102 protein-coding genes and 15 pseudogenes (1 of these 117 running past the window's edge) are annotated in these 111104 nt (G+C 72.5%); 50 read left to right on the top strand and 67 right to left on the bottom strand.

Features of this window, described 5'->3' with window-relative positions; all coding sequences use genetic code 11:
• Nucleotides 1-673 carry the 3' portion of a Gfo/Idh/MocA family oxidoreductase gene (locus ABZV31_RS08200; protein WP_355889769.1) on the top strand. The gene continues 353 nt to the left of window position 1, outside the view, so 673 of the gene's 1026 nt are visible here — the last part of the coding sequence; its start codon lies beyond the left edge, outside the window; its stop codon occupies nucleotides 671-673.
• A 103-nt stretch (nucleotides 674-776) separates the two neighbouring features.
• Here ABZV31_RS08200 and ABZV31_RS08195 read toward each other — a convergent pair whose 3' ends face one another.
• Nucleotides 777-1190 carry an SsgA family sporulation/cell division regulator gene (locus tag ABZV31_RS08195; RefSeq protein ID WP_355889766.1) on the bottom strand — a complete coding sequence of 138 codons (414 nt, stop codon included), beginning with the start codon at nucleotides 1188-1190 and terminating at the stop codon, nucleotides 777-779.
• A 414-nt stretch (nucleotides 1191-1604) separates the two neighbouring features.
• Between ABZV31_RS08195 and ABZV31_RS08190 the strand changes: the two genes are divergently transcribed.
• Nucleotides 1605-3038, top strand: a complete 1434-nt coding sequence (locus ABZV31_RS08190; protein WP_355889763.1) for a SpoIIE family protein phosphatase — start codon at nucleotides 1605-1607, stop codon at nucleotides 3036-3038.
• A gap of 63 nt (nucleotides 3039-3101) precedes the next feature.
• Here ABZV31_RS08190 and ABZV31_RS08185 read toward each other — a convergent pair whose 3' ends face one another.
• On the bottom strand, nucleotides 3102-4595 hold the full coding sequence (locus ABZV31_RS08185; RefSeq protein WP_355889761.1) for a hypothetical protein: 1494 nt from the start codon (nucleotides 4593-4595) through the stop codon (nucleotides 3102-3104).
• Between the two features lie 234 nt (nucleotides 4596-4829).
• Between ABZV31_RS08185 and ABZV31_RS08180 the strand changes: the two genes are divergently transcribed.
• Nucleotides 4830-5969, top strand: coding sequence for an aminoglycoside phosphotransferase family protein (locus tag ABZV31_RS08180; protein ID WP_355889759.1), 1140 nt, complete (start codon nucleotides 4830-4832; stop codon nucleotides 5967-5969).
• 278 nt (nucleotides 5970-6247) lie between these two features.
• Nucleotides 6248-8227: an N-acetylmuramoyl-L-alanine amidase gene (locus tag ABZV31_RS08175; RefSeq protein ID WP_355889756.1), complete on the top strand. Its 1980-nt coding sequence runs from the start codon at nucleotides 6248-6250 to the stop codon at nucleotides 8225-8227.
• Nucleotides 8228-8285: 58 nt separating this feature from the next.
• Here ABZV31_RS08175 and ABZV31_RS08170 read toward each other — a convergent pair whose 3' ends face one another.
• The 3 genes from ABZV31_RS08170 to ABZV31_RS08160 all read right to left on the bottom strand — a co-directional run bounded on the left by ABZV31_RS08170 (nucleotide 8286) and on the right by ABZV31_RS08160 (nucleotide 10984).
• On the bottom strand, nucleotides 8286-8783 hold the full coding sequence (locus ABZV31_RS08170; protein WP_355889753.1) for a hypothetical protein: 498 nt from the start codon (nucleotides 8781-8783) through the stop codon (nucleotides 8286-8288).
• Between the two features lie 144 nt (nucleotides 8784-8927).
• Nucleotides 8928-10304 (bottom strand): ATP-binding protein, encoded by a 1377-nt coding sequence (locus ABZV31_RS08165; RefSeq protein ID WP_355889750.1) that lies wholly within the window; start codon nucleotides 10302-10304, stop codon nucleotides 8928-8930.
• A gap of 2 nt (nucleotides 10305-10306) precedes the next feature.
• Nucleotides 10307-10984, bottom strand: a complete 678-nt coding sequence (locus ABZV31_RS08160; RefSeq protein WP_355889747.1) for a response regulator transcription factor — start codon at nucleotides 10982-10984, stop codon at nucleotides 10307-10309.
• Nucleotides 10985-11137: 153 nt separating this feature from the next.
• Between ABZV31_RS08160 and ABZV31_RS08155 the strand changes: the two genes are divergently transcribed.
• Entirely contained in the window at nucleotides 11138-11479 is a 342-nt protein-coding gene (locus tag ABZV31_RS08155) for a hypothetical protein (RefSeq protein WP_355889744.1), read from the top strand.
• 115 nt (nucleotides 11480-11594) lie between these two features.
• Here the strand turns inward: ABZV31_RS08155 and ABZV31_RS08150 are convergent, their stop codons facing one another.
• The 6 genes and pseudogenes from ABZV31_RS08150 to ABZV31_RS08125 form a co-directional block, all read right to left on the bottom strand.
• Complete coding sequence (locus ABZV31_RS08150; RefSeq protein ID WP_355889741.1) at nucleotides 11595-12194, bottom strand: CGNR zinc finger domain-containing protein; 600 nt, start codon at nucleotides 12192-12194, stop codon at nucleotides 11595-11597.
• Between the two features lie 56 nt (nucleotides 12195-12250).
• Nucleotides 12251-13201 (bottom strand): universal stress protein, encoded by a 951-nt coding sequence (locus ABZV31_RS08145; protein ID WP_355889738.1) that lies wholly within the window; start codon nucleotides 13199-13201, stop codon nucleotides 12251-12253.
• 171 nt (nucleotides 13202-13372) lie between these two features.
• Nucleotides 13373-13615 (bottom strand): DUF397 domain-containing protein, encoded by a 243-nt coding sequence (locus tag ABZV31_RS08140; protein WP_355889735.1) that lies wholly within the window; start codon nucleotides 13613-13615, stop codon nucleotides 13373-13375.
• A gap of 84 nt (nucleotides 13616-13699) precedes the next feature.
• On the bottom strand, nucleotides 13700-14866 hold the full coding sequence (locus tag ABZV31_RS08135) for a thiolase domain-containing protein (protein WP_355890093.1): 1167 nt from the start codon (nucleotides 14864-14866) through the stop codon (nucleotides 13700-13702).
• A pseudogene (locus tag ABZV31_RS08130) lies at nucleotides 14863-14973 on the bottom strand (lipid-transfer protein); the annotation flags it as partial. The gene ABZV31_RS08135 and the pseudogene ABZV31_RS08130, both read right to left, overlap by 4 nt.
• A gap of 1 nt (nucleotide 14974) precedes the next feature.
• Nucleotides 14975-15532, bottom strand: a pseudogene (locus ABZV31_RS08125) (enoyl-CoA hydratase-related protein); the annotation flags it as partial.
• 195 nt (nucleotides 15533-15727) lie between these two features.
• On the opposite strand from ABZV31_RS08125, the pseudogene ABZV31_RS08120 reads away from it, so the two are divergent.
• Nucleotides 15728-17196, top strand: a pseudogene (locus ABZV31_RS08120) (AMP-binding protein).
• On the opposite strand, the pseudogene ABZV31_RS08115 reads toward ABZV31_RS08120, so the two are convergent.
• The 3 genes and pseudogenes from ABZV31_RS08115 to ABZV31_RS08105 all read right to left on the bottom strand — a co-directional run.
• A pseudogene (locus ABZV31_RS08115) lies at nucleotides 17154-17934 on the bottom strand (alpha/beta hydrolase). The pseudogenes ABZV31_RS08120 and ABZV31_RS08115 sit on opposite strands and share 43 nt — an antisense overlap.
• Nucleotides 17935-17972: 38 nt before the next feature.
• The gene (locus ABZV31_RS08110; protein ID WP_355890091.1) at nucleotides 17973-18392 is read right to left on the bottom strand and encodes an alpha/beta hydrolase; all 420 of its coding nucleotides are present in this window, start codon (nucleotides 18390-18392) and stop codon (nucleotides 17973-17975) included.
• 130 nt (nucleotides 18393-18522) lie between these two features.
• Nucleotides 18523-18738: pseudogene (locus ABZV31_RS08105) on the bottom strand (alpha/beta fold hydrolase); the annotation flags it as partial.
• A gap of 336 nt (nucleotides 18739-19074) precedes the next feature.
• On the opposite strand from ABZV31_RS08105, the gene paaK reads away from it, so the two are divergent.
• Nucleotides 19075-20367 carry a phenylacetate--CoA ligase PaaK gene (gene paaK / locus ABZV31_RS08100; protein ID WP_355889733.1) on the top strand — a complete coding sequence of 431 codons (1293 nt, stop codon included), beginning with the start codon at nucleotides 19075-19077 and terminating at the stop codon, nucleotides 20365-20367.
• Nucleotides 20368-20415: 48 nt separating this feature from the next.
• Here the strand turns inward: paaK and ABZV31_RS08095 are convergent, their stop codons facing one another.
• The gene (locus ABZV31_RS08095) at nucleotides 20416-20982 is read right to left on the bottom strand and encodes a GNAT family N-acetyltransferase (RefSeq protein WP_355889730.1); all 567 of its coding nucleotides are present in this window, start codon (nucleotides 20980-20982) and stop codon (nucleotides 20416-20418) included.
• A 744-nt stretch (nucleotides 20983-21726) separates the two neighbouring features.
• On the bottom strand, nucleotides 21727-23226 hold the full coding sequence (locus ABZV31_RS08090; protein ID WP_355889727.1) for an acyl-CoA synthetase: 1500 nt from the start codon (nucleotides 23224-23226) through the stop codon (nucleotides 21727-21729).
• 48 nt (nucleotides 23227-23274) lie between these two features.
• Between ABZV31_RS08090 and ABZV31_RS08085 the strand changes: the two genes are divergently transcribed.
• Together ABZV31_RS08085 and ABZV31_RS08080 are read left to right on the top strand one after the other, a co-directional pair.
• A complete protein-coding gene (locus ABZV31_RS08085) occupies nucleotides 23275-23601 on the top strand; it encodes a hypothetical protein (RefSeq protein ID WP_355889724.1) in 327 nt (108 codons plus the stop codon).
• Between the two features lie 110 nt (nucleotides 23602-23711).
• Nucleotides 23712-26108: a penicillin acylase family protein gene (locus ABZV31_RS08080; protein ID WP_355889722.1), complete on the top strand. Its 2397-nt coding sequence runs from the start codon at nucleotides 23712-23714 to the stop codon at nucleotides 26106-26108.
• A gap of 52 nt (nucleotides 26109-26160) precedes the next feature.
• Here the strand turns inward: ABZV31_RS08080 and ABZV31_RS08075 are convergent, their stop codons facing one another.
• Entirely contained in the window at nucleotides 26161-27576 is a 1416-nt protein-coding gene (locus tag ABZV31_RS08075; protein ID WP_355890088.1) for an AMP-binding protein, read from the bottom strand.
• Between the two features lie 166 nt (nucleotides 27577-27742).
• On the opposite strand from ABZV31_RS08075, the gene ABZV31_RS08070 reads away from it, so the two are divergent.
• Entirely contained in the window at nucleotides 27743-29530 is a 1788-nt protein-coding gene (locus tag ABZV31_RS08070; RefSeq protein WP_355889719.1) for a serine hydrolase, read from the top strand.
• A gap of 67 nt (nucleotides 29531-29597) precedes the next feature.
• Here ABZV31_RS08070 and ABZV31_RS08065 read toward each other — a convergent pair whose 3' ends face one another.
• The 6 genes and pseudogenes from ABZV31_RS08065 to ABZV31_RS08040 form a co-directional block, all read right to left on the bottom strand.
• Nucleotides 29598-29789 carry a DUF2795 domain-containing protein gene (locus ABZV31_RS08065; protein ID WP_355889716.1) on the bottom strand — a complete coding sequence of 64 codons (192 nt, stop codon included), beginning with the start codon at nucleotides 29787-29789 and terminating at the stop codon, nucleotides 29598-29600.
• A gap of 102 nt (nucleotides 29790-29891) precedes the next feature.
• The gene (locus tag ABZV31_RS08060) at nucleotides 29892-31460 is read right to left on the bottom strand and encodes an NAD(P)/FAD-dependent oxidoreductase (RefSeq protein WP_355889713.1); all 1569 of its coding nucleotides are present in this window, start codon (nucleotides 31458-31460) and stop codon (nucleotides 29892-29894) included.
• Nucleotides 31461-31517: 57 nt separating this feature from the next.
• Complete coding sequence (locus ABZV31_RS08055; protein WP_355889711.1) at nucleotides 31518-33755, bottom strand: serine/threonine-protein kinase; 2238 nt, start codon at nucleotides 33753-33755, stop codon at nucleotides 31518-31520.
• Nucleotides 33756-33817: 62 nt separating this feature from the next.
• The gene (locus ABZV31_RS08050; RefSeq protein WP_355890085.1) at nucleotides 33818-34615 is read right to left on the bottom strand and encodes an oxygenase MpaB family protein; all 798 of its coding nucleotides are present in this window, start codon (nucleotides 34613-34615) and stop codon (nucleotides 33818-33820) included.
• 69 nt (nucleotides 34616-34684) lie between these two features.
• Nucleotides 34685-35861 (bottom strand): annotated as a pseudogene (locus ABZV31_RS08045) (acyl-CoA dehydrogenase family protein).
• Nucleotides 35862-35963: 102 nt separating this feature from the next.
• Nucleotides 35964-36347 carry a ferredoxin gene (locus ABZV31_RS08040; protein ID WP_355889708.1) on the bottom strand — a complete coding sequence of 128 codons (384 nt, stop codon included), beginning with the start codon at nucleotides 36345-36347 and terminating at the stop codon, nucleotides 35964-35966.
• Between the two features lie 123 nt (nucleotides 36348-36470).
• Between ABZV31_RS08040 and ABZV31_RS08035 the strand changes: the two genes are divergently transcribed.
• The 9 genes and pseudogenes from ABZV31_RS08035 (at nucleotide 36471) to ABZV31_RS07995 (ending at nucleotide 42291) form a co-directional block, all read left to right on the top strand.
• Nucleotides 36471-36875 carry a ChaB family protein gene (locus tag ABZV31_RS08035; RefSeq protein WP_355889705.1) on the top strand — a complete coding sequence of 135 codons (405 nt, stop codon included), beginning with the start codon at nucleotides 36471-36473 and terminating at the stop codon, nucleotides 36873-36875.
• 37 nt (nucleotides 36876-36912) lie between these two features.
• Nucleotides 36913-37283, top strand: a pseudogene (locus ABZV31_RS08030) (DUF6479 family protein).
• A gap of 38 nt (nucleotides 37284-37321) precedes the next feature.
• Nucleotides 37322-37675: a hypothetical protein gene (locus tag ABZV31_RS08025; RefSeq protein WP_355889702.1), complete on the top strand. Its 354-nt coding sequence runs from the start codon at nucleotides 37322-37324 to the stop codon at nucleotides 37673-37675.
• Nucleotides 37676-38189: 514 nt separating this feature from the next.
• Nucleotides 38190-38915 (top strand): ribonuclease BN, encoded by a 726-nt coding sequence (locus tag ABZV31_RS08020; RefSeq protein ID WP_355890082.1) that lies wholly within the window; start codon nucleotides 38190-38192, stop codon nucleotides 38913-38915.
• A gap of 97 nt (nucleotides 38916-39012) precedes the next feature.
• Nucleotides 39013-39510 carry a DUF1360 domain-containing protein gene (locus ABZV31_RS08015; RefSeq protein WP_355889699.1) on the top strand — a complete coding sequence of 166 codons (498 nt, stop codon included), beginning with the start codon at nucleotides 39013-39015 and terminating at the stop codon, nucleotides 39508-39510.
• Nucleotides 39507-39965: an ATP-binding protein gene (locus ABZV31_RS08010; RefSeq protein WP_355889696.1), complete on the top strand. Its 459-nt coding sequence runs from the start codon at nucleotides 39507-39509 to the stop codon at nucleotides 39963-39965. Before ABZV31_RS08015 ends, ABZV31_RS08010 begins: the two co-directional genes overlap by 4 nt.
• 252 nt (nucleotides 39966-40217) lie before the next feature.
• Complete coding sequence (gene dhaK, locus ABZV31_RS08005) at nucleotides 40218-41210, top strand: dihydroxyacetone kinase subunit DhaK (RefSeq protein ID WP_355889693.1); 993 nt, start codon at nucleotides 40218-40220, stop codon at nucleotides 41208-41210.
• Between the two features lie 69 nt (nucleotides 41211-41279).
• Nucleotides 41280-41879 (top strand): dihydroxyacetone kinase subunit DhaL, encoded by a 600-nt coding sequence (dhaL, locus tag ABZV31_RS08000; protein ID WP_355889691.1) that lies wholly within the window; start codon nucleotides 41280-41282, stop codon nucleotides 41877-41879.
• A gap of 1 nt (nucleotide 41880) precedes the next feature.
• A complete protein-coding gene (locus ABZV31_RS07995; RefSeq protein WP_355889688.1) occupies nucleotides 41881-42291 on the top strand; it encodes a PTS fructose transporter subunit IIA in 411 nt (136 codons plus the stop codon).
• A gap of 354 nt (nucleotides 42292-42645) precedes the next feature.
• On the opposite strand, the gene ABZV31_RS07990 is transcribed toward ABZV31_RS07995, so the two are convergent.
• Nucleotides 42646-43422: a glycoside hydrolase family 75 protein gene (locus ABZV31_RS07990; protein ID WP_355889685.1), complete on the bottom strand. Its 777-nt coding sequence runs from the start codon at nucleotides 43420-43422 to the stop codon at nucleotides 42646-42648.
• 440 nt (nucleotides 43423-43862) lie between these two features.
• Between ABZV31_RS07990 and ABZV31_RS07985 the strand changes: the two genes are divergently transcribed.
• From ABZV31_RS07985 to ABZV31_RS07975, 3 genes are all read left to right on the top strand, one after another.
• Nucleotides 43863-44828: a fibronectin type III domain-containing protein gene (locus ABZV31_RS07985; protein WP_355889682.1), complete on the top strand. Its 966-nt coding sequence runs from the start codon at nucleotides 43863-43865 to the stop codon at nucleotides 44826-44828.
• 20 nt (nucleotides 44829-44848) lie between these two features.
• The gene (locus ABZV31_RS07980; RefSeq protein WP_355889680.1) at nucleotides 44849-45790 is read left to right on the top strand and encodes a LysR family transcriptional regulator; all 942 of its coding nucleotides are present in this window, start codon (nucleotides 44849-44851) and stop codon (nucleotides 45788-45790) included.
• Nucleotides 45791-45992: 202 nt separating this feature from the next.
• Nucleotides 45993-46526 (top strand): hypothetical protein, encoded by a 534-nt coding sequence (locus ABZV31_RS07975; protein WP_355889677.1) that lies wholly within the window; start codon nucleotides 45993-45995, stop codon nucleotides 46524-46526.
• Nucleotides 46527-46583: 57 nt separating this feature from the next.
• Here ABZV31_RS07975 and ABZV31_RS07970 read toward each other — a convergent pair whose 3' ends face one another.
• Nucleotides 46584-47135 (bottom strand): PadR family transcriptional regulator, encoded by a 552-nt coding sequence (locus ABZV31_RS07970; RefSeq protein WP_355889674.1) that lies wholly within the window; start codon nucleotides 47133-47135, stop codon nucleotides 46584-46586.
• 40 nt (nucleotides 47136-47175) lie between these two features.
• Nucleotides 47176-49191 carry an NADPH-dependent 2,4-dienoyl-CoA reductase gene (locus tag ABZV31_RS07965; protein ID WP_355889672.1) on the bottom strand — a complete coding sequence of 672 codons (2016 nt, stop codon included), beginning with the start codon at nucleotides 49189-49191 and terminating at the stop codon, nucleotides 47176-47178.
• A gap of 147 nt (nucleotides 49192-49338) precedes the next feature.
• Here ABZV31_RS07965 and ABZV31_RS07960 point away from each other — a divergent pair, with 147 nt between their 5' ends.
• Nucleotides 49339-50640 (top strand): M20/M25/M40 family metallo-hydrolase, encoded by a 1302-nt coding sequence (locus ABZV31_RS07960; protein WP_355889669.1) that lies wholly within the window; start codon nucleotides 49339-49341, stop codon nucleotides 50638-50640.
• On the opposite strand, the gene ABZV31_RS07955 is transcribed toward ABZV31_RS07960, so the two are convergent.
• Nucleotides 50523-50894: a hypothetical protein gene (locus ABZV31_RS07955; protein WP_355889666.1), complete on the bottom strand. Its 372-nt coding sequence runs from the start codon at nucleotides 50892-50894 to the stop codon at nucleotides 50523-50525. The two genes, ABZV31_RS07960 and ABZV31_RS07955, sit on opposite strands and share 118 nt — an antisense overlap.
• Nucleotides 50895-51260: 366 nt before the next feature.
• Between ABZV31_RS07955 and ABZV31_RS07950 the strand changes: the two genes are divergently transcribed.
• Complete coding sequence (locus ABZV31_RS07950; RefSeq protein ID WP_355889663.1) at nucleotides 51261-53339, top strand: SpoIIE family protein phosphatase; 2079 nt, start codon at nucleotides 51261-51263, stop codon at nucleotides 53337-53339.
• 177 nt (nucleotides 53340-53516) lie between these two features.
• Here ABZV31_RS07950 and ABZV31_RS07945 read toward each other — a convergent pair whose 3' ends face one another.
• On the bottom strand, nucleotides 53517-54395 hold the full coding sequence (locus tag ABZV31_RS07945) for a putative protein N(5)-glutamine methyltransferase (protein WP_355889660.1): 879 nt from the start codon (nucleotides 54393-54395) through the stop codon (nucleotides 53517-53519).
• A 340-nt stretch (nucleotides 54396-54735) separates the two neighbouring features.
• A pseudogene (locus ABZV31_RS07940) lies at nucleotides 54736-54948 on the bottom strand (hypothetical protein); the annotation flags it as partial.
• Nucleotides 54949-55025: 77 nt separating this feature from the next.
• On the opposite strand from ABZV31_RS07940, the gene ABZV31_RS07935 reads away from it, so the two are divergent.
• Nucleotides 55026-55514 carry a MarR family winged helix-turn-helix transcriptional regulator gene (locus ABZV31_RS07935; RefSeq protein WP_355889657.1) on the top strand — a complete coding sequence of 163 codons (489 nt, stop codon included), beginning with the start codon at nucleotides 55026-55028 and terminating at the stop codon, nucleotides 55512-55514.
• Between the two features lie 21 nt (nucleotides 55515-55535).
• Here ABZV31_RS07935 and ABZV31_RS07930 read toward each other — a convergent pair whose 3' ends face one another.
• A complete protein-coding gene (locus ABZV31_RS07930) occupies nucleotides 55536-56270 on the bottom strand; it encodes a GNAT family N-acetyltransferase (RefSeq protein ID WP_355889654.1) in 735 nt (244 codons plus the stop codon).
• Nucleotides 56271-56427: 157 nt separating this feature from the next.
• On the bottom strand, nucleotides 56428-57354 hold the full coding sequence (locus ABZV31_RS07925) for an NADP-dependent oxidoreductase (RefSeq protein WP_355889652.1): 927 nt from the start codon (nucleotides 57352-57354) through the stop codon (nucleotides 56428-56430).
• A gap of 280 nt (nucleotides 57355-57634) precedes the next feature.
• On the opposite strand from ABZV31_RS07925, the gene ABZV31_RS07920 reads away from it, so the two are divergent.
• The 7 genes from ABZV31_RS07920 (at nucleotide 57635) to ABZV31_RS07890 (ending at nucleotide 63937) form a co-directional block, all read left to right on the top strand.
• Nucleotides 57635-58240, top strand: a complete 606-nt coding sequence (locus tag ABZV31_RS07920; RefSeq protein ID WP_355889650.1) for a sulfite oxidase-like oxidoreductase — start codon at nucleotides 57635-57637, stop codon at nucleotides 58238-58240.
• Nucleotides 58233-58988, top strand: coding sequence for a ferredoxin reductase (locus ABZV31_RS07915; RefSeq protein ID WP_355889648.1), 756 nt, complete (start codon nucleotides 58233-58235; stop codon nucleotides 58986-58988). Before ABZV31_RS07920 ends, ABZV31_RS07915 begins: the two co-directional genes overlap by 8 nt.
• Nucleotides 58989-59568: 580 nt before the next feature.
• The gene (locus ABZV31_RS07910) at nucleotides 59569-60153 is read left to right on the top strand and encodes a hypothetical protein (protein ID WP_355889645.1); all 585 of its coding nucleotides are present in this window, start codon (nucleotides 59569-59571) and stop codon (nucleotides 60151-60153) included.
• Nucleotides 60154-60398: 245 nt separating this feature from the next.
• Entirely contained in the window at nucleotides 60399-61367 is a 969-nt protein-coding gene (locus ABZV31_RS07905; RefSeq protein WP_355889642.1) for an acetylxylan esterase, read from the top strand.
• Between the two features lie 10 nt (nucleotides 61368-61377).
• Nucleotides 61378-61782, top strand: coding sequence for a nuclear transport factor 2 family protein (locus ABZV31_RS07900; protein ID WP_355889639.1), 405 nt, complete (start codon nucleotides 61378-61380; stop codon nucleotides 61780-61782).
• Between the two features lie 104 nt (nucleotides 61783-61886).
• Nucleotides 61887-63053 carry a serine hydrolase domain-containing protein gene (locus ABZV31_RS07895; protein ID WP_355889636.1) on the top strand — a complete coding sequence of 389 codons (1167 nt, stop codon included), beginning with the start codon at nucleotides 61887-61889 and terminating at the stop codon, nucleotides 63051-63053.
• Nucleotides 63054-63181: 128 nt separating this feature from the next.
• Nucleotides 63182-63937: a GntR family transcriptional regulator gene (locus ABZV31_RS07890; protein ID WP_355889633.1), complete on the top strand. Its 756-nt coding sequence runs from the start codon at nucleotides 63182-63184 to the stop codon at nucleotides 63935-63937.
• 21 nt (nucleotides 63938-63958) lie between these two features.
• On the opposite strand, the gene ABZV31_RS07885 is transcribed toward ABZV31_RS07890, so the two are convergent.
• Complete coding sequence (locus tag ABZV31_RS07885) at nucleotides 63959-64069, bottom strand: AraC family transcriptional regulator (protein WP_355889630.1); 111 nt, start codon at nucleotides 64067-64069, stop codon at nucleotides 63959-63961.
• Nucleotides 64070-64206: 137 nt separating this feature from the next.
• Nucleotides 64207-64653: a hypothetical protein gene (locus tag ABZV31_RS07880; protein ID WP_355889629.1), complete on the bottom strand. Its 447-nt coding sequence runs from the start codon at nucleotides 64651-64653 to the stop codon at nucleotides 64207-64209.
• A gap of 254 nt (nucleotides 64654-64907) precedes the next feature.
• On the opposite strand from ABZV31_RS07880, the gene ABZV31_RS07875 reads away from it, so the two are divergent.
• Nucleotides 64908-65372 (top strand): hypothetical protein, encoded by a 465-nt coding sequence (locus ABZV31_RS07875; RefSeq protein ID WP_355889626.1) that lies wholly within the window; start codon nucleotides 64908-64910, stop codon nucleotides 65370-65372.
• Nucleotides 65333-65929, top strand: a complete 597-nt coding sequence (locus tag ABZV31_RS07870; RefSeq protein ID WP_355889623.1) for a hypothetical protein — start codon at nucleotides 65333-65335, stop codon at nucleotides 65927-65929. Before ABZV31_RS07875 ends, ABZV31_RS07870 begins: the two co-directional genes overlap by 40 nt.
• A 293-nt stretch (nucleotides 65930-66222) precedes the next feature.
• On the opposite strand, the gene ABZV31_RS07865 is transcribed toward ABZV31_RS07870, so the two are convergent.
• A complete protein-coding gene (locus ABZV31_RS07865) occupies nucleotides 66223-66489 on the bottom strand; it encodes a hypothetical protein (protein WP_355889620.1) in 267 nt (88 codons plus the stop codon).
• A complete protein-coding gene (locus ABZV31_RS07860; protein ID WP_355890123.1) occupies nucleotides 66489-66728 on the bottom strand; it encodes a hypothetical protein in 240 nt (79 codons plus the stop codon). Before ABZV31_RS07860 ends, ABZV31_RS07865 begins: the two co-directional genes overlap by 1 nt.
• On the opposite strand from ABZV31_RS07860, the gene ABZV31_RS07855 reads away from it, so the two are divergent.
• Together ABZV31_RS07855 and ABZV31_RS07850 are read left to right on the top strand one after the other, a co-directional pair.
• Nucleotides 66616-67197 carry a helix-turn-helix transcriptional regulator gene (locus ABZV31_RS07855; RefSeq protein ID WP_355889617.1) on the top strand — a complete coding sequence of 194 codons (582 nt, stop codon included), beginning with the start codon at nucleotides 66616-66618 and terminating at the stop codon, nucleotides 67195-67197. The two genes, ABZV31_RS07860 and ABZV31_RS07855, sit on opposite strands and share 113 nt — an antisense overlap.
• Nucleotides 67085-67516: a DUF2690 domain-containing protein gene (locus ABZV31_RS07850; RefSeq protein ID WP_355889615.1), complete on the top strand. Its 432-nt coding sequence runs from the start codon at nucleotides 67085-67087 to the stop codon at nucleotides 67514-67516. The genes ABZV31_RS07855 and ABZV31_RS07850 overlap by 113 nt, the downstream gene beginning before the upstream one ends.
• Before the next feature lie 3 nt (nucleotides 67517-67519).
• On the opposite strand, the gene ABZV31_RS07845 is transcribed toward ABZV31_RS07850, so the two are convergent.
• From ABZV31_RS07845 to ABZV31_RS07815, 7 genes and pseudogenes are all read right to left on the bottom strand, one after another.
• On the bottom strand, nucleotides 67520-67906 hold the full coding sequence (locus ABZV31_RS07845) for a hypothetical protein (protein ID WP_355889613.1): 387 nt from the start codon (nucleotides 67904-67906) through the stop codon (nucleotides 67520-67522).
• Between the two features lie 132 nt (nucleotides 67907-68038).
• Nucleotides 68039-68386, bottom strand: coding sequence for a hypothetical protein (locus ABZV31_RS07840; RefSeq protein WP_355889610.1), 348 nt, complete (start codon nucleotides 68384-68386; stop codon nucleotides 68039-68041).
• A gap of 391 nt (nucleotides 68387-68777) precedes the next feature.
• Nucleotides 68778-70045 (bottom strand): annotated as a pseudogene (locus ABZV31_RS07835) (IS701 family transposase).
• A 158-nt stretch (nucleotides 70046-70203) separates the two neighbouring features.
• Complete coding sequence (locus ABZV31_RS07830; RefSeq protein WP_355889607.1) at nucleotides 70204-70953, bottom strand: class I SAM-dependent methyltransferase; 750 nt, start codon at nucleotides 70951-70953, stop codon at nucleotides 70204-70206.
• Nucleotides 70954-71044: 91 nt separating this feature from the next.
• Nucleotides 71045-71176, bottom strand: coding sequence for a hypothetical protein (locus ABZV31_RS07825; RefSeq protein WP_355889606.1), 132 nt, complete (start codon nucleotides 71174-71176; stop codon nucleotides 71045-71047).
• A gap of 115 nt (nucleotides 71177-71291) precedes the next feature.
• On the bottom strand, nucleotides 71292-72536 hold the full coding sequence (locus tag ABZV31_RS07820) for a cytochrome P450 (protein ID WP_355889604.1): 1245 nt from the start codon (nucleotides 72534-72536) through the stop codon (nucleotides 71292-71294).
• 250 nt (nucleotides 72537-72786) lie between these two features.
• Nucleotides 72787-73296, bottom strand: a complete 510-nt coding sequence (locus ABZV31_RS07815; RefSeq protein WP_355889601.1) for a zinc-binding dehydrogenase — start codon at nucleotides 73294-73296, stop codon at nucleotides 72787-72789.
• 401 nt (nucleotides 73297-73697) lie between these two features.
• On the opposite strand from ABZV31_RS07815, the gene ABZV31_RS07810 reads away from it, so the two are divergent.
• The 3 genes and pseudogenes from ABZV31_RS07810 to ABZV31_RS07800 all read left to right on the top strand — a co-directional run.
• Nucleotides 73698-74525: a methyltransferase gene (locus ABZV31_RS07810; RefSeq protein WP_355890079.1), complete on the top strand. Its 828-nt coding sequence runs from the start codon at nucleotides 73698-73700 to the stop codon at nucleotides 74523-74525.
• 299 nt (nucleotides 74526-74824) lie between these two features.
• The gene (rho, locus tag ABZV31_RS07805) at nucleotides 74825-75970 is read left to right on the top strand and encodes a transcription termination factor Rho (RefSeq protein WP_355889599.1); all 1146 of its coding nucleotides are present in this window, start codon (nucleotides 74825-74827) and stop codon (nucleotides 75968-75970) included.
• A gap of 30 nt (nucleotides 75971-76000) precedes the next feature.
• A pseudogene (locus tag ABZV31_RS07800) lies at nucleotides 76001-77044 on the top strand (serine hydrolase); the annotation flags it as partial.
• Nucleotides 77045-77103: 59 nt separating this feature from the next.
• On the opposite strand, the gene ABZV31_RS07795 reads toward ABZV31_RS07800, so the two are convergent.
• From ABZV31_RS07795 to ABZV31_RS07740, 12 genes and pseudogenes are all read right to left on the bottom strand, one after another.
• On the bottom strand, nucleotides 77104-78483 hold the full coding sequence (locus ABZV31_RS07795; protein WP_355889597.1) for a glycosyltransferase 87 family protein: 1380 nt from the start codon (nucleotides 78481-78483) through the stop codon (nucleotides 77104-77106).
• Complete coding sequence (gene mptB / locus ABZV31_RS07790; RefSeq protein ID WP_355889594.1) at nucleotides 78480-79874, bottom strand: polyprenol phosphomannose-dependent alpha 1,6 mannosyltransferase MptB; 1395 nt, start codon at nucleotides 79872-79874, stop codon at nucleotides 78480-78482. The genes ABZV31_RS07795 and mptB overlap by 4 nt, the downstream gene beginning before the upstream one ends.
• Before the next feature lie 116 nt (nucleotides 79875-79990).
• Nucleotides 79991-80923, bottom strand: coding sequence for a glutaminase (locus ABZV31_RS07785; protein ID WP_355889591.1), 933 nt, complete (start codon nucleotides 80921-80923; stop codon nucleotides 79991-79993).
• Between the two features lie 36 nt (nucleotides 80924-80959).
• A complete protein-coding gene (gene aspA, locus ABZV31_RS07780) occupies nucleotides 80960-82372 on the bottom strand; it encodes an aspartate ammonia-lyase (RefSeq protein ID WP_355889588.1) in 1413 nt (470 codons plus the stop codon).
• Nucleotides 82373-82467: 95 nt separating this feature from the next.
• Nucleotides 82468-83484: an asparaginase gene (locus ABZV31_RS07775; protein ID WP_355890077.1), complete on the bottom strand. Its 1017-nt coding sequence runs from the start codon at nucleotides 83482-83484 to the stop codon at nucleotides 82468-82470.
• Between the two features lie 44 nt (nucleotides 83485-83528).
• Entirely contained in the window at nucleotides 83529-84968 is a 1440-nt protein-coding gene (locus ABZV31_RS07770) for an amino acid permease (RefSeq protein WP_355889585.1), read from the bottom strand.
• Nucleotides 84965-85636: a FadR/GntR family transcriptional regulator gene (locus tag ABZV31_RS07765; RefSeq protein ID WP_355890074.1), complete on the bottom strand. Its 672-nt coding sequence runs from the start codon at nucleotides 85634-85636 to the stop codon at nucleotides 84965-84967. The genes ABZV31_RS07770 and ABZV31_RS07765 overlap by 4 nt, the downstream gene beginning before the upstream one ends.
• A gap of 170 nt (nucleotides 85637-85806) precedes the next feature.
• The gene (locus ABZV31_RS07760; RefSeq protein ID WP_355889582.1) at nucleotides 85807-86643 is read right to left on the bottom strand and encodes an undecaprenyl-diphosphate phosphatase; all 837 of its coding nucleotides are present in this window, start codon (nucleotides 86641-86643) and stop codon (nucleotides 85807-85809) included.
• 73 nt (nucleotides 86644-86716) lie between these two features.
• Complete coding sequence (gene crcB / locus ABZV31_RS07755) at nucleotides 86717-87091, bottom strand: fluoride efflux transporter CrcB (RefSeq protein ID WP_355889579.1); 375 nt, start codon at nucleotides 87089-87091, stop codon at nucleotides 86717-86719.
• Between the two features lie 16 nt (nucleotides 87092-87107).
• Nucleotides 87108-87468 (bottom strand): annotated as a pseudogene (locus tag ABZV31_RS07750) (DUF190 domain-containing protein).
• Nucleotides 87465-87926 carry a fluoride efflux transporter CrcB gene (gene crcB / locus ABZV31_RS07745; RefSeq protein ID WP_355889576.1) on the bottom strand — a complete coding sequence of 154 codons (462 nt, stop codon included), beginning with the start codon at nucleotides 87924-87926 and terminating at the stop codon, nucleotides 87465-87467. The pseudogene ABZV31_RS07750 and the gene crcB (ABZV31_RS07745) overlap by 4 nt, the downstream one beginning before the upstream one ends.
• A gap of 166 nt (nucleotides 87927-88092) precedes the next feature.
• Nucleotides 88093-89058, bottom strand: a pseudogene (locus ABZV31_RS07740) (SMP-30/gluconolactonase/LRE family protein).
• Between the two features lie 183 nt (nucleotides 89059-89241).
• Between ABZV31_RS07740 and ABZV31_RS07735 the strand changes: the two are divergent.
• A pseudogene (locus tag ABZV31_RS07735) lies at nucleotides 89242-90164 on the top strand (aminoglycoside phosphotransferase family protein).
• Between the two features lie 77 nt (nucleotides 90165-90241).
• On the opposite strand, the gene ABZV31_RS07730 reads toward ABZV31_RS07735, so the two are convergent.
• Nucleotides 90242-90529, bottom strand: a complete 288-nt coding sequence (locus ABZV31_RS07730; protein WP_355889573.1) for a helix-turn-helix domain-containing protein — start codon at nucleotides 90527-90529, stop codon at nucleotides 90242-90244.
• Nucleotides 90530-90982: 453 nt separating this feature from the next.
• Between ABZV31_RS07730 and ABZV31_RS07725 the strand changes: the two genes are divergently transcribed.
• Together ABZV31_RS07725 and ABZV31_RS07720 are read left to right on the top strand one after the other, a co-directional pair.
• On the top strand, nucleotides 90983-91378 hold the full coding sequence (locus ABZV31_RS07725; RefSeq protein WP_355889570.1) for a VOC family protein: 396 nt from the start codon (nucleotides 90983-90985) through the stop codon (nucleotides 91376-91378).
• Nucleotides 91379-91460: 82 nt separating this feature from the next.
• Complete coding sequence (locus tag ABZV31_RS07720; protein WP_355889567.1) at nucleotides 91461-91850, top strand: MarR family transcriptional regulator; 390 nt, start codon at nucleotides 91461-91463, stop codon at nucleotides 91848-91850.
• A 70-nt stretch (nucleotides 91851-91920) separates the two neighbouring features.
• Here the strand turns inward: ABZV31_RS07720 and ABZV31_RS07715 are convergent, their stop codons facing one another.
• Both ABZV31_RS07715 and ABZV31_RS07710 read right to left on the bottom strand, forming a co-directional pair.
• On the bottom strand, nucleotides 91921-92760 hold the full coding sequence (locus ABZV31_RS07715) for an MBL fold metallo-hydrolase (RefSeq protein ID WP_355889565.1): 840 nt from the start codon (nucleotides 92758-92760) through the stop codon (nucleotides 91921-91923).
• A 355-nt stretch (nucleotides 92761-93115) separates the two neighbouring features.
• Complete coding sequence (locus tag ABZV31_RS07710; RefSeq protein ID WP_355889562.1) at nucleotides 93116-93514, bottom strand: SseB family protein; 399 nt, start codon at nucleotides 93512-93514, stop codon at nucleotides 93116-93118.
• Here ABZV31_RS07710 and ABZV31_RS07705 point away from each other — a divergent pair.
• The gene (locus ABZV31_RS07705; protein ID WP_355889559.1) at nucleotides 93513-93743 is read left to right on the top strand and encodes a hypothetical protein; all 231 of its coding nucleotides are present in this window, start codon (nucleotides 93513-93515) and stop codon (nucleotides 93741-93743) included. The two genes, ABZV31_RS07710 and ABZV31_RS07705, sit on opposite strands and share 2 nt — an antisense overlap.
• Before the next feature lie 109 nt (nucleotides 93744-93852).
• On the top strand, nucleotides 93853-94035 hold the full coding sequence (locus tag ABZV31_RS07700; protein WP_355889557.1) for a hypothetical protein: 183 nt from the start codon (nucleotides 93853-93855) through the stop codon (nucleotides 94033-94035).
• On the opposite strand, the gene ABZV31_RS07695 is transcribed toward ABZV31_RS07700, so the two are convergent.
• Nucleotides 94011-94835, bottom strand: coding sequence for a PfkB family carbohydrate kinase (locus ABZV31_RS07695; protein ID WP_355889554.1), 825 nt, complete (start codon nucleotides 94833-94835; stop codon nucleotides 94011-94013). The genes ABZV31_RS07700 and ABZV31_RS07695 overlap by 25 nt on opposite strands.
• An 89-nt stretch (nucleotides 94836-94924) precedes the next feature.
• On the opposite strand from ABZV31_RS07695, the gene ABZV31_RS07690 reads away from it, so the two are divergent.
• Together ABZV31_RS07690 and ABZV31_RS07685 are read left to right on the top strand one after the other, a co-directional pair.
• Nucleotides 94925-95248 (top strand): helix-turn-helix domain-containing protein, encoded by a 324-nt coding sequence (locus tag ABZV31_RS07690; RefSeq protein WP_355889551.1) that lies wholly within the window; start codon nucleotides 94925-94927, stop codon nucleotides 95246-95248.
• 124 nt (nucleotides 95249-95372) lie between these two features.
• Nucleotides 95373-95540 carry a hypothetical protein gene (locus tag ABZV31_RS07685; RefSeq protein WP_355889549.1) on the top strand — a complete coding sequence of 56 codons (168 nt, stop codon included), beginning with the start codon at nucleotides 95373-95375 and terminating at the stop codon, nucleotides 95538-95540.
• Between the two features lie 49 nt (nucleotides 95541-95589).
• On the opposite strand, the gene glpK is transcribed toward ABZV31_RS07685, so the two are convergent.
• Entirely contained in the window at nucleotides 95590-97089 is a 1500-nt protein-coding gene (glpK, locus tag ABZV31_RS07680; protein WP_355889546.1) for a glycerol kinase GlpK, read from the bottom strand.
• A gap of 59 nt (nucleotides 97090-97148) precedes the next feature.
• Nucleotides 97149-97916: an IclR family transcriptional regulator gene (locus tag ABZV31_RS07675; RefSeq protein ID WP_355889544.1), complete on the bottom strand. Its 768-nt coding sequence runs from the start codon at nucleotides 97914-97916 to the stop codon at nucleotides 97149-97151.
• Between the two features lie 171 nt (nucleotides 97917-98087).
• On the opposite strand from ABZV31_RS07675, the gene ABZV31_RS07670 reads away from it, so the two are divergent.
• Complete coding sequence (locus ABZV31_RS07670) at nucleotides 98088-98516, top strand: ATP-binding protein (RefSeq protein ID WP_355889542.1); 429 nt, start codon at nucleotides 98088-98090, stop codon at nucleotides 98514-98516.
• A 159-nt stretch (nucleotides 98517-98675) separates the two neighbouring features.
• Nucleotides 98676-100127 carry a cytosine permease gene (locus tag ABZV31_RS07665; RefSeq protein ID WP_355889540.1) on the top strand — a complete coding sequence of 484 codons (1452 nt, stop codon included), beginning with the start codon at nucleotides 98676-98678 and terminating at the stop codon, nucleotides 100125-100127.
• A 49-nt stretch (nucleotides 100128-100176) separates the two neighbouring features.
• Here ABZV31_RS07665 and ABZV31_RS07660 read toward each other — a convergent pair whose 3' ends face one another.
• Nucleotides 100177-101184 carry a LacI family DNA-binding transcriptional regulator gene (locus ABZV31_RS07660; RefSeq protein WP_355889537.1) on the bottom strand — a complete coding sequence of 336 codons (1008 nt, stop codon included), beginning with the start codon at nucleotides 101182-101184 and terminating at the stop codon, nucleotides 100177-100179.
• A 111-nt stretch (nucleotides 101185-101295) separates the two neighbouring features.
• Between ABZV31_RS07660 and ABZV31_RS07655 the strand changes: the two genes are divergently transcribed.
• Entirely contained in the window at nucleotides 101296-102450 is a 1155-nt protein-coding gene (locus ABZV31_RS07655; RefSeq protein ID WP_355889535.1) for a Gfo/Idh/MocA family oxidoreductase, read from the top strand.
• A 135-nt stretch (nucleotides 102451-102585) separates the two neighbouring features.
• Here the strand turns inward: ABZV31_RS07655 and ABZV31_RS07650 are convergent.
• From ABZV31_RS07650 to ABZV31_RS07625, 6 genes and pseudogenes are all read right to left on the bottom strand, one after another.
• A pseudogene (locus ABZV31_RS07650) lies at nucleotides 102586-103767 on the bottom strand (lipase).
• 96 nt (nucleotides 103768-103863) lie between these two features.
• Entirely contained in the window at nucleotides 103864-104433 is a 570-nt protein-coding gene (locus tag ABZV31_RS07645; RefSeq protein ID WP_355889532.1) for a TetR/AcrR family transcriptional regulator, read from the bottom strand.
• A 393-nt stretch (nucleotides 104434-104826) separates the two neighbouring features.
• On the bottom strand, nucleotides 104827-105606 hold the full coding sequence (locus ABZV31_RS07640; protein WP_355889530.1) for an alpha/beta fold hydrolase: 780 nt from the start codon (nucleotides 105604-105606) through the stop codon (nucleotides 104827-104829).
• Nucleotides 105607-105669: 63 nt separating this feature from the next.
• Nucleotides 105670-106809 (bottom strand): alpha/beta fold hydrolase, encoded by a 1140-nt coding sequence (locus tag ABZV31_RS07635; RefSeq protein WP_355889527.1) that lies wholly within the window; start codon nucleotides 106807-106809, stop codon nucleotides 105670-105672.
• Nucleotides 106806-109163: a thioester reductase domain-containing protein gene (locus ABZV31_RS07630; RefSeq protein ID WP_355889524.1), complete on the bottom strand. Its 2358-nt coding sequence runs from the start codon at nucleotides 109161-109163 to the stop codon at nucleotides 106806-106808. The genes ABZV31_RS07635 and ABZV31_RS07630 overlap by 4 nt, the downstream gene beginning before the upstream one ends.
• A gap of 153 nt (nucleotides 109164-109316) precedes the next feature.
• The gene (locus ABZV31_RS07625; protein ID WP_355889521.1) at nucleotides 109317-110780 is read right to left on the bottom strand and encodes an HAD-IIIC family phosphatase; all 1464 of its coding nucleotides are present in this window, start codon (nucleotides 110778-110780) and stop codon (nucleotides 109317-109319) included.
• 3 nt (nucleotides 110781-110783) lie between these two features.
• Between ABZV31_RS07625 and ABZV31_RS07620 the strand changes: the two are divergent.
• Nucleotides 110784-111104 (top strand): annotated as a pseudogene (locus ABZV31_RS07620) (hypothetical protein); the annotation flags it as partial.

Raw genomic sequence — 111104 nt, 5'->3', positions numbered from 1 at the left:
GCGGCGGCTGGCGCAGACCGGGTTCATGCGGCGCTACGACGCCGAGTACCGGCGTCTGAAGTCCCTGCTGGAGAGCGGGCGGCTGGGGCGGCCGCTGATGCTGCACTGCACCCACCGCAACGTCTCCTCCCCGCCCCACTTCACCAGCGCCATGCTGATCAACAGCTCCGTCTCGCACGAGATCGACGCGGCCCGCTGGCTGCTCGGGCAGGAGCTCACCGCCGTGACCGTGCTGCGTCCCACGTCGTCGCAGGCCGCCCCCGACGGCCTGCTGGACCCGCAGTTCGTGGTCTTCGAGACCGAACACGGCGCCCTGGTCGACGTGGAGGTCTTCGTCAACTGCGGCTTCGGCTACCAGGTGCGCTGCGAGGCCGTCTGCGAGGCCGGCAGCGCCCGGATCGGCGACGACCACACCATGGTCGTCACCGCACGGGGCAGCGCCCAGCAGGACGTTCCACAGGACTACCTCGTGCGATTCGCCGACGCCTACGACCGCGAGGTGCGGGCCTGGGTCGACGCCACCCGGAAGGGCCGGGTCACCGGGCCCAGCGTGTGGGACGGCTACGCCGCCGCCGTCGTCGCCGAGGCCGGGGTCCGGGCGCTGGAGAGCGGTCGCCGGGTCGCCGTCGACCTCGCCCCGCGCCCGCACCTGTACGCCGAGGTCGGCCGCTGACAGTCGCCGGACGCCGCTGCGGTCCGAGACGGTGCACACCTGTGCGGGTGAGGCAGCGGTGAACGCGAGTCGACGCGGCCTGGGTTCGCCTGCCGTGCTGTGCTCAGACAGTGCCGAACAGCGCGCTCAGACCGCGGTCGACCGCCGCGCCGACGTCTTCCTGACCGGCCGCCACCACGGCGTAGCTGCGCAGCAGGAAGCGGCGCAGCGCCGGTGTGTCGAACTGCAGCAGGGCCAGGCCGAGCGTCGAGTGGAGCTCCAGCACCGTACGGGCCCGGCCGCACGGCCAGATCTGCACGTCCCCGCCCCCGGCCGGCTGCCGCAGCCCTTCCTCCAGCAGGACGCGGGAGAAGGTCCACGAGACCGCGTCCCCGTCGAGGGAGACCCCGGGCGGGAAGTCCAGGTGCACGGCCAGCGGGTCCGCGGAGGCGTAGCGCAGCGTGACGGGCACGGGGAGCGCCTGGTCGTCCGCGGTGATCAGGCGGGCGCGGGCGGGCTGCTCGAGCGTGATGTCCATGGTCGGTCTCCCCTGCGGGTCGGAGGGCGGCCGGTTGTGCCGTGTTGTTACGAGCCCGCGGATGCCGTTTGCATTACGCCGGAGCAGGAATCAATTGACGTGATCTGCGTCACTTGCATGCCGCCGAGGACTCACTCCCGGGCAGAGGGGAACAAAGAACCGTCGAACACCCGCCTGAATGACGACTCGACACCCCGGACTCTCCGTCAAGTCCCGTAGAGGGCGTACGACTTGACCCACCGGCCGCGTACGCCGAACGTGCTGCACAGTCGGTCCGCGAAGACTGTGGCATATGCCAAAAGCACCACCGTATCGTGTGTTGCCAAATCCCTTACAGGGCGTCGCGGGCTGTGCAACAGTCGTAACGGTCCCTCCGTCCGCCTTGGTCGTACCGTCCCCGCATCGGAGTGCGTCATGCCGTCCCACCTCTCCGCGGACCACCCACCCGCCCAGCCACCCGGGCGCGGCCCGGTCGACGCGCTGATCTCACAGGCGCGCCGGCTCAAGGGCGAGGTGGACGCCGTGCGACGGGACACGCAGGGCGACGGTGCGGACCCGCGGGGCCGGTGGGAGCGAGCACTGTACGACCTCGCCCTGCACCAACTCAACGACCTGGACGGGCACTTGGCGCAGCTGCGGGACGGCCCGCCGCCGGTGCCCGCGGCTCCCGAGGCGGTGCCCGCCGCCCCCGCCGAACCGGCCGGCCCCCCGCACGGCTCGCTGCTCAGCCGGGTCGGCAGCGCGGAGTGGAACCTGCTGACGGACGAGGCCAGTTGGTCCGGCGAGCTCTACCGGATCGTCGGCCGCGCCCCCGCCGCCCCACCGCTCACCCTCGACGAACTGCCCTCCCTGGTGCTCGACGAGGACCGGCCGAAGCTGACCGCGATGGTCACGGACTGCCTGGTCGACGCCAAGCCCATCGACGGGGAGTTCCGCATCGTGCGGCCCGACGGCGCGGTCCGCATGGTGCACATGATGGGCGAGCCCGTGCTCGACGCCGACGGCAGTACCGCCTCGATGTGGGCCGTGCTGCGGGACGTCAGCGAACTGCGCCGCAGCCAGCTGGCGGTGCGCGAGACCCGTGACTCGCTGCAGCACCACCGGCACCTCGCGCAGACCGAGCGCCGGCTCGCGGTCGAGTTGCAGGAAGCCGTGCTGCCGCCGTGGCGCGGCTCCCTGCGGCTCCCGCACCGGGGACGCCCGACGACCCTCGACCTGGCCGCCCGCTATCTGCCCTCCTCGACCAGCGCGCTGATCGGAGGCGACTGGTACGACGCCCTGGAGCTGTCCGACGGGGACACCCTGCTCAGCGTGGGCGACCTCACCGGGCACGGCCCGAGCGTGACCTCGGGCATGGCCATGCTGCTGGGCGCCCTGCGCGGCATGGCGATGGGGGGCACCGGGCCCGGACAGCTCATGGCGTGGCTCAACCAGCTGCTGGACGCCACCGTCCAGCCGGCCCTGGGTAGCGCCGTGTGCTGCCGCTACCGGCCCGCCGACCGCACCCTGCTCTGGGCGCAGGCAGGACACCCCGCCCCGCTGCTGTTCCGCGACGGGACGGGGCGCATGCTGGACGCACCGGACGGCGTCCTGCTCGGCGCCACCTCGGGTGCCGCCTACGGGCAGGCCGAGGAGACCCTCGAGGTGGGCGACCTTCTCCTGCTGCACACCGACGGGCTGGTGCCGCGGCACAGCGGAGCGGCTGCCGTGAACCGCCTGCTCGACCTGGCCCCGCGGTTCGGTGAGGCCCGCACGGCGCAGGACTGTGTACGGGCTGTCGTGGAGGAGTTCGGCGGGAGCGAGCGCGAGGACGACGCCTGCGTGCTCATCGCCAGGGTGACGTCGTAGGAACGGGCGGCAGTCAGGAGGAACGAGAAGGAGTCAGCGGCACAGACCCCCTATGTCTGTGCGCTACACCTGTGCGCCGGCGCCGCCCTTGCTCTTCGCCTTGGGCAGCGCCAGTCGGATCTCCTCCCGCAGTTCGTGGATCTTCGGGTAGGTGGCGTACTGGGCGGTGAGCCGGTACATCTGGCGCAGTCGGTCCCAGGTGCGGTGGGAGGAGTTGGAACCCATCGACACGAGGGCCAGTCGTGCGTACCGGTCCGCCTGTTCGGGGTCGTCCGCGATGAAGCAGGCGGAGGCCATCGACAGGAAGTCGAAGATCTTCGACCGCTGCCGGCCGTCGACCCGCAGGGCCAGGGCCTTCTCCGCGTAGTGCTGGGCGTGCACGGCCGCGCCGGGCTCGAACTCCGCCAGCGTGCGGTAGGCCAGGGCCTGCATGCCGTACAGGTCCTCCTCCTTGAACGTCTGCATCCAGTCCGGTGGTTCCACGTCGCCCTTGTCGGAGACGAAGAGGTCCTCCGCCTGTCCGAGGGTGCGGCGCATGGCCTGGCCCTTGCCCATCGACGCCTCGGCCCAGGCCTCGATGGTGTAGAGCATCGCCTTGGTGCGCGGCAGCACCTGCTCACCCGAACCGGACTGGGCGAGCTTCATCAGGTCCAGCGCGTCGTCGGGCCGCTCCAGGTGCACCATCTGGCGCGCCGCGCGGGAAAGCGCCTCGCCCGCGCGGGGCCGGTCACCGCCCTCCCGCGCGGCGTGGGCGGCGATGAGGAAGTACTTCTGGGCCGTGGGTTCCAGGCCGACGTCGTGCGACATCCAGCCCGCGAGGACGGCGAGGTTGGCGGCGACGCCCCACAGGCGCCGCTGCAGGTGGGGTGGGTGACGGTAGGCGAGCATGCCGCCCACTTCGTTGAGCTGGCCCACCACCGCCTTGCGCTGCAGCCCGCCACCGCGGGCCGCGTCCCAGGCTCGGAACACCTCGACCGAGCGCTCCAGTTCCTCGATCTCCTGCGACCCGATGGGGGCGGCCTCGTAGCGGTCGAACCCAGCGGGGTCGGCGTGCAGGGGGTTGTCGAGGTCGGGAGCGTCGGCCTTCAGTGTCGGATCGGTGTGCAGCCAGTCGTACATGGCGCTGCTGAGTGCGGATCCCGCGGCGAGCGCGGCGCCCGCGCCCACCAAGCCGCGTCGGTTGAGCATGAGGTCCATTCCCGTGAATTCGGTGAGGACCGCGGCGGTCCGCTCGGGCGCCCACGGCACTCCGTCGGGATGTTCCGCACTCCCGCCGCCCTGCCGTTTCCCCGTACGCCCGTGCCGCACCAGACCGAGGTCCTCGATGGTCACGACACGGCCGAGACGCTCGGTGAACAGGGCCGCCAGCACCCGCGGCACGGGATCGCGCGGGATCTCTCCCGTGTCGATCCAACGCCGCACCCGGGAGGTGTCGGTCGCCAGCTGGGGGTGGCCCATGGCCGCCGCCTGCCGGTTGACCAGCCTCGCGAGTTCTCCCTTGGACCAGCCGGCCAGGCCGAACAGGTCCGCAAGACGGGTGTTGGTTTGTCCTGTCACGTCAAGCCCCCAGGTACTCGGCTGAGTTGACAGTAGCCCCGGGGTGAGTTGCCGGGCGACTATTCGCCAGGGTTCGCCAGGGTGCGCCAGATGGTCTGCCACTGGGCATCGGGTGTCAGGTAGGAACGCGCCACCCCGACCCGGTCGCCGAGGGACATTCCCCAGGGTGCACCCGGGCGGCCGGGCCGGGCAGCGCACTGACGTCGCAGGCACACGAAGGGATCTGTCTCGCCCATGTACGCAGCATCGTCCTCCGTGTCCGCCCCGCCCCGGTCGCTGCGTCCCCACCCGGGCGCCGGCGGCCCCTACCTCGACCCCGCGCGTCCGGCGGCCCCCGTGGTCGGTGCAGGCCGGACGCGGCGCGCCGCGGGGCTCGGCACGCAACCGCTCAGCGGGAGACTCGACTTGTCCGGCCCTCAGGGCGCCCAGCTGCGCACGGCGCTCGCCTCGGTGCACCGGATCTGTCCGGAGTTCGCTCCGGTGCAGGTGCTGCGTCGCAGCGGGCGGTCCGTGCTCCTGGTCGGTACGATCGGACGCAGCACGGCCGTCGCCAAGTGTTTACTGGGCCACTCCCCCGCGTGGGCCGAGCGGTACCGGCACGAGATAGCGGCATACCGCTCGTTCGTCCGGCACCGGCCGCCGGTCCGGGTGCCCCGGCTGATCGCGGCGGACCCGGACAACTGCACACTGGTGATCGAGCGCATGCCGGGCCGGGTGGCGGCGCTCCAGCGGCACCCGGCGGAGGTCCCGCCGCGGGCGGACATCAAGGCGGCCCTCGGCGCGATCTGCCGGCTGAACGCCTGGCGCCCCCCGGCGGGTACGTTCGACGCGCCGTTGGACTACGCCGCCCGTATCTCGCGGTACCACGAGCTGGGCCTGCTCACCGACCGGGACATGGGCGACCTGCAGAAGCTGCTGCACGGCATCGCGCACGCGGCGGGCCGGCAGGGCATGGGCCAGTTCTGCCACGGCGACGCACTGCTCGCGAACGTCCTGCTCTCACCGGCCGGTCCAGTGCTGGTGGACTGGGAGCACGCGGGCTGGTACCTGCCAGGCTACGACCTGGCCACCCTGTGGGCGGTCCTCGGGGACGTGCCGGTGGCACGACGGCAGATCAGCCAGCTCGCCCAGTCGGCGGGGCCGGCGGCGCGCGACGCGTTCCTGGTGAACCTGATGCTCGTGCTGACCCGGGAGATCCGCACGTACGAGACGGCCGTGCAGCGCTCCATGCACGACGCGGCCCCGGCGGCACCGGGCACGGCCCATCCGGGTGCTGCGCCGTCCGGCGAGGAACAGCGGCTGCTGCTGCGGCGGCTGCACGACGACTGCCAACTGGCCCGGCGGGCCGTGCGCGCGGCGGTCGGCACTCGCTGACGGGGACAACGGTCCGCGGCGCGTCCGCCGAGAGCGGCGCACCGCGGACCGTTGTCGTGTCCCTCTTCCGAAAGGACCCGTTGTAGGGGCCATTGGTGTACGCCACTGACGCCCCGCAGGCCCGGGGGGGCGCCGCCACGAAACTCGCCGGGACGCCGCTTGACATGGGAAATCTCCTATCTGTGGGCATGATTGACGGATCGTCGGCAAGCCGGTACCACTGATCCACGCCGACCCCGCACGCCCCGTCACGCCCGAGTGCCCCCCAGGAGGCTGCATTGCGAGGATCCGCCACCGACCCCAGACCCGTGCCGGGCCGCAGACGTGCGCGCAGAACGGCGGGCGCCCTCGCCTCCGCGGCCCTGCTGCTGCCGCTGCTGGGCGCCGCCCCGTCCGGCAGCGCCGCCGGGTCCGACGCCGGCCGGCTGCAGCGGGCGTTCACCGCGGCGGCCGCCGAGTACCACGTGCCGCTCGGCGTCCTGATGGGCGTCTCCTACCTCCAGTCCCGCTGGGACGGGCACGGCGGCGCGCCGAGCGTGACCGGCGGCTACGGCCCGATGCACCTCACGGACGCGCACACGGCGCTCAGCCGGGCACCGCACCACAGCGAGGGCAGCGAGGACGCGCGCGGCGACGGCGCCCGCGCCGCCCTGCACCCCGACCCGAAGGTGCCGGACGACTCCGCGCTCCCGGCCCGGCTGAAGACGCTGACGAAGGCGGCGGCGCTCACCGGCATCCCGGCCGAGCGGCTGCGCGCGGACGAGGCCGCGAACGTGGCGGGCGGTGCGGCGCTGCTGGCCGCCGCACAGAAGGAGCTGGGCGAGCCGCTGAGCGACGATCCGGCGGACTGGTTCGCGGCGGTGGCCGAGTTCTCCGGCGCGGACGACACGGCGTCGGCGGCGTCGTACGCGAACGACGTGTACGACGTGATCCGCTCCGGTGAGCAGCGCACCACGGACACCGGACAGCGGATGGTCCTGGCCGCCCGGCCCCACCTCACCCCCGACACCGCCCAGCTGAGGCGGGCGGGGCTGCGCACCGTCTCCGCGGCCGGCACGGAGTGCCCCGCCTCGGTGTCGTGCGAATGGATTCCCGCCCCGTACGAGGAGTTCGGCGACAACGACTACGGCAACCACGACCTGGGGGACCGGCCGGCGTCGCAGAGCATCCGGTACATCGTCATCCACGACACGGAAGGACGCTGGGACGGCGTCCTGAATCTGGTCCAGGACCCGACCTACGTGTCGTGGAACTACACGCTGCGCTCCACGGACGGGCACATCGCCCAGCACGTGAAGGCGAAGGACGTGGCGTGGCACGCGGGCAACTGGTACGTCAACGCCAAGTCGATCGGCCTGGAGCACGAGGGCTTCCTCGCCTCGCCGGACGCCTGGTTCACGGAGGCGATGTACCGCGCGTCGGCGCGGCTGGTGAAGTACCTCGCCGGGAAGTACGGCATTCCGCTGGACCGGCAGCACATCATCGGCCACGACAACGTTCCGGGCCCGACCGCCTCGACCATTCCCGGCATGCACACCGACCCGGGCCCCTACTGGGACTGGCGGCACTACTTCGAGTTGCTGGGCCGCCCCTTCGAGCCCACCGCCGGCAAGAACGGCGGGCTGGTGACGATCCGCCCGGACTACGCGTCCAACCGGCCGGAGTACACGGGCTGCTCCACCGGCGGCGAGCCGTGCGCGGCGCACGGCTCCAGCGAGGTGCGGCTGTACTCGCAGCCCGACACGTCCTCGCCACTGATCAAGGACATCGGCCTCAGGCCGGGCGGCAACGACTCGACGATCGACGTGAATGACGTGGGCTCACGGGCCGCCACCGGGCAGCAGTACGCGGTCGCCGGCCGTCAGGGCGACTGGACGGCGATCTGGTACCTGGGCCAGAAGGCCTGGTTCCAGAACCCGGCCAAGCATCCGACGGCGGTGGACGCGGCGGGCCTCGTGGTGACGCCCAAGGCGGGCGTGGACAGCGTGCCGGTGTACGGCCGCGCGTACCCGGAGAAGGAGGCCTATCCGGCGGACGTGCCCGCCCAGTCGGTGACGCCACTGCCGTACAAGCTGCTCGCGGGCCAGAAATACGTGGTCGGCGACAAGGTGCCGGGCGAGTACTTCTACGCGGTCACCTTCACCACGGACTCGCACCGGGTCGTGGTCGGCAAGGACCTCTACTACGAGATCCAGTTCGGCCACCGGGTGGAGTTCGTGCGGGCCGCGGACGTGCGGGTGGTGCCGTCGGCCGCGTAGCGGTCGGACGGCCGATGGGCTGGCCCCGGCGGGGGCCGGCCCTTCGGATGCCGGTCGGTCAGCCCTGCTGGAAGAGCTCGGCGGGCAGCGGCTTGAGCAGGGCGTACAGGTCGTCGGTGATCGGACGGTCCCAGGCGGCGATGGTGACCAGGACGCCGTCGCTGCGGTCGAACTGCACGCAGGAGATCCGGCTCTCGGAGAGCTTCAGGCGGCGCACGATCAGGAGGTTGTCGCCCTGCAGCACCGGCATGTCCTCGACGCCGACGACGGTGACCTCCTCGTCGTTCTCCAGGGCCAGCAGCAGCTGGGCCACCTCGAAGGGGACCTCCCCCTCGGCGACGTCACGGGCCGGGGAGCCCTCCGGCAGATTGCCGATGATCATCGCAGTACCGCGGCCGCCGAACAGGTCGTAGCGCAGGAACACGCCCTGGCAGGTGCCGTCGGGCGCGGGCAGCAGCCCGGCTCCGAGATTGCCGGGCCAGTCGCCCGGGTCCATGGCCAGTACGTCGAAGTCGGGCCCGGCGGGCGTGGCACTGCGGCGACGGAGGAACGACATGCGGCCATGGTACGTGCCCGTGCCTGCCGTGTGACGTGCGGGCACCGACCAATCGGGCGCGGTCCCGAACGGTGTTCGGTGACGGCAGACGGCAGACCGTCCCCGGAGCCGGCCCTCCGCGCTTGCGGCCGCGGCTCGCCCGGGTCATGGCTCGGTCGCCGGGAGGCGGACGACCACGCGTGCGCCCGGGGCGTTGTCCTCGATGCGGGTGCTGCCGTGGTGGGCCGTGACGATGTCGCGGACGATGGCGAGGCCGAGTCCGCTGCCCCCGGTGTCCCGGGCTCGGGCGTCGTCCAGGCGGGTGAAGCGGTCGAAGACACGCTCCCGGTCGGCCGCGGGGATGCCGGGGCCGTCGTCGGCGACGACCAACTCCGCGGTGCCGTCCAGGACGCCGAGGCGTACGTCGATCCGGCCGGCCGCGTACCGGGTCGCGTTGTCCAGCAGATTGCGCACGACGCGGGCGAGGATCTCGGCGTCGCCGTGCACGCGTGCCGCGCCGACGCCGTGCTGGTCGATGACGAGGGGCGCGTGCCGGCGGGCGCGGCGGACCTCGCCGAAGACGATCTCGTCCAGGTCGACGAGGCGTTTGCGCAGCCGGGGCCGTGCGTCGAGGCGCGCCAGTCGGACGAGGTCGTCGACGAGCCGGGAGAGCCGTTCGCTCTCCTCGAGCAGGGCGGGCGCGCGGGTGGCCCAGTCGGCGGAGCCGGGATGCCGGACAGCGACCTCCAGTTGGGCGTGCAGACCGCTGAGCGGACTGCGCAGTTCGTGGGCGGCGTCCGCGACGAACCGGCGCTGGCGCCCGGTTGCGGTCTCCAGCCGGGCGAGCAGGTCGTTGAGGGTCCTCGCGAGCCGCCCCAGGGCGTCGTCCGCGGGTGACACGTCGAGCCGGCGGCCCAGGTCGGAGGCGCTGATCTCGGCGGTCTGCGCGCGCATGGCCTCCACGGGGCGCAGTGCGCGTCCGGTCAGCAGCCAGACGACGCCGGTGGTTGCGGCGACGGCCGCCGGGACGACGATGGTCAGGCCCAGGACGAGCTGGCCCAGGCTGTGGTCCACGTCCGAGGTGGGCACGGCGACGTAGACGGTCACCGGGTCGCCGCGGGTCCCCGCGGTGATGCCCACGGCGCGCCAGGTCCCGTCCTCGCCCAAGGGCAGATTGTGGACCGTGCGCGCCCGGGGCGTGTCGGAGGACGTGCCGGGGAAGGTGAACAGCGCGGGCTCGCCGTCGACGTTCGTGGAGCTCGACCGCACGCTGCCCTTCGCGTCGATGATCTGCACGGCCGTTTCGCCGCTGGCGGAGGCCGGCAGTGTGGCGGTGAGCCGTCCGCCGTCGACGCCCGCGGCGATGACCTGGGCGCGTTGCACGGCCGTCTGGTCGAGTCCGTCGATGAGGCTGGAGTGCAGCCAGGCGACCAACAGCACGGCGGCACCGGCCAGTGCCGCCGCGGTCATCACCACCGCCGCGGCGGTCAGCCTGAGACGCAGCGAGCGGTGGGCCCACCACGCCAGGACACGGACGCGCATGGTCAGCCCCCGTGGTCGTTCAGCCGGTAGCCGGCTCCGCGGACGGTCTCGATGGTCCGACGGCCGTACGGAGCGTCGATCTTGCGCCGCAGGTAGCCGATGTACACCTCGACGATGTTGGTGTCGCCGTCGAAGTTCTCGTCCCAGACGTGGGTGAGGATGTCCGTCTTGCCGACCACTTCGTCGGGGTGCCGGAGCAGGTATTCCAGGAGGGTGAACTCCCGTGCTGTCAGGGCTATTTCGTCGTCGGCGCGGCGGCAACGGCGGCGTGCGGGGTCCAGGGTGAGGTCGCCGACCGCGAGGACCGCGGGTCGGGTCGGCGCCCCGCGGCGCAGCAGGGCGCGCAGGTGGGCGACGAGCACCACGTAGGAGAACGGTTTGGTGAGGTAGTCGTCGCCGCCGAGATCGAGGGCGTCCGCCTCGTCGTACTCGCCGTCCTTCGCGGTGAGCATGAGCACCGGGGTCCACACCTCGGCCGCGCGCAGCCGCTTGAGCACCTCGTACCCGGACAGGCCCGGCAACATGATGTCCAGCACGATCACGTCGTGCGCCTCGTTGACGGCCCGCCACAGCCCGTCCACGCCGTCGTGTGCGGCGTCGGCGACGAAGCCCTCCTCGGCGAGCCCTTCCACGATCGCCTTGGCGAGTCCGCGTTCGTCCTCGATCACCAGCACCCGCATGGCCACCTCTCTCCCACCGTACGACGGACGGTAGGGGCCGCGTGCTGAGAGGAGGCTGAGAGCGGTGGCGGCTCTCAGCCTCCTCTCAGCGGGCGCGTCGCAGTCTGGGGTCGTCCGCAAGACAACCGGAACACCGGACGAAGGAGAGACACCATGACGAGCGTCCGACGCAGGATCGCGCTGATCGCAGGCGCGGCGCTGCTCGCGGGCGGGGCGAGCGCCGGCATCGCGGCGGCGAGCCCCCACTCGGCTGCGCCGGCCGGCGCGCCCGCGGCCTCGACCCCGGCCGCCGCGCCCTCCGGCCAGCAGGGAGACGGCGGCGGCACCGACCACGACAACGTCCAGCAGGGCGACCAGAACGCTCCGGACGACAACAAGAACGGCGCAGAGCACGAGATGTCCGGGGAGGCGCCGGAGACCGGCGCCCAGGACGGCCCCGGCGGCCACGCCGACTCCTCCAACAGCGTCGACCACCAGTTCACCGGGAAGGAGTGACGCCTCGGCCCGCCGGCGGCCCGGGACAGACGTCCCGGACCGGCGGCGGGCCGCTGCCGGCCTCGGCGCCTCGGTTGCGACGGCCGCCGCACCGGCCGGTCCAAGGGAGCAGACGCTAGGCGGTCCTCCGGTGCCGCTCGTGGTGGCGGGCCACCCGCGCCCGGTTGCCGCAGGACGGTCTGCACCACTCCTGGCGCGGGTGCTCCTTGAGGAAGTAGCGCACGCAGCGCGGTGCGTGGCAGGCGCGCAGCCGTTGCCGGTCGGGGCTTGCGAGGAAGGCGATGGCGGCCTGGGCGAGCGCCGCGGTGAGCTCCCCGGCGCCGTGGACGGCCTGCCGGTGGACGACGGGCTCGGCGTCCTCGGCCCAGCGCAGGACGGGCACGGTGGGCGTGCCGGCGGCCGCCGTGTTGAGCCGCTCGACGGCCTCGGGCACGGGCAGCAGCCGGGCGGCGTCGGCGGGGCTCGGCTCCCCGGGGCGCACGGCGTGGGCGAACAGGGCGCGGACGGCGGCGCGCAGGTCACGGACGGCGGCGAGGGCGGCGGCGTCGGCGGTGTAGCGGTCGGCGTCCGGTACGGCGTCGGGATGAGCGCGGACCCAGGCGGTGAGCCCGGCGGGGTCGGCCAGGTCGTCGGCGACGCCGCCGGTGCCGTCGTGGCGGATGGTCAGGGCGAGGTCGAGGGCGATGCGGGCGTCCCTGCTGAGCGAGTCCTGCATGCCGTTAATGGTAGGCGCGCCGACATCCGTTAGCTCCGCCGGTTGGCGTGCGGCTGTCACTCCTCCGGTGGGGACGGCGGCACCACCGCGACCGGGCTCGCCGCGTGCAGCAGGACGGCCTGGGTGACGGAGCCCATCATGCGGGCCGGTGCCAGCAGGCGCCGACGGTGGCGGCCCACCACGATCAGTTCGGCGTCCTTCGAGGCGGCGACCAGGTGGCCGGCCGCGTCCCCGGGTGCCACGTACGGGTCGGCGTACGGGTCGGCGTACGGGTCGGCGTACGGGTCGGCGTACGGGTCGGCGCGGACCTCGGGGTGCCGTGTGCGGTGCGGGGCGAGGAAGCCCTCGGCCAGGGCCCGGGTCTCGCTCTCGACGGCGGCCTGGTCGATCGCCGGCGGGTCGAGTTCGCCGGGCGCCATCCAGGTCCGGGCGGGCCACGGGTAGGCGGCGACCACCTGGAGCCGGGCGTCGCGCAGGGCGGCCTCGGGGAAGGCGAAGGCGAGCGTCGCCTCGTCGGGGCTGTCGACGTGCAGGCCGACGACCACCCGGGGCCCCGGTTCGGCCGGCGCCTCGCCGTGGACCTCGCGGCCGGGCCGGGGCACCACCACGACCGGGCACTCGGCGTCGCGGGCGGCGGCCAGGCCGTTGGAGCCGAGCAGCAGACTCGCGAAGCCGCCGCGGCCCCGGGAGCCGAGCACCAACAGCTCGGCGGTGGAGCCGAGTTCGGGCAGCACAGCACCCGGCACACCGTCCAGGCCCACGTACTCCACCGCCGTCCCGGCGGTGCGTCCTTCCAGGTGGATGCGCACCTGGTCGAGCACCGGGTCGTCGTCCCCGTCCGGCGGCCCGGCCACCAGGATGTCGGGCTGGGCCCAGGCGGCGTACTGCCGTACATGGACCACCCGCAGCGGAGCCCGGCGCCGTCGGGCGGCGTCGAGGGCCCATTCCAGGGCGCGCAGGCTGTCGTCGGAACCGTCGACCGCGGCGACGACCGGTGGGATGTTCATGGGTTCCTCACCTCCGGATGGCGACCATCCCCCGTCCGCGCCTTACTCAGGCTTCGGCCCCGGCAGGGCCTTGAAGGTCGCGTGTCCGGAAATGCGGGCGGAACACACCCGGATCGGTCTGCCGGTTCAGCTCCGGCGGGCCGGCTCACGCGGGACCGGGCCCGCGTGCCGTCACGTGAGGTCGAACTCTCCCTCCCGCGCCCCCGACACGAACGCGCCCCACTCCGCGGGGGTGAAGATCAGGGAGGGACTTTCGGGGCGGCCGCTGTTGCGCATCGCGATGAATCCCTCGACAAAGGCGATCTGGACATCCCCCAGGCCACGGCTGCTGGACTGCCACTGGGCGTTGCTGAGGTCCAGCTCCGGCTTGTCCCAGCCCGCGAGCGGCTGCTGCTGGATGGTGCTCTCGGCCACGTCCGTGCTCCTCCCGATTGCGTCGTCCGCGGGTCAGCCTAGCGATGGCATCCGACCGCCGACAGGGCACGCAGGGGGGACCTTTCACTCGTCGGGGCGATCGGCCCCCACGAGCCACATGGAGAAGAACTGGGACCCGCCGCCGTAGGCGTGCCCGAGGACCCTCCTGGCCCCCTCCACCTGGTGTTCTCCGGCCTGTCCGCGCACCTGGAGGGCCGCATCCGCGAAGCGGATCATGCCGGAGGCGCCGATCGGATTGGCCGACAGGACCCCGCCCGACATGTTGACGGGCAGGTCGCCGTCCAGCTCGGTCACCCCCGACTCGGTGAGCTTCCAGCCCGCGCCCGCCTCGGCGAAGCCGAGGTTCTCCAGCCACATGGGCTCGTACCAGGAGAACGGCACGTACATCTCGACCGCGTCGATGTCCCGGCGCGGGTCGGCGATCCGGGCCTGCCGGTAGACGTCGGCGGCGCAGTCCTTGCCGGCCTGCGGCGAGACGAAGTCCTTGCCGGCGAAGAGCGTGGGCTCACTGCGCATGGCGCCGCCGTGCATCCAGGCGGGCGGCCGGGGCGCGCGGGCCGCCCCGGCGCGGTCGGTGAGGACCATGGCGCAGGCGCCGTCGGAGGACGGGCAGGTCTCCGAGTAGCGGATCGGGTCCCACAGCATCGGCGAGGCCTGGACCTTCTCCAGGGTGATGTCGTGTTCGTGGAGATGGGCGTAAGGATTCTTCAGAGCGTTGCGCCGGTCCTTGTAGGCGACCAGGGAGCCGACCGTGTCGGGTGCTCCGCTGCGCCGCATGTACGCGCGCACGTGCGGGGCGAAGAAGCCGCCCGCACCCGCGAGCAGGGGCTGCTGGAAGGGGATCGGCAGGGACAGGCCCCACATGGCGTTCGACTCGGACTGCTTCTCGAAGGCCAGGGTCAGCACCGTGCCGTGGACACGGGCGGCGACGAGGTTGGCGGCGACGAGCGCCGTGGATCCGCCGACCGAGCCGGCCGTGTGCACCCGGAGCATCGGCTTGCCGACCGCGCCGAGGGCGTCGGCCAGGTACAGCTCCGGCATCATCACGCCCTCGAAGAAGTCGGGCGCCTTGCCGATGACGACGGCCTCGATGTCGGCCCACGTCAGCTCGGCGTCGTCGAGAGCGCGGTGGGCTGCTTCCCGGACGAGGCCCGCGATCGACACGTCCCGGCGCGCCGCCACGTGCTTGGTCTGGCCGATGCCTACGACGGCCACGGGCTCCTTGCTCATCGGGGATCCCCTTCGAGTACGGCGACCAGGTTCTGTTGCAGACAGGGGCCGGACGTGGCGTGGGCGAGCGCGCGGTCGGAGGCGCCCCGGTGGATGCGGGCGGCGGCGGCCGATCAGGCCGATGTCCGCGGCCTCGCGGGCGCTGTACGGGCGGCCCGTGAGCAGCATCTCCAGGGCGTGCGTGCACGGAACCTGGCGTTGCAGCCGGACGGTGGATCCGCCGATCGGGAACAGGCCGCGCCTGACCTCGAACAGGCCGAAGGTCGCGGACTCGCCCGCGATCCGGATGTCGGTGCCCTGGAGGATCTCGGTGCCACCCGCGACGCAGTGGCCCTCGACGGCGGCGATCACCAGCTTGCGACAGCGGTGGTGGCGCAGCATCGCCTTCCAGTGCAGGTTCCCATCGGCCTTGAGCCGGTCGCGGTACTGCTGTCCCTCCATGCCCTTCCCGGCCAGGGCCTTCAGGTCCATTCCCGCGCAGAACGCGCCGCCGGCGCCGGTGAGCACGATCGAGCGGATCGCGTCGTCCTCGTCGGCCTCCACCCAGCCGTCGTACAGGCCGACGAGCATCGCGAGCGAGAGTGCGTTCTTGGCCTCGGGCCTGTTGAGCGTGAGCACCAGTGTGGCGCCTTCGCGCTGCACGGTGAAGTGTTCCGTCCCACCCATTGCGGTCTCCCGTCTGCAGGAACGAGAACAGGTTGCAGGAGCCGGGGAGGCACTTCAAGAGTTTTCTGACAGACAGTCAGATTTCTGCTGCGCGGCCCCTTTACAGGTGCGCCACCCTTTCACAGGTGCGGCACCCTTTGCTCTGATGACCGGCGAACCGACGGATGCCAGGTACGCCCGGGGTCAGGAGGAGCGGTGGAGTACAACCTTGCCGACCTGTTCGAATCGGTCGTCGACGTCGTCCCGGACCGCGAGGCGCTCGTGTACATCGACCACCCCGGCACGGGCGCGGAGCGCCGACTGACGTACGCCGAACTGGACGCGGCCGCGAACCGCGTCGCCCACCACCTGATCGACAGCGGCATACGCCCCGGCGAGCACCTCGGGCTGCACCTCTACAACGGCGTCGAGTACCTGCAGACGGTGCTGGGCTGCCTGAAGGCGCGGATCGTTCCGGTCAACGTGTCAACTACCGTTACATGGAAGGGGAGTTGGCGTACCTCTACCGGGACGCCGACCTGGTGGCGCTGGTCTTCGACGCCGAGTTCACGGACCGGGTGGCGGCGGCCCTGCCCCGGGCGGAGAAGCTGCGGCACCTGGTGCGGGCCGGCATCCCGGCACCGGAGGCGCCGCACGTGCCCGCCGTCGCCTTCACGGACGCCGAGGCCGCGGGCTCACCCGGGCGGGGGTTCCCGCCGAGCGCGTCGCGGCGGGCGGCGCCGGAATCACCTTCTTCCCCACTCCCCCTGATGCACGGCACCTCCACCCTCACGGCGTTCATCGGCTTCAACTTCGGGCAGCGGGTCGTGCTGCACCGCAAGTTCGTGCCCGCGGAGGTGCTGCGGACCGTCGAGCAGGAGAGGGTCACCAGCGTGTCGCTGGTGGGCGACGCGATGCTGCGGCCGCTGATCGACGCCCTGAACGGCCCGCTGAAGGACACGGACTGCTCGTCGCTGTTCAGCGTGTCGTCGTCCGGCGCGATCATGTCGGAGACGGTGCGGCAGCAGTTCGGGGCGCTCGTCCCGAACGCGATGCTGCTCAACAACTTCGGCTCCTCGGAATCCGGCTTCAACGGCACGGCGACGGAGGACTCGGGCCCCGAGCGCGGCTTCCGGATCCGCGTCAACTCCCGTACGCAGGTGGTCGATCCTGCCACCCACGAGCCGGTTGCGCCCGGCGAGGCGGGCCGGATCGCGCAGTGCGGCCATGTGCCGCTCGGCTACTACAACGACCCCGGGCAAGACCGCCGAGACGTTCTTCGAGAAGGACGGCGAACGCTGGGTGCTGCTCGGCGACATGGCGACCGTCGACGAGGAGGGCGTGGTCACCGTCCTGGGCCGGGGCTCGCAGTGCATCAACACCGGCGGCGAGAAGGTGTGCCCGGAGGAGGTCGAGCAGGCGCTCAAGTCCCATCCGGACGTGTACGACGCGCTGGTGGCGGGGTGCCGGACGCGACGTGGGGCAACCACGTGGCGGCCGTGGTGCAGCTGCGCAAGGGCGCCGCACGCCCGTCCCTGGAGGACATCCAGATGCACTGCCGCACCCACCTGGCCGGCTACAAGATCCCGCGCCAACTGGTGATCACCGAGTGCATCCGGCGCTCGCCGAGCGGCAAGGCGGACTACCGGTGGGCGCGGGAGGTGGCGGTGGCCGCGGACCGCTGAGGCGCCGCTCGGCCCGCCAGGAAGGGCTCCACCACCGCCAGGAACTCCTCCGGCCGCGTCTCGTGCACCAGGTGCCCCGCGTCGACGGTCACCAGGCGGGCGTCGGGGATCAGGTCGGCGAGCGCGGAGATCTGGTCCTGTGGGATCGGGCTGCTCGGGCCGCCCCCGACGAGCAGCGTGGGCATGGTGATCCGGCCCATGCGGTCCCACCACGCCGGGTCGGGTCGGAAGCGTTCCTGCTCGTCGGTGGCCCGCACCATGGCCCAGTCGAACGGCAGCTCCTGCGCGGGCCGTTCGGCAGGCGGCCGGGGCGGATCCAGCGGGACCGGCGCGGGGACGTTTTCCAGGACGAGCCGTCGTACGACGCCGGGCGCCTGCTGCGCGATGCAGGTAGGCGACCGCGCCGCCCAGCGAGTGCCCCACGACGTCGGCGCGGTCGATGCCGAGCGCGGTCAGGAAGGCGCGGATGTCGTCGCGCATCGCCTCATACGCGTACACCTCCGGGCCCGCCCCGGGCGCGGTGCCGGGCCAGTCGCTGCGTCCGTGCCTCCGCAGGTCCGGGGCGAGGACCCGGCGCGGGCGCGGACCGGCGGCCAGCCGTTCGGCGATCGGGGTCCAGTCCGCGCCGTCGGCGCCCCGGCAGTGCAGCAGGAGGACGGGCGGCGCGTCCTCGGGGCCCCAGGTGCGGTAGGCGAGGGTGATGCCGCCCGCCTCGACGGTCCGCGGTTCGGTGTCCATGCCGGGCACCGTGGCCGCAGGGCCACCGGGTCACGCCGCTATTCTGCCGACGGCAGAGAGACCTCGTCGGGGTCGAGGAACGCGAGAACACGGCGTACGAACCACTCCGGATCGTCCAGCCACGGGTAGTGCCCGGCGCCGGGCTGGACGGCGCACTCGGCGTTCGGGAACACCTCGGCGGCGCGGCGCGCGAGCTCGGGGCGCGGGCCCCCGTCGACCTCACCGGCCAGCACGAGCACCGGGGCGGGGAACCGGGACAGCGGGTCGCGGGCGGGTCGTAGGCGCCCTCCAAGCCGTAGACGTCGGCGGCCTCGTCGTTGAACTGGTGGTCCGCACCCGCGTCGTGCTCCTCGGCCGCCGCGTCCCAGCGCCCGTAGAAGAAGGGGGCGAGCCCCGGATCGAAGTCTCCGGTGCCCGAAAGCCAGGCCTCGAACGCGGGGAACGCCCCCTCGAACCACGGCTCGTCCTTGCGCAGCCGCGCCGCAGCCAGCCGGTCCTCGGCCGATGCCGGCATGCCCAGGGCCCACGGGGTGGGGTGATCAGCGCCAGCCGTGCCACCCGGTCCGGGTACCGGGCCGCGTACAGCATCGCCAGGCTCCCACCCGCCGAGTGCGCGAGCACGTCGATCCGCTTCAGCCCCAGGTGGACGCGCAGCGCCTCCACGTCGTCCACCAGCCGGTCGCAGCGGTCCGTCGCGGGGTCCGCCGGCACGGCCGAGTCGCCGGTGCCGCGCAGGTCGAGCAGGAACATCCGGCGGTGGGCGCTCAGACCCCCCAGGTCACCGAGGTAGGCGCAGGCCCGCATCGGCCCTCCGGGCAGGACGACGAGCGGCTCCCCCTCGCCACGGACGTGGTAGGCGAGAGCGGTCCCGTCGGGGGCGGTGAAGGTCGGCACGACGTCGATCCTGTCGGCCGACGGCGACGGCTGCCAAGGGGTTTCTTCCTCGAAGGGTGATGGCAGAGGTCCACGGCAGCCCATGGTGCGCGGCGCCGCTGCGACAAAGCGGTCGCCCAAGTCACCGAGAAAAGTGGTCGCCGGAGTCTTGCCTGCGGCCGGATGGCCTGGATTACTGATCCCCAGCACCTCGACCGAATGATCGGTCGTCCGGATTGACATGGTTTTTGGTGAGGGAGAGTCCCGATGGCGGATGTGACGGAGCTGCTGGACTCGGGAGAACGGCTCGACGCGGAGGGGCTGCGGGCGCTGCAGCTGGAGCGGCTGCGGGCCTCGCTGCGGCACGCCTACGAGAACGTGCCCTTCTACCGGAAGTCCTTCGACAAGGCCGGGGTGCGTCCGGAGGACTGTCGTTCGCTCGCCGATCTGGCCCTCTTCCCCTTCACCACCAAGGCAGACCTGCGCGAGAACTATCCGTACGGGATGTTCGCCGTGCCCCGGGACCGCATCCGCCGCATCCACGCCTCCAGCGGCACCACCGGGCGCCCCACGGTCGTCGGCTACACGGACGGGGACCTGTCCACGTGGGCGGACATGGTGGCCCGTTCCCTCCGCGCGGCGGGCGGGCGGCCCGGTGACACGGTGCACGTGGCGTACGGATACGGGCTGTTCACCGGCGGCCTGGGCGCCCACTACGGCGCCGAACGGCTGGGCTGTACGGTCGTCCCCGCCTCCGGCGGCATGACGGCCCGCCAGGTGCAGCTGATCCAGGATTTGGGACCACAGATCATCATGGTGACGCCGTCGTACATGCTCACCCTCCTCGACGAGTTCGAACGGCAGGGCGTCGACCCGCGCGGCACCTCTCTGCGCGTCGGCGTCTTCGGGGCGGAGCCGTGGACGCAGGAGATGCGGCGCGAGATCGAGGAGCGGTTCGCGATCGACGCCGTCGACATCTACGGGCTGTCGGAGGTGATGGGGCCGGGCGTCGCGCAGGAGTGCGTGGAGACCAAGGACGGCCTGCACATCTGGGAGGACCACTTCTTCCCGGAGGTCGTCGATCCGATCACCGGCCAGGTGCTGCCGGAGGGCGAGGAGGGAGAGCTGGTGTTCACCTCACTCACCAAGGAGGCCATGCCGGTGATCCGCTACCGGACACGGGACCTGACGCGGCTGCTGCCGGGCACGGCGCGCGTCTTCCGGCGGATGGAGAAGATCACCGGCCGCAGCGACGACATGGTGATCCTGCGCGGGGTGAACCTCTTCCCCACGCAGATCGAGGAGATCGTCCTGCGCACGCCGGGCGTCGCACCCCACTTCCAGCTGCGCCTGACCCGCGAGGGCCGCCTCGACGCCCTCACCGTGCGGGCCGAGGCCCGCCCCGACGCCGGCCCCGAGGTGCGGGAGGCCGCGGCACAGACGATCGCGGCGGCGGTGAAGGACGGCATCGGGGTGTCGGTCGCGGTGGAGATCGTCGAGCCGGAGTCGCTGGAGCGGTCGGTGGGCAAGATCCGGCGGATCGTGGACCTGCGGTCCTGACCCGAAGCCGGCGCAACCGGCCCCCGCACCGGCCGGCCACCGGCTGGATCAGGGGCTGTGTTCCCGGTGCAGGTGGCCGTCCAGGGGGTATGCCGGTGGTGCCGCGGGGAGGAGCCTGATCGGTTCGTACCGGCACTTCTGCGCGACGCGGCACGACGCCGTGTTGTCCACTTGGTGCAGGAGCTCGAGGCGCCTCAGGCCTTCTCCGGCGAAGGTGGTGAAGGCCCAGTCGGTCAACGCCTGAAGCGCTCGGGGCGCCACCGCCCGGCCGCGCGCCTGCGCCGCGGTCCAGTAGCCGACCTCGGCGGACGGGGCGCCGGGCGTGACGTTCTTGAGGACCGCGTGACCCACCAACGACCCCTCACTCCCCGGAGCCTGCGTTTCCACGACGGCAAATCCGAAGCGATCCCCGGCCTCCCATCCGCGTCGCTGATCCCGAATCCACCGTGCCGCGCTCGCCTCGTCGTCCACGGCCGAACTCGTCCATCGGCGCAGGGCGGGGTCCCGGTACAGCTCGGCCAGGTCGACGGCGTCCGCGGGGCTCCACGGACGCAGGAGGAGGGAAGGGGCTGGCGGCGTGGCGTCCCGGACCGCGCCGCCCGGGTGCACAGCCATGACGGACCGCGCCGCCCGGGTGCACAGCCATGACGGACCGCGCCGCCCGGGTGCGCACAGCCATGACGGACCGCGCCGCCCGGGTGCGCACAGCCGTGACGCAGCAGTCGATCACCGGTGCCGGGGGCTCCGGGGCCGGCCGGCCGTCGATCAGCGGGAGGAGGTGGACGCAGCGGTCCCTGCGCGGGTCGCTCGCGGCCTGCAGAGGGTGCAGCAACCACCCGTGCGGCGCGGCGTCGTCGGGGCGGCCGTGGCCGTGCGCACACCGTGCGGTGAGCGTCGCGACGACGGGCTCGGCCTGCGGCGATCCGGGGCTGATGCCGGAGGTCACGGCCGCCTGCACGACTTCGCGGGCGAGCGCGACGACATCCGGGCGTGGCGGCACACAGGCGCCGTCGGGCAGGCCGGCCACGTGGTCGTCGGCCAGGCCGCGCCCACTGGCACGGAAGTCCGGGTCCGGGGACGGTCCGGCCGGCTCGACCCATGCTGCGACCTGTTCCTCCGTGGGGCTGCCGGGCGGCTCGGGGGTCATGGAGCGCCGGACCGCGGCACGGCCGGGGCCGCCGTGGGGACCGTCGGAGACGGCGCCGAGGACGTCGTCGATCAGGCGTCGCCGCTCGGCTTCGGACCGTGTGGCCGGCTGGTGCATGCGCATCTCCTCGATGGTGGGCTCGCTCGCGCCTTGCCGCGGCCGTCAGCACCGCCCGTGGAGACGTCCGGCCGGGGTGGCCGGCACGTGCGGCGCTATTTTCCGCCGAATCGGTCCCTCAGCTCCCGCTTGAGGATCTTGCCGCTGGCGTTGCGCGGGAGTTGGTCCACGAACACCACCCGCTTGGGCGCCTTGTAGTGGGCGAGCTTCTCGCGGGCGTGGGCGACCAGGTCGGCCTCGGTGACCTCGCCGCGCGGGACGACGAACGCCGTGACGGCCTCGATCCACCGGTCGTCGGGGAGGCCGACGACCGCCACCTCGGCGACTTGGGGATGCGTGTACAGCGCGTCCTCGACCTGGCGCGAAGCGACCAGTACACCACCGGAGTTGATGACGTCCTTCACCCGGTCGACGACGGTGAAGTAGCCGTGCGCGTCGCGCACCGCGAGGTCGCCGGAGTGGAACCAGCCGTCGCGGAAGGCCTCGTCCGTCTCCTCGGGCTTGTCCCAGTAGCCCTCGCACAACTGCGGGGAACGGTAGACGATTTCGCCGGGCGTGCCGTCGGGCACGTCCTTGCCGTCCTCGTCGACCACCCGGGCGTCCACGAACAGCACCGGCCGGCCGCAGGAGTCCAGCCGGCCCTTGTGCTCGTCGGGCCCGAGGACCATGGCCAGCGGGCCGATCTCGCTCTGTCCGAAGCAGTTGTAGAAAGCCAGCTGCGGCAGGCGGGCGCGCAGGCGTTCCAGGACGGGCACCGGCATGATCGACGCCCCGTAGTACGCCTTGCGCAGCCCGTCGAGGTCGCGGGTGGCGAAGTCGGGGCGGTTGGCCAGGCCGATCCACACCGTGGGCGGCGCGAACAGGCTGTCCGCGCGCCCCGCCTCGATCAGGTCGAACAGCCGGTCGCCGTCGGGCGCGTCGAGGATGACGTTCGTCGCGCCGACGGCGAGGTACGGCAGCAGGAAGACGTGCATCTGCGCCGAGTGGTAGAGCGGCAGCGAGTGGACGGGCCGGTCGCCCGCGCTCAGGTCGAGGGCGGCGATCGCGCTCAGGTACTCGTGGATCAGGGCCCGGTGGGTCATCATCGCGCCCTTGGGCAGTGCGGTCGTGCCCGAGGTGTAGAGCAGCTGCACCAGGTCCTCGCCGCGCGGCTCGGGACCGTCGTACGGCGGTGCGGCCGCGAGCCGGGACAGCAGCGAGTCGCCGGAGCCGCGCAGCGGCAACGTCCGTACGCCGTCGGGCAGGTGACCGGCGAGGTCCGGGTCGGCGAGCACGAGCGCGCTGCCGGACTGGCCGACGAGGTAGGCGAGGTCGTCGCCGGTGAGGTTCTGGTTGACCGGCACGTGCACGAGGCCCGCGCGGGCACAGGCAAGGAAACCGATGAGGTAGGCGTCCGAGTTGTGGCCGAAGGCGCCGACCCGGTCGCCGGGAGCGAGGCCCTGGTCCAGCAGAACGCTCGCCGCGCGGGAGACGGCGTCGTCGAGTTCCTCGTACGTCCACGAGCGCTCGCCGTACTCGACGGCGACCCGCGCCGGGGTCCGCCGGGCGCTGCGCCGCAGCACCCCGTCAACCGTGCTGCCGTGTCCGGGCGTCATGACACACGATCCTCGGTTCGCCGTGGGGGGGAGGTCAAGTCGTGTGCGGTGCGCGGGCAGGCCGCGGGCCGGAACACATGGCCCCGGCCCGCACGCCGGCCTCACGCCACCGCGCCGGCCTCACGCCACCGCGCCGGCCACTCCGCTGCGGCCGTCCGGGACGTCGGCGATCGTGACGACGGTCTGCTCGCGGACACCCTCGCCGAGTACATCATCGCCATCGCACCCGACCACGAACCGGCGATCACGGCCTGGCTCGCCCCGGGCGCCGCCGACTGGCGCACGGCGCCGGCTCCTCTGACGCCGGACCAGCAGCGGATGTTCGTCGACACACTGCTCGCCTACGCGGCCGCGGTCGGCGAGGAGCGGGACTGAGTCCGGCGCGCCGCCGTCTCTGCCGCACAAGGTCAACTCCCTGCCCCGACGGGCCACATACCGGCTGGTACGCTCAACCGCTCCTTCCCCCAATGCCGTTGGGAGGCACGATGCGTACCCGCTTCAGACGGCTCGTCGTCGCGGCCGTGGCCCTGGTCACGGGCGCGACCGCCCTGCCGGCAGCCGCCGCACAGCAGCAGGACCGTCAGGAACACCCGTCCCACGGCGGTCTGAGCGCCGTGATCCGCTACACCGAGTACGGCATTCCGCACATCGTCGCTAAGGACTACGCGGACCTCGGTTTCGGCACCGGCTGGGCGCAGGCCGCCGACCAGGTGTGCACGCTCGCCGACGGCTTCGCGACCGTGCGCGGTGAACGCTCGCGCTTCTTCGGAGCAGGCGCGGCGCCCGACTTCTCGCTCTCCTCCGCCACCACGAACCTCTCCAGCGACCTGTACTTCCGCGGGGTGCGGGAGGCCGGCACCGTGGAGAAGCTGCTCGCCGAGTCGGCGCCGCTCGGCCCGAGCCGCGAGGTCAAGGACCTCCTGCGGGGCTTCGCGTCCGGTTACAACGCCTGGCTGCGACAGCACCGGATCACCGACCCGGCGTGCCGGGACGCCGCCTGGGTGCGTCCGGTCACCGCCGTGGACGTGGCCGCCCGGGCCTATGCGCTCGCCGCGCTCGGCGGCCAGGGCCGGGCCGTGGACGGCATCACGGCCGCGCAGCCGCCGACGGTCACCTCGTCGACGGCCGCACCCGACGCTTCGCGGACCGCCCGGGCCGCCCGCGCGCTGTTCGCCGCCGACACCGCCGACATGGGCTCCAACGCGGTCGCCTTCAGCGGCGCCACGACGGCCAACGGCCGCGGTCTGCTGCTCGGCAACCCGCACTACCCCTGGCAGGGCGGCCGCCGCTTCTGGCAGTTGCAGCAGACCATCCCGGGCAGGCTCGACGTGGCGGGTGCATCACTGCTCGGCTCGGCGACGGTGTCCATAGGCCACAACGCCTACGTGGCGTGGAGCCACACCGTCGCGACGGGCGTGCCCATGAACCTCCACCAGTTGACGCTGGATCCGGCCGATCCGACGGTGTACCTGGTCGACGGCACACCGGAGCGGATGACGCGGCGGACCGTCACCGTCGCGGCGCAGGACGGGACGTCGGTGACCCGCACGCAGTGGTGGACCCGGTACGGCCCGGTGGTCACCTCGCTCGGCGCCTCGCTGCCGCTGCCCTGGACGACCACCACGGCGTACGCGCTGAACGACCCCAACGCCGCCAACCTGCGTGCCTCCGACACGGCTCTCGGCTTCAGCAGGGCCCGCGGCACGGGCGACGTGCTCGCCTCGCTGCGGCGCACCCAGGGGCTGCCGTGGGTGAACACCATCGCCGCCGACGCGGCCGGGCATTCGCTGTTCACCCAGTCGCAGGTACTCCCCCGCATCACCGGCGAGCTGGCGCAGCGCTGCTCCACGGCACTCGGCAGGGCCACATATCCGGCGTCCGGCCTGGCGATCCTCGACGGCTCGCGCGGCGACTGCGCGCTCGGCAGCGATCCCGACGCCGTGCAGCCGGGGATCTTCGGGCCGGCGAAGATGCCGGTCCTGAAGGACGCGCCGTACGCCGAGAACTCCAACGACAGCGCCTGGCTGGCCAACGCGGACCGGCCGCTGACGGGATACGAGCGGATCTTCGGCACGATCGGCACCCAGCGCACCCTGCGGACGCGGGGCGCGCTCGAGGACGTGGCCGCCCTGGCGCGGCGGGGCGGGCTGACCGTGCGGGACCTGCAGCGGCAGCAGTTCGCCAACCGGGTGCCCGCGGGCGACCTGGCCGCGGGCGACGCGGCGAAGGCGTGCGGCGCACTGCCGGGCGGCACGGCAACCGGGAGCGACGGCACGGCCGTTGACGTGAGCGAGGCCTGCCGGGTGCTCGCGCGGTGGGACCGCTCGGTGCACACCGACAGCCGGGGCGCGCTGCTCTTCGACCGGCTGTGGCGCAGGCTTCCCGCGTCCCAGCTGTGGAAGGTGCCCTTCTCGGCCACGGACCCCGTCCGCACCCCGAACACGCTCGACACGGACGTGCCCGGCTTCGCCACGGCCCTCGCGGACACGGTCGCCGAGCTGCGCGCCGCGAGCATCCCGCTGGACTCCCGGCTCGGGGAGCACCAGTTCGTCGCCCGGAACGGGCAGCGCATCCCCGTTCCGGGCGGCACCGAGTCCCTGGGCGTGTGGAACAAGGTCGAGCCGGTCTGGGACCCGGCGCGCGCCGGGTACACGGAGGTGACGACGGGCTCCAGCTACATCCAGGCGGTCGGCTGGGACGGCAGCCGCTGCCCGGCCGCCCGGACGCTGCTGACGTACTCCCAGTCCTCGAACCCGGCCTCGCCCCACTACAGCGACCAGACCCGCCTGTTCTCGAAGGAGCGGTGGGTGACGTTCCGCTTCTGCGAGAAGGACATCCTGTCCTCGCCCGCGCTGAGGGTGGTGCGGGTCTCCGAGCGCTGAGTGCGTGTGGTCCCGCCCTCCGGCGGGCGGGACCACACCCTTCGTGTCAGGGTCACACCGGACGTGCGCGGCCTGCCCAGTACGGGTCCCGCAGCCGTCGCTTGTACAGCTTGCCGTTGGGGTCGCGGGGCATCTCGGCGACGAAGTCGACGCTCCTGGGCCGCTTGTAGCCGGCGAGTCGGCCGGCGCAGTGGCCGAGGAGCGCGGCGGCGAGGGCCGGGCCCGCCTCGTGGCCGGGGGCCGGTTCGACGACGGCCTTGACCTCCTCGCCCCAGTCGTCGTGCGGGACGCCGAAGACCGCGGCGTCGGCGACGGCGGGGTGGGCGAGCAGGACGGACTCGATCTCGGCGGGGTAGATGTTGACCCCACCCGAGATGATCATGTCGATCTTGCGGTCGCGCAGGAAGAGGTAGCCGTCCTCGTCGAGGTGGCCGAGGTCGCCGACGGTGAAGAAGTCACCGATGCGGTTCTTCCTCGTCTTCGCCTCGTCCTTGTGGTAGGAGAAGCCGCCGGTGCTCATCTTCATGTAGACGGTGCCGAGTTCGCCGGGTGGCAGCCGGTTGCCGTCGTCGTCGAAGATCGCCAGTTCGCTGATAGGCCAGGCCTTGCCGACCGTTCCGGGTTTCTTCAGCCAGTCCTCGGCGGTGGCGAAGGCTCCGCCGCCCTCGCTGGCGGCGTAGTACTCCTCCACGCAGTCGCCCCACCAGTCGATCATGGCCCGTTTCACGTGGTCGGGGCAGGGGGCGGCGCCGTGGAGGGCGTGCCGCATGGAGGAGACGTCGTGGCGCGCCTTCACTTCGTCGAGGAAAGCGAGGAGGCGGTGGAACTGGGTCGGGACCATGTGGGTGTGGGTGCACCTGTGGGCGTCGATGAGGCGGAGCATCTCCTGCGGGTCGATGCCCGCGTCCTTGTGTTTGCGGGCGTGCCGGGCGCTGCCCGCCAGCGCGGCGACCCGCAGGCCCCGGTCATGGGCGCGCGCCACGACGTCGGCGGGCGGGGAGCCGAGGGCGTTGGCGAGCAGTTTGATCGGGTAGTCGAAGGCGACGTCGAGCTGGGTGCGGGCGACCTGCTCCATCCAGCCGGTGATGCGCCAGCCGGACGCCTCTCCCTCAGGGAGTTGGGGCACGCCGTACTTGGCGAGGGTGTCCTGGACGAACTGCCGGTGCCCCTCGGGGATCATCGCCTCGACGTCCGCCTCGGTCAGTGTCTGATTTTCCGGGGCCTCGACCTTCTTCGCGGGCATGACGACGTCCAGGCCGTACGGCCGGCCGTCGGCGTGCGCCTCGATCCAGTCCAGGTCGCGCCTGAGGTCGTCGGGAGCGGTGTAGCGGACCGCGCCGAGCACCCCGAAGCCGCCGGCCCGGCTGAGGGCCGCGGCGACGGCGGGGAACGGCGTGAAGCCGAAGACGGCGAGCTCGACTCCCAGTTTCTTGCTCAGCTCCGTCTGCTTGGGCGCAGGATGCCGCAGTCCTCCGGACGACGGAAAACCATTTCTGATCCATTTCTGATACTCCGTCAGATTTCCTTTAATGCGCACACCCCGTTGACACGCCCCCACGTCTGACACGAAAGTTTCACCCCGCACGGCAAGCCACGAAAGATACTTTCAGGCGGTGTGACGGGAGGCCTCACGCATGACGGACGACGCAGCGAGCAGAGGAGCGGACGGACTGACTCGCCGTCAACTGGGCAGGGCCTCTTTGGCTTTGGCGGGAGCACTCGCCCTCGCCGACCTCCCTGCCGGTCCGGCCGCCGCGACCACGGCATCGGCCCGTCCCACCACCCTGCGGCACGGCCCTGCCGAGCGCGCCGGTCTGCTCCCCGCCCACCTGCGCCAACTCGTCACCGACGCCGAGGCGTTCCTCGGCCCCTCCCCCAAACACCCCTGGTACGCGGGCGCCGTGCTGCTCGCCGGTCGCGGCGGCACCGTGGCGCTGCACGAGCCGATCGGCATGGCGGTGCGCTACTCCGCGTACGACGAGAAGACCGACACCGGCATCGAGTTCCCGCCCGACCGGCAGATCCCGATGGCCCAGGACACCGTCTTCGACCTGGCCTCCGTCTCCAAGCTGTTCACCTCGATCCTGGCCGTGCAGCAGATGGAGCGGGGCGCGCTGGAGCTGGAGGGGACGGTCGCGTCGTACCTCCCGGACTTCGGGCGTGCGGGCAAACAGGACATCACGATCCGTCAGCTGCTCACGCACACCTCGGGCTTCCGCGCCTGGATCCCGCTGTACAACGCACCGACCCACGAGGAGAAACTGCAGCTCATCTGGAACGAGGCGCCGCTGAACCCGCCCGGCACCGCGTATCTCTACTCGGACCTGAACCTGATCTCCCTGCAGCTCGTGCTCGAGAAGATCACGGGCCGGACGCTGGACACACTGCTGAGCGAGGAGATCACCGGCCCGCTCGGCCTCGGCCGCACCCGCTACAACCCGCCCGCCTCCTGGAAGCCGAAGATCGCGGCCACCGAGGACGCCCGCAAACCCTGGTCCGGGCTGGACCGGGGGCTCGTGTGGGGCGAGGTGCACGACGAGAACGCCTTCAGCCTCGGCGGCGTCGCGGGCCACGCGGGGGTGTTCTCCTGCGCGTGGGACCTCGCCGTGCTGGGCCGCACGCTGCTCAACGGCGGCGCCTACGGGCGGGCGCGCATCCTGGAGCCGGAGTCGGTGGAGCTGATGTTCACCGACTTCAACACCGCCTTCCCCGGCGACGAGCACGGCCTCGGCTTCGAGCTCTACCAGCACTGGTACATGGGCGCGATGGCCACCCCGCGCACGGCCGGGCACACCGGCTTCACGGGCACCTCGCTGGTCCTCGATCCGACGACCGACTCCTTCCTGATCGTCCTCGGCAACTCCGTGCATCCGGTCCGCAGCTGGCGTTCCGGCTCCGCTCCCCGGGTCGCCGCCGGCAACAACCTGGCGCGCGCCGTGCCGGTACGCCCGGTCCGGGGCCGTACCGCCTGGTTCTCCGGCATGGCGAGCGCCACGACGGCGACCCTCGCCCTTCCCGGGCTCGACACCTCGTCCGGCCGGGCGCGACTGCGGTGCGCGGTGTGGTGGGACACCGAGCCGCAGTCGGACGTGCTGGTCCTCGAGTGCACGACGGACGGCGGCAGCACCTGGCAGCCGGTGCCGTTCACGACGACGCCCCGGGGCGAGGACCCGCAGGGGCACCCGGCGGGCACGGCCACCGGCTTCTCGGGCCGCGTCTGGCACGGTCTCGCGGCCGACCTCCCGGCGGCCCGGCAGCTGGCCCTGCGCTGGCGGTACACCACGGACCGCCTGTACGTGGGCCGCGGGGCGTACATCGACGCCCTGCGCGTCGAGGCGGCAGGCGACGTCGTGTTCGACGAGGCACGACCGGCCGACGCGGCGCGCATCGAGGCGACGGGGTGGACGGCCTCCGGGAACTAGGGTGCGGTCGCGCCGTCGGCCCGCTCCCCGGCGGGGACGGCGGGCCGGCGGACGGGAGTGGGTGCCGTCACGGGTTGAAGACGGCCTTCTGCACCTCGTTCGGTCCGTCGAAGTGGTCCTGCTTCAGGCCGTCGAGACGGCTGACAATCCTGTCGTCGGCCTTGTTCCTGCGAGCGCGCTCCACCAGGTGCTGCTTGTCCGTCGGGTAGTCCATGCCGCTGAGGGCCTTCTGCAGGTCGATCGGGCTGAGGTCGGCCATGGGAGCCTCCCGGGGGTGGGGGGTGGTACGGCCGTCCGCGGGGGCGGCCGGGTCGTACGGTTGCCTTCGCCCTGCCGGAGTGCCCCACGACGGGAGAGGTATTCAGCCGCTCTGTCCCTCCAGCACCGCCATGGCCGCGTTGTGCCCCGGCACCCCGCTGACCCCGCCGCCACGCACCGCGCCCGCGCCGCACAGCAGCACGTTGGCGTACCGGGTCTCCACGCCCCAGCGGCCGGTGCCGTCCTGGGCGTACGGCCAGCTCAGGGCCCGGTGGAAGATGTTGCCGCCGGGCAGCCCGAGGTCCTGTTCCAGGTCCAGCGGGGTCTTGGCCTCGATGCACGGCCGCCCGTCCGCGTCGGTCGCCAGGCACCCGGCGAGCGGCTCGGCGAGGTGCGCGTCAAGCTGCGCGAGGGTCGACTTCAGCAGTTCCTCGCGGACGGCGTCGTTGTCCCGGGCGAAGAGCCGGGCGGGTGTGTGCAGGCCGAAGAGGGTGAGCGTCTGGTAGCCCTGCGCGACCAGGTCGGGGCCGAGGATCGTGGGGTCGGTCAGGGAGTGGCAGTAGATCTCGGAGGGCGGCGCGGCGGGCAGTTCGCCGGCGGCGGCCTGCGCATGGGCGGCGGCGAGCTGCGCGTAGCCCTCGGCGATGTGGAAGGTGCCGGAGAAGGCCTCGTGCGGGTCGACGGAGGTGTCGCGCAGCCTGGGCAGCCGCTTGAGCAGCATGTTCACCTTCAGCTGGGCGCCCTCGGCGGGCTCCGGCGGCGCGTCGCCGGTCAGCTGGGCCAGCGCCTGCGGCGAGGCGTTCACCAGGACGTGCCGGGCGCCGACCGTGCCCTCTCCGTCCCGGGTGCGGTACGTCACCTCGGCGGTCCGTCCGTCGGTCGCCACCCGCAGGGCCTCGTGGCCGGTGGCGATGACGGCACCCGCCTGGCGGGCGGCGGCGGCGAGCGCGTCGGTCAGGGCGCCCATGCCGCCGACCGGCACGTCCCAGTTGCCGGTGCCGCCGCCGATCACGTGGTAGAGGAAGCAGCGGTTCTGTCGCAGGGAGGGGTCGTGTGCGTCGGCGAACGTGCCGATGAGGGCGTCGGTGAGGACCACGCCGCGCACCAGGTCGTCGGCGAAGTGCTCCTCGACGGCGACGCCGATCGGCTCCTCGAACAGGATCCGCCAGGCGTCCTCGTCGTCGACGCGGCGGCGCAGCTCGTCGCGGGTGGGCAGCGGCTCGGTGAGCGTGGGGAAGACGCGCTGGGCGACGCGGCCGGTCATGCCGTAGAAGCGCCGCCAGGCCTCGTACTCGCGGTCCGAGCCGGTCAGCCGGGCGAATGCCTCCCGGGTCCGCCGCTCGCCGCCGCCCACGAGCAGCCCGGTGGGCCGTCCGTCCCGCTCGGCGGGCGTGTACGAGGAGATGGTGCGGGCGCGGATGCGGAAGTCCAGATCCAGGTCCCGCACGATCTTCCGCGGCAGCAGGCTGACCAGGTAGGAGTAGCGGGACAGCCGGGCGTCGACCCCGGTGAACGGGCGGGTGGAGACGGCGGCGCCGCCGGTGTGGTCCAGCCGCTCCAGCACCAGCACGGACCGTCCGGCCCGTGCCAGGTAGGCGGCGGCGACCAGCCCGTTGTGGCCTCCGCCGACGATGACGGCGTCGTACGTTCCGTGTCCCTCGAGTGCGGTCATGCTTCTTGGTAACACGTGATGATCTAGGTCGGCCAGTGGTGGGCCCGTGCGCCGGGCTCAGTGGCCGCCCGCTGCACGCTGCTGGCGCAGCACCGCCACCCTGCGGTACAGCTCGACGGCTTCCGCGCCGCGGCCGAGTTGTTCCAGGCAGTGGGCCTCGTCGTTGCGGCTGGCGAGGGTGTCGGAGTGGTCGGGGCCCAGGACGCGTTCCCGGGCGGCGGCCACCAGGCGGTATTCGGTGAGCGCGTCCGCCCAGCGGCCGAGCCAGCCGAGGCCGACGGCGACCTCGCGGCGGCTGACCAGGGTGTCGGGATGCTCGGGGCCGAGCACGCGCTCGCGGATCGCGCACACGTCGCGGGACTCCGCCAGTGCCTCCTCCCACCGGCCCAGGCGGCCGAGGTTGACGCCGAGGCCGTGGCGGGCGCGCAGGGTCTCGGAGTGGGCGGGGCCGTGGACGCGGGTGCGGTCCTCGATCAGACCGCGGTACAGCTGGAGCGCCTCCGCGCTGCGGCCGAGCCGGCCCAGGCTGATGCCGACCTCGTAGCGGGCGGCAAGGGTGTCGGCGTGGTCGGGGCCGAGGGCCTGGGCGCGTGCCTCGGCGACCTCGCGGTAGGTCTGCAGGGCCTCGGCCCACCGGCCCAACTGGCCCAGTGCGTAGGCGACTTCGTACCGGGTGACCAGGGTGTCGGGGTGGAGCGGTCCGAGCACCCGGGCACGGGCGGCGGCCACCTCGCACGCCATGCGGTGGGAGTCCTCCGGGCGGCCGAGCCGACTGAGGTTGAAGGCGAGGTTGTGGCGGCAGCGCAGGGTGTCGGGGTGTTCGGGGCCCATGGTCCGATCCCGGGCGGCGAGCACCGACGCGTACACCTGGTGCGCGTCGAAATGACGGCCCAACTGCCCCAGTACGTAGGCCATTTCCTGACGAGCGGCGAGCGTGTCCGGGTGGTCGGCGCCGAGCACGCGGATTCTGGCCTCGGTCACCTGCTTGTACTCGCGCAGCGCGTCGGCGGCGCGGCCCGTGCGGCTGAGGGTGAAGGCCAGCTCGTAGCGGCTGGCGAGGGTGTCGGGGTGGTCGGGTCCGAGGAGGTGGGCGCGCTCGGCGGCGACCGCGCGGTGCACCTCGCCCGCCTCGGCCCAGCGGCCGAGCCTCCCCAGGCTCAGGCCCGCGTTGTGCCGCCCGGCGAGCGCGGTGACGGTCTCCGGCCGCGGGGCGGGCTGTTCGTCGGGGGCGGGCCGCTCGGTGCGGCCGGTGACGGAACACGCGATCCACTCGCCGGTGAGGCCCGCTGCCGCGTCCGGAGGCGTGGTGCGCAGCCCGGCCCCGGTCGCCTTGTGGCCGGTGGTCATGCCGTGGGTCCACGACGGCAGGCGTGCCTCGCGCGCCGCCGGCTCGGGCGGACTTGGCTGCGGGCGGGGCGTGACCACCGTGGGCACGTACGCCGGAGCGGTCCGGCCCGCGATGATGCGGCGGCACAACTCGTGGGCGTCCCGGGGCCGTTGCTCGGGAAGCTTGGCGAGCAGGTCGAGGATGATCCGCTCCAGGTACTCGGGGAGCTCGGCGCGGTGACGGCGCGGCGGTGCGGGCGCGGTGTCGCGGTGGCCGACGAGGACGGCCCAGGCGTCGTCGAGGTCGAACGGCGGTGCCCCGGTGGCGATTTCGTACAGCACACAGCCGAACGAGTACAGGTCGCTGCGCTGGTCGACCTCGGTGCCGCTGATCTGCTCCGGCGACATGTAGTGCGGGGTGCCCATGGCGATGCCGGTGCCGGTCAGCCGGGCGGTGAAGCCGATGTCGTGGCCGAGGCGGGCAATGCCGAAGTCGCAGATCTTCACCGTGCCGTCGGTAAGCCGCATGATGTTCGCCGGTTTCAGGTCCCGGTGCACGATGCCCTGTTGGTGGGTGTAGGCGAGGGCGGCGGCGACCTGTTCGGCGATCTCGACGATGTCGGGGACGAGCAGCGGGTGGTGCTTGTTGTCCTCCAGCAGCTGGCTGAGGTTGCAGCCGTCCAGCAGCTCCATCACCAGGTAGAGGATGCCGTCGGACTCGCCGAAGTCGTGGACGACGGTCACCCCGCGGTGCTGGAGCGCGGCGGCGACCCGGGCCTCGCGCCGAAACCGCTCGCGCAGCACCCGGGTGAAGGACGGGTCGTGGTGCGGGCCCAGCGGCTTGAGGCACTTCACGGCGACGTGGCGGCCCAGCGACTCGTCCCGCGCACGCCACACCTCGCCCATGCCGCCGCGCCCGATCAGGTCGAGCAGCCGGTACCGGCCCTGGACCAGCCTGGTGTCCGCCATCTCCCGCCGTCGCCCCCGTCGCCGTATACCCCGCCCTCCCCTGGCTCGTCCAGTATGGCGAGCTATCGTCCGACTTTGTACGGTGCCGGACGGGAGTCGGCACCGAGCCTGGCCATCGCGCGGAGGATGTGTTTGGGCGGGAGTTGCCACCGCACACGTGCGGGAACGCAGCGCAGCAGGGTGCCCGTGGCACGCAACCGGCGGGTGACGGTGGCAGGTGGTGGGGCCGGTCTGCCGTACAACTCGTGGGCGTACGGCGGCAGGGAGGCGTACGCCAGATGCGCCACGCGCCGCCACAGCACCTCACGCGCCGGGACCAGCAACGGGTGCGTCGGCGGGCGGAGCAGGAAGTCGTCCACCTCACGTGCCTCGGCCCCGGCGGCGAGTTCGGGCCGCACCTTGTCGAAGTAGGCGGCCAGCTCCCGCCGACCGGAGGGCACGGCCTCGGGGGCGAGGCCCACCAGGCGGGCGCTTTCCCGGTGTTCGGCAATGTAGCGGTCGGCCTGGGCGTCGGTGAGGCGGAACCCGGAGCGGCGCAGGACGTGCAGATAGGAGTCAATCTCCGCGCAGTGCACCCACAGCAGCAGTTCGGGTTCGTCGATCCCGTACGTCTCCCCCGTCTCCGGGTCGGTCGCGGACAGCATGCTGTGGATCTTCCGCACCCGGGCACCTGCCCGCTCGGCGGCCTCGGTCGTGCCGTACGTCGTCGTCCCGACGAAGTGGGCGGTGCGCATCAGCCGGCCCCAGGCGTCGCGCCGGAAGTCGGAGTTCTGCAGCACGCCGCGCACCGCGCGCGGGTGCAGGGCCTGCAGGTACAGCGCGCGGACGCCGGCCACCCACATCATCGGGTCACCGTGCATCTGCCAGGTCACCGAGGAGGGCCCGAAGAGCCCGGGGTCACCGGTCGGTGTGGTCTCCACGTCGGCAGGCTAACGCCGTACCCGCGGCATCCCCAGCCGATCCAGGAGATGATCTCGCGCTGGATCTCGTTGTTGCCGCCGCCGAAGGTGAAGATCACCGCAGAGCGGTAGCCGCGTTCCAGTTCGCCGTGCAGGACGGCGCCGGCCGAGCCCTCCTTCAGCGCGCCCGCGGCGGCGACGACCTCCATGAGCCGGGCGTAGGCGTCCCGGCGTGCCTCGGAGCCGTAGACCTTGACCGCGGAGGCGTCCTGCGGGGTGAGGGTGCCCTCCTGGACGGCGCCGACCATCTGCCAGTTGAGGAGCTTCATCGCATCGAGCTTCACGTGGGTCTGGGCCAGCCGGCGGCGTACCCAGGGCAGGTCGAGGACGCGGCGGCCGTCGGCGAGCTTGGTCTGCGCCGCCCAGCGCTGCACGTCGTGCAGGGCGCGGATGGCCATGGTGCCGTGCGCGGCGAGCGTGACCCGCTCATGGTTGAGCTGGTTGGTGATCAGCCGCCAGCCCTGGTTCTCCTCGCCGACCCGGCGGGAGGCGGGGACGCGGATGTTCTCGTAGTAGCTCGCCGTGGTGTCGTGCGAGGCGAGGGTGTTGATGAGCGTGCAGGAGTAGCCGGGGTCGGAGGTCGGCACCAGGAGCATGGTGATGCCCTTGTGCGGCGGTGCCTCGGGGTCGGTGCGCACCGCCAGCCACACCCAGTCCGCAGTGTCGCCGTTGGTGGTCCAGATCTTCTGCCCGTTGACGAGGTACTCGTCGCCGTCCCGCACCGCGCGGGTCTTCAGGGACGCGAGGTCCGTGCCCGCGTCGGGCTCGCTGTAGCCGATGGCGAAGTCGATCTCGCCGGAGAGGATCTTCGGCAGGAAGTACGCCTCTGCTCGTCCGTGCCGAACTGCATCAGCGTCGGGCCGACCGTGTTGAGCGCCATCAGCGGCATCGGCACGCCGGCCTGGGCGGCCTCGTCGAAGAAGATGAACTGCTCCATCGGGGTCAGACCGCGCCCGCCGTACTCCTTCGGCCAGCCCACACCGAGCCAGCCGTCGCTGCCGAGCCGCCGGACGGTGTCGCGGTAGAACCGCTTCTGGGCGGCCGGGTCGGCGTGGTGGGCGTAGGCGCCTGCCGGCACCAGCCCGGCGAAGTACGCGCGCAGGTCGCTGCGCAGCCGCTGCTGCTCGGGCGTGTGGTCGAGATGCACGGCGCCTCCAGGCTCCCAAGGCCGGCCCTGACGGCGCACACCGTAGAACGTGTTTCAGAAATTGGGAATGCCGGTGCACTGCCCGGCCCTCGGCCTTCCGTGTCAGCTCAGCGTCGCGATGAAGTCCGTGCAGGCCCGGGCGCACGCCCGGCAGGCCTCCGCGGTCTCCTCGGCGCCGGGATGCCGGTCGAAGAGCTGTGCGCTCTCCAGGCACTCGGTCCGGCACCACTCCAGCTGGACGCGGATGCCGGCCTCGTCCTGGCTGTTCTGCTCGGACAGCACACGGCAGGTCGCGTCGCACACCTCCGCGCACATGATGCCCTTGCGCCGTGCGAGTTCCTGCTCGTCGCTCCCGCCGGGATCCACCAGGCTCGCGCGCAGCGCGCACGCCCGCGCGCACTCCGTGCACGCCTGCGCGCATGCGAAACGATCCTCGAGGAATCGGATGAGCTCCTGTTGCGAACTCGTCGATGGTGTCGTAGGCACACCGCGCGGGTAGCCGGTGCCGAACCCGCCAAACCGGTGTTCCCAAGGGTTCCGCCCCGTTTTCCCGGTCCCTCTCAGGGCACCCGCCCGGCCCGGAGAACAACGACTTACGGAGGTGGATCCGTGCCCGGACGACAGGAATTGCCGTCGACGCTGGAGCGCTCCTCCCGGGACGCCCAGCGCACCTGGATCAAGGCCCACGACTCGGCGGTGGAACAGTACGGCGAGGGCGAGCGGGCACACCGGGTGGCGTACGGCGCGCTCAAGCACATGTACGAGAAGGTCGGCGACCACTGGGAGCGCAAGGAGGGCGGCCGCAAGGGCCCCTCGGACCCGCGGTCGGCCCGGCCCCGGCAGCAGGGCGGGCGCAGCGGCGAGGGCGTCGACGAGAGCGCGTCCAAGGAGCACCTCTACGACGTGGCGCAGCGCCTCGGCATCGACGGGCGGTCCCGGATGTCGAAGGGGGAGCTGCTGGACGCGATCCGCAAGGCCAACCGTTCGAAGACCCGCGAGGCGCGCTCGAGGTGAGCCGGTTCACCGCAAAGACCGGGGGTACTCGCCGACCATGAGTACCGCATCGCTGGACATCGCCGTGACCCGGGACCTGCTGGTCGGCATCGGCCCGTTCGTCGCGGGCCTGATCGTCATGCCCTGCTGATCGGCGCCTTCTGGATGGGCGTCCGCATCCGCCGCCGCGAGCCCGCCCCACCGCGCCCCGAGGAACAGCCGCGGGTGCCGGACGAGGGTCCGGTCCGCGAGGTCCTGGAGAACCGCGAGCCCGACGAGGTACCCAGGAGCCGTGACCGTCTGACGCCGCACCGGCTGAAGGCGCACGGCAACCCCGGGTCCCGGACGATCCCGACGCAGCAGCGCCCCCGCTGGGACGAGGGCAGCACCGGCTCGTTCGGCAGCGGCGGGCCGGGCGTCCGTCGCTGACCTGCATGTGAGGCCGTCGCAAGAGGGAAGTGAGATCCATGGCCGACGACGCCGGCCGCAGCAGCCTGCCCCTGCCCGACTACGACCATCTGCCCCTCGGCGCCCTCGAGAGCCGGGTGCGCTCGCTGACCGTCGAGGAGGTCGAGGAGCTGCTCGCCTTCGAGCGGACGCACGCCGACCGTCTGCCGGTCACCGAGGTGCTGACCTCGCGTCTGGAGCAGTTGCAGTCGGGCGCCCAGCCGACCCAGGGCAATCCCGCCGCCCTGCGCCCCGAGCAGGCCGGGAGTCACGCGGGCTCCCCGGTGACCCCCGCGACCTCGCCGCAGCCCTTCAGCCCGCCGCCGCACGGCACGCCGGACCAGCGGGGCAAGCCGAAGGGTGACCGCACGTAGAGCACGTAGAGCACGTAGAGCACGTAGAGCACGTAGAGCACGTAGAGCACACGTGGATCGCAACTGCAGCCCGGTGCGGGCCAGTCGGCCCCCATCAGCAGGGCGAGGACGCCACAAGTGGTGGCCCAGCGCGCCAGGACCTGTCCGAGTCTCCGGTTCGTCCGCTGCCGCGGCGACCCCTGACACGGCCGCTGCGCGATTCTCCTGTCCACCGCCATGCGCCGCGGGTACCCGGGCGCGTCGCTCCCCCGCAGACCGCTCCCGCGAGCCCCCGGGTGCCCCGGCCGGTTCCGTCGACGATGATGGGTTTGCGCGGCCGCGCAACCGGTCACCCGGGACCGCGGAGAGGAGGCGCCGTCGCCATGTCACGCCTGACTCCGTCCCGCCTGACGTCGGGCGTCGCCGGTCGCGGAGACGGACACCTCCGGCGGCCGCGTTGAACGAGCGGGGCTCCACCGACCGCGCAACGGCGCACCGCTCGTGGGTCGTTGAGCTCTACCGGCGCGGCAAGGAACTGGAGCTCATGCACCGGGCCATGGGCTTCGCCACGCTCGCCCTGGTCACCCTGGCCCCGCTGCTGATCGTCGTAGCGGCGGCGGATCCACTGCACCAGGGCGGGTTCGCGCTGTGGCTGGTGGATGCCATGGACCTGTCCGGCCGGTCCGCCCGGGCGGTCTCGGAAGTCACCAGCCCGGCGCGCCAGGTGGTCGGCACGACCAGCGTGTGGGGCCTGGTGCTGCTCGCCCTGTTCGGCCTGTCGTTCGCCTCCAGCGTCCAGAACGGCTACGAGCGGGTGTGGCGGCTGCCCGCCGGGCCCTGGCACCGGATATGGCGCCAGGCGGTCTGGCTCCTCGTGCTCATGGTGTACCTGTACGTCCAGGTGCAGACCCGCACCGTGCTCGCGGGGACGTACCGCATGCTGCTCAGTGTGGCGATCGGCATGCTGTTCTTCTGGTGGAGCCCGCGCTTCCTCCTCGGCCACCAGGTGCGCTGGCGGCTGCTGCTGCCTGGCGCCTTCTTCACCATGGTGGGCCTGGTGGGCCTGCGGACGTTCTCGTACCTGGTGTTCACCCCGCTCATCGTCACCAACGCGGTCAGCTACGGTGCCGTCGGCACGGTCCTGGTGGTGGAGTCCTGGCTCGTCGGCGCGGGGTTCGTCGTCCATGGCGGTGCGCTGCTCGGCCATCTGTTCTGCGACCGGATGGGGCACCTGCTGAAGCACGAAGAGCCCGCGGACTGACGGCCGGTCCGGCCGCCCGAGCGCGTGTGGCGGGCGCCGAGCGGGGCACTCGGGCCGCGCTCGCACGATCCGGGCGGCAGCAACGGGGGAGGTTTCCATGGTGGCCGTTGACCGGTCCTACACCGACCGGGGCGAGGTGCCCCTCGGCGGGTACGCCGCGCTCGCGGCGACCTTCACGGCGGGCGCCGCGCTGTGCGCCGTGGCGGCCCGGCGCCTGGGGGTGCGGCTGCCCGACCGGATTCCGCTCTGGGACGTCGCGCTGCTGGGCGGAGCGACGTTCAAGGCGTCGCGGCTGCTCTCCAAGGACAAGGTCACCAGCTTCCTCCGCGCGCCCTTCATCCGCCGCGAGGCCGCCAGCCCGGCCGGTGAAGTGACGGACGAGCCCCGCGGCAGCGGCGTCCGGCGCGCCGTCGGGGACCTGGTGTCCTGCCCGTTCTGCACCGCCGTCGGGGTGGCCGGTGCCCTCGTCGGCTGCTGCGCCTGTGCGCCGCGGGCCGCCCGTCTCCTGGGCGCGGGCCCGGGCGCCGTCACGTGCGGACTGGCTGCAGTACGCCTGGAGCTGGACGGGGCAGAAGGCCGAGGGTTGAGCGCGTGACCGAGTTGGCCGTGCTGGTCGGGCTGCAGGCGTCGGGCAAGTCCACCTTCTACCGCCGCCGGCTCGCGCAGCGCTTCGAGCTGGTGAGCAAGGACCTCTTCCCCCGTGGCGCCCGCGGCAAGCAGGCCCGGCAGATGCGGCTGGTCGAACAGGCGCTGGCCGCGGGCCGGTCGGTGGCCGTCGACAACACCAATCCCTCCCCCGAGGAGTGGCGCCCCCTGATGGACGCCGCTCGCGCCCACGGCGCCGCCGTCGTCGCGTACTGGTTCCCCCCGGACCCGGCGAACTCCCTGCGCCGCAACGCGGCGCGCGCGGGGCGCGCCCGCGTCCCGGACGTCGGCATCCACGCGACGCTGAAGCGGCTGCGCCGGCCCCTGCCCGCCGACGGCTTCGACGCCGTGTACGACGTGCGGTTCGACGGCCGCGGATGCTTCGAGGTCGGGCAGGCGGCCTGAGGCGGGCCGGGCGCGGGTCGCACCGCACGGCGCCGACGCGCGGCAGCCCCGCGGGGAGGGGCGGTACAGGTGACCTTCGCGGCCACAAGGTCGATACTGCGGAGAGCGGGTGGACGAAACCCGCCGAGCCGCCCATGGCGCGCACCTGTCGACCGAGCCGGAGACAGATCCGCGCCTTTCCCACCACCCCGCACTCGACCCCACGGAAGCGCCAGACCGAGAACGCCCCGCCGGGCTCACCAGGAGGCAGCCATGAAGATGCTCATCAACGTCGCGGAAACCGTGGTCGCGGACGCGCTGCGCGGTATGGCGGCCGCCCACCCCGAGCTGACGGTCGACGTGGAGAACCGGGTGGTCGTACGACGGGACGCCCCCGTGGCCGGGAAGGTCGCCCTCGTCTCCGGCGGCGGATCCGGGCACGAGCCTCTGCACGGCGGATTCGTGGGCCCGGGGATGCTGTCGGCGGCCTGTCCGGGAGAGGTCTTCACCTCCCCGGTGCCGGACCAGATGCTGCGGGCCGCGGCGGCCGTGAACAGCGGGGCCGGCGTGCTGTTCATCGTGAAGAACTACACCGGTGACGTGCTCAACTTCGACATGGCGGCCGAGCTCGCCGAGGACGAGGGCATCCAGGTCGCGAAGGTGCTCGTCAACGACGACGTGGCGGTGACCGACAGCCTGTACACGGCGGGGCGGCGCGGCACCGGCGGGACACTGTTCGTGGAGAAGATCGCGGGCGCGGCGGCCGACGAGGGGCAGCCGCTGGAGCGGGTCGAGGCGATCGGCCGGCAGGTCAACGAGAACTCCCGCAGCTTCGGCGTCGCCCTGAGCGCGTGCACCACCCCGGCCAAGGGCAGCCCCACCTTCGACCTGCCGCCCGGCGAGCTGGAGCTGGGCATCGGCATCCACGGCGAGCCGGGACGGGAGCGGCGGCCGATGATGACCTCGGGCGAGATCGCCGACTTCTCGGTCAACGCGATCCTGGAGGACATGAACCCGCGCAACCCCGTCCTGCTGCTGGTCAACGGCATGGGCGCGACCCCCCTGCTGGAGCTGTACGGCTTCAACGCCGAGGTGCACCGGGTGCTCGCCCAGCGCGGTGTGGCCGTCGCCCGCACCCTGGTCGGCAACTACGTCACCTCCCTCGACATGGCGGGCGCTTCGGTCACCCTGTGCCAGGTCGACGAGGAGCTGCTCCGGCTGTGGGACGCGCCGGTGAAGACGCCGGGCCTGCGCTGGGGCATGTGACACCGACGGCGGGAGCCACGGGCGCGTTCACCGTACGTACAAGGCCGTACCTACACGCAAGGAGATCCAGTGCTCGACGCCGACTTCTTCCGCCGTTGGATGACGGCGACCGCAGCGTCCGTCGACCGCGAGGCGGAACGGCTCACCGCCCTCGACTCGGCCATCGGAGATGCCGACCACGGCAGCAATCTGCAACGCGGCTTCACGGCCGTGCGGGCCGCGCTGGAGAAGGAGGCGCCGGACACGCCCGGCGCGGTCCTGACCCTCGCCGGGCGTCAGCTGATCTCGACGGTCGGCGGCGCGTCCGGGCCCCTGTACGGGACCCTGTTGCGCCGTACCGGCAAGGCGCTCGGGGACGCCACCGAGGTCAGTGAGGAGCAGCTCGCCGAGGCGCTGCGCGCGGGCGTCGACGGAGTCATGACGCTGGGCGGGGCGGCCCCGGGCGACAAGACCATGGTCGACGCGCTGGTGCCGGCGGTGGACGCGCTGGGCGACGGCTTCGCCGCGGCGCGGGCCGCCGCCGAGGAGGGCGCGGAGGCGACGACGCCGCTGCAGGCCCGCAAGGGCCGGGCCAGTTATCTGGGTGAGCGCAGCATCGGGCACCAGGACCCCGGTGCCACGTCGTCCGCGCTGCTGATCGCGGCACTCGCTGAAGCAGCGGAGGCCTGAGGTGAGTGACGAGAAACTGGTCGGCATCGTGCTGGTCTCGCACAGCGCGGAGGTAGCCGCATCGGTGGCCGAACTGGCGAAGGGGCTGGCCGGAGGCGCCACGGCGGTGCCCGTGGCCCCGGCGGGCGGCAGAGAGGACGGCGGGTTCGGCACCAGCGCCGAACTGGTCTCCGCCGCGGCCGCGTCCGTGGACCGGGGCGCCGGGGTCGCCGTCCTGAGCGACCTCGGCAGCGCCGTGCTCACCGTGAAGGCGCTCCTCGCCGAGGGCGACGAACTGCCCGGCAACACGCGCCTGGTGGACGCCCCGTTCCTCGAGGGCGCGGTGGCCGCGGTCGTCACGGCGGCGGCGGGCGCAGACCTCGACGCGGTGGAGGCGGCGGCCACGGAGGCGTACAGCTACCGGAAGGTCTGAGACCACCGCCGGGCGAGCCCGCGAGCCCCGTCCGGTCCATTTCGGATGCCTCGATCTGCGGGGAGGCCATGGCCTGCGCGAAGGTCTCGGCCTGCGCGCGTGCCATGGCCTGCGCGAAGGTCTCGGCCTGCGCGGGTGGCATGGCGTGCGCGGGTGGCATGGCGTGCGCGGGTGGCATGGCGTGCGCGGGTGGCATGGCGTGCGCGGGTGGCATGGCGTGCGCGGGTGGCATGGTGTGTGCGGGTGGCATGGTGTGTGCGGGGGTCTCGGCCTGCGCGCGGGACATGGTGTGCGCGGGAGCGGCGCCGGTCGGTGCCCCGTGCGGCCGCGGCCGGCCACGTGAGCCGGCGCCGGTCACCTGCCGCGTGCGGTACCGCCGCTCACCAGCTGGCGTGCCAGCCGCTCCCCCGCCGCCACGGCGGCCGCGTGGTCCTCGATGGCGCTGACCCGGGCGTTCTTGAAGACGATGTAGGTCACGCCCGAGCGCGCGCCGCCGCGACGCGGGTCGGCAGGAATGCCGAGGCGCCGTGCGGTGGCGTACGAGGCCTCGCCGATGAGGTCCCGCGGCCCGGTGTCACCCACGACCGCGTACTGCACCCGGTCCCGGTAGACGACGGCCGCGACGGATCCGCCGCCCACGCCGTGGGCGCGGGGGTTCCAGACGCGGCTCGCGGCGGGCACGACGATGTACGGCAGGCGCTCGGCGTTCAGGTGGCCGCCGTCGGACTGCTGGTAGGTCGAGGCGGGGTAGAACTGCGGGTCGGTGCGGCGGTTGCAGCGGGCAGTGGGCCGTCCGTCGCAGTCGATGTCCATGTCGGCCTTCCAGAAGACGGCACCGTGCAGGCCGCAGACCGGGACGGCGGCGGGCGCGCCGGCGTCGGAGCGGTAGCGGCCCCGGGAGACAGGTGTGCAGTCACGCACCTTGGCCAGCAGGTCGGCGGCGCGGACATCGCCGTCCTGCCGCGCCGCCGGCTCCTCGCTGGGACCCAGCGGGTCGGCGGCGCGGACATCGCCGTCCTGCCGCGCCGCCGGCTCCTCGCTGGGACCCAGCGGCGTGACGGCGGGGGGAGGCTTCGTCGAGGCGAGCAGGACGGCGCTTGCCGCGACCAAAGTCAACGACGGGACACGCACGATGGAGAACCCCTCTCCTGGGGGACATTGACGGACACTCACCCTGAAATGGTGTCAATTCGATCGTGCGGTCAACGTTAAGGGATCGGACGGCGCACGGCCCGTAACTGCGTACAGGCGGCCGGGGACCCGAGTCCGTGTCGGCTCCGGCCCCGGCCGCCCGCGCCGGCGCGGCATCAGCGACGACAGCGGTCCGCGCCACAGCATGAACTCCCCTGCCCTCTGGGGAAGTTCAGCCGAGAGGAGCTTCAGCATACGTAACTCCTCCCGGCAGTCACCAACGGCGGCCCCCTTGAAGGGATCCCGTCGGGGCGTCATATTGGTCCGGACCATTGCCCAAGCGGCGTTCGAGCCGTCCGCGCCGCCGTTCCGGGGAGGCAGACCTCGTGCGCCGCGTTCCCGCCCCCGCTCCACTCCCTCTCCGCGTTCCCGGGCGTGCCGTGGCGGTCTGCGGTGCGCTGGCGCTGCTCGCCTCCTGCGGCTGGGGCGGGAAGGACGACGGCGAGAGCGGCGGCCGGCTGCCCGGGGCACCGACGGGCGTCAGCGCCGCGGCGGGGAGCGCGACCAGCGTGCACGTCATGTGGAGCGCGGTGTCCGCAGGACCCGGCATCAGCGGCTACGAGGTGTATCGCGGCACCACCAAGGTGAAGGACGTACCCGCTTCCGAGCACATGGTGGACGTCACCCGGCTCAGGCCGTCCACCACGTACGTCTTCACCGTGCGGGCCCAGGACACCGACGGCCGGCTCGGGCCGCGCAGCCGGGAGGTGCGGGCGACGACGCCCGCGGCCGCCGCGGCGGACCGCTCGGCCCCGACGCGCCCACTCGGTCCGCACGGCAGGGCGGTGGGGAGCCGGGCGGTCCAGCTGTCCTGGTCCCGCTCGACGGACGACCGGGGCGTGGTCTCGTACGACATCTACCAGGGCACCACGAAGATCCACAGCGTGGGCGGGGCGCAGACGGCGACCGTGGTCACGGGTCTGCGGCCCGGCACCCGCTACTCGTTCACCGTCCGGGCCCGCGACGCGGCAGACAACCTCTCCCCCGCCAGTACCCCGGTCCGCCTCACCACCGCGCCGGCCTCCGACGACGGACGGGGCACGGCGCCCACCGGCTTCCGCGCCACCACCCACCGGGCCGGCGGGGCGTACTACCTCGACCTCGTCTGGGTCCCGCCGCGCACCGACGGCGTGGTGACGGAGTACCAGATCCAGCTCGACGGACGCCCGGCGACCTCCCTGGTCTGGGGCGGCGCCGCACCGCGCGACCGGGCGTCGTACAGCTTCTACGTGGGGCGGGACGCCGGGGTCACCCACCGGGTGCGGATCAGTGCCAGGCTGCCGGACGGCACCTGGGGCGGCTTCTCGGCGGAGCGGACGGTGACGACCGGTCCGGAGCAGTCATAGGTGATCTTAGGATGGGCCTCATGAGCCATAGGGACACCGATGGCCGACCGGGCTCGGCGGCGCCTTTGGATCTCTCCCTCCTGCGCACCTTCCTCGCCGTGCACCGCGCCGGCTCGTTCACGGCGGCGGCACGGCTGCTCGGGGTGTCGCAGCCGACGGTGACGGCACAGATCCGGACCCTGGAGGCGCAGCTGGGACGGGAGCTGTTCGAGCGGCGGTCGCGTGGCGTGGTGCCCACGCCGGTGGCGGACCAGCTGGCCGGCCGGGTCGCAGCGCCGCTGGACGCGCTCGCCGCCGTCGCGGACCGCGGCGGCCTCGGCGCCGACCGGCCGCCGGAGCCGGTCCATCTGGCGGGCCCGGCCGAGGTGCTGTGCGCCCGGGTCCTAGCCGCGCTGGCCCCGCTCGTCGAGCAGGGCGTACGGCTGCGGATCGGCACCGGGCTCACCGACGACCTGCTGGCGGCCCTGCGCGCCGGCCGCCACGATCTCGTGATCGCCACCTCGCGGCCGCGCGGCCGCACGCTGAACTGGGTCCCGCTGATGGACGAGGAGTTCGTGCTGGTCGCCGCGCCCGTTTGGGCGGAGCGCATCGGCCCCGACCGCGTGGCCGCCGAGGGGCCCGCCGCGCTGCACGCGGCGCCCCTGGTCACCTACGCCGAGGACCTGCCGATCGCCCGGCGCTACTGGCGGCACGTCTTCGGGACGCGGCTGACCGGGCAGGCCGCGATCACCGTCCCGGATCTGCGGGGCGTGCTGGCCGCGGTCGCCGCCGGGGCCGGGATCACCGTGCTTCCCCGCTGTCTGTGCCTGGACGAACTGGCCTCGCGCGCTGTGGTGCCGCTGCTGTCACCCGAGGACCCGCCGATCAACACCACCTACCTCACCCAGCGCCCCGGTGTCCCCGACAACCCGCACGTGCTGCTCGTCCGGGAGCGCCTGCTCCAGGCGGCGCCCACCTGGTGAGGGAGCACCTGGGGGAACACCGCACGCCTGCGACGGAGCATCCCCACTGCGCCGGACGAAGGAATCCGTCACCTGCCCGGGCGCGCTCCGCAGGCGTGACACGGCCGGGGGACGTTGGCTGCTCCTGAGGCAGCACGGGCGTTTCCCTATCTCCGGCGGCGTATGGGATGGACCGCCGACCGTGCCGCCGGAGGGAAGTCCCATGCGCATCTCTCAGCCACTCCTCCACTCCGGCCCGGTCGTGGCAGCCGCCGCGCTCGCGGTCGGTCTCGCCCCCGGACCGGCCGGCGCGGGGCCGGGGATCTCCGTGAGCACCAACGGCTCCACGGTGTCGGTCACGACCAGCGCGTGCACCCAGGTCAACGGCAGCTGGGGCACCGCCTCGCTGCTCAACAGCGGCCAGGCGAACTTCGCCCAGGGGCGGCAGGTGCCGCTGACGGGGACGAGCGTCAGCCAGTCCGCCGCCTGGCAGAGCGTGAGCCCGGGCACGTACACCGTGATCGTCGTGTGCTCGAACAACATCACGGCGGGCACCCAGTCGGTCATCGTCTCGGCCCGCTCGACCCCGACGATCTCCGCCACGTCCTCGCCGTCGCGCGGTGTGATGGGCGGCCTGGGCGGGGGCACCAAGGACTACGGACCGGTCACGTTCGCGGTGGGCGGGACGCTGGTGGGGGCGGCGATGATCGCCACGGGCTGGGTGCTGCGCCGCCGCTCGAAGCCGTACCGGCTCTGAACCGGGGCCGGCGCAGGCAAGCCGCCCGCACTGCGCGGTCGACGCCGGCGGCCGCCGTCACGCCGGGTCGCGACCGGGCAGCCCCGCGAACTCCTCCAGCGCGTGCGTGAGCCACTGCGTCCAGAAGGTCTCCAGGTCGATGCCGGCCCGCAGTACCAGGTGCTGCAGCCGGTCCTGGACGCTGTCCTTGCCGGGCGGGAAGTCGCGCTTCTCGATCTCCCGGTACTCCGCCAACTGCCGCTCGTGCAGCTCCAGATGGCGCCTGAGGTCGGCCTCCAGGCCCGCGGTGCCGACCACGGCCGCGGCACGCAGCCGCAGCAGCAGCGTGTCGCGCAGCGGCTTCGGGTCCTGGGACGCCGCCGTCCAGCGGGCCAGTTCGGCGCGGCCCGCGGGCAGGACCTCGTAGCGCTTCTTCTGCCCGCGGGCCGGCTGCTCGGCCGGCAGGGTGCGGATCAGGCCCTCGGCCTCCAGTCTTCCCAGCTCGCGATAGATCTGCTGATGCGTCGCCGACCAGAAGTAGCCGATCGACCTGTCGAAGCGGCGCGTCAGCTCGAGCCCCGACGACGGCTTTTCGAGCAGGGCGGTGAGGATCGCATGCGGGAGTGACATGGAGTCATCCTAGGGACGGCCCGTCCGTCCCGGTCGGCCCCTACAGCGCCGCCGCAACTTCCGTGCCCTGCTTGATGGCGCGCTTCGCGTCCAGCTCTGCGGCCACGTCCGCACCACCGATCAGGTGCGCGCTGCGCCCGGCGGCGACCAGCTCGTGGTACAGGTCCCGGCGCGGCTCCTGCCCGGTGCACAGCACGATGGTGTCGACCTCCAGGACGGTGCTGGTGCCGTCGACGGTGATGTGCAGCCCGGCGTCGTCGATCCGGTCGTAGCGCACGCCCGGGACCATGGTGACGCCGCGGTGCTTGAGCTCGGTGCGGTGAATCCAGCCGGTGGTCTTGCCGAGGCCGGCACCGACCTTGCTGGTCTTGCGCTGCAGCAGGTGCACGGAGCGCGGCGGGGCGGGCCGCTCGGGCGCGGCGAGGCCGCCGGGGGCACGGTAGTCCATGTCGACACCCCAGGTGCGGAAGTACGTCGCCGGGTCCCTGCTCGCCTTGTCGCCGCCGTCGGTCAGGTACTCGGCGACGTCGAATCCGATGCCGCCCGCGCCGAGGACGGCCACCCGGTCGCCGACGGGGGCGCCGTCGCGCAGCACGTCGAGGTAGCCGAGGACGCGGGGGTGGTCGACGCCGGGGATGTCGGGGGTGCGCGGGGTGACGCCGGTGGCGACGACGATCTCCTCGTAGTCGGCGAGGTCCGCGGCGGTCGCCCACGTGTTGAGCCGTACGTCCACGCCGTGCTCGTCGAGCTGGTGACGGAAGTAGCGCAGCGTCTCGTCGAACTCCTGCTTGCCGGGGACCTTGCGGGCCACGTTCAGCTGGCCGCCGATCTCGCTCGCGGCGTCGAACAGCGTGACCTCGTGGCCGCGTTCGGCGGCGCTCACCGCGCAGGCGAGCCCGGCCGGACCGGCGCCGACGACGGCGACCCGCTTGCGCCGACGGGCGGGCGACAGGACGAGCTCGGTCTCGTGGCAGGCGCGCGGGTTGACCAGGCAGGAAGTGATCTGCCCGCTGAAGGTGTGGTCGAGGCAGGCCTGGTTGCAGCCGATGCAGGTGTTGATGGCCTCGGGCCGGCCGGCCGCGGCCTTGGCGACGAAGTCGGGGTCGGCGAGCATCGGTCGGGCCATCGACACCATGTCGGCGTAGCCCTCGGCGAGCAGCTGCTCGGCGAGTTCCGGGGTGTTGATGCGGTTGGTGGTCACGAGCGGGACCGAGACCGTGCCCATGAGCTTCTTCGTCACCCAGGTGTACGCGCCGCGCGGCACGGAGGTGGCGATGGTGGGGATGCGCGCCTCGTGCCAGCCGATGCCGGTGTTGATGATCGTCGCCCCGGCGGCCTCGACGGCCTTGGCGAGCGTGATCACCTCGTCCAGGGAGGAGCCGCCCGGCACGAGGTCCAGCATGGACAGCCGGTAGACGACGATGAAGTCCTCGCCGACCGCCTCGCGCACCCGGCGGACGATCTCGACCGGGAAGCGCATGCGGTTCTCGTACGAGCCGCCCCAGCGGTCGGTGCGGTGGTTGGTCTGCGCGGCGATGAACTCGTTGATCAGGTAGCCCTCGGACCCCATGATCTCGACGCCGTCGTAACCGGCCTGCCGGGCGAGGCGGGCGGTGCGGGCGTAGTCGTCGATGGTCCGCTCGATGTCGGCGTCGGTGAGTTCGCGGGGCACGAAGGGGCTGATCGGCGCCTGGAGCGGGCTGGGGGCGACCAGGCCGGGGTGGTAGGCGTAGCGGCCGAAGTGCAGGATCTGCAGCGCGATCCGCCCGCCCTCGCGGTGGACGGCGGCGGTGACGCCGACGTGCTGCTCGGCCTCCTCCTCGGTGGTGAGCTTCGCGCCGCCCTCGTACGGCCGTCCCTCCTCGTTGGGTGCGATACCGCCGGTGACGATCAGCCCCACTCCCCCGCGGGCCCGGGCGGCGTAGAACTCCGCCATGCGCTCGAAGCCGCGCTCGGCCTCCTCCAGGCCGACGTGCATGGAGCCCATGAGAACGCGGTTGGGCAGGGTGGTGAAGCCCAGGTCGAGCGGGCTCAGCAGGTGCGGGTAACGGCTCATCGGCCCCTCCGTACGCGGTGTGATCTCTGTAGTTGTAGAGGACGGCGCAGGTTTTATGCAACTAGTTGCACAACAGCTGGGGTGTGGGCGCGGCCACTGGGAAGCATCACGGCGTCGGGCCCGACGGCATCGGGAGAGGGAAGAGGCATGCGAGCAGACAGTGAGCAGAGCACCGCGTCCGTGGTGGAGCTCGCCCGGGAGCTGATCCGCCGGCCGAGCCGGGCCGGGATCGACGACTACGGACCCGTCCTGGAGGTCCTGGAGGACTGGCTCGCCGCGCGTGAGCTGCCGCACCGGCGCCTGCACGACGGCACGGCCCGCCCGGTCGCCCTGCTGGTGGAGATCGCCGGCGGCCGGGCCGGGCCGTGGTGGGCGCTGGACGCCTGCGTGGACACCGCCCCGTTCGGCGACGAGGCGGCGTGGTCGTTTCCGCCGGCCTCCGGTGATGTGGTCGACGGGTCGCTGCGGGGCAGGGGCGCGGCCGACTCCAAGCTCGCCGCGGCCCTGTTCTGCCATCTCGCGGCCGAGGTGCGGCCCCGCGCCGAGTCCCTGCGCGGCGGGCTCGCCGTACTGCTGGACGCCGACGAGCACACCGGCGCCTTCGGTGGCGCCCGCGCCTACCTCGCCGACCCGGCCGCGGCCCGCCCGGCCGGGGTGATGATCGGCTACCCCGGCCCGGACGAGGTCGTGGTCGGGGGGCGGGGCCTGTGGCGGGCCACGCTCGCGGTGCACGGGGCCTCGGGGCACTCCGGGTCGAGCAGGCTCACGGTCGGGGCCGTGTCACGGGCGGCCGAACTCGTACGACTGCTGGACGCGGCCGCGCTCCCCGGCGCCGACGAGAGGTTCCCGCTGCCGCCGAAGCTGACGGTGACGTTCTGCCACGGCGGGCAGGGCTTCTCGGTCGTGCCGGACCGGTGCGAGCTGGGCGTGGACATCCGCACCACCCCGGCCTTCGCCGCGGCGGCCGCCGAGGCCCTGGTGCGGGCGGCGGCGGCCGAGCTGGACGCGCGCGTACCCGCTCCGCGGCCGACCGGTGTCACCCCGGTGGCCGAATGGCCGCCGTTCCGCCTGGCCGAGGACGAGCAGCCGGCCGCCGCGCTCCTCGACGCCGCCGCCCGGGAAGGGCTGACCGTCCGGGCGAAGACGGCGGGGCCGTCGAACATCGGCAACCTGCTGGCGGCCGAGGGCGTCCCGGCCACCGCCGGTTTCGGTCTGCCGTACGAGAGTCTGCACGGCGTCGACGAGCGCGTCCGCCTCGCGGAGCTGCCTACGATCCACGCCGTCTACTGCGGGCCGTCCTCGGCCTCCTCCAGGAGGAGTGCCCGTGAATTTCAGCGGCTCACCAGCCGTACGTGCAGCTCCCGCTCCTGGTCGCCGGAGGCCATGCTGAGGTCCTGCACGGAGAACAGGGAATCCAGGGTCGTACGGAACCGCTCGATCGCCCAGTAGCCGCCCTGCAGGTCGGCCGTGACGGACGCCCCGAGCCGCGTGGGGCCGCAGTCTGCCCGGTGGGCGTCGGCCACGTCGAAGGTGCCTAGCCATACCGTGGGGCGCACCTCGTGGTAGTCACGGGGTACGTCCTCCGCGCACCGGTCGGACGAGAAGCACGCGCACAGGGCGTCGAACACGACACGGGCGTCTTCCTTGGTGCATCCGCTCAGCTCCACGGAGACGGACTCCGCGTGCGGTCGCTCGCTGTCCATCGTGATCGCTCCTCTCGTGGCCACGCTGCGGTACCGCAGGAGCTCCCCGCGAACCGCACCCCCACCCTCAGCAAAGCACCACCTCCCAGGAGAGCACCACCGGCGGCACTCCACATCCTCACGGAGCGATCCCTCACGGAGCGATCCCTCACGGAGCGATCCCTCACGGAGCGGTCGTTGGGGAGCGATCCTTGCGGAGCGACTCGTGCAGCGGTCCGGCCGACTCGGCGGGACGGCCGCCGTTGTGTTGAGGGATGGTGGAGGGAAGCAACGGACCATCGGAGAGGTGAGTGCCGGCGCGGTACAACAGGGTGTGTCGGCACCGGGGACGGCGGGCCGCGTGGACGGGCGAAGGCGGTGCGTGGGATGACAGCAGCCGGGGCTCCCCCGACCGAGGGTGACGAGCCGGTGCGGGGTCCGGTGAAACCGAGCGGGCTGCTCGACGTGCTGGGCGTGGCCTCGGTGGTCCTCGACGCCCAGGGACGCATCGTGCTGTGGAGCCCGCAGGCCGAGGAGCTCTTCGGCTACTCGGCGGAGGAGGCGCTGGGGCAGTACGCCGCCCGGCTGATGGTCTACGAGCAGCACCTCGACCTGGTCGTCAAGCTGTTCGCCGACGTCCTGGAGACCGGTCAGGGCTGGGCGGGAGCCTTTCCCATCCGGCACAAGGACGGCAGCACCCGCCTGGTGGAGTTCCGCAACATGCGGCTCCTGGACGACCGGGGAGACGTCTTCGCGCTCGGGCTCGCCGCCGACCAGTCGACCGTGCGGCGGCTGGAGCGGGACGTGGCGCTGTCGGCGCGGATCGTCTCGCAGTCCCCGATCGGGCTGGCCGTCCTGGACACCCAGCTGCGGTACGTCTCGGTCAACCCGACCCTGGAGCGCATGAACGGCATACCGGCCGAGGAACACCTCGGCCGGACGGTCCGCGAGGTCCTGCCGAACCTGGACGCCGACGTCCTGGAGTCCGCGGTGCGCCGGGTGCTGGAGACCGGCCGGCCGCTCGTCGACATGTCCACCGTCGGCCGGACCCCTGCCGATCCGGACGAGGACCACGCCTGGTCGATCTCGCTCTACCGGCTGGAGGACGCGGTGGGGACGGTGCTGGGCGTGGCCGCGTCGATCGTGGACATCACCGAGCAGTACCGGGCGGGCATCGAGGCGGAGACCGCGCGCCGGCGCCTGGCCCTCATCGCCGACGCCTCCGCCCGGATCGGCACCACCCTCGACCTGGACCGCACCGCCCGCGAGCTGGCGGACGTCGCCGTGCCGGAGCTCGCCGACGTCGCGGCCGTGGACCTGCTGGAGGCGGTGGTCGCGGGCCGCCGGAGCAGCCTCCGGCCCGCCGAGCCGGAGGTGATCCGCGCCCTGGCCGTGCGGGCGAACCATGCCGCGGACGCCCTGCAGGCGGCCGATCCTCCCGGCCAGGTGGCCCACTACGGCCCCGACCGCCTCGTCACGCAGTGCGTGCGCACCGGACGCCCGGTCCTGGTGGCGCAGGTGAAGGACGAGGATCTGAGCTGCATCGCCCGCTCCCCGGAGGCGGCGGTGCTGTTGGCCCGCGCAGGCGTGCACTCGTATCTGGCCGTGCCGCTGATCGCGCGCGGCGAGGTGCTGGGCGCCCTGGACCTCAAACGCACCCGCAACCCGCTGCCGTTCAGCGAGGACGACGTGCTGCTGGCCCGGGAGCTGGCCGCCCGTGCGGCCGTGCAGATCGACAACGCCCGCTGGTACCAGAACGCCCGCGACACCGCCCTCACCCTCCAGCGCAGCCTGCTGCCCAGCCACCCGCCCGTGACGGGCGGCCTCGAGGTCGCCTCCCGCTACCAGCCCGCGGGTGCCACGATCGAGGTCGGCGGCGACTGGTTCGACGTGATCCCGCTGGAGGGCGACAAGACGGCGCTCGTCGTGGGCGACGTCATGGGCAGCGGCATCAGCGCCGCCGCCACCATGGGCCGGCTGCGCACCGCGACGAACACCCTGGCCTCGCTCGATCTCGACCCCGCGCAGCTGCTGGAGCACCTCGACCGGATCACCGACGGCCTGGACCACTCCATCGCCACCTGCCTGTACGCCGTCCACGACCCGCACCGGCGGCAGTGCCGGATCGCCAACGCCGGGCACCTGCCACCGGCCCGCATCCGCGTGGGCCGTCCCCCGGAGCTGCTCGACCTGCCCACCGGGGTCCCGCTGGGTGTGGGAGGCGTCGAGTTCTCCACCACCACGGTCGATCTCGAACCCGGCGACCAGCTCGTGCTCTACACCGACGGGCTCGTCGAGACCCGCCGGCACCCGCTGGACGAGCGCCTGGAGACGCTGCTGACCCTGCTCGACGGCCCGACGCGCCCCCTGGAGGAACTCTGCGACTTCCTGCTGCGCACGCTGCACCAGCCGGACAACCACGACGACGTGGCCCTCTTGATCGCCCGTGCGCAGGCGCTGTCATAGGAGCGACCGGTTTTCACACGGACTACCTGGTCCTTACCGGCCGCATTCCACCATCACAGGAAAGGCATGCCGTGGGGTGCCAGGCCTCCGGGCGCCCGGACGCCCGGCCGCTGGCCGAGAGGAGCGGGGCGACGACCTGACCTCGGGTCCCGGGACACGGATCGGTTGCCGGAAGGCCTACGGCTTCGTGCCGATCACCACATTCGCGTGGAGCTCCCCCGAGACGGCGAGGCGGGTAGTCAGCCCGGCCCGCCTGAAGGCCTCCACCGCGGCCGAGGACTGGTGTTCGCTCGTCTCGACCAGGAGGCAGCCGCCGGGGGCGAGCCAGTCCGGGGCCCCGGCGGTGACGCGGCGCAGGACGTCGAGGCCGTCGGCACCGCCGTCGAGGGCGACCAGCGGTTCGTGGTCGCGGGCCTCCGCCGGCAGGAGGCCGACCTCCTCCGTCGGGACGTAGGGGACGTTGGCCGCGAGGATGTCGACACGGCCGCGCAGGGCACCGGGGAGCGCCTCGAACAGGTCGCCCGCGTGGACCCTGCCCCTGACGGGGTCGATGTTGCGGCGGGCGCAGCGCACCGCGGTCGGGTCGATGTCGGCGGCGTGCAGTTCCACCGGGCCGAGCGCGGCGGCCAGCGCGGCGCCGACCGCGCCCGAACCGCAGCACAGGTCCACCACGACGGACGCGCCCGGAGCCCGGTCCAGGGCCTGGTCTACCAGGAACTCGGTACGGCGCCGGGGCACGAAGACGCCCGGGTCCACAGCAATGCGCAGACCGTGGAACTCGGCCCACCCCAGGACCTGTTCGAGCGGCAGTCCGGCGACGCGCCGGTCCACCAGGATGGTGAGCTCGTCCGGTGTCCGGGCGGCGGTGAGGATCAACTCCGCCTCGTCCTCGGCGAACACACAGCCGGCAGCGCGCAGCGCGGCGACGACCGAGGCGCGCAAGGCCGGCGAAGAAGACGGAGAGGGGCAAGGAAAAGGAAACGGAGAGGGGCAAGGAAAAGGAGAAGAAGAAGCAGCAGGAGAGGGCGAGAGAGAAGCCGGAGAGAGTGGAGGCATGGAAGCGGGGAGCCTTTCGGGAGCCGAAGGGTGCTCCCGCAGTCACCTACGGCCGGTGATCCGCGCTGTCCTGAGGTGAGAGCACCCGACCTGACACAGCGGTAATGGATCTCACCTCCTCGGCTTCCTTCGACCGGGACCCTCCGCGGCCGGACGGCCACTTTACCCCAACGTTCAGACGTCGACGGTCTCTTCGACCTCCTCCTCGGTCTCCCCTTCCTCGGCCCCCTCCTCCTTGGCCTCCTCCTTGGCCTCCTCTTCCTCGGTTTCGCGCACCGGGGGCACGGCAGCCGCTGGTGCCTTCGCCCGCTCGTACCCCGCCGCGACCGCGGTGACCGGTGGCGACCGTACGGACGTCGAGCCTGGCCCCCGCCTCGTCCTTGACGGTCTGGTCGAGCACCTTGGCCTGCGGGCCCGCGCCGACGACGGCGACGGGCAGATGGTTCGGCTCCGGAGTCACGAACGCTCCCATGTACGCGAGCCCCATGCCCCAGCACATCAGCAGCGGGGTGACCAGGTGGGTGAGTACATGGCGCAGCGCCGGTGACCTCATCGCTCACAGCCATTGGTTGGCTTATACAACTCCTTCTTCGGTTGTACTATACAACCAGACGCGCAGGGAGGAATGCCGTGACAGCAGCCGAGGGGTCCGATGAGACGGTCGTCACCCCTGACGAGACCGCCGTCGAGACGGCCGTCGAGACCATCCAACGTGAGATGACGATCTTCGCCCGCCGGGCTCGGGCCTCGGCGGGACGCATGCACCCCGAGCTGTCGCTGGTGTCGTACACGCTGCTCGGGCACCTGGAGGAGAGCGGGGGCTGCCGCGCCACCGACCTGGCCGCCCACTACGCCCTGGACAAGTCCACCGTCAGCCGCCAGGTGGCCGCCCTCGAGCGCGCCGCCCTCATCGAGCGGCGCCTCGACCCGGACGACCACCGCGTCCAGGTCCTCCACCTGACGGACGCCGGCCGGCGCATCCTCGCCCAGGTGACCGAGAGCCGCCGGGCAGCCTTCCGGGAGCGGCTGGCGGACTGGCCGGTGGAGGACCTGAAGCGGTTCGCGGAGTACCTCACGCGCTACAACGCGTGGCCCCGGCGGCAGTCGGAGGACGCCTGACGAGGGCGGCGCCCGGGGCTGCTACGCCACCGGCACGGCCGCCCGTCCATCGACCAGGCGTTCGGGCGCGCGAGCCGCGAGGAACGCGGTGCGGCGCCGCAGCCGGAAGCCCAGGGACTCGTACAGCCGGATGGCGTTCGTGTTCTGGGCGCCCGTGTGGAGCAACGGCGTCTCGCCGCGCTGCCGGATGCCGTGGGCGACGGCGAGGATCAGGCGGGTGGCCAGGCCCTGGCCACGGACGGCGGGGTCGGTGCACACCGCGCTGATCTCGGTCCAGCCCGGCGGGTGCAGCCGCTCCCCCGCCATGGCGACCAGAGCACCGTCCCGGCGGATTCCCAGGTAGGTGCCCAGTTCGATGGTGCGGGACAGGAACGGGCCCGGCTGGGTGCGGGCGACGAGGTCGAGCATCTCGGGCACGTCGGCGGGACCGAGGCGGACCGCCTCCGGGTCCGGTGCGGCGGCCAGACCGTCGTCCACGAACTGCACGCCCTCGATCTGAAACGTGATCTCCCAGTCGTCCGGAACCCGCCCCCGGTAGCCGGGCAGCGGGACCTCGGCGCCGGGACCGGCCAGGGCCGCGAGGTCCGCCCAGTCGTCGGCGTCGGGCTCGTCGGGCAGCGCCAGCCACGGGGACACATCGACCGGATAGCGCAGCACTCGCCCGCGTCGCTCGGCGAAGCGGGCGTGCGGTCCGGTCAGAGAAGCCAGGGCGGGGTTGTCGAGCACGTCGTCCCGCGTCGTCCCGGGGGTGCTCATTGGAGGACCATCCCTTCTGCAGAGGGTTGTGACCTCTCGGTCCCGGCGGGTGCACGGCCTGCGGCGTGCGCCAAGCGATGGCCATCCACCAAGCCGGCCGCAAGGCCAAGAAGCCCGCCACGAAGGCCGAAGCGGCATAGGGGTTGACTCAGGGAACTCATGCGGCGACCTCGATCACGACCTTGCCGCGGGCGTGGCCGTCCTCGACGGTGCGCAGTGCCTCCCCGGCCCGGTCGAGCGGGAAGGTCTGCGTGACGTGCGGGTCCAGGTCGCCGCTGACGACCAGTTCCGCCACCGCGTCCAGGACGGCGGCGGTGCGGGCGCGGGCGACGCGCGCCCCGCCCAGCGCCTCGACGGTCTGCGGCGGCGCCCCGGCGCTGATCAGCTCGGTGCGGTCGGTCAGCAGGCCGGCCGCCTCGGTGAGCACCTCGCCGCCGACCAGGTCGTAGACGGCGTCGATGCCGTCCGGGGCGGCCGCGCGCGCCCGCTCGGTCCAGCCCGGTCCGGAGGGGACGTGCACGGCGCCGAGTGACTCGATGAAGTCCTTCTTGCCCTCGCTCGCGACGCCCACGGCCTTCAGCCCAAAGGCGCGGGCGATCTGCACGGCCGCCGCGCCGACCCCGCCGCCCGCGCCCGTGACCAGCACGGTCGCCCCCGTGGGCAGGTCGAGCTGGCGGAGGCCGTCGTAGGCCGTGGCCGCGGCGACGGGCAGGGTGGCGGCGGCCGTGAAGGAGACCGCGGCGGGCTTGTGCGCGGCCACCTCGGCCGGCAGCAGCGCGTACTGCGCGTAGCCGCCCGCCGCCGTGTTGCCGAAGACCTCGTCCCCGGCGGCGAAGCCGGTCACGCCCTCGCCGACCTCCTCGACGACCCCGGAGACCTCGTTGCCGAAGACGACGGGAAACTCCCGCTCACCGCTCTCGCCGGGCCGGCGGAAACCCGTGCGCTGCTTCCAGTCGACGGGGTTCACACCCGCCGCGCGTACCGCGACCAGGATCTGGCCGGGGCCGGGCCGGGGCCGGTCCACGTCGACGAGGGCCTCGGTCTCCGGACCGCCGTACCGCGTGAAGACGTACGCCTTGGGCATTGCTCCCACTCTCCTTCGCTGTCACCGGGTCACCGGCCGCAGGGGCCGCCGGGGTCGGCACGCCACGTGCAAGGGGGATCACCGGGCGGCTATTCCCGGGGCGGAGGAGAGTTCATACGGCCTTCATGAAGGCGGGGCCAAGGGGGCAGGGGCTCCCCCATGAAGGCGGGGCCCAAGGGGGCAGGGACGTCCCTGACGAACGCGTACGGTTGAATGCGTAAGCAATCATCACGCTCGACCGGCGGGTCGTCGCACACGGCGGCCTGGAGGCACCACCCGTATGAACGTCACCCGAGGCTTCACCGGGCGTCCGCGCGTCGACAACCCGGGCCTGCCGCCCGGGCAGTACGACGCGGGCGACGACTGGCCCGTGCTGTCCGCGGAGGTCACGCCCGACATCGCCCCCGCGGACTGGACCTTCCGCATCGACGGCCTGGTGGCCGAGCCCCGCACCTGGAGCTGGGAGCAGGCGCGCGAGCTGCCGGCGTCGGCGTACGAGGGCGACATCCACTGCGTGACGGGCTGGTCGAAGTTCGGGGTGCGGTTCGGGGGCGTGTCGCTCGACGTGTTCCTGGACGCGGCGCGGCCCGATGCCTCCGCCACGCACGCGTTCGCCCGCTCCCACACCGGGTACACCACGAACCTTCCGCTCGCGGACCTGAGGGGCGGGCGCGCCTGGATCGCGTTCGAGTACGACGGCGAACCGCTGGCCGCCGAGCACGGCGGTCCGGCCCGGCTGCTGGTGCCGCACCTGTACTTCTGGAAGAGCGCCAAGTGGATCGCGGGCCTGACCATCCTCGACCACGACGAGCCGGGCTTCTGGGAGCAGAACGGCTACCACGCCCGTGGCAACCCCTGGGAGGAGCAGCGGTACTCCGGTGACTGAGACCTTCGCACCCGCCACGCGTTTCGCGGTGCCCGGCCGCATCGCCGTGAGCGAGCGGGCCGCCTCGGTGTGGCAGACGGCCACCCTCACCCAGATCCGGCGGGAGACCCCGCGCGCCGCCACCTTCCGGTTCGCGGTACCGGCCTGGGTGGGGCATCTGCCCGGCCAGCACCTGATGCTGCGGCTGACCGCGCCGGACGGCTATGTGGCCCAGCGCCACTATTCGATCGCGTCCGCTCCCGACGACTCGGGCCACATCGAGCTGACACTGGACCACGCCGAGGGCGGCGAGGTCTCCGGCTGGTTCCACACCGTGGCCCGGCCCGGCGACCAGGTCGAGGTGCGCGGCCCGCTGAGCGGCTTCTTCGCCTGGCCCGGCGACCGACCCGCACTGCTGATCGGGGCGGGCTCCGGAGTCGTACCGCTGATGTCGATGGTGCGGCACCACCGGGCGCGGCGGCTCACCGTGCCGCTGCGGCTGCTGGTGTCCGCGCGCAGTCCTCGAGAGCTCATCTACGCGCGGGAGTTCGGCGCGGAGACCACACCCGTGTTCACGCGCAGCGCCCCGGAGGGCGTGCCGGTGGGGCGGCTGGCGGCCGCACACGTGGCGCCGCTCCTGGCCGAGCAGCCGCCGGGCGGCTGGGAGGCATACGTGTGCGGCTCCAACGCCTTCGCCGAGCACGCCTCGCGGCTGCTCGTCGCCGCGGGCCAGCCCGTGGACCGCATCCGGATCGAGCGCTTCGGCTGACGGCAGGCCGGCCGGGTGCCCGGCCGGTGCGGGTCTCCCGCTGGATGCGGGCGATGCGGTCGAGTACCGGAACCGGGTGTTTCGGGGCCCCTTGGTCGGGGACTCCGCCGGAGAACGAGAACCGCCCGAAGAGCCGTACCACTCCCCGCGGCGTCCTGGGTGGCCCTGGACAGGTCTCGCTGCAGGCGCCCTCCAGCCCGGAGTTGGCGAGCACGTGGTCAGGCGCGCCGGGGCTCACGCAGCAGCGGGTCGGCCGGGAGGCAGATCTGACGGACGGACAGATGGGTGACCGCGTGCCCGTGCGCGCCGAGCGCGGCCACCGAGTCCGTCGTCATGGGCTTCCTCAGCGGTGGGGCGGCAGGGCGCTCCGCTGCCGCGGGGCGCGTGCCGCACGGATTCCACGGGGTGTGCGGGTCAGTCGGCCGGCGCTGCTTTCCGTGCGCCGGCGGGGTGAGCGAAGTCTGCTGGAAGGGGTACGAGACCGGTGTGGACGCTCGCACGCGGTGCGGAGGGAGGGGCGGACCGACCCCTGGAACGGTCCCGTCCGGACCTCCGGCTCCGGTGACGGCAAGGAGGCGGCATGCGAACCCGGGTGCGCGGCCGGCGCCGGCGGCGCAATCCGCTGCGTCGCCGGTCGGACGTCGTCGAGGTGTGGACCGCGCTGGTCATCACGGTCCTGCTGCTCCTGGGCGCGCCGCTGGCCGGGGCGGTCGCGGCCTGGTGGGCCCACGACGAGGCGCGGGCGGTCCAGGCGGCTCAGCGGGCCGACCGGCATCGCGTCAGCGCCGAGGTCGTGGGGAGGACGCCGGACGCGCTGCCCTCGGTGCAGGGCGGCCGGCAGCACGCCTACCGGGCGACGGTGCGCTGGACCGAGCCGGGCCAGGGCCCGCGGACCGCGGTGGCACGCGTCCCGGCGGGGACGCGGCACGGTGACATGGTCGACGTGTGGTTCGACTCCCGGGACCGCAGCGTCGCGCCTCCCCCGGACGACACCGTGGTCTGGCAGCACACCGTCACGATGGGCGCCTGCGCCACGGGCGGCGCCGTCGCCGTCGTCCTCCTCGGCCACTCCGTGGTACGCCGCATCGCCCTCCGCCACCGGCTGGCCGAGTGGGAGCGGGAATGGGCGCGTACGGGACCGGAGTGGACCCGGCGCCGGGCGTGAGACATGGGCGGGCGCGGTCCGCGCGGCCGACGCCCGGTGACCCGACCACCGTGACGCCTTCGCGCCGCTCGGGACGTGCCGCTCGCCGTCCGCGACGAGCGGTGCGACGGCCTTGACCAGCCCGTCGGCGGCAGGCGAGAGGTCGCCATCGTGGGTTCAGTTGCGCGGCCGGGACCTGGCGAGTCCTCCGACCACACCCGTACGGTGTGATCATCCGCAGTGTCTCTTCACAAAGGCGGTTGTTGATGGCCCTGTTCGACCTTCCCCTCGACGAACTCCGTGCGTACCGCAGCGCGTCCGCCGAGCCCGAGGACTTCGACACCTTCTGGTCCAAGACCCTCCAGGAGGCCCGCGAGCACGACCTGGACGCCCGCTTCGACCTGGTCGACACCGGCCTGACCACGGTGAAGGTGTACGATGTGACCTTCGCCGGGTTCGGCGGCCATCCGGTCAAGGGCTGGCTGACGCTGCCCGCCCAGGCCGACGTGCCACTGCCGCTGGTAGTGGAGTTCGTCGGCTACGGCGGCGGACGCGGGCTGCCGCACGAGCACCTGCTGTGGGCGTCGACGGGCCGGGCGCACTTCGTGATGGACACGCGCGGCCAGGGCAGCGCCTGGGGCGGCGGGGGCGGCACCCCCGACCCGGTGGGCGGAGCGCCCGCGTACCCCGGCTTCATGACCCGGGGCATCGACGCCCCCGACAACTACTACTACCGCCGGGTGTTCACGGACGCGGTGCGCGCGATCGAGGCGGCCCGCTCGCACCCGCTGACCGATCCGGCCCGGACCGCGGCGATCGGCGAAAGCCAGGGCGGCGGCATCACGATCGCGGTGGGCGGCCTGGTCCCGGATCTGGCCGCGATCGCGCCGGACGTGCCGTTCCTGTGCGACTATCCGCGCGCCGCGACGCTGACGGACCGTCACCCATACCGTGAGATCGGTCTGTACCTCAAGACGCATCGCGGCCGCACCGAGGACGCCCTGCGCACGTTGTCCTACTTCGACGGCGTCCACTTCGCTGCCCGCGGCCGGGCTCCGGCCCTGTTCTCGGCAGCTCTGGAGGACCAGACCTGCCCGCCCTCCACGGTCTTCGCCGCCTTCAACGCCTGGGCGCACGACGACAAGACGATCGAGGTGTACGACTTCAACGACCACGAGGGTGGCGGCCCCTTCCAGGAGGCGGCGAAGCTGCGCTGGCTGCGGTCGTACCTCTGAGAGGCCTGGAATGGAGGTGCGTGAGGCCGCGGAGCGGTTCGTCCGGGTCTGGGAGCGGGCCTGGGCGGAGCACGACGTGGACGCGCTGGTGGAGCTGTACGCCGAGGAGTGCGTGCACCGCTCGATGCCGTTCCGCGAGCCGCACCACGGGCGGGACGCGCTCGCCGCGTATCTGCGCTGGTCGTTCGGGGACGAGCGGGTGACGGACGTGCGGTTCTCCGCTCCGGTCGTCGGCCAGGACGGTGTGGCCGTGGCCGAGTTCAGGGTCCTCTCGGAGGAGGGTGGTGAGCCGTTTACCCTCGCCGGCTGCGTGTTCGTCCGCTTCGACGGCACGGGGCGGGCGGTCGAGACCCGCGACTACTGGCACACGGTCCCGGGTCACCGGGAGCCGGAGGGTGCGCTGTTCTTCGTGTGACCCTGTCCGGGCGACGCCTTCCCTCCAGTCCGACCAGTCGGTACGTTCAGGGGGCTCGGGCCGCAGCGTGGTGGTCCGGGGTTCCGGCGGACGACGGAGGGTCCATGTCCGAGCACGAGGCACAGGTTCACGGCCACTGCGACGCGCGCTTCGCGGCGGTACGCGCGGCCTTCGAGGAGAACTTCCGCGCCCGGGGCGAACTGGGCGCCGCGGTGGCCGTCACCGTGGAGGGCGAGACGGTGGTGGACCTGTGGGGCGGGTGGGCCGACGCCGCGCGCACCCGGCCATGGGAGCGGGACACGCTGGTCAACGTGTGGTCGACGACGAAGGGCCCGACCGCACTGTGCGCGCACATCCTCGCCGACCGGGGGCTGCTCGACTTCGACGCGCCGGTGACCGCGTACTGGCCGGAGTTCGCCGCGGCGGGCAAGGAGAAGGTCCTCGTCCGGCATCTGCTGTCGCACCGCGCGGGTCTGTCCGGCCTGCGTGAGCCGCACGCGCTCGCCGACCTCTACGACTGGGAGCTGACCACCGCGCGGCTCGCGGCGACGGAGCCCTGGTGGGAGCCGGGCACGCAATCCGGGTACCACGCGCTGACGTACGGCTTCCTGGTCGGGGAGGTCGTGCGGCGCGTCTCGGGACTGCTGCCGGGCGCCTTCCTGGAGCGGGAGGTGACCGGCCCGCTCGGCATCGACTTCACCGTCGGGCTGCCGGAGAAGGAGTCCGGGCGGGCGGCGGAGCTGGTTCACCCGCCGGCCGCGGCGACCAGCGAACAGGCCTCCGCCTTCGGCCAGTTGCCCCCCGCGGCCCTCGCCGCGCTGGCCAATCCGCTGGTGGGCGCGGCCGAGGCGAACACGCCCGAGTGGCGGGCCGCCGAGATCCCCGCGGCCAACGGTCACGGCACCGCGCGGGCCGTCGCCGCGTTGTACGGCGTCTTCGCCGGGCGCGGGACCTACGACGGCCGGCGAATTCTGTCGCCCGAGGCGGCCGAGCGGGTGCGCGAGGGACAGGGCAGCTGCCGTGACCTGGTGCTGGGCGCGGGGTTCGAGCGCGAGACCGAGGTCGGGCTGGGCCTGTGGCTCAGCGGTCCGAACCGCTCGTACGGCCCCAACCCGCGGGCTTTCGGACACGACGGCTTCGGCGGTTCCTGCGGTCTCGCCGACCCCGAGACGGGGGTGTCCCTGGGGTACGTGATGAACCGGATGGGGCCTCATATCGCCGACGACCCACGGAAGATGACCCTGATCGACGCCCTGTACAGCGCTCTGTGACCAGGGGCGCGCGGGTCGGTTTCGGCCGAACTGCCGGGCCGGTCTTCCCTGGTGGTTTAGACCAATGCTAGATCTGGTGGCGCAATGAGCCCACACGGCTACGGCACGTCACCAACAGGAGGCGCGGCATGGCCCGCACCGCCCCGCACGCCCACCCGCTGGCCGAAGGGACAACCGAGGAACGGCCGCTTTACTGGAGGATCGCCACGGAGCTGCTCGGCGAGCTGCGCGACGGCACCATCCCGCCCGGTGAACGGCTGCCGGGCGAGCGGCAGTTGGCCGCGCACTTCGGGGTCAGCCGGGAGACCGTACGGCAGGCGCTGGAGGTGCTGCGCCGCGACGGACTGGTCAGCACCGACCGGCGGGGCAGTCACGCCACCCTGCCCGGGCTGCCGGTCGAGGCGCCCTCCTCCCTGACCTTCCCGGTCGGCGCCCGCACCGCCGACCCGGGCGCCTTCGACCGGGCCACGGTGACCTGGGAGACGCCCCCGCCGGAGCACGCCGAGGCCCTCGGGCTCGCCCCGCACCGACCGACTCTGGTGCACCGCTACCGGTCCGCAGCGGCCGACGGCACCGGGCTGCGGACCGCGGTGACGTCCTTCTCCGCCGTGGCTCTCTCCGAGGTCGAGGAGCTGGCCCGCTACCGCGACCGCGCCGACGGCGCGGGGGCGGCGCAGCTGCGGCGGGCCTACGACTGGATGCGCAGGGCCGGCCTGACCCTGCACCACCGGGACTCCATCACCCGCCTCGCGGACGGCCCCTCGATGCGGGTGACCCGGCGCGTCCACGACCAGTACGCACGCCCACTGGAGTTCACCGACCTGGTCGTGGACGCCCGACAGAGCGCGCTGGTCTACGAGTTCACCCTGCCGGCAGCCGTCTGAACCGGATCCGCCCGGGCCCGGTCAGCCGGGCAGCACCTGCCGCCACTGCGGAGGCGTCACCCCGTAGGCCGCCTTGAAGCGGCGGGTGAAGCGGCCGGGGCCGGTGAGACCCCAGGCCCGGGCGGCCGACACAAAGGGTGCGGGTGCGGGCGGCCGACAGGAAGGGCCCGGGTACCGGCAGCCGACAGGAAGGGCCCGGGTACCGGCAGCCGACACGAAGGGCCCGGGTGCGGTCGACCGACGCGGCCGGGGCGAGGCGGGCGTGGAGTTCATCCGGAGTCGAGCGGGGACGTGGCCCGGATGACTCGGGCCTGTCGCGCCAGCGCCAGCAGGCGGCCGTCGACGGCCCAGACGGCGCTGTCGTCGACGGCCCAGCCGGCGCCGGCCTGCTGCGTGCGGATGCGGACCAGGGCCCAGCCCTCAAATGCGCCGTGGTCGAGGGCGTCGGTGAAGTGGACGGTGAGTTCCGCGGTCGGCACCGGCCGCGGGGTGTGCCAGCGGGCGTAGAGCGCGGGCGGCAGGACGTCAGTGAGGGTCACGACCGCCGCCGCGTCGAGCGCGCGCTCGTCCGCGAACCGCACCCAGGCGACGAGTTCGGCCTGGTCGCCTCCGGCGAGCGGAAGGTCGTCGGTCGCGGGGCGCATCTCCAGCTGTTGGGCGCAGGGGGCCAGCTCGACGGGCAGGTCGACGGGCCGGAGGGCGCCCGGCCCGGGCACGGGCGGGGCAGGCTGCCCGGTGTACGAACCGTCCGAGGCCCCGGGGCGGCCCGGTCCGAAGAGCGCCGAGCCCAGCAGGGCGGCCGGCCGTCCTGGTGGCCGGTGAACACACAGGTGGCGCTGCGTCGGCCGGCGGCGGTCGCGGTACCGGAGAAGTGCAGCGGGCCCGCGTCGACGGGTTCGACGTGTGCCCGCAGGGGCGGCGGGGCGGCTGCCGCCCAGGCCGCCGGCTGACGGCCGGGGATCCCCTGCGGATGCGCCGGGTCGAGCAGCAGGGCAAGCGCCTCGGGGCGGCGGAGCGGGACGGTGCCTTCCAGCGCGGGGGTGTACAGGCCGTCCGGCCGGTGCAGGACCAGGGGCGCCATCGGCTGGCCGCCGGCATCGTACGGAGTGATGCGCAGGTCACCGAGGCACATGCACACGAACGCGTCGACCGTCGGCTCCTCCACGGCCAGCAGCTCGGACAGCTCCAGAAGATGGTCCGGGTCCGTGATGGCGTACGCCTCGGGATGCAAGGCGCGCGGATCCGGCCCGCCGCTTCGGGTGACACAAACACGCGCGGGCGGTTCGCGCCGTCAGGACGCACCCGTGAACGCCGCCGGCGTTTGGCGACCTGCTCGATGGCCCCCATAGGGCACCCCCACGCCACCGGCAATGAACTGTCGTCGACAATCAGCGCATGGATGTCGCCGAGCTGCTTGAAGCGGCTTCTCTGCTGATCCCTGAAGCGACCGCCACTGAGAACGACATCACGGTGCGCGATGTCTGGGAGTACCTCGTTCACGACGAGTGGGAGGTCGCACTGGGCCTGCTGGAGGAGCTTGGTGACAGCCATCCACTGCCTGTGATGTTCTGGGAGACGCTCGCCGACGCCGCTGAGCAGCTACGACTGGAACGAAGCGCGGCCTGGTGTCATTGGCGTTGTTTCGAGATCCGCCACGGCGTGATCCGGGCGGACCTGACTCTCCGCCCGGCCGCGGAGGCCCGGCGCAAAACGCCTGCCGCCGGCGCCGGTGTTCTGCGGCCGATGTGGAACATCGGACACCTATCGGCCACCGGTGAACCCGTACTCCATATCGCTCGACTGTGGGTCGAGGGCCGACCCTTCCTGGAGCCCGGCGGGCGATCCTCGATCCGGCTCGCGCCCCTCGATCCCTCCCCATGGCAGCATCTTGAGCCCGGCCAGCGGATCACCATGCATGAAGACCGATCGGTGGCCGGCACCGCAACCATTCTGGGTGTCCAACCACCCGCCACCGCGAAGCCGTCGGGATAACCGCCCGCCGGCTTCCGGTCTCTTGCCAGTGCAGAGAAGGGCGAGGACCTCTCCGCCGACGGCCGAGAATCTCCCCGGCGTCGGAGAACCAAAGGGCGACGACCGCGTGGGAGACCTGCCGGGAGGCGCGGGAAGGTGAGGGAGAACCGATCGACCCCCGAGTCGGTACGGACCGGGCAGGCCGGATCGTCGCCCTCGACGACGGAGCCCACGCCGACGCCACCAAGGACACCCCCGTATCGACGACGCAGAACCGGATCGCCGCTCCTGCCCGAAGGCCGACTGAGGCGGGCTCAGGAACGGAAGCCGATGATGCCGAAACCGGGCCGGCTTACCGCAAGCTCCGTCCAGCGGATGCACTGTATGACGGCCTCCACGACCTCGGGCTCGAGCAGCGGGGCATGCCCCTTCTTCTTGGTGGCCTCGAACTGCTCCAGCGCCTGGGCACACTGCCCGGGCGTCCACTCGCCACAGCCCGGCACGAACGTCCACGGCAGAGGAGCAGGCAGATCGGTGTGGCTGAAGGCCTCTGCGGACACCGCGGTGATCCCCAGGGCCATCAAGCCCTGATCGACCGCCGACAGCCGCCTCCGGGGACGTCGCGCTCCGGGAGGATGGTCCGGCGCAGGTTGTCCTGCGCGACGTTGGCCAGGTCCCGGCCGAAGGGCTTCCTGAGGCCGACGGCGATGGTCGACCTCCCAGTAGCGATGCGGCAGTTGAAGGACCGCAACGGACTGAGTCTGAAGTCCCTGGAGGCGAAGACGCCCTTCAGCCGTTCGTCGTGGGAGCGGTATCTCAACGGCAAGCAGTTCCCGCCCCGGCAGGCCCTCCGGGCCCTGTGCGGGGCGGCACGGGCGGAACGAGGGCGGGGTACTCGCACGGTGGGAACTCGCCGACGCGATCTGGAGCGGACGAGGCCACACGGCACCACATCGGTCTGCCCGGCCCTCCCCTCGGGCCTCCGGCGGGGACGGTACCACCGCATCCCGTACCGAGAACGCCACGGAAGGCCCCGGGGAAGTCGACGCGGAGACCGGCACGCAAGCCGACGCCGTCCACGGCCGGTCGTCCGCCCGCTCCTCCGGCTTCCTGCACCGGCTCCTGACGGCGGCCTCCGACTGGATCACCGTCCGCCCCCGCAGCGCGGCGGCCACGGTGGTGCTGCTGTGCGCGGCGGTGATCATTTCCGTCGCCGTGATCCACGTGTCCCGGGCCTCGGCTCCGGCATCCGCGTCCCGCCCGCCCGTGTGCCGGCTCGGGACCTGTGAAGGCCGGGACCCCAAATCCACCGCCTGCGAGGATCCGGAGACCCTTGCCACGTACACGGCGGCGGACGGTACCCGGCTCGAGATCCGTCACAGTCCGAGCTGCCGGGCCGCCTGGGTACGCACCTGGCCCCGCCACTCGGGGTTCCGTATCCGCCTCACCGGTCCCGCCGGACACCCGCAGACCGCCGTCGTGCCGCGCTCTCGGCGGGCAGGAACAGTTCGTCACCACGCCTATGATCGCTGCACCTCGGCCCGCCCTCCTGCGAGCGTGTTACCAGAACCTTTTCTGGCACCGGCGGCGCTGACGCGAGCGGACTGAGCGCTACTCCTTGCAGATCTCGACGCACTTCTTGTGGGGAGCTTCGCCGCTCCAGGCGCAGCACGCCGAATGGTGCTCCCGAACCTGCGGGGCGTCCCGGTCGACGAATTCCGTGATGATGCGTCCGTCCTCGACACGGGACACCGCGACTTGCCTGTCGAGGTCCACCCGCAGGACTTCGGTCTGGAGGCGCAGGCAGCGCACGGCATATTTCTGCGCCTCCGCCGGGTATCTGGCGAACACAGCATCGATCTCGCGGAAGAACTCGGTGTCTGCCTCGGGCCCGCAGGCGTGTTTCACCTTCATGATGACCTCGTTACGACTTGCGCGCCGACTGTGTTCCCGCTGGCGAACTGGTTCCCGTGTCACGCCGCGGTTCCTGCCGGACACTTGGAGATCGTGACTTGGCGCCCCGCCCCTGCTTCCACGGTGGTGCCTGGTGTGCAAAGCCGCAACCCGGAGGGCCGGGCGACGGGTTGTCGCGCCGGCGGCTTCACACCCGCCTGACCGCCCGCTGTCCGGCTACCCGCAGCGGGCGGCGGACGGGTAGTCCTTGAGCTTGACGATCTGTGCCCGGGCCACTTCCGGTGCGTTCGCGGCGATCAGGTCGAGCATCTCCTGGGTCGGCTGGCCCATGAAAAACCGCTCGGCCCCTTCCCGGCCAGCCTGCTGGTGCAGGCTGACGTAGCCGCGCATCTGCTGCTCGTACGCCGCGAAGGCCGCCGTGTGCTCGCCGCCGGCCGTGGCCAGTTCTCCGGCCAGAATGCAGGCGCCGATCACGGCCTGTGAGGTGCCCCGGCCCGAGGTCGGTGCCGCACAGTAGCCCACGTCGCCCAGCAGGACGACCCGGCTTTTGGACCAGCGTTCCATCGTTCACCTGGGCGTTGGCGTCGAAGTCATGCAGGCGACCGCCCGCTGCGCATTCTGACCGGGACCAGGGTCACGGTGGAACATCTCTCGGCCCGGGACCAGATGGGCTGAGACCGATGTCGCCGGGGACCGCCCGCAACTCAGCCAGGGGTGCATTCGATTGACTGTGTGACGCCTTCTGCTGACGGTGTGACGCGCTTCTCGACACCACGCCGTCGACCCGCGCCGGCCGACGGCGGAACAGGTCTCCGGTCGTCTGCGGCAAGGCCGTGCATGGTACGTGGTGAGGGCCGCCCCACCTGTGAGCGGCCCTCACCACGGTCGTATGCGGGCCGTCAGGAGCACAGACTCCTTCAGATCGGCGTGTAGTACTCCAGTCTGACTTCGTGATCTATCCGGTGGATGCGCTGGCGAGGCGTTGTCGGTAATGGCTTCGCCGGCCGTTGCCTGGTGGCTTCTGCGCCAGTTTGACCAGCTCAGCAGTCTGGCTGAGGACGTGGGCAGTGGGCTGAGCAACGCCGCGGGCAGATGGCGGATTTCGGGGACGGTCAGGTTGATCGGGGCAGTGCTTCGGGCGGGGCGGTGTGGATCGGCGGGCCTGGCCGGTGCTGTGCTGGCGGCGACGGCGGCCAAGAACGCAAGGGCCAGCATGATGAGCGTGATGTGCCGGTGCCAGGAGGTCCAATGCCTGACCTGGTAGTGGTCGAGGCCGGCCTGGCCCTTGGCGGCCTGGAAACACTCTTCGATGCACCAGCGGGTGCCGGCGACACGGACCAGTTCAGACAAAGCCACCTCGGTGGGCGACCAGCACAGGTAGAAGGCGAGCTCTCCGGTGGCGGGGTTGCGGCGTATCAGCAGGTGACGGTGGTCGCCGGTGCCGGTCTGGACCCAGGCCCAGTCGTAGTAGCGCGGGCCCTTGGCGCCTGCTCCGGCGCTTTGCCGGTGCCAGGCGTCCCGGGGCAGGCGGTCGGCGAGGATGTCCGCGCGCATGGGGGTGCGGCCGTGGTTGATCCGCACCCGGGTGGAACAGGCGACGGCCAGGACGTAGCCGATCCCGCGGGCCTCCAGGGCGGCGCGAAGATGCGGGTCCTGGCCGTAGGCTTCGTCACCGGTCACCCACGAGGCGGCGAGTCCGGTGTCCAGCGCGGCGGCGATCATCTGCCAGGCCAGGCGGGGCTTGGTCGCGAACTGGACCTCGTCGGGGACTCCCACCGTGCGACGGCGCTCGGTATCGGAGCACCAGGAGTGCTCGGGCAGGTAGAGCCGACGGTCGATCAGCGCCCGCCCCCGCGGGGTGGCGTAGGCGAGGAACACACCGACCTGGCTGTTCTCGATCCGTCCCGCGGTTCCGGTGTACTGCCGCTGCACGCCCACAGAACCGCGGCCCTTCTTCACAAAGCCCGTCTCGTCCACGATCAGCACCCCACCCTCGGTGCCGAGGTGGTCGACGACGTAGGCACGGATCTCGTCGCGGACCGCATCGGCGTCCCAGCGGGCGCTTCGCAGCAGGCGCTGCATCGGGCCAGGGCGGGCGTGACCGGCCTGTTCGGCCAGCCGCCAGCAGTTCTTCCGTTCGGCGCCGGAGAGCAGTCCGAGTAGATACGCGCGGGCAGTCGCCCGGGGTTCTACCCGCCGGAACTGACCCGCGATCCGGGCCATGGCCTGGTCGAACATCGCCCGCCAGCGGGCAGGGTCTACACTATGGCCCGCGGCCACCGCACGATCTTCAGGAGTCGACACAACCCCCGATGATCATGCAGTGGCCGTTCCCGTTCCCACTCGGGTCCGGCACCAGATCGCGAAGTCAGACGGGAGTACTAGGCCGGCCTCCATGCCGCGATCAACCGGGCCCGGGGGCTGCCGTCGGCGCGCCGGCCGAACTCGGGCAGCGCGTACAGCTCCACCCGGAAGCCGGCACGCTCCAGTTCCCGCCGCACGTCGCCGAAGCGGAAGGCGCGGTAGTACATGACGAACGGCGGCCGCCACACGGCGTTGCGCACCCGCATCGCCGCGTCGAAACCGAGCAGCATCCAGAACGCCGCGGAGCGGGGGCGGGGAGGAGCCAGGACCGGGAAGGCGAACAGTCCGCCGGGCCGCAGCACGGAGTGGACCTGCCCGAAGAGGCCCGACAGCTCGGCCGGCAGGAAATGCCCGAGCGCACCGAAGCTCACCACCAGATCGAAGGCTGCGGTGAACGGCAGGGAACGGGCGTCCCCGCGGACCCAAAAGACCCGTGGACCGGCGACCGAGGCGCTCAGCGGACCGGCAGCCCGGGCCCGCCCCCGCGCCACGGCGAGCATGCCGGCGCTGAAGTCGACCCCGGTGACGCTCTCCCGGCACACCCGTGCCAGCACATCCGTCCCGACCCCCGTCCCGCAGCACAGGTCGAGCCCGTCGTCGAACGGCCCGGCCCCCTCCAGCACCGACGCCACGGCATCCAGCACCGGGTCCGGCGTCCGGAAGGGAGTGTGATCGAACTTCGGCGCCAGCAGGTCGTAGCCGCGCTCGACGGACGACAGCGCCTGGACGGCGAGCTCGCGGAGACTGGGGCCTTCGGGGGTGAACATCCGGGTCAGCTTAAGGGTTCGCACAGGGAGACCTCGCGTAGACATGACAGTCCGGCTGGCTGGCTTTTCACCACCCAGCCGGACTGCGAAATCAGTTGTTGTTGTTATTGTTGTTGTTGTTGCCCCCGCTGTTGTTATTGTTGTTGTTATTGGCACCGCCGTTATTGTTGTTGTTATTGATGACGATGACCTTGATTACGCCCTGGCGCACCGCCCCCGTCATGCCGCTGAATTTCGGGACTTGACAAATGGCACCGACCCATATGAACGCGCGCCGCGCCCGGAACAGGAAAGAGGTCGGCGCAGGGCCATCGGGGTTCGTATGGCAGGTATGCGGCTCAGGGCGCGAGGCGCACGGGAAGGGTCCGCACGCTGTTGCCCACGAAGCCGGCGTTGCGGGCGAGTTCGTGCTCGGGCACGGCGAGTTCGAGGCCTGGGAAGCGGGTGAACAGCCGCTCCAGCGCGACGGTGGCCTCCAGCCGGGCCAGCGGGGCGCCCAGGCAGTAGTGAGCGCCGTGTCCGAGCGACAGATGCCGTACGGCTCCGGGCCGCGCGGAACGGGTCACGTCGAACCGGTCGGCGTCCGGCCCGTGTGCGGCAGGGTCGCGCCCGGCGGCGGAGTAGCCGGCGAGGACGGGTGTGCCCCGCGGGATGACGGTCCCGTCGACGGTCAGGTCCCGCACGGGATAACGGAACGGGAAGTAGCTGACGGGCGCGTCCCAGCGCAGCGTCTCCTCGACGACGTCACCCCAGCACGCCGCCTTCTTCCGCACGAGGTCGAGCTGGTCGCGGTGGCCGCACAGGGCGCGTACGGCGTTGGTGATCAGGTTCAGCGTGGTCTCGTGCCCGGCGATGATCATCAGCACCAGGGTGCCGATCAGTTCCTCGTGGCCGAGCCGGTCGCCCTCCTCGTCCCGGGCGGCGATCAGCGCGCTGGTGAGGTCGTCGCCGGGCCGTTCGGACTTGGCGAAGGCGATCGCGCCCAGGACGGCGACGAGTTCGCGGTTGGCGGCGACGGCCTGCGCCGGCCCGATGCCGGTGGCGACGACCTGGCTGGACAGGTGGTGCAGCCGGTCGCGGTACTCGGCGTCGACGCCGAGGAGTTCACTGATGACGCCCATCGGCAGGGGTAGCGCGAAGTGCCGTCGCAGGTCGGCGACTCGGCCGCCGGACGCGGCGGCGCGAGCGAGGTCGTCCAGCAGGCCCGCGGTCAACTCCTCGATCCGCGGGCGCAGTTCTTCGACGCACCGTGCGGTGAACGCCCGGCTCACCAGCGACCGCAAGCGCCGATGGTCCTCCCCGTCCGCGGTGGTCATCCCCCGCACGGTCGCGAAGGTCGTCAACGGCCACCCCTCGGCGATCCGCCCGTCGCGCAGGGCGGTGAAGTGCCGCGCGTCCTTGGCGACGTCGGGGTGCGTGAGGAACTCCTTCAGCGCCTCGTGCCCGAGCACGACCGCCCCCTCGATCTCCCCCGGCAGCACGACCGGCGCGGCGGCGCCCCGGGCAAGCAGCCGTGCGTTGGCGGCATGCGGGCAGCCACCGGAGGGGTCCATGCGGTGCGGCACGGGGCGCGAGGTGTCCACAGGTGACTCCTGTGCTTCGGGGCCGGGTTGACGCCGTACGGAGATCGATTCTGCCTCCTCGGAGCACGGTGCGCAGTACCTCGGCGAAGCCCTTGGGGTGGGTGAGGTTGCCGTTGTGACCGCCGGGGAAATGGGCGAGGCCGACGCCGAGTTCCGACCGGATCGCAGCGACGGTGGCCCTGCTGGAGCAGCCGGCCTGACGTCTCAAGGCCCAAGGTCCTCTACCGGCTGCGCCGGCGGCGGCAGGGCATCAGCCGGCGTCGAGGACCGCCTTGCCCCGGAGCGTACGGCTGCCCAGCGCTTCCACCGCGTCCGCGACCTTGTCCCACGGGCCGCGCCAGCCGACCGGAACCTTGAGCCTGCCGGCGGCGACCAGCGTGAGCATCCGGGTCAACTGCGCCTGCCGGTCGGTGAGTCCGCCGCCGTTGTAGACCGACATGATCGACGTCGGCGCGATGTTTCCCAGCGTGGACCCGACGGGCAGCACGGCCTCCCGCCCGGCGGCCCAGCCGACGCTCTGCAGGCTGCCGCCGGAGGCCAACAGGGCGTAGGCGGAGACCAGTTGGTCACCGCCGACGGTGTCGACCACGACGTCGACCGGTTCCGCCACCCGGTCGACCGAGGCCACCACCTCGTCCGCGCCCGGCCCGGCGACCCACCGCGCGCCCTCTTCGGACGGGGCCACGCCGCCGACGTACGCCCCGGCGATCGCCGCGAGCTGCACCGCCAAGCCACCGGCGCCGCCGGACGCCCCGGTCACCAGGACCCGGCGGCCCAGCAGCGGGCCCGCCTGTTCCAGCGCCCGAAGCGCGGTGCCCGCCGCGACCGGTGACGTGGCGGGCCTCGCCGAGGTCGACCTCGTCGGGGACCTCGGCCACGTCGGTCACGTCCATGGAGCGCAGCGCGCCGAAGCCGCCGCCCTCGCCGAATCCCACGACCCGGCTGCCCACCGCGGGCCCACTGCCGTCGGCCGCCGCGCGGACGACGACGCCCGCCGAGTCGAAGCCGACCTCTCCGGGCCTGCCCCGCTGTGCGAAGTACAGCTCGGCCGCGTTGAGCGAGGTGTGCCGGACCTCCACCAGAACCTGGCCCGGGCCGCAAACCCCGGCCGATCCGGGGTTCTTCCCCCCGCTCGCCACCCACCCGCGGTTGGATGCCCCCATGACCACGGACGAGCACGAGCGGCTGATGCGGGCCAACCAGGAGAACTGGGACGCGCGCACGCCGGTGCACATGGCCAGCCGGTTCTACGGGCTCGGCCAGGACCTGGATCCCGCCCGCTGGTTCGCCTCCTTCGAGTGGGACGACCTCGGGAAGGTCGCCGGACGCGACGTGCTGCACCTCCAGTGCCATCTGGGCACCGAGACGCTCGCCTTCGCACAGCGCGGAGCGCGCGCCGTGGGGCTCGACTTCTCCCCGGCATCCGTGACGGCCGCCCGTGACATCGCAGCGCGGGCGAGGGCCGATGTGACGTACGTCCGGGCCAATGTGTACGACGCCGTCGAGGCCCTCGGGCAGCGGCGCTTCGACATCGTCTACACCGGCAAGGGTGCCCTGTGCTATCTGCCCGACCTCGGACGCTGGGCGGATGTCGTGGCCCGCCTGCTGCGTCCTGGCGGCCGGCTGTACGTCGTCGAGTTCCATCCGCTGCTGAACGCGCTCGGCCCCAAGCCCGCCCCGGGCGAGGGTCCCGAGCTGCTGCTGCGCCACGACTACCTGGGCGGCGACGGACCCGTCCACCGCGACGCGAGGTACACGTACACCGACGGCCCGGCCGTCGAGGGCGCTACCGACAGCTACGAGTGGATGCACGGAATAGACGAGGTCGTCAACGCGTTGACGGAGGCAGGACTGACCATCCGGCGGCTCAGGGAGAGCGACGAGCTGCCGTGGCCGCGCTGGCCGCAGATGGTCCGCACGCCGTCCGGCTGGTGGCGGCTGCCGGAGCCCCGGATCCCGCTCCTGTACGGTCTGTTGGCGATCCGCTGAGCCGTATGCCACCCCCGCACCCGTGCCCGGGGTGGTACAGTGCGATCAGCACGTGTGTACGCCCCGTTGCGGGCGCCGGTGCGAGTTCCTGATCCAGTTCGCCGACCCGCCCGCCTTCCGGCCGGTGCATCGGCTTCCTGCCACCGCCTCCTGAGCAGCGTTCTCGCCGTATCCGGGGTTCTGCCGTACCCGAGGTGGTGTTCCCAGCCGCCGAGGCGCACCCGTACGCCTCTCGTTCGCGGCTTCTCCCCTTCCCCTCGCATGTCTCATGCCATCCGTCCGTGAAAGGACCACCATCCATGACCATCACACTCGAACACCCCCCTGTACAGCAGCGGCCTCCGGCCCCCCGGCTCGTCACCGGCGTCCTCGACATCGACGCGGGCGGGAAGGGCCACCTGTGCGCCGAGAACTGCCTGCCCACCCCCTCCGACCCCCAGGTCTCCCCGGCGTTGATCCGCCGTCACGGCCTGCGCAAGGGAGACCTGATCGAGGGCGTGCGCGGAGCGCAGCGCACCCTGACGGAAGTTGAGCGGATCAACGGCCGTACGCCCGGCCAACTGCACGGCCGCCGCCACTTCCGCGACCTGACTCCCCTCCACCCCCGCGAGCGGATCCGCCTGGAACACCCCGCATCCGGCCTTTCCGGACGCGTCACCGATCTGCTCGTGCCCGTCGGCAAGGGCCAGCGCGGGCTCATCGTGGCCCCGCCCAAGACCGGCAAGACAGTCCTGCTCCAGCAGATCGCCGCCGCCGTCGCCGGCAACCACCCCGAGTGCCACCTGATGGTGGTGCTGCTGGACGAGCGGCCCGAGGAGGTCACCGACATGCGGCGCTCCGTGTGCGGCGAGGTGTACGCCTCCACCTTCGACCGGGAGCCCAAGCAGCACATCGCGCTCGCCGAACTGGTCGTCGAGCGGGCCAAGCGGATCGTCGAGGCCGGCGAGGACGTCGTCATCCTCCTCGACTCCCTGACCCGCCTGTGCCGGGCCCACAACAACGCGGCCGCCGCCGGTGGCCGCACCCTCAGCGGCGGCGTCGACGCGGCCGCGCTGCAGGGCCCCAAGCGGCTCTTCGGCGCCGCGCGCCTGGCCGAGGAGGGCGGCTCGCTCACCATCCTGGCCACGGCGCTGGTGGAGACCGGCTCCCGCGCCGACGACTTCTTCTTCGAGGAGCTCAAGAGCACCGGCAACATGGAACTCCGTCTGAGCCGCGAACTCGCCTCCCGCCGCGTCTTCCCGGCCGTCGACATCAACGCCTCCGGCACCCGCCGCGAGGAACTCCTTCTCGCCCCCGCCGAGCTGACGACGACCCGTGGCCTGCGCCGTGCCCTCCAGACCCGCGACGGCCAGGCCAACCTGGAAACCCTCCTGGGTCGCCTGCGCGAAACCCCCGACAACGCCACGTTCCTGCGCCGCATCCAGCCGACGCTGCCCAGCGGCTGAAGCGTCCCGAAGGGTTTCGAAGCGGGCCTGATGACCCCTGATGACCTGGTGAGCTGCCCGGCTGCGCACTCTGCGTGCCGTGGAAGAGGGAGGGCTCGAGCGGTCGTATCGGTTCCGTCAGGAGGTCTTCGCCGGAGAGGGCCGCAGCGAGCGGCGCTAGGGCATCCGGGTGGTCGCGTGCCCCGTTCGGCCGTCGGCAGTGTCACCCTGCAGCCAGTCCGTTCCTACGTTTGCGGTATGACAATCGGATTCTCTCGCCGGACCGCTGTGTCGGCCTGCGCCCTCTGTGCAGCGGGCGTGCTGGTGCTCGCCTCGCCGGTCGCGGCGGCGGGCCGGGCCGGGGCGGACCCCAGCGCGCCGGGGCGGCCCGGGGCGGCGATGCCGGAGCCGGCCGTGCTGCAGAGCTCGGGTACGCAGGTCCGGCCACGCGCCGGGGCGCCCCAGGTTCCGGACCTCTCCGCGCTGTCGTGGCTGGTGGCCGACGCCGGCACCGGCGAGGTGCTCGCTGCGTACGACGCGCACCGGAAACTGCCGCCCGCGAGCACGCTGAAGACCCTGTTCGCTCTCACCGTGCTGCCGGTCCTCCCCGGTGGCGTCCGGCACACCGTCAGCAAGGAGGAGCTGGAGGGCATCGGGGACGGCAGCAGCCTGGTCGGGGTCGCCGAGGGGCATACGTATCAGGTGGCCGATCTGTGGCGCGGGGTCTTCCTCAACTCCGGGAACGACGCGGTGCACGTGCTCGCCGCGCTCAACGGCGGCTGGGACCACACGGCCCGGCAGATGCAGTCCAAGGCCCGGGCCCTGGGCGCCCTCGACACGGCGGTCGTCTCCCCCGACGGCTACGACGCCGACGGACAGGTGTCCTCGGCGTACGACCTGGCCGTGTTCGGGCGGGCCGGGCTGCGCAACTCCGACTTCGCGCGCTACTGCTCCACCGTGGCGGCCGGGTTCCCCGGCGACGGCGGCTCGTACGAGATCGAGAACACCAACCGGCTGCTGACCGGCGCCGACGGTGTGGCGCCGTATCCGGGTCTGATCGGCGTCAAGAACGGCTACACCAGCAACGCGGGCAACACGCTCGTCGCCGCGGCCCGCCATGGCGGGCGCACCCTCGTCGTCACCGTGATGAACCCTCAGGAGGGCGGCGGGTTCGCCGTGTACGAGGAGGCACGCGAGCTGCTCGACTGGGGTTTCGCCGCCTCTGGGCACGTCGATCCGGTCGGTTCGCTCGACGCGCTGCGCCCCGCGTCGCACGGAGCAGTGGTCGCCGTTCCGGCCGCGGCGACCGGGGGGTCGGACTGGCCGGAGACCGGGGCGATTGCGGGTGCCGCCGGGCTGGGCGCGGGCGCCGTGCTGCTCACGCTGCGGTTCAAGGGCAGCAGACTCACACGCGACTGACCGACCGGCAGCCCGAGCAGCAGGCCGAGCGTGATCCAGGCGTAGGCGTTGCTGCCGAGGAAGCCGTCGATGCCGGACGCGTCGTCGAGCCACAGCCACACCACACTGCTGCACAGCACCGCGTACACGGCGGCCGCGACCCGCAGCCGTCCCGCGCGCAGCAGCACGGCCAGCGACGGCAGCAGCCAGACGAGGTGGTGCACCCACGTGATCGGGCTGACCAGGCAGGCGGCCGCCCCGGTGAGCGCGAACGCCGCCGACCAGTCCCCCGCCGACACCGCCCGGCGCGCCCGCCAGGCCCAGACGGCCAGCACCGCCACGACCGCCAACACCCAGGCCGGGCGGCCCGTTTCGCCGAGCCGGGCCAGGATGCCCTGAACCGACTGGTTGGAGACGTAGGCGAGGCGCCCGACCCGGCCGGTGTCCCGGATCGCCTGCGTCCAGTAGAAGCGTGAGGCGTCCGGGGCCACCCGGGCCGCGAACGCGGTCGCTGCCGCGGCGACCGCCGTCGCGATGCCTGCGGCACGCCACCGCCGGGCCACCAGCAGCAGGCCGATGAACAGCGCGGGCGTGAGCTTGATCGCCGCGGCCAGTCCGATGCCGGCGCCCGCCCAGCGGTCCCGGCCGGTGGCCAGCAGCCGACTGTCGGTCAGGACCAGGGCCAGCAACAGCAGGTTGACCTGGCCGAAGCTGAAGGTGTCGCGGAGCGGTTCGAACAGTGCCAGGAGACAAAGGGCCACCGCCCAGCGGTACCAGCCGTACCGCCGCCACTCCCGTCCGGCGAGGAGGCGGAGCACCAGCGCCAGGGCCGCCAGGTTGAGCAGCAGCGCGAAGGCGACCGCGGTGTCCCATCCGACCAGCGCCATCGGCAGCATGCAGACGGCTGCGAACGGCGGGTAGGTGAAGCCGTATGTCGTCCCGGGCACCACGTAGTCGTAGATCCGGCCGCCGTGGTGGACCCAGCTGTCGACGGTGCCGTAGTAGACCCGCAGGTCGAACCAGTCGCGCAGCAGCGGCACGGTCGCCGTGAAGGCGGTCACGGCGGCGGCCAGGGCCAGGACGAGGAGCAGGCGTCCGCGGTGGGTGCGGGGCCCGCTGAGGCCGTACGTCCTCATGCCGTACGTCCCAGGGCCGGGGCCTGGGCCGCCTGGTGGGCCTGCCACAGGACGACCACCCCGAGCGCGCCGCCGGAGACCGCCAGCACGAGTTGCCCGGTGTCGGCCGGGCCGCCGCTGGGCAGGACGCAGAGCGCCAGCACGCCGGTCACGGCCGCCATCCGATGCCGTACCGACGTGGTGGGCGCGGCGGCGGCGATCAGGAACAGGCCCCACAGGGCGTACCAGGGGCGGATGGCCGGCCCGAAGGCGGCCACCGCGGCCAGGCTCAGGCCGAGCGCGTAGACGGGACGCGGACGCAGCCGCACCCAGATGACGAGGACGGCGACCGCGGTGACCGCGAGGCCCAGCACGTGCCAGGCCGGGACGGCCAGCGGGGCCAGGTCGCTGCCGAGCCGCTCCAGCAGTGCGCCGGTGGCGCGGCCGAGGAGGCTGGTGAGGGCCCAGTTCTGCGGGGACACCGGGGTGTCCAGGGCCCGTATCCAGCCGTAGCCGGTGCCGGCAACGGCCGTCGCGGCGGCGGTGGTGACGGCGGCCGCCGCGGCCGTCGTCAGAACGGACCGCACCGGGCGGCGGCCCGCGCGCATCTGCAGGACCACGACCGCGGCCAGTCCGAGCGCGGCGGGCGCCTTGACCAGGGCGGCGAGCGTGACCAGGACGGCGCCCAGGACCGGCCACCGGCCGAGCGCCGCGACCAGTCCGACGCCCAGCAGCCCGAGCATGATGGCGTCGTTGTGGGCGCCGGCGACCAGGTGCAGCAGCACCAGCGGGTTGAGGGCGCCCAGCCACAGCGCGGCGGACGGGTCGGCGCCGCTGTGCCGGGCGAGGCGGGGCAGAGCGGCCGCCATCAGCGCCACCCCGAGCAGCGCGACGAGCCGCATGCCGAGGAGCCCGGCGGGGACCTCGCCGCGCGTCACGCCGGACAGCGCGGAGGCGACGGCGAGGAACACCGGTCCGTACGGGGCCCCGGTGTGCCGCCACAGCGGGGCGACCTCGTCGGCGAGCGGACCGCCGAGCCGGGCCGGGCCGTGCGCGTAGACGTCGAGGTGCGCGTCGACCATCGCGCCCTGCGCCAGGTAGCTGTACACGTCCCGGCTGAACAGGGGCGGCGCGATCAGCAGCGGGGCGGCCCAGACGGCGAGCACGAGCAGCAGGGCGCGCGGCGCCGGCGGCTCGGCGCTGCGGACGAGCCGTCCGAGCAGCGCCCAGGCCGCTATCAGCAGGACGACGCCGAAGTACACGCCGACCAGGCCGAGGGCGGCCTGGGCGGAGGCGGGGGCCAGGAGTTCCCGGACGGGCAGGGCTCCGGCCGTCTCACCGCCCAGCGCGAGGAAGGCGGTACCGGCCAGCCCGAGCACCTGGCAGCGGCGGAGATCGACGGGGAAAGCCATGGCCAACACTCGGTCAGCCTGTCAACGCCGGATGGCCAGAACTTGACGCGCCTCCCACCACGCGGCGGCCTGCGTGTGACCGGCGGGTGATCAGGTGGACCGCGCAAGGGCGAACCTCAGAACACCGACAGTCCGGTGAGCGTCGTGAAACGGTCCAGGGCCGCCACCCCCGCCACCGAGTTGCCGCGCTCGTCCAGGCCGGGGCTCCACACGCACAGCGTGCAGCGGCCCGGTACGACCGCAACGATGCCGCCGCCCACCCCGCTCTTGCCGGGCAGGCCGACCCGATAGGCGAAGTCACCGGCCGCGTCGTACGTCCCGCACGTGAGCATGATGGCGTTGACCTGCTTGGACTGGCTGCGGCTGAGCAGCCGGGTGCCGTCGGCGCGGATGCCGTGCCGGGCCAGGAAGGAGGTGGCCAGGGCGAGGTCGGCGCAGGAGGCCGCGATGGAGCACTGGCGGAAGTACTGGTCGAGCAGGACCGGCACCGGGTTGTCGATGTTGCCGTAGGACGCCATGAAGTAAGCAAGCGCGGCGTTGCGGTCGCCGTGCGCGGACTCGGACGCGGCGACCTCCTTGTCGAAGGCCAGGTCCGGGTTGCCGCTCTCGGCGCGCAGGAAGGCGAGCAGCTCGCCCGCCGCGTCGCCGGTACGGGTGTGGAGGCGGTCGGTGACCACCAGGGCGCCCGCGTTGATGAACGGGTTGCGCGGGATGCCGTTCTCGTACTCCAGCTGCACCAGGGAGTTGAAGGGGTTGCCGGAGGGCTCGCGGCCCACGTGCTCCCACAGTGCGTCGCTCTCGCGGGCCAGGTCCAGGGCGAGGGTGAAGACCTTGGTGACGGACTGCGTGGAGAACGGCTCCCGCCAGTCCCCCACGCCGTACACCGTGCCGTCCAGCTCCGCGACGGCCATGCCGAAGCGGCGGGGGTTGCAGGCCGCGAGCACCGGGATGTACTCGGCGGGCCGCCCGCGGCCGGGCGTCCGCTCGATCTCCTCGGCGATGCGCTCCAGGACCGGCTGGAAGGTCATGGACGACGTCATGATCACCATTGTCCCTCCTGGCCGGTCCTGGTGCGCATCCGCAGGTCAGGCGCTGGGTGCGGCGCTGCCCGCGACGACCTCGGGGCGCAGCAGGTCGGCGAGCCGCTCGGCTGGCAACAGCCCCTTCTCCAGGACGAGTTCGGCAACTCCCCGGCCGGTGACCATGGCCTCCTTGGCGATGTCGGTGGCGGCCGTGTACCCGATGTGCGGGTTGAGGGCCGTGACCAGGCCGATGGAGTTCTCGACCGTCGCGCGCAGCACCTCGGTGTTGGCGGTGATGCCGTCGACGCAGCGCTCGGCCAGCGTCAGGCAGGCGGCGCGCAGGTGCGTGATGCTCTCCGACAGCGAGTGCAGGATGACCGGCTCGAAGGCGTTGAGCTGGAGCTGCCCGGCCTCGGCAGCCATGGTGATGGTGACGTCGTTGCCGATCACCTCGAAGGCAACCTGGTTGACGACCTCGGGGATCACTGGGTTCACCTTGCCGGGCATGATGCTCGAACCGGCCTGCACCGGCGGCAGGTTGATCTCGCCGAGGCCCGCGCGCGGCCCGGAGGACAGCAGGCGCAGGTCGTTGCAGCTCTTGGAGAGCATCACCGCGATCCGCTTGAGCACGCCGGACATCTGGACGAACACGCCGCAGTCCTGGGTGGCTTCGACCAGGTTGGCGGCGGTGACCAGGGGCAGCCCGGTGATGTCGGCGAGGTGGCGGCGGGCCGACTCGGCGTATCCGGCGGGCGCGTTGAGGCCCGTGCCGATCGCGGTGGCGCCGAGGTTGATCTCCTGGATCAGCTCGACGGCCTCCGCGAGGCGGCTGCGGTCCTCGTCGAGCATGACGGCGTACGCCGAGAACTCCTGCCCGAGCGTCATCGGCACCGCGTCCTGCAGCTGGGTGCGGCCCATCTTCAGCACGTCGCGGAACTCGACGGCCTTGCGGGCGAAGGCGTCCTGGAGCACGGCCATGGCCTTGAGCAGCCCGCGCACCGCGAAGACGGTCGCGATCTTCACGGCGGTCGGGTACACGTCGTTGGTCGACTGGCCGAGGTTGACGTCCTCGTTGGGGTGCAGGTACTGGTACTGGCCCTTCTCGTGGCCCAGCAGCTCCAGCGCCCGGTTGGTGACGACCTCGTTGGCGTTCATGTTGGTCGAGGTGCCGGCGCCGCCCTGGATCACGTCGACGACGAACTGGTCGTGCAGCTTGCCGTCACGGATCTCGCGGCAGGCGGCGACGACGGCGGCCGCCTTCTTCGGCTCCAGCAGGCCGAGTTCCTCATTCGCGAGGGCGGCGGCCTCCTTGACGGCGGCGAGGGCGTCGATCAGGTGCGGGTAGGCGGAGATCGGGGTGCCGGTGATGGGGAAGTTCTCCGTGGCGCGCAGGGTGTGGATGCCCCAGTACGCGTCGGCGGGGACGTCGCGGTCTCCGAGCAGATCGTGTTCGCTTCGGGTGGCGGCGGCGGTCATGAGGGTGCGGGTCCTCTTTCGGAGGTTCGGAGGTGAGGTTGAGGTGAGGTTCCTCGTGGGTCGGGCGTACGGGGTGGTCCCGCGGGGCCCGGGCTTCAGGCGCAGGCCGGCAGCATGACCGGGTCCAGCGCGCGCACCGGCCGGACGCAGCCCACCGGTTCGCCGCCGCCCAGCAGCGGCTCCCCCGCGAACTCGGCGAGCAGGGCCGGGTCGACGCCGGCCCGGGCGAGGGCGGCCGCGGCGACCGGGATGCGGGCCCGGTTGGCGCCGTCGGCGATCTTCACGGCGATCGCCCGGCCGTCCGGGAGGGCGGCGACCTGGACGCCCTCGAAGCCGTCCTTGGCGAGCAGCCCGGGCACGGCCCGCATGAGCGCGGCCACATCCCGGCCGGAGCCGGAGGCCATCTCGGCGTGCTCGCGCATCGCGTCCGCCACGCGGGCCTCGGGAGTGCCGGGCGGGGCGGTGGTGATGCGGGCGGCGGCGCGGGCCAGGCCGTGCAGGGAGACGGAGAACAGGGGCGCGCCACAGCCGTCGACGGTGACCCGGGCGATGCGCTGCCCGGTGAGGTCCTCCGCGATCTCGGCGATGGCCTGCTGGAGGGGGTGGGCCGGGTCGAGGTAGTCGTCGAGGGACCAGCCGTTGAGCTTGCAGGTGTACAGCATGGCCGCGTGCTTGCCGGAGCAGTTCTGGGCGAGCCGGGAGGGCAGGCGGCGCTCGCGCACCCAGGCGTCGCGGACGACCGGGTCGAACGGCAGGTCGGGCACGTTGCCCAGGTCGTCCTCGGTCAGGCCGGCCAGTTCGAGGATCCGCCGGGTGCCGGCGAGGTGGTACTCCTCGCCGGAGTGGCTGGCGGCGGCCAGCGAGAGCAGGTCGCCGTCGAGCGGGAGCCCGGCCCGCACCATGGCCACGGCCTGGACGGGCTTGAGCGCCGAGCGCGGGTAGAAGGCGGCCTCGATGTCGCCGAGCTGGAACTGTACGTCGCCGTCGGCGCCGAGGACGACGACGGAGCCGTAGTGGATGCCCTCGATCACCCCGCCGCGTACGAGGTGGGCGACGGGAGCGTGGAGGGGTTCGCGGACAAGGGGTGCGGCCGCGGGGGAACTGCTGTACATCACTGCCTGGATCACTGGTGGGTTGTCGTGGGCCTGCGCGGGGTTCACGCGTCGGCCTTGGTGGAGGTGCGCGCGATGCGGCCGCGGATGGCGAACCAGCCCGCGACCAGCGCTGCGGCGATCAGCGGCAGGCACAGCACGGTGGTGCGTCCGGCGCCGCCTTCGGCGTACATGAGGACCAGGACGGACGCGAGGAAGGCCAGCGTCACGGTCTCGGTCCAGGGGGAGCCCGGCAGTCGGTAGCCGGGCCGGGTCAGCTCGCCCTGCCGGGTCTTCCGCCAGAAGAGCAGGTGACAGAGCATGATCATGCCCCAGGTGGCGAGGATGCCGATCGCGGCGAAGTTCAGCACGATCTCGAACGCGTCGGCCGGGACGACGAAGTTGAGGCCGACGCCGAGAACGCAGATGCCGCTGGTGAGCAGGATGCCGCCGTAGGGGACCCGGCTGCGGCTCATCTTCGCGGTGAACTGCGGCGCGGAGCCGTTGACCGCCATGGAGCGCAGGATGCGGCCGGTGGAGTACAGGCCGGAGTTGAGCGAGGACATCGCCGCGGTGAGCACGACGAGGTTCATCACGCCGCCCGCCGCCGGGACGCCGATGTGGGACAGCACCGTCACGAAGGGGCTCTCTCCAGCGCTGTACTTGTTCCAGGGCAGCAGCATCGACAGCAGGACGACCGAGCCGACGTAGAACAGGCCCACGCGCCACATGATGGAGTTGATCGCCTTCGGCATGATCTTCTCGGGGTTCTCGGTCTCGCCGGCGGCGACGCCGACCAGTTCGACGGAGGCGTAGGCGAAGACGACGCCCTGGATGATCAGCAGCATGGGCAGCAGGCCGTTGGGGAAGACGCCGCCGTTGTCGGTGATCAGGGACGGGCCGGGGGCGTGGCCGTCGACGGGGTGCTGGGTGACCAGCAGGAAGATGCCGATGCACATGAAGACGGCGAGCGCACCGACCTTGACGATGGCGAACCAGAACTCCAGTTCGCCGAAGATCTTCACCGAGATCAGGTTCACCGTCAGCACCACGGCCAGGGCCATCAGCGCGATCACCCACTGCGGGACGTCGGAGAACATGCCCCAGTAGTGGGTGTAGGTGGCCACCGCGGTGATGTCGGCGATGCCCGTGGTCGCCCAGTTGAGGAAGTACATCCAGCCCGCGGTGTAGGCGCCCTTCTCGCCGAGGAACTCGCGGGCGTACGACACGAAGGCGCCGGAGGAGGGCCGGTACAGCACCAGTTCGCCGAGCGCGCGGACGACGAGGAAGGCGAAGACGCCGCAGACCGCGTACGCGACGAAGAGGGACGGGCCGGCGTCGGCCAGGCGGCCGCCGGCGCCCAGGAAGAGGCCGGTGCCGATGGCGCCGCCGATGGCGATCATGTTGACGTGCCGGGACTTCAGGGACTTGCTGTAGCCGACGTCGCCCGCGTCGACATGGCCGACCGCCGTCCGCGTCTCTTTCCGGAGGGACTGCTCGCTCACGCCTCGGGTCCGCCTTCCATGGGGGTGTGCGCGGGGCGCACGATGTCGGTGAGGGTGCTCTCGACGCGGTCGAGGTGGTGGGACATGGCCTGCACCGCGTCCTGTTCGGACCCGTCGGTCAGAGCCTCGACGATCGCCCGGTGCTCCCGGTTGGACTGCTCGCGCCGGCCGCCCAGCTCGTTGAGGAAGGCCGACTGGCGGGCCAGCGCGTCCCGGATCTCCTCGATGACCCGGCGGAAGACCGGGTTCTGGGCGGCCTGGGCGACGGCGAGGTGGAACAGCGTGTCCAGCGCGACCCACGAGGTCGTGTCCGTCTCCCGCTCCATCCGCTCCAGCAGGTGCGTCAGGTGGTCGAGGTCCTCGGGCGTGCGCCGCACCGCCGCGTAGCCCGCCACCGGGATCTCGACGTGCCGGCGCACCTCCAGCAGGTCGCTGGCCGCGTAGTCACCGAAGGTGGGGTCCTCGACGGCGTTGGCGACGACGAAGGTGCCCTTGCCGGTCTTCGAGACGGTCAGGCCCATGGTCTGCAGGGCCCGCAGGGCCTCCCGCAGCACGGGCCGGGAGACCTCGAGGGTGCGGCACAGCTCTGCCTCGGAGGGGAGCTTGTCGCCGACCGCGTACTCGCCGCGCTCGATGGCGCCGCGGAGGTGGGTGAGCACCGCTTCCATCGCACTGACGCGCCGCGGTACCGAGCCACCTGTCTGGCTGTCTGACAGGTTCACGGAGTTGATCCTCCGGGTAACGGGACGGGACTGTCAAGGGGCGGCCAGAAAGGAAACTTTCACGGGGCGTGACGCCTGAATACCGGCATCACGCCCCGTGGCGGTTCAAGAGGGTGTCAGCTGTCGAGCACGCCCGCGGCCAGCAGGCCGAACAGCAGCACGCCGACCACGATCCGGTAGAGGACGAAGGCGTTGAAGGAGTGCTTGGCGACGAACTTCAGCAGCCAGGCGATGGAGGCATAGGCGACCACGAAGGAGACGACGGTGCCGGCGGCCAGCGGGGCGGCGCCCACGCCCGCGCCCAGGGCGTCCTTCAGCTCGTACAGGCCGGCGCCGGTCAGGGCGGGGATGCCGAGGAAGAAGGACAGGCGGGTGGCGGCGACGCGGTCCAGGTCGAGGATGAGCGCGGTGGACATGGTGGCGCCGGAGCGGGAGAAGCCGGGGAAGAGCAGGGCGAGGATCTGCGAGGTGCCGACCAGCATCGCGTCCTTGAAGGAGGTGTCGTCCTCACCGCGCTTGTGGCGGCCCATCTGGTCCGCGGCCCACATCACGCCACTGCCGACGATCAGCGAACCGGCGACCACCCACAGCGAGCCGAGCGGGCCGTCGATGAGGGGCTTGGCGGCAAGACCCACCAGGACGATCGGGATCGTCGCGTAGATCACCCACCAGGCGAACTTGTAGTCGTGGTGGACCCGCTCCTCGCGGTTGGTCAGACCGCGGAACCAGGCGGAGACGATCCGCACGATGTCCTTGAAGAAGTACACGAGGACGGCGGCGATCGCGCCGACCTGGATGACCGCCGAGAACCCGACGACGGACTTGTCGTCGACGGGGATCCCCATGAGCCCCTCAGTGATCTTGAGGTGGCCCGTCGAGGACACGGGGAGGAATTCGGTCACCCCCTCGACAAGCCCGAGGACGACGGCCTGACCGACGGAAATGGCGCTCATGGGATCCAGTTCTGCAGAGTTGGTCGACAGTGCTGTAGACAGTCTTACTATGCCGAGGTGAAGCCCCGGTTGCTTACGTCCACAGAGCTTCGGCAATCGAAACCCCGGCGAACGCGGCGCCGAGACCCGCCGCCACACTCGCGGCGACGTTGGCGGCAGCGTAGAGCCCGGCGCCGGTCTCGGTCAGCCTCAGGGTCTCGTAGGAGAAGGTCGAGTACGTCGTCAGGGCCCCGCACAGGCCCGTGCCCAGCAGCAACTGCAGGTGACGGCTCGCGGCACCGGCACTGACCGCGCCGGTCAGCAGGCCGAGGACCAGGCAGCCGGTGACGTTCACCACGAAGGTGCCCCAGGGGAAGACCGAGTCGTGCCGGGACTGCACCGCACGGTCGGTGAGATAGCGGAGCGGGGCGCCGGCCATGGCCCCCACGGCCACGAGCAGCCAGTTCACAACGACTTCTTACCCTTCACACCCGCATTGCCAGAATTTCCGCACGGCCGACGTATCGGATGACCTCGCACTCGTCGAGGATCACGAGTCCTTCGGTGACCAGTTCGTCCAGCTGCGGCAGGAAGGCCCGCACCCGCTCCTCGGTGTCGACGATCACGATCGCCACCGGCAGGTCCTCGCTCAAGGACAGCAGCCGTGAGGCGTGGATCAGGGAGGAGGCGCCGAAGCCCTCGATGCCGCGGAAGACACTTGCACCCGCGAGGCCCGCGGCGTGGGCCCGGTGCGCGATCTCCGAGTAGAGGGGCTTTGTGGTGCCAGGTGTCGTTCTCGCCGATGAAGACGGTCACGCGCAGGGCACTGCCGGTCAGCCTCGTCATCGCTGCCTCCACTTCAGGGCGCGGCGGGCCGCCGTCGCCGCGAGCCACACCGCCGCGAGCGCCGCGAGCGGGGTCGCGGCGAGGTAGGCCAGCCCGGCGCGGGCGTGGCCGGAGTCGACCAGCTTCTGGATGTCGACGGCGTACGTCGAGAAGGTGGTGAAGCCGCCGAGCACGCCGGTGCCGAAGAAGGGGCGGACCAGGCGGTGGGCGGCCCACACGTCGGTGACGACCACCATGAACACGCCGATCACCGCGCAGCCGACGACGTTGGTCCAGAAGGTTGCCCAGGGGAAGCCGCCGGGAGGCGTCGGCCACCACAGCGAGGCCGCGTAGCGGGCCGTGGCGCCGAGGACGCCGCCGAGCGCCACCATCGCGACCACCGGCGCCTGGGCGCGCCAGGCACGTCGCGGCCGAGGACTGGTGTGGACGCGGAGGCTCTCGGCTTCCGGGGCTGTCATGGTCGTACGTCTCCTACTAGCCCGGGCCCGGACATGCGGGGCCGCTGCCTTCGCAAGTAGGGACCGTTGGCGGCGCCGGTGCCGCGGTTCGGGGACGGCGGGCCCCACCGCCGCGCCGCGAGGCGATCGCGGCCGGGCAACAGGGTAGCGCCGACCGCCGACCGAATCACCTCGAGGCCGGCGCCTCGCACACCGCCACGCCCCGCTCCCACAGGCTCCCCAGGACCAGGTGGCCGGCCGCCTCGCAGACGCTGGTGACCATGCGGAAGCCGGAGTGGCGGCGGGCGAGGTGGTGGACGGTGCGGCCCTCGTCGTCGACGGCGAGGACGCCGATCGTGCCCGTTGGGCGGTAGGGGGCGCGCACGGCGACGCGGGCGGCGGCACGGCGCACGGCGGGGCCGCTGCGGTGCAGCAGGTCCAGCGGCGGGACGCGCGGCGCGGCCAGCGCCACCCAGACCGGCCCGTCCTTGCCCGCGCGCCAGAGGTTGTCGGGCATGCCCGGCAGGTTCTCGGCGAAGGGCTCGCTGCGTCCGGCCTCGGGGCCGGTGAGCCAGTGGCGGACGAGCCGGCAGGCACCGGTCTCGGCGACGACCAGGAAGGATTCGTCGGCGCTCGGGGCCAGCCCGTTGGCGAACTGCAGCCCCTCCACGAGCACTTCGGGCGTGTTGCTGCCGGGCGCGAGGCGCAGCAGCCGTCCCGTGCCGGTGCGTTCGACGATGTCGCCGATCCACTGCTCCAGGGGGTAGCGGCTGGTGGAGACGGTGAAGTACACGCTGCCGTCGGACAGAGCGACGACATTGCTGCAGAAGCGCAGCCGCTCCCCCGCCACCGCGTCGGCGAGCACGCGGACGGTGCCGTCATCGAGGCCGACGCGCAGCAGCCCGCGATCGGCGTCGCACACCAACAGGTCGCCGTCCGGGAGGAGTTCGAGGCCGAGCGGCCTGCCCCCGGTCTCGGCGAGCACCTAGGCCCGGGCCCGCCCGGAGGGGTCCGTCAGACCGTCGAGGCGCAGAATGCGGCCGTCCTCCACGCCGGTGAGCACGCGGCCGCGGGCGTCGGCCACCACGTCCTCGGGGCCACGGCCGCCGACGGCGACGTATCCGCGCGGGACCAGAGCCGTGGGACGGTCCATGGGGGCCTGCCCTTCTCCGTCTGAGGCCGCTCCTCCTCAACAAGGTGTACCCCGTGGAGCCCGGTCGTGCGCGGTGCAGTTCCACTCGTTCTCCGGCGCACGGCCCGACCGTTGCGCGCGGGGCAGGAGGTGACGCGCGGGAAATCGGTTGACGCAGATGCTCCGAAACGCTGGTATCGCGGAATGCATGCCGACGAGCCCGACATCGACACCTGTCTCGTGCATCGGCTGATTGCCGCGCAGTTTCCCCAGTGGGCCGGCCTGCCCGTCGCGCCGGTCGGCTCCGTCGGCACGACCAACGCCATGTACCGTCTGGGCGACGACCTGGTCGTGCGGCTTCCCCGTATGGCCGGCGCCGCCGACGACGTCGCGAAGGAGCACGCGTGGCTGCCGCGGCTCGCCGCGTCGCTGCCGGCTGCCGTCCCCGTCCCGGTGGGCCGGGGCGAGCCCGCGGAGGGCTACCTCTGCCAGTGGTCCGTCTACCGCTGGCTCGACGGCGAGAACCCCGCCCCCGGGCGGAACTCCGAACCCGTCCTGTTCGCCGAGGACCTGGCGGAGTTCGTCGCCGCGTTGCGGCGGATCGACATCGCGGACGGGCCGGCCTCCTACCACGGTGAACCCTTGGCGGAAAGGGATTCCGCGACCCGCACCGCCATGACGGACCTGCGGGACGTGGTCGACACGGGAAACCGCCCTGCGGGCTCCGGCGTGGCGCGGTCCGGCCGTGTGGATCCACGCCGACCTGCAACCGGGGAACCTGCTGGTCCGGCGTGGGCGGCTCAGTGCCGTCATCGACTTCGGGTGCCTGGGTCTGGGCGATCCGGCCGTTGATCGTGGCCTGGTACGTGCTGCCGGCCGAGGCACGGAGCGCCTTCCGGGCCGCTCTGGGTGCCGATGACGCGTCCTGGGCACGCGGGGCCGACTGGGCACTGTCGATCGCGCTGCTCAAGCTGTCGTACTGCCGCACGACGAACCCGGTCATGACGGGGCGTGCGCGCCACGTCGTCGACGCAGTCCTCGCCGATCACGGGCACGCCCGGGGAGACTCGCAGGGAAATCGGGCACGCCCGGTGAGACTGCGCAGGGAAATCGGGCACGCCCGGTGAGACTGCGCAGGGGGTCGACTCGGCGACGCCGGAGGTGCGGCGCGGGCCCGGCCCGGCTGTCGGCGGTGCGGTCCCCCTCACCAGCCCTTCTCGAACATGCGGGCGACCTCGGCAATGCGGATCTCGTCGCGGCGGTAGTGGGTGCGGCGCCGGATCCGCCGGGTGCGCAGCAGGCCGAGGTCGGCGAGCAGGCCGAGGTGCGTTTCGGCGACCCGGCGGGGGACGCCGAGCCTGGCGGCGACGGCCTTCGCCGTGACGCCGTCCTCGACGGGATCGGCGTGCCGTTGCCGGGGAAAGTGTGCGGCCGGATCCTTCAGCCACTCCAGGATGACCAGACGCGTCTGGCTGACGGGAGTCCTCAGCATCTCCCCCTCCTCCTCGAAGCCGCCTCGTCCTGACGTCTTCCCGCTCTTCCCCAGCCGACTCGCCGCGTCCCGGTCTCCGCGGCCCTTGTCCGGTACCGAACGCCCCTGTACGGCAGAGCCGTTGGGCCCTGGCGTGGGCAACGGGCAAGGGCCCAATCGCCCTACAGCGTCCGGGCCCCGCCGGGGCGTCGCAGCGACGACGTCGCGGGCTCAGGAGATGACGTCGCGGACTCAGGCGATGGCGTCGCGGGCTCAGGCGATGGCGTCGCGGGCTCAGCGGTGGCTGAACCAGGTCATCGCCGTGGTGGCCATGTCGTCGTAGTCAGCCGTTGCCGGAGGACGGGTCGGCCGGGTCCCAGCCGTTGCCGGTGCCCGCGGTGCAGGTCGCCGGGCCGCAGCACCGCCGCGACCGGTCAGGATCGGAGAAGCGGCTCGGTACTCCCCCGGCTTAGCGTGAACCACCGACGCACCGGCGTCGGCCCACACGTCACGAAGGAGTACGCCAAGACCGCCGGCCTCAAGACGATCATCTACCCCGTCAAGGACCTCGACCGTGCGAAGTCCCTGTTCACCGCGTTGCTGGGGGTGGAGCCGTACGCCGACCAGCCCTACTACGTCGGGTTCAAGGACGCCGGCCAGGACGTGGGCCTCGACCCGAACGGGCACGCCAAGGGCATGACCGGCCCGGTGCCGTACTGGCACGTCTCCGACATCCGGGCCCGGCTGAGGGCGCTGCTGGACGCGGGCGCCGAGCTGCTGCAGGACGTCCAGGACGTCGGCGGCGGCAAGCTGATCGCCTCGGTGAAGGACGCGGACGGCAACCTCGTCGGGCTCGTCCAGGAGGCCTGAGCCCTCCCCGCGCGGTCGCGGTGTGCGGGTCGCGTCGGCGCGGCGGTCCCGGTGTCGATGCACGCGCATTAACATTCGGTGCATGGGAGCGAACGCGGCCGGGGCCCGGCTCGAGGAACAGTGGCGGGACATCCTGTCGGTGCACGCGCGCACGATGTGCGAGATCGACCGGGTGCTGCACCCGCACGGGCTGGGCGCGAGCGACTTCGAGGTGCTCGACATCCTGGCGTCCGCGTCGCCCGAGGGGGGCGACCAGTGCCGCGTGCAGAACCTCGTAGGCCGGGTCCACCTCAGCCAGAGCGCGCTGTCCCGCCTCATCGGGCGGCTGGAGAAGGACGGCCTGGTCGAGCGGTCGGTGTGCGCGGAGGACCGGCGCGGAGTGTGGGTCTCCCTGACCCGCAAGGGCCGTGACCTGCACGCCGAGGTGCTGCCGCTGCAACGCGCGGTGCTGGCCCGGATGCTGAACGGCTGAGTGGTGGTGCCGGGAACGACCCGGTCCGCAGCCGAGTCCACCGAAACCGTGTTCTGTTCAACGTGTCGGACTAGACCGCGAACTCGTCGCCGTCCAGGGGCACTTCGACACCCGCCTCGGTCACCTGCACACGGGCCGGGGAGGCGGGGTCGAGCAGCGGGTTGGTGTTGTTGAGGTGGGTGTAGATCCGGCGCGTGCCGGGGTGGCGGGCGAGGGCGGCCAGGCTGCCGTGCGGGCCCGTGACGGGCAGGTGCCCCATGGCCGCCTGGCCCGTGCCGTCGCGCACCGCGGTGCCCATCTCGTCGGGCGCGCTGAACGTGCCGTCCACCAGGGCACAGTCGGCGGTCGTCAGCAGTTCGTCCAGGACCGGCGACCAGACGCCCACGCAGGGCGCGTACACCAGGACCCCGCCGGTGGCGAGGTCCTGGATGCGGTAGGCGACCACCCAGCCATCGTCCGGGGCGGGATCCGGCAGGTACTTCGGGGCCTTGCTTCCGACCGGGTGTGCCGTGACGACGAGGCCGCCGGGCAGTACGAAGCCCCCATCGGCCAGGCTGTCGGCCCACTCCCAGGGGCCGTAGCGGTCGAGCCGGCCTCGCAGCGGCGTCAGCGCGGCGGCGACAGGTGGCGCCGCGTACACCTTCAGGCCCGCGGCCCCGCGCAGCACGGTGAGCCCGGACACGTGGTCGGCCTCGGCGTCGGTGAGCAGTACCCCGCGCACGGGGGTGTCCCGGAGGCCCGGGCCCGGCCAGAGCGCGGCGGCGGCGGTGAGCTGGGTGCGGAGGTCGGGCGAGGCGTTGAGCAGCCACCAGTCGCGGGAATTGCCGCTGACGGCGACGCACTCCTGGGTGCGGGAGGGCAGCTTGCCCCTTCGCGGGCGGCGGCGCACAGCGCGCAGGCGCAGTTCCACTGCGGGAACCCGCCGCCGGCTGCGGTGCCGAGCAGGACGACCCTCACGTCGATCGCACCCCTTCCCCGTCGGGCCACTCGGATGGGGTCTTCCCTCCGGGAGCGGTCGGGCCACTCGGCCGCGGCAAACAGTTCCGGCCGATCTTCGCACCGCCGGGGGGGCGGCACCGGTGTGCTGCCGGGCCTGCGCCGCGGATGACGGACCAGCCCCGCGGATGACGGACCAGCCCCGCGGATGACGGACCAGCCCCGCGGATGACGGACCAGCGCCGCGGATGCCGGACCAGCGCCGCGGATGACGGACGGCGGCTGCGGCCGGGGCTCGCCCGGCCGCCGGGATGCGCCGCCGCTCAGCCCTACGGCCGCGCCAGCAGCGTGCGCACGCCCTCCGAGGTGAGCGTCAGGCGGTGCGGGGAGCTGGCGTCGATGGTGAGTGACAGGTCGTCGGCCGGCCACTGGGAGGCGAGGGCGCCGAGCGGCACGAGGCGGTACCGGGAGACGAACGGCAGCAGCTCGGTCATCTCCAGCTCGGAGGTGAACACGGGCACCACCGGCACGCCGCCGGGCTGCTCCAGGACCGGCAGTGCCACCGCCGTGGGGTTGGTGGCTTCCTCCCCCGCGTCGTCGGGAACGGGGACCAGCACGTCGCTTCTCGCGAGCGTGTCCAGTGCCGCCGCGTCCTCGGCGTTCTCGGCGAGTACGTCCAGCGCCCGCTGGGCAGGCGTCGCGGTGTTGTCGTTCGCGGGTGTCTCCATGGCAGATTCCCTGGTCGCGGCGGTTGTGCAGGCCGCCCGGGACGTGACCGGCCCGGGCACGGCCCTGCTCGCGTACCCGATCACGCGCGGCGCAATCGTCCCGGGCTCACGGAATCTGCGGGATGTGGTCCGAGGGCAGTCCGAGCCGGTCGCAGCCGGCCCGGCGGGCCAGCGGCTCGGCCGTGCTCGGCCGACATGCGTGCTGTACGCGGCCGCGTCCCGGAAGTAGCGTTGCATCCGCTCGCCGTCGCGGGCGCGCCGGGAGCCGGCCGGGCGGAAGAGGGTGCCCTGCAGGACGTCCCAGGCCATGCGCGCGGCGTTCAGGAACATCCGCCATCATGATCGGCACCGCGTACGCCGCCGCCGACGAGTACGCCCGCATCGGCGCCGCCCGCCCGCTCACCCCGCCACCCGGCCGCACCGTGTTCGAGCCGCTGCCGCGCAGGCCCAGGACTCCAGGACGCCGTGCCAGTGTCGCGCACGCCGAACTGGACCTCTACCGGGGAGCGGGACGCGCCTGACGGAGGAACGCGTCCAGGTCGGCCGCACGCAGTGCGGTGGCCGGTCCCGCAACGGTCACCGCCAGGGCCGCCGCCGCGTTGGCCCGGCGGGCGGCGGTCACCGGGGCCAGCCTTTGGGCGAGCGCCGCCATGAAGGCGCCCGTGTGGGCATCTCCGGCGCCGTTGAGGTCGACGGCCCGTACGGCGAAACCGGGCACGGCAGTGAGCGCGCCGTCATGGTGGACGAGGCAGCCGTCGGGACCGGTGCGTACCAGGACCGAGCCGCGCCTCAGGCGCGAGTCGAGGGCGCGGGCGGCTTCGGAGGGGGCGTCGGTCCCGGTGAGCAGCGCGGCCTCGCGGACGTTGCAGCTCCACCAGTCCGAGCGGGCGAGGAGCGCTTCGAGGGCCGCTGCGGGGATCTCGTGGACCAGCAGGCCCGGGTCGGAGACCAGCGTGACGGCCGGGTCCAGGCCGGGCAACCAGGCGAGCAGAGCGGCCCGGTTGCTGTCGTGCAACAGGCTGTAGCCGGAGATGTAGACCACATCGTCCGCGACCGGCCGGAGCCGGATCAGATCCTCGGCGGTCAGGGTCGCCTCGGCACCGGGGCTGGTGACGAACGTGCGCTCGCCCTCGGCATCCACCAGGCACACCACGAAACCGGTGTCGGGTGCGGGGCGCGGCGGCAGCAGGACGTCGATGCCCTCGGCGCGCAGGGCGGCGCGTGCCCGGTCACCGAAGGGGCCGGTGCCGTAGGCCTGGACCTTGGCGGCGGCGGCGGTCAGATGCCGCTGCACTGTCTCGGGCAGTGGGGCTCCCTTCACCGCGGTCACCACGTCCCGGGCCAGGTGGTGCAGTTTGGTTTGGGTGTTCTGGGAGCCCAGGACCAGGACCGACCAGGCCTGGTTGGGCCATGGAAGGAGTGCCTGAGCCGCATATCGGGTGGACGTTCGTGACCAATCACGCCCGGGTGCTGGCAGCCATCGCCGACAACCACAACGCCCGTATCCGCGACATCGCCGCCCACTGCAGGCTCACCGAGTGCGCCGTCCAGAAGATCATCGCCGACCTGGAACGGGCCGGCTACCTTTCCCACACCCGGGAAGGGCGCACCAACACGTACCGGATCGACCCCGGCAAGGTGCTGCGGCACCCGGCCGAGGCCGGGCTGACCGTGGCCTCCCTGCTCTCCCTCCTCGTCCAGGACGAGGCCGACCGCTCCCGGCCCGGTGCCTGACGCCGACCGGGCGGCCCGAGCCGCCTCGGGCCCTCCGCACAGGGCCGACCCGGCGGCTCGGCGGGAACCGTCAGGACGCCGAGCAACAGCCGGCCGTCACCATCGTCCGGCCGCCGAGATCGGCATGCGGTTGCCACGGCTGCGCGAGCCTCGGCACCACCGCCGCCGGCGCCGCGGGCCACGCCATGACGCCCGACAGCAGCCCGAGAGCAGCTTGGAATGCGGCCTCCAGGCCGTCCTCGACGGCTTCGAGGCCCGCCTCGCCGCCGCCCGCTCCGACTACGGCGAGTGAACCGCACCCGGTCCCGCGGCGTTCGTCGCCGGGAGGGGGCCGGTGGGCATCAGCGTGGGCGTTCGGTCGGTTGGATCCATCCCACGGACCGCTCGACTGCTCGCTGCCAGCACTCGTACTCCGCCTCGCGCCGTTCGGGGTCCATGTCCGGCAGCCACTGGGCCGCCCGGTGCCAGTTGCGGCGCAGGACCTCCAGGTCCGGCCAGTAGTCGGCCGCGAGACCGGCGGCGTAGGCCGCGCCGAGCGAGACCGTCTCGGCGACCAGGGGCCGCACGACGGGGACGTCGAGCACATCGGCCAGGAACTGCATGAGCAGGTTGTCCGACGTCATGCCCCCGTCCACCTTGAGCTGCTGCAGGGTGAGGCCGAAGTCGGCGTTCATGGCGTCGACGACCTCCCGCGTCTGCCACCCGGTGGCCTCCAGGACGGCTCGGGCCAGGTGGCCCTTGGTGATGTACGAGGTCAGGCCGACGATGACACCGCGGGCGTCGCTGCGCCAGTGGGGGGCGAACAGGCCGGAGAAGGCCGGGACGATGTAACAGCCGCCGTTGTCCTCGACGGTGCGCGCCAGGGTCTCGATCTCGGGCGCGCTGTTGATCAGGCCCAGCCGGTCGCGGAACCACTGGACCAGTGAGCCGGTGACGGCCATCGGGCCTTCCAGGGCATAGACCGTGGGATGGTTACCGATCTTGTACGCGACGGTGGTGAGGAGCCCGTGCCGGGACCGCACGACGTCGGTACCGGTGTTCATCAGCAGGAAGCTGCCGGTCCCGTAGGTGCACTTCGCCTCGCCGGGCGAAAAGCAAGTCTGTCCGAACAGGGCCGCCTGCTGGTCACCGAGGGCGGCCGTGATGCGGACGCCCGGGAGCAGCGCGCGAACCTCGCCGTAGCTCTCGGCCGAGGACCGGATCTCCGGCAGCATGGGACGCGGCACCCCGAAGAACTCCATCAGCTCCGGATCCCAGGTCAGCGTCCGGATGTTGGTGAGCATGGTGCGGCTGGCATTGGTGGCGTCGGTGATGTGCAGACCACCGTCCGTACCGCCGGTGAGATTCCAGATCAGCCAGCTCTCCATCGTGCCGAACAGCACCTCGCCGTCCTGGGCGCGCTTCTCCAGTCCGTCGAAGTTGTCGAACAGCCAGCGGATCCGGGGCGCGGAGAAGTAGGTCGAGGGAGGAAGGCAGCAGCGGTCGAGAAAGTACTCGTCTCCGGGCCGGTGCCTCAGCTCGTCGACGAGCGGAGCGGTGCGGGTGTCCTGCCAGACGATCGCCCTGCCCAGCGGGGCACCGGTCCGCCGGTCCCAGAGCACCGTAGTCTCCCGCTGGTTGGCGATCCCGATGGCGGCGATGTCTCCGGCGTCCACGCCGGCGCCGGACAGCGCCTCGGGCACGATGCGCTGCACGTTGCGCCAGATCTCGACGGCGTCGTGCTCGACCCAGCCGGGCCGGGGAAAGTGCTGGTGGTGCTCCCGCTGGGCGACTGACACCAGGCGCCCGCGATGATCGAACAGCATGCATCGCGTGGACGTGGTGCCCTGGTCGATGGACATCACACACCGTTCAACCATGATCGAGCCTGCCTTCCGATGCGTCACGCAGGTGTGGGGAGCTACCAGCGGGCCGCCCCCAGGTCTCTGGAAATCGCCCGTGCCGCCTCCCGGAGCAGGGCGATGAGGGCGCTCCGAGGCCGGCCCTTGGTGTCGCAGATCCGCTCGACCGGCCCGGAGAGGCCGATGGCTCCCACCACGAGGCCGCCGTGCCCCCGGATGGGCGCGGCGACTCCCGCGTCGCCCATGCTCATCTCCTGCACCTCGGCACCCCAGCCGAGTTCCCTGATCTCGGCGAGCGCCCGGTTGAGGTCCTCCGGGAGGACCAGGGTGTGCCGGGTGTACGCCTCCAGCCCCTCCTCCGGAAGGGGGTCGAGGGACGCGGCCCCGAAGGCCAGCAGGACCTTGCCGAGCGAGGAGGCGTGCAGCGGCAGCAGCGCGCCCACGTCCAGGGTCTGGAGGGTGTCGTCCGGCCGGAAGACGTGGTGGACGATGAGCACCTTGCCCTCGAGGGGCGTGCCCAGGCGGATGGCCTCGCCGCTGCGCGCGGCCAGGGCGTCGGCCCAGTTGATGGAGCGCGAACGCAGCTCGTTGACGTCGAGGTAACTCGTGCCGAGGTGCAGCAGCGCCGCCCCGAGCTGGTATTTTCCGGTCGCCTCGTCCTGCTCGACGAAGTCCACGTGTTGCAGGGTGCGCAGAATGCCGTGGGCGGTGCCCTTGGCCAGCCCGAGCGACGACGCCACCTCGCCGAGCCCCAGCCTGCGGGGGCCACCGGCGAGCAGGCGCAGGATCGCCGCCGCCCGTTCTATGGACTGGACCGGTCCGGCCATGAAGCGATCCTAGCCCGATTTGCCCCGATCAGGACTGCCGTTCGGTAATGCCGACCGCTGTTCATTGACCGGTCGCACCTCTTTTCCTAGCGTGCGATGTCGCGCCCGGTCTCGGCCGGGTGCGATGCGCCCGGTCTCCGTCCGGCAGCGCCGCCCGGAGGAGGAGGACACATGACCGTAGCGCAACTCGACGACGCGCCCTGCGAGGAAGTCGGACACGTCTTCCCGCTGCCGCACGCCCCGGAGGCCGTCTCGGCCGTACGCCGCCGCGTACGCGCGGTCCTCAGCGGCTGGAGCCTGCCCACGGACGTCGCCGACGACGTGCTCCTGGTGGTCTCGGAGCTGGTCACCAATGCGCTCGTCCACGCCCTGCCACCGGCGACGCTGCAACTGTGGTGGCTCCCGGCGGACGGACACCGAACCGTACGCGTAGAAGTGACGGACAAGGGGCCCGCGGCTCCGGCCGGACCGTCGGCATCCGCGCCCGATCCGGACGAGCACGGCCGTGGCCTCGGCATCGTCACCGCGCTGTCGGCCCGGTGCGGCGTCCGCGCGGACCCCGGCGGGACCAGCCGGTGGGCGGAGGTACTCGCGGGCTGAGACACCGGGACCGACCGTCGCATCCGGTCGGTGACGCGACCGGCACCGACGGCGATCAGGGCGCGGGAGGAACACATCAGCTCTTTCCCGCATTCTTGATCGAACCCGCCCGGGGGAAAGAATGTGGCCACAGGTGTGGATCAGCACTCGGGAGGCGCCGTGACGAAACCAGCAGAGCCGCGGGTGTCGGGCCTGGAGATCCGGTCCATCGACTACGTGCCCCTGGACGAGCGGCATGGCAAGCTGTGGCACCTGGGGCCTTTGTGGTTCATGTCGAACGCCCAGATCGCCACACTGGCGGTGGGGCTGATCAGCATCACCCAAGGCGGCAACCTTCTCTGGTCGCTCATTGCGATCGTGGCGGGTGCCGTCATCGGCACCTTCTTCATGGCCTTCCACTCGGCCCAGGGCCCGCAGCTGGGGCTCCCCCAGATGATCCAGTCGCGGCCCCAGTTCGGCTACGTCGGGGCCCTTCTGGTGTGGCTCTTCGCCTACGTGCAGTACGCGGGCTTCAACGTCTTCAACAGCATCCTCGCCGGAGACGCCCTGCACACCACGCTGCACGGCGGCGTCAAGCTGTGGGTGGTCGTGGTCACCGTGGTCGCCCTGGTCATCGCCCTGGTGGGCTACGACGTCATCCACCGGGCCGAGCGGATCCTGACGTACACCTTCCTGGTCGTCTTCGGGGTCTTCACCGTGGGGGTCCTGGTCACCCTGCACTACCCGCCGGGCTCCTTCGACCTCGGCGGCTTCAAGTGGACCCCGTTCCTCGCCCAGTTCGGCGTGGTCGCCGGCTACCAGATCAGCTGGGCCATCTACGTCTCGGACTACTCGCGCTACCTGCCGCCGGACGTGACGGTCCGCAAGACCTTCTACTGGACGTACTTCGGGTCGGCGCTCGGCGGCATCTGGCTGATGGTGCTCGGAACGCTGCTCGCCGCCTGGGCGGGCAAGGACTTCGAGACGATCCGCTCGATCAACGCCGCGGGCGACAAGGTGTTCAGCGGCTTCGGCGCGATCGTGCTGCTGTTCGCCGCCCTCGGCCTGGTGTCCGTCACCGCGCTGAACATGTACGGCGGGTCGCTGACCCTCATCAGCGCCATCGACTCGTTCAAGAGGGTGCGTCCGACGCTCGCCGTACGCCTGGTGACCATCGGGCTCACCGCGGCTCTCTCCCTGGTCGGTGCGCTGGCCGCGACGTCGAACTTCCTGGAGAACTTCAACAACTTCCTGCTGCTGGTGCTGTACCTGTTCATCCCGTGGACTGCGGTGAACCTCATGGACTACTACGTCGTGCGCCGCGGGCACTACGCCATCGCCGAGATCTTCAATCCGCACGGGATCTACGGACGCTGGGGCTGGCACGGCATCATCGCCTACCTGGTGGGGTTCGCCGTCATGGTGCCGTTCTTCTCCGTCGGCAAGCTGTACGTGGGGCCCGCCGCCGAGGCACTCGGCGGAGCCGACATCTCCCTGTTCATCGGGCTGCCGGTCGCCGCGCTGCTGTACTGGTGGCTGACCCGGTCGATCGACGTGGAAGCCGAGCAGCGTCTGGCCGAGGCCGAGGCCGAGGAGCTGGAGCGGGCCGCGCACGAGCACCGCGAACCCTGACGGCCGGCTTCACGGCCCGTCAGGGCGGATTCCCGACCGTTCCCGGACTTCAGGCACCGCTGGACGGCGGCGCCGTGGTGCCGCGCACTTCGAGGAAAGGGACGGTGAGATCGACCGCGCGGGGGCGGTCCGGGTCGTCGATCCGGTCGAGCAGCCGCTGCGCGGCGCGTCGGCCCACGTCGTGGCTGGCGTTGTCCACCGTGGTCAGCCACAGATGACGCAGCCGGGAAAGATAGGTGTTGTCGTAACCGACCAGGGAGAGGTCGCGGGGGACGTCAAGGCCGCTCTCCTCGGCGGCCGACAGCGCGCCGACGCAGGCCATGTCGTTGACCGCGAAGACGGCGGTCGGCCGCTGCGGGCGGCTCAGGAGCCGGACGGTGGCTCGGTAGCCGCCCTCCTCGGTGAGGTCGCCCTGTTCCACGACCGCCGTGCCGGACAGCCCGTGCTCCCGCATGGTGGCCTCGAAGCTGCGGCGGCGCAGCCGGCCGACCGCGCCCTGGCCGGCGATGTGGGCGATGTGCCGGTGCCCGAGGCCGATGAGGTGCTCGGTGGCCAGGCGGGCGCCGTGCTCGTCGTCGCCCGCGACGATGTCCACGCCGGGCAGCACCGGTTCGCGGGTGCCGGCGACGACGGTGGGAACCCGGCCGGCCGCCGTGTGCAGCGCCCGGGGGTCCTGCAGGGTGCCGACGGCGACCAGGCCGTCGACCCGCAGTTCGGTGAAGGTGCGGGTGAGGTCCTCGCCGAGGCGCCGGTTGAGCTGGCCGTCGGCCAGCAGCATGTGCAGGCCGCTGTTGTACAGCCGCGAGTTGAGCCCGTCGAGGAGTTCCACGAACCAGGGGTTGCGCATGTCGTTGAGCAGCACGCCGACGGTACGGGTGCGCCGCTCGCTGAGGCTGCGGGCGGCGGCGTTGGGCCGGTAGCCGAGCTCCTCGACCGCGGCGAGGACGGCCGCCCGCTTCTCCGGGCGGACGCTCTCGGAGCCGCGCAGCACCAGCGAGACCAGGGACTTCGACACGCCGGCCCGCGCGGCCACGTCGCGAATCGTCGGGGATCTCATGCAGTGGACCGTTCCATAGCGTCCCGGCCCTTGTAAAGGGCTCTTGACACCTGCTGTATCAGCATCCATGGTGAGCCACCAGGTTATGGATCGGTCCAAAGAAGGGCTGTCATGGTGAATACGCTCGGCGTCGCCGTCGTGGGATTCGGCTGGATGGGACGGGTGCACACCCAGGCGTACGCCCGCGTGCCGCACCACTTCCCGCACCTGGCGGTGCGGCCGCGCCTGGTCACCGTCGCCGACGAGGTCCCCGGCCGGGCGGAGGAGGCAGCCGGGCAGTACGGGTTCGTATCGGCGACCCGCGACTGGCGGGAGGTCGCCGCCGACCCGCGGGTGCAGGCGGTGAGCATCACCGCCCCGAACTTCCTGCACCGCGAAATCGGCGTCGCCATGGCCGAGGCGGGCAAGCACATCTGGATCGAGAAGCCGGTCGGCCTGACCGCCGCCGACGCCCGCGCTGTCGCCGACGCGGCCGCCAAGGCCGGTGTGCGGGGCACGGTCGGCTTCAACTACCGCAATGCACCCGCCGTCGCCGCCGCGCGCGAGATGGTCGCCGCCGGGGAGATCGGCACGGTCACGCACGTCCGCATCCGGTTGTTCAGCGACTACGCCGCCCACCCCGAAGGCGCCCTGACCTGGCGGTACGAGCGGGAGCGGGGCGGCAGCGGGGTACTGGGCGACCTGGCCTCGCACGGCATCGACCTGGCCCGCCATCTGCTGGGCGAGATCGACTCGCTGACCGCCGACACCGCCGTGTTCGTGCCCGAGCGGGCCCGCCCGGCCGGTGCCACCGCCGGCCACACCCGCGCGGCCGGTGGCGAACTGGGGCCGGTGGAGAACGACGACTACGTGAACTGCCTGCTGCGCTTCGCCTCCGGCGCCCGCGGGGTACTGGAGGCGTCCCGGGTCTCGGTCGGAGAGCAGAACAACTACGGTTTCGAGATCCACGGCACCAAGGGCGCGCTGTTCTGGGACTTCCGCCGCATGGGCGAACTCGGCGTCAGCCGCGGCACCTCGTACCAGGACCAGCCCGTCAGCACCGTCTACGTCGGCCCCGGGCACGGCGAGTACGCCGCCTTCCAGCCAGGCGCGGCCAACGCCATGGGCTACGACGACCTGAAGGTCATCGAGGCCTACCACTTCCTGCGCTCCGTGGCGGAGGGCGCTGCGTACGGCGCCACACTGGACGACGCCGTGGCCGGCGCGGTCGCTCTGGACGCCATGGCCCGCTCCGCCGAGCGGCGGACGTGGGAGAGCCTGGCCTGACCACCGTGCGGATCGAGTGATCGGCGCGACACCATCGCGTGCATCCGCGTCGTCCGCGATGACCACAGGCCGGCGGCGGCCTCGTCCCGGTCGGCTGCTGCCGGAACTCCTCGCTGCCGGCGGGCAAACCCGGTGCTAGGCGCTGCGGTCCCGGAAAGGGCCGGTGGCGGTGAAGGCCAGCTTGGCGAAGCGTTCGCCGATGCGGCGGTGCGTGGCGGCGTCCGGGAGGAGCTGGTCGGGCAGGGGGAGCTCGGCGGAGTCCGCCTCACCGTAGAGGTCTCGGCCGTCGAGGTAGTGCAGGTTGGGGTCCTCGGCCGCCCGCTGCTCCACGATCCGGGCCAGTTCGTCCCGGGTGACGGTGAGGGTCAGCTTCCCGCTCGCGCGCTCTGCGGGATCGCCTGCGGCCCGGAACCGCAGTTGCCCGGTGCTGAGGGCGGTGAAGTCCGGGGCGCTGGGGCCGGGGGTGTCTTCGTGGATGGGGCAGTAGAGGGGCGAGACGTCCAACAGCGGTGTGGTGGGGTGACCTTCGCGGATGGTGTCGAGGAAGCCGTGGACGGCGGGGGTGAAGGCGCGCAGGCGCATCAGGTCGGCGTTGACCAGGTTGATGCCGATCTTGATGCTGATCAGGTCGGCTGGGGTGTCGCGCGGGCGGTGAACGGGTCGAGCAGGGCGCTGCCGCCCAGGCCCAGGTTGATCAGTTCCACGCCGCCGAGGGAGGCGGCGCGTGCGGGCCAGGTGGTGGTGGGGCTCGCGGCGTCGGAGCCGTGGCTGATCGAACTGCCGTGGTGCACCCACACTTTGCGGCCCCGGTCCGGTGCGGGCTCGATGGGGGCGTCGGTGCGCAGGGCAACGAGTTCGGTGGTCTCGTTGTGCGGCAGCCAGATCTCGACCTCCTTGTCGCCGTCGGGCAGGTCGGTGAAGCGGAGGGTGCCGGCCGGGCCGGGCTGGTTCTCGGCGGTCCCGGAGGTCATGTCGATGGTCAGGGTGTTGCCGCCGGTCACGCCGGCCCGCCTGGCCGGCCAGACGGCCGTCGACGACCAGGTCGTACACGCCGTCCGGACGGGGCGGGGCGCCCACGTAGACCCGCTTGGTGGGCAGCGTGTCCAGTTCGACGGCGGTGGCCCGGGTGCGGAAGACCAGCCGTACGCCGGAGGGCTGGGACTCGGCCATGGCGAGTTGCCCGTCGGGGCACTGGGCGCAGGCCCGGGCGGACAGTCGGTGCGGCAGGACGCCGTGTGCGGTGTGTTCCAGGTCGAGGGCGCCGCGCAGGATGTCCGCGGTGATGGGCGTGGTGATCCAGTGGTGCTCGGTGTTCATTGTCCCAGCCAGTTGATCAAGATGTGGGAATCGTTCGGGTACGCCGATGTGCCGTGGCCGGGCGTCGGCGGCCTGCGGATGCTGCGACGGCGGGGTTCAGGGTGCGGACCAGTTCCGTAGCAGGGCGTCGAGGCGGTCCAGGATCCATGACCAGGTTTCCTGCGTGTCGACGGCGGTGTGGCTGAAGCCTCCAGCGGCCTCCAGGCTGATGTAGCCGTGGAAGACGCTGCCCAGCAGCCGGACGGCGTGTGTCTGGTCCGGCTCCGTCAGGTCGTAGCCGCGCAGGATCGCCCGTGTCATCTGCGCATGCCTGCCCCCGGCGCTCGCCGCCGTCTCCGGGTCGAGCCGGAGCTGGGCTGCGGCGTAGCGGCCGGGGTGCTCCCGGGCGTAGTCGCGGTAGACGTTCGCGAAGGCAGTCAGGGCGTCCTTGCCGGCGCGCCCGGCCAGGGCGGCGGCGACCCGGTCGGCAAGTTCCTCCAGGGCGAGCAGGGCGATCTTGGTCTTGAGGTCCTGGGAGTTCTTCAGGTGCGAGTACAGACTCGCGACCTTGACATCGAACTGCCTGGCAAGCGCCGAGACGGTCACCTGGTCGAAGCCGACCTCGTCGGCCAGATCCGCCCCCGCCCGGACCAGGCGTTCCGTGGTCAGTCCTACGCGCGCCGCCATACCCTTCCCTCCATCCACCTGAACCAATTATGCATTCACCTAAATCATTTAGGCAATTGGCTTACTGTTGATGAAGCCGCTGACGCTGCGCGGCGTTGATGACGAAGGGGGCCAGCGACCAGGACGCCTCGCCCTGGTGGCGGGTCGCGGCCGCACGTTTGTGCGCCGGCAGGGAGACGCAGCGCGGTGCAGTGCCGGTCGTGGCGCAGGAGACCATACGCTGGGGCTCTTCCTGCCGGCGTACGTCGGTGGGAGCCGCGGCGCAGGGGCGAGGCCGACGACGAGGACACAGCCCGTCAGCTACAGGACCCGATCGGATCGGTGGCTGTGGTCCGCTCGTCCGGTGCGCGGCGTCGAGGACGGCGAGTCCGTCACCGGTGCACGGCCACGCCCTCAGGGCCCACCGGTCAGGAACCAGTCGAGGGCCGCGGTCAGCTCTGCCGGTTTCTCCACCGGGAGTTCGTGGCCGGCGTCGATGATGCGGACCACGGCGTCCGGGTAGGCCTTCGCCATCCGCAGCATCTGCTTCACGGGCAGTTGGACGTCGTGGTATCCGTGGACCAGCAGCGCGGGGACGCGGATCTCGGGGACCCGGTCGAGGACGTCGAAGGCGCGCATGGCCGAGTAGCACGTCATGACGACCTCGCGCGGTGTGGCCGAGGAGGCCCGGATGTACGCGCGGATCTCCTCACGGGGGTAGCCGGGGGCGAAGGCCCGCTGGATGTTGGCGGCGACGAACAGCTTGAACGGCACGAGCGTCGACACCGCCATCAGCAGCCCCCTCCCCCGGCTGTAGGTCATCCGGCTGATCGAGTTCACCAGCACCAGACGCTCCACCCGCTCGGGGTGGCCCAGGGCGATCGACTGCGCGATCATCCCGCCCATGGAGTGGCCGACGAGGACGAAACGGTCGATCTTCAGATGGTCCAGCAGGATCAGGACGTCGCGGGCCAGTTCCTCGATCGTCCGCGACCCCGCCCCGCTGCTTTCGCCGTGCCCGCGCAGGTCGAGCCGTATCACCCGGCGCTTCGGGGCGAAGTGCTCCAGCTGGTGGTCCCAGCGGTGCCGGTCGGCCGTCCAGCCGTGGACGAACACCAGGGGCACGCCGTCACCCTCGCGGGGGCCCTCGTCGTCGTACGTCAGTATTGCGCCGTCGACTTCGAGCTGCGGCATGGGGTGCCTCCTGGAGAGCGGTCGGTTACTGGCGAGTACGGTAGTCGGCCACCCGGGCAGCCGTCATCGCCGTTTGCCGAGGAAGTCCAGGATGTGACCGAACACGTCGAGGGCGGCGCCCCGGCCCAGGAACGTGTCCAGGTGGCCGTAGCCGGGGATCTCGGTGTACGCCACGTCCAACTGCGGCTGCCGGTGGGCGAGTACGTCGTGGCACAGCTTCTGGGAGTCCAGCCACAGCCCGTTCTCGCTGCCCGCGAGCAGCAGGACGGGGGTGTCGATGCGGCCGGCCGCGTCCAGCGCGTTGGGCGGCAGGGCCCGGTAGCGGTGGTCGGTGTCGTGCCAGCGGACCACGCTGCGGGCCAGCTCGATGCGGCGCAGGTGGGGCATGATCCACAGCGGCGCGGGGCCGAGGAGTTCGGCGAGCCGGCCGTGGGTGGCCTCGGACAGGTTCTCGTGCACGAAGAGCGAGGCGCCCGTACCCCAGGCGGAGTTGTGCAGGATCTGGCAGGTGGGGTCCGGGCAGCTCGCCTTCCGCGAGGCCAGCGCGAACAGCGGGGTGTACTTCGACCACAGGCCCACCTTGCGGAAGTCGACGGGGATGTGGTCGATCCGGGTCTTGAGCAGTTCCCCGGCCACCGTCATCCGCAGCGAGGTGCGGCCGGCCAGCTTCGGCGTCAGGAACACGCCCTGGGACACCACGCCCGCGAGGCCCGGCACCAGTCCCGCCGCCATGCTCAGCGACAGGGTGAGGGAGCCGATGCAGTGCGCGACCACGAACAGCGGGCGGTCGCCGATGCGTTCGCGGATGTGGGAGACGGCCCCGGGGATGTCGTACAGGGCCACGTCGTCGTACGTGTACGTCTGGCCCGTCTCGTTGTACGGCAGCCGGCAGCTGCCGCGCCAGTCCAGCAGCCAGGGCTCGTAGCCGTCGTCGAGGAGTACGTCGACCAGGTTGCGCGTCTCCGGCAGCAGGAACATGTCGGCGGACGCGGTGTGGCCGTGCAGGAGCAGCACCGCGGGCCGGTCCGACTCGCCGGTGTCGACGCGGGTCAGGCCGAGCCGGACGCCGTCGCCCGCCCGGAAGGGGATCTCCTCGACGGCCGCCGGGTCGAGGCGGTGGTGGAGGGGGCGCAGGCCCGGGGTGGTCCTGACCCGGCGGAGCGTCGGCCTGGGGGCTCGGGAGTTCGTCGTCCTGAAGATCATCGGTGGTGCTCCGTGAAGGTCGGGGTGCGGCGCAGGTCGAGCAGGTCCGCGGCGGCGCGGGCGAAGGGGCCGAGCAGGCCGCGGCCCATCTCCAGGCCGAACCAGGCGAGCCAGGTCAGCTTGGCGGCCCGCTTCTCCCGGCTGGTCAGGCGCGGGTCGACCTTGATGCCGTCGATCTGGTCGCGGACGTAGGAGTCCGCGGGCACAACGACGTCGCCCGCCAGGCTCGCCGGTTCGCCCTCGCGGCCGATCTCGACGGTCAGGGCCCGGGTCTGGCGCCACAGGTCGCGGCGGGCCCGGGCGTACTTGCGGCCCTCCAGCCACCAGTGACCGCCGTCCGCGTCGCGCAACCTCAGCCGGTAGCATAGGAGTTGGTGCTTGAGACCGTGCTGCTGCGGGATGCCCTCCTCGGGGCGGATCCAGATGTCCCCGCGCTCGACGGTCAGTGGCTCGGGGTGCACCGCCGCGCACACCACCTCGCCGGTCACGTCCACCCGGCGCTCCTTCACCAGCTGGTACATGCTCGCGATGGAGAGGGTGAGCGCCATCGAGCAGGGGGTGTCGGCAGGGGTGCCGACCGGGCCCACGCTGCCCTCGGTCGTTTCGGAGAACCACAGGTAGGGCTGGTCGTCCTTGTGCGGCAGCCGGGCGAGGCCGTCCTGGGCGAGCCGCTCGAACGTCTTCAGCTGGGCCTGCGCGTCGTAGCGGGCCGCTGGCGGCAGCCCGAGCGCCTCGACCAGCGCGGCGGTGCGGTCGCCGGTGACGGCCGGGCCCTTCAGGGTCGCCTCGCACAGCTTGAGGGCGGTGGGGCTCTGCAACACCCGGGTCAGGAAGGCCAGTTCGGGCACCGGATCGGCCTCCAGGCGGGCCAGGGCGTCGGTGCGCCACTCGTCCCAGTCCTGGACGCGGACGTGCATGCCGCCGAGCGCCATGTCCCGTATGACGTCGTCGAGGGTGTTGGGCACGCCGGTGAGGTTGTAGTCGTAGCCCCAGGCGTCGGGTTCGCAGATCACGGCGACCGCGACCCGGCTCACCCAGTCGACCGGGGCCGCGTTCAGGCAGCGGAAGGCGGGAACGGTGCGGAAGCGGCCGAAAGCCGAGATCAGGCCACTGCTGAGGTCCTGGGGGTTGTAGGCACCCGTCTTGGTATGGCCGCCGATGCCGCCGGGGCGAAGGGCGGTGACCACCAGACCGTGGTCGCGGACCCGGCGCAGGGCGACCTCGGCGGCCCACTTCGACTGGTCGTAGCCGGAGATGAGCCGGTCGACGTGGGCGAGCGGGTCGTCCTCGCCCATGGAGGTGATGCCGACCTCGTTGAAGACGGCGATCGAGGAGATGTGATGCAGCGGCTTGGGCCGGCCGGTGGCCGCGAGCTCGGCCAGGGTCAGCGCGCCGAGGACGTTGCTCCCCCGCAGCGACTGGTAGCCACGCAGGAAGTCCACGGCCGCCGCCACGCCGACGACGCTGTCCAACTCGTGGGCGAGCATGTGCCACAGCTCGTCGGACAGGCCGAGCCGCGGCTGCCTGATGTCACCGGGGAGCACGGTCACCCGGCGGCGGACCTCAGAGGACCAGGGCAGCCGGTAGCTCCTGAGCGCCTCGCCGAGCCGGGCGACGGCCGCCTCCTCGTCGGCCGCGCGGACCAGGCAGTACACGTGGGCGTCGCTGTGCCGCAGCAGGTCGAGCAGCATGTGGCTGCCGAGGAAGCCGGTGGCACCGGTGAGCAGGACCCGGCGGGGCGGCAGCGGCTCGGGCACGTCGGTGAACGGCAGGCGGTCGGCGAGGGCGAGATCGGCCAGGATCTGGTCGAGGTCCCCGCGGCGGGCCCGGGTGTACGGGTCGTCGCCGGTGCCGGCAGGCGAGGTCGCCGTCGCCGGGGTGCGCGGAGACGGGATCGGGAGGGTACTCGGGGTCGAGGAAGCGCTCGCCGAGGTAGCCGCCGGGGTGCTCGCCGGGGTCCCTGAAGCGCCCGTTGCCGACAGCCAACGCCGGGCGAGGCTGATCGGCCGGGCGTCGGCGAACACCTCGTCCAGGTCGAACTCGATGCCCAGCTCCCCTTCCAGCTCCGCGACGAGTTCCACGGCGTGGACCGAGGTGCCGCCGGCATCGAAGAAGTCGGTGTCGGGCGACAGCAGCCCCCCGGGCAGATAGCGGCCCGCGGCGGCGGCGATGGTGGCGGCCAGGGCACCCACGTCCCGGGGCGGGGTGGGGGCGTGGGAGTCCCCGTCGGTGCCCGCCGCCGTCACCCTGGCCAGCAGGTCGGTCACGCTGAGCCCGCCGCCGCCCCGCTCGATCGACTCGGCGGTCGCCCGCCGTCCGGCGTACGACGCCGCGTCCTCGTTCACATCACGCATGAGAGCCCTTCACGTTGTGCCCTGTCCTTTCCTTCACTGCCGCCGGGAGCCCTTCGCTGCCGCCGGTGGTCTCGCGCTGCCGCCGGTGGTCTCGCGCTGCCGCCGGTGGTCTCGCGCTGCCGCCGGTGGTCTCGCGCTGCTGCTGGGCGTCCCTCACTGCTGCTCCCAGGACCGGAACGCCCGCAGATGGTCCGGCGTGACCACGGCCTCCAGGCGTTCGTCGTCCTGGTCGCCGCCACCGAGCGCGGCCAGCAGCCGCCGGGCCGGTACGTTGCGCGGGGTGCGCTCCGCCGTCAGCCGGACCTTGGCGCACCCCAGTTCCTCGGCGCGGTCGGCCAGCCACTGCAACAGGCGTTCCTCGACGCCCCGGCCGAGGGCTCGGCAGCTCATCAGCCAGGCGAGTACGTCGAGTTGGTCGCCCTCCGCGCGGAGGGCGAGGAGGCCGATCTGGCCGTAGTCGCCGAACCGGTCGCGCGCCGCGGCCGTCCACACCTCGCCCCGCTCCCGCCACCGCGCGACACCGCCGCCGTCGGCCGACCGGGCGCGGAGGGTGAACTGGTTGGTACGGCGGACTAGTTGCTCGGCCCGCTGCACGTCGGCCCCGGACAGGGCCCGGATGTCGACCTCCAGCTCCAGCCGGGCGAGGAACTCCTCGAAGCCGGCCTGTTCGCGCACGGCCTCCCGCTCCCGCTCCTGCTCGTAGAACCGGGCCCGCAAGGCGTCCTCAGCGGTGGCCGCTGCCGGGACCAGCGGCCACAACCGGCCCAGGAACTCCTCCAGTTCGTCCACCGGAGGGCAGGTCACCGACAGCACCTGCGGCAGCGCCGACCGCATCTTGGCGATCTCGGCCGGGTTGTCGTCCAGGAACAGGAAGCTGTCCAGGCCGAGGTTGAGCGTCCGCGCGGCCTGAGCCAGCCGGCCCGGCTTCGGGCCCCAGGCGGCGGAGAGCACGCTGAAGTGCTCCGCCTTCAGCAGGCTGTCGGGGCGGTCGAGGACGGCCCGGACCGTGGCCTCGTCGTTGTTGCTGACCAGCACCAGCAGCGCGCCCGCCCGGCGCCACTGCAGCAGCCTGCGGGCGAGCAGGGCACGCGGGCCGGTCAGGTCCACCGCCTCGGGACCGATCTCGCCGGCGATCCCGCCCCACAGGGTCTCGTCGCCGTCCACCGCGATCACCTTCGGCGCGGGGCGCAGCACCGCCCGTACGGCCTCGGCCAGGCGCAGGGCCACCGCCGCCTGGAAGGCCGGGGTGAACGGCAGGTGGGCCAGCCGCTCGGTCCGTGCGTCGAAGCGTTCCTCGACGGCGTGGTGCCGGGTCCACTCGTCGGGGCCGAGCACCGCGATGCCGGGCAGGTCGGCCAGGTCGGCGGCGATCTCCCGCTCCCATCGCGCGAGGCGCTCCTCCTCGCGTGCGGAGGGCAGGAAGCCGACGATCAGCGGCGTGCGGGTGCGCTCGGACAGGGCCTTCAGCGCGGCCGGGTAGGCGGTGCGCAGCTCGGCGAGCAGCGCGTCGTCCACCGGGCCGAAGCGCTCCAGGTCCACCGCCCGCAGCAGCACGATCCCCACGGCGGCCGAGGGGTCGGCGAAGACGCCGGAGGGGTCCTGGAGGCTGGCGAGCACCTGGTGGTACGGCGCTTCGGCGATCGTCGGAGCGCCGTCCGCGGCCGCGTCGCCGACCGCCGCCTCGCACATCAGCGGCAGGTTGCCGAGGGCGAACGTGGCGGCGAGCGCCAGGGACCGGCGCGGCGCGGGCACTGCGGCAGCGGCAACCTCGGCAGCCGGAACCTGAACAGCAGCGACCTCGACGGCAGCAACCTCGGCAGCCGGAACCTGAACAGCAGCAACCTCGGCAGCGGCAACCTCGGCAGCCGGAACCTGAACAGCAGCGACCTCGACGGCAGCAACCTCGGCAGCCGGAACCTGAACAGCAGCAACCTCGGCAGC

It is taken from the genome of Streptomyces sp. NPDC005202 (genome assembly GCF_040608235.1).
In the GTDB taxonomy this organism is placed as follows: Bacteria; Actinomycetota; Actinomycetes; order Streptomycetales; family Streptomycetaceae; genus Streptomyces.
The sequence above is the reverse complement of the archived record's forward strand: the minus strand, read 5'-3'. Positions and strand labels throughout refer to the sequence as shown.

Excerpts from the sequence above, each read along its gene's own strand:
- ABZV31_RS08195 (WP_355889766.1), bottom strand. The coding sequence starts at position 1,190 with ATGGACATCACGCTCGAGCAGCCCGCCCGCGCCCGCCTGATCACCGCG.
- ABZV31_RS08190 (WP_355889763.1), top strand. The coding sequence starts at position 1,605 with ATGCCGTCCCACCTCTCCGCGGACCACCCACCCGCCCAGCCACCCGGG.
- ABZV31_RS08180 (WP_355889759.1), top strand. The coding sequence starts at position 4,830 with ATGTACGCAGCATCGTCCTCCGTGTCCGCCCCGCCCCGGTCGCTGCGT.
- ABZV31_RS08170 (WP_355889753.1), bottom strand. The coding sequence starts at position 8,783 with ATGTCGTTCCTCCGTCGCCGCAGTGCCACGCCCGCCGGGCCCGACTTC.
- ABZV31_RS08165 (WP_355889750.1), bottom strand. The coding sequence starts at position 10,304 with ATGCGCGTCCGTGTCCTGGCGTGGTGGGCCCACCGCTCGCTGCGTCTC.
- ABZV31_RS08160 (WP_355889747.1), bottom strand. The coding sequence starts at position 10,984 with ATGCGGGTGCTGGTGATCGAGGACGAACGCGGACTCGCCAAGGCGATC.
- ABZV31_RS08155 (WP_355889744.1), top strand. The coding sequence starts at position 11,138 with ATGACGAGCGTCCGACGCAGGATCGCGCTGATCGCAGGCGCGGCGCTG.
- ABZV31_RS08150 (WP_355889741.1), bottom strand. The coding sequence starts at position 12,194 with ATGCAGGACTCGCTCAGCAGGGACGCCCGCATCGCCCTCGACCTCGCC.
- ABZV31_RS08145 (WP_355889738.1), bottom strand. The coding sequence starts at position 13,201 with ATGAACATCCCACCGGTCGTCGCCGCGGTCGACGGTTCCGACGACAGC.
- ABZV31_RS08135 (WP_355890093.1), bottom strand. The coding sequence starts at position 14,866 with ATGAGCAAGGAGCCCGTGGCCGTCGTAGGCATCGGCCAGACCAAGCAC.
- paaK (WP_355889733.1), top strand. The coding sequence starts at position 19,075 with ATGGCGGATGTGACGGAGCTGCTGGACTCGGGAGAACGGCTCGACGCG.
- ABZV31_RS08095 (WP_355889730.1), bottom strand. The coding sequence starts at position 20,982 with ATGGCTGTGCACCCGGGCGGCGCGGTCCGGGACGCCACGCCGCCAGCC.
- ABZV31_RS08090 (WP_355889727.1), bottom strand. The coding sequence starts at position 23,226 with ATGACGCCCGGACACGGCAGCACGGTTGACGGGGTGCTGCGGCGCAGC.
- ABZV31_RS08080 (WP_355889722.1), top strand. The coding sequence starts at position 23,712 with ATGCGTACCCGCTTCAGACGGCTCGTCGTCGCGGCCGTGGCCCTGGTC.
- ABZV31_RS08070 (WP_355889719.1), top strand. The coding sequence starts at position 27,743 with ATGACGGACGACGCAGCGAGCAGAGGAGCGGACGGACTGACTCGCCGT.
- ABZV31_RS08065 (WP_355889716.1), bottom strand. The coding sequence starts at position 29,789 with ATGGCCGACCTCAGCCCGATCGACCTGCAGAAGGCCCTCAGCGGCATG.
- ABZV31_RS08060 (WP_355889713.1), bottom strand. The coding sequence starts at position 31,460 with ATGACCGCACTCGAGGGACACGGAACGTACGACGCCGTCATCGTCGGC.
- ABZV31_RS08055 (WP_355889711.1), bottom strand. The coding sequence starts at position 33,755 with ATGGCGGACACCAGGCTGGTCCAGGGCCGGTACCGGCTGCTCGACCTG.
- ABZV31_RS08050 (WP_355890085.1), bottom strand. The coding sequence starts at position 34,615 with ATGCACGGTGACCCGATGATGTGGGTGGCCGGCGTCCGCGCGCTGTAC.
- ABZV31_RS08025 (WP_355889702.1), top strand. The coding sequence starts at position 37,322 with ATGGCCGACGACGCCGGCCGCAGCAGCCTGCCCCTGCCCGACTACGAC.
- ABZV31_RS08015 (WP_355889699.1), top strand. The coding sequence starts at position 39,013 with ATGGTGGCCGTTGACCGGTCCTACACCGACCGGGGCGAGGTGCCCCTC.
- dhaK (WP_355889693.1), top strand. The coding sequence starts at position 40,218 with ATGAAGATGCTCATCAACGTCGCGGAAACCGTGGTCGCGGACGCGCTG.
- ABZV31_RS07980 (WP_355889680.1), top strand. The coding sequence starts at position 44,849 with ATGAGCCATAGGGACACCGATGGCCGACCGGGCTCGGCGGCGCCTTTG.
- ABZV31_RS07975 (WP_355889677.1), top strand. The coding sequence starts at position 45,993 with ATGCGCATCTCTCAGCCACTCCTCCACTCCGGCCCGGTCGTGGCAGCC.
- ABZV31_RS07970 (WP_355889674.1), bottom strand. The coding sequence starts at position 47,135 with ATGTCACTCCCGCATGCGATCCTCACCGCCCTGCTCGAAAAGCCGTCG.
- ABZV31_RS07965 (WP_355889672.1), bottom strand. The coding sequence starts at position 49,191 with ATGAGCCGTTACCCGCACCTGCTGAGCCCGCTCGACCTGGGCTTCACC.
- ABZV31_RS07960 (WP_355889669.1), top strand. The coding sequence starts at position 49,339 with ATGCGAGCAGACAGTGAGCAGAGCACCGCGTCCGTGGTGGAGCTCGCC.
- ABZV31_RS07955 (WP_355889666.1), bottom strand. The coding sequence starts at position 50,894 with ATGGACAGCGAGCGACCGCACGCGGAGTCCGTCTCCGTGGAGCTGAGC.
- ABZV31_RS07950 (WP_355889663.1), top strand. The coding sequence starts at position 51,261 with ATGACAGCAGCCGGGGCTCCCCCGACCGAGGGTGACGAGCCGGTGCGG.
- ABZV31_RS07945 (WP_355889660.1), bottom strand. The coding sequence starts at position 54,395 with ATGCCTCCACTCTCTCCGGCTTCTCTCTCGCCCTCTCCTGCTGCTTCT.
- ABZV31_RS07930 (WP_355889654.1), bottom strand. The coding sequence starts at position 56,270 with ATGAGCACCCCCGGGACGACGCGGGACGACGTGCTCGACAACCCCGCC.
- ABZV31_RS07925 (WP_355889652.1), bottom strand. The coding sequence starts at position 57,354 with ATGCCCAAGGCGTACGTCTTCACGCGGTACGGCGGTCCGGAGACCGAG.
- ABZV31_RS07920 (WP_355889650.1), top strand. The coding sequence starts at position 57,635 with ATGAACGTCACCCGAGGCTTCACCGGGCGTCCGCGCGTCGACAACCCG.
- ABZV31_RS07910 (WP_355889645.1), top strand. The coding sequence starts at position 59,569 with ATGCGAACCCGGGTGCGCGGCCGGCGCCGGCGGCGCAATCCGCTGCGT.
- ABZV31_RS07905 (WP_355889642.1), top strand. The coding sequence starts at position 60,399 with ATGGCCCTGTTCGACCTTCCCCTCGACGAACTCCGTGCGTACCGCAGC.
- ABZV31_RS07900 (WP_355889639.1), top strand. The coding sequence starts at position 61,378 with ATGGAGGTGCGTGAGGCCGCGGAGCGGTTCGTCCGGGTCTGGGAGCGG.
- ABZV31_RS07895 (WP_355889636.1), top strand. The coding sequence starts at position 61,887 with ATGTCCGAGCACGAGGCACAGGTTCACGGCCACTGCGACGCGCGCTTC.
- ABZV31_RS07890 (WP_355889633.1), top strand. The coding sequence starts at position 63,182 with ATGGCCCGCACCGCCCCGCACGCCCACCCGCTGGCCGAAGGGACAACC.
- ABZV31_RS07875 (WP_355889626.1), top strand. The coding sequence starts at position 64,908 with ATGCGCCGGGTCGAGCAGCAGGGCAAGCGCCTCGGGGCGGCGGAGCGG.
- ABZV31_RS07870 (WP_355889623.1), top strand. The coding sequence starts at position 65,333 with ATGGATGTCGCCGAGCTGCTTGAAGCGGCTTCTCTGCTGATCCCTGAA.
- ABZV31_RS07865 (WP_355889620.1), bottom strand. The coding sequence starts at position 66,489 with ATGGCCCTGGGGATCACCGCGGTGTCCGCAGAGGCCTTCAGCCACACC.
- ABZV31_RS07855 (WP_355889617.1), top strand. The coding sequence starts at position 66,616 with ATGGTCGACCTCCCAGTAGCGATGCGGCAGTTGAAGGACCGCAACGGA.
- ABZV31_RS07840 (WP_355889610.1), bottom strand. The coding sequence starts at position 68,386 with ATGGAACGCTGGTCCAAAAGCCGGGTCGTCCTGCTGGGCGACGTGGGC.
- ABZV31_RS07830 (WP_355889607.1), bottom strand. The coding sequence starts at position 70,953 with ATGTTCACCCCCGAAGGCCCCAGTCTCCGCGAGCTCGCCGTCCAGGCG.
- ABZV31_RS07825 (WP_355889606.1), bottom strand. The coding sequence starts at position 71,176 with ATGACGGGGGCGGTGCGCCAGGGCGTAATCAAGGTCATCGTCATCAAT.
- ABZV31_RS07810 (WP_355890079.1), top strand. The coding sequence starts at position 73,698 with ATGACCACGGACGAGCACGAGCGGCTGATGCGGGCCAACCAGGAGAAC.
- rho (WP_355889599.1), top strand. The coding sequence starts at position 74,825 with ATGACCATCACACTCGAACACCCCCCTGTACAGCAGCGGCCTCCGGCC.
- ABZV31_RS07795 (WP_355889597.1), bottom strand. The coding sequence starts at position 78,483 with ATGAGGACGTACGGCCTCAGCGGGCCCCGCACCCACCGCGGACGCCTG.
- mptB (WP_355889594.1), bottom strand. The coding sequence starts at position 79,874 with ATGGCTTTCCCCGTCGATCTCCGCCGCTGCCAGGTGCTCGGGCTGGCC.
- ABZV31_RS07785 (WP_355889591.1), bottom strand. The coding sequence starts at position 80,923 with ATGGTGATCATGACGTCGTCCATGACCTTCCAGCCGGTCCTGGAGCGC.
- aspA (WP_355889588.1), bottom strand. The coding sequence starts at position 82,372 with ATGACCGCCGCCGCCACCCGAAGCGAACACGATCTGCTCGGAGACCGC.
- ABZV31_RS07775 (WP_355890077.1), bottom strand. The coding sequence starts at position 83,484 with ATGTACAGCAGTTCCCCCGCGGCCGCACCCCTTGTCCGCGAACCCCTC.
- ABZV31_RS07765 (WP_355890074.1), bottom strand. The coding sequence starts at position 85,636 with ATGGAAGCGGTGCTCACCCACCTCCGCGGCGCCATCGAGCGCGGCGAG.
- ABZV31_RS07760 (WP_355889582.1), bottom strand. The coding sequence starts at position 86,643 with ATGAGCGCCATTTCCGTCGGTCAGGCCGTCGTCCTCGGGCTTGTCGAG.
- crcB (WP_355889576.1), bottom strand. The coding sequence starts at position 87,926 with ATGACAGCCCCGGAAGCCGAGAGCCTCCGCGTCCACACCAGTCCTCGG.
- ABZV31_RS07730 (WP_355889573.1), bottom strand. The coding sequence starts at position 90,529 with ATGCTGAGGACTCCCGTCAGCCAGACGCGTCTGGTCATCCTGGAGTGG.
- ABZV31_RS07720 (WP_355889567.1), top strand. The coding sequence starts at position 91,461 with ATGGGAGCGAACGCGGCCGGGGCCCGGCTCGAGGAACAGTGGCGGGAC.
- ABZV31_RS07705 (WP_355889559.1), top strand. The coding sequence starts at position 93,513 with ATGGCAGATTCCCTGGTCGCGGCGGTTGTGCAGGCCGCCCGGGACGTG.
- ABZV31_RS07710 (WP_355889562.1), bottom strand. The coding sequence starts at position 93,514 with ATGGAGACACCCGCGAACGACAACACCGCGACGCCTGCCCAGCGGGCG.
- ABZV31_RS07700 (WP_355889557.1), top strand. The coding sequence starts at position 93,853 with ATGATCGGCACCGCGTACGCCGCCGCCGACGAGTACGCCCGCATCGGC.
- ABZV31_RS07690 (WP_355889551.1), top strand. The coding sequence starts at position 94,925 with ATGGAAGGAGTGCCTGAGCCGCATATCGGGTGGACGTTCGTGACCAAT.
- ABZV31_RS07685 (WP_355889549.1), top strand. The coding sequence starts at position 95,373 with ATGCGGTTGCCACGGCTGCGCGAGCCTCGGCACCACCGCCGCCGGCGC.
- glpK (WP_355889546.1), bottom strand. The coding sequence starts at position 97,089 with ATGTCCATCGACCAGGGCACCACGTCCACGCGATGCATGCTGTTCGAT.
- ABZV31_RS07675 (WP_355889544.1), bottom strand. The coding sequence starts at position 97,916 with ATGGCCGGACCGGTCCAGTCCATAGAACGGGCGGCGGCGATCCTGCGC.
- ABZV31_RS07670 (WP_355889542.1), top strand. The coding sequence starts at position 98,088 with ATGACCGTAGCGCAACTCGACGACGCGCCCTGCGAGGAAGTCGGACAC.
- ABZV31_RS07660 (WP_355889537.1), bottom strand. The coding sequence starts at position 101,184 with ATGAGATCCCCGACGATTCGCGACGTGGCCGCGCGGGCCGGCGTGTCG.
- ABZV31_RS07655 (WP_355889535.1), top strand. The coding sequence starts at position 101,296 with ATGGTGAATACGCTCGGCGTCGCCGTCGTGGGATTCGGCTGGATGGGA.
- ABZV31_RS07645 (WP_355889532.1), bottom strand. The coding sequence starts at position 104,433 with ATGGCGGCGCGCGTAGGACTGACCACGGAACGCCTGGTCCGGGCGGGG.
- ABZV31_RS07640 (WP_355889530.1), bottom strand. The coding sequence starts at position 105,606 with ATGCCGCAGCTCGAAGTCGACGGCGCAATACTGACGTACGACGACGAG.
- ABZV31_RS07635 (WP_355889527.1), bottom strand. The coding sequence starts at position 106,809 with ATGATCTTCAGGACGACGAACTCCCGAGCCCCCAGGCCGACGCTCCGC.
- ABZV31_RS07630 (WP_355889524.1), bottom strand. The coding sequence starts at position 109,163 with ATGCGTGATGTGAACGAGGACGCGGCGTCGTACGCCGGACGGCGGGCG.